Here is a 113,543-nt window from a genome sequence, read left to right as displayed (position 1 = left end):
GCGCTCGCGGAGGCTCCGGCGGCGCGCATCGAACATCACCTGGCAACGAGCTATCTCCTGACGCGCCTCGATTCGGACGCGAGGCGCGCGGAGGCCGCCTCGCGCCCCTACCTGGAGCGCGCACGGAGCCTCCTCGCCGCGTCGCGGGCGGAGCTGACACCGGAGGACGCCGCCTGCTTCCAGGCCCGCCTGGCCGACCACGAAGCCTTCGACGCCAACCGCCTGGGGGACTTCGCCGCGGCGCTCGCGCTGTACCGCGCGCTCCCCACCGAGGACGTGCATCCCTTCGCCAGCTATCGGCGCGATGCGGGGCTCGCGTTCGGCCTGCATCGCCTGGGCGACCGCGAGGAGGCGCTCCGGCTCGCGCATCGCGCCTGTGAGCACGCGGGAGACGGAGGCTACGTGCGCCTGCGGGTGATGGGCCTGCTGATGGTCGCGCGCATCCAGGGCGCGCCGGAAAAGGCAGTCACGCTGGCCCGGGCCGCCGCCATCGCGAAGCGGCTCGATGACCCCGAGTTGCGCATTCGCATCGAGCGCGCGCAAGGGCCCAGGCGGGCGTGAAGTGAGACACAAGGAGACGGCATACAGGTCTCCTTCCTTCTCCGTGAGCGTGTCGCGGACGGTCTTGCGCTCCACGCCCCACCCACGAGGGCCTCGTTCCCTGTCGGCGCGTGCCCCCGCCGAAGGCCGGCGTCACGCCGTGCCGTCCAGCCGCCTTCCCGCTCTCCGTATCGAACGGCACCGCATGCGAGCCCCCTCCCGTGGCCACGAGGCCAATGCCTACACAACACGCGCCTTTCGCGCAAAGGGAGCCCGTGCGCAAAGCCGGCGCATCTCCGCCCCGCCTGGACTCAAGTCTCGCCCGGCTTCAACGCGGACGCGGAGCGCAGCAGGCCTGCTCCGCTCACGATGAGGATGCCGGTGAGGACCAGCACCGCGCCCACCGCGAAGGAGAGGTCCGCCTGTTCATTCAGCACGTAGATGCCCGCGCTGACGCCGAACAGCGGCGTCATGAACGAGAAGACCGACAGGTTGGAGGCGAGATAGCGGCGCAGGAGCCAGAACCAGGCGAGGTAGCTGGCGAAGCACACGATGACGCCCTGGAAGAGGATGCTCGCCCAGGCGACAGGGGCCATCGTGATGGGGCCGGCCTGGCCGGTGAGCAGGGCCACGGGGAGCAGCAGCGCGACGCCGCCCACCAGCTGGTACAGCAGGGTCTGCGTGGGCGGTGCATCCGACAGCGCGGAGACGCGAATCACCACGGTGGTGGCGCCCCAGGACAGCCCCGCGAGCAGTCCCATCGCGTCGCCCCGGAGGATTTCAGGGCTGAACCCGCCCCGAAGCAGGCCGCCGCCAAAGGCCAGCGCGATGCCCGCGAAGGCCACGCCAATGCCCAACCACTGCGTCCGCTTCAGCCGCTCCGACGGGACGAACCAGTGCAGGCCCAGCGCGGAGAAGACGGGCGCGGTGTAGAGGAAGACGCCCATGTGCGAGGCGTGCGTGTGGCGCAGACCCTCGCCCACGAAGAGGAACTCCGAGGCGAAGAGCACGCCCACGAGCAGCCCGGGGCGCCAGGGGCCACGACGCAGGAGCCCCCGCTCACCACGCACCCAGCACATCAGCCCCACGAGCAGCGCGGCCAGCCCCGAGCGCAGCGCCATCTGCATCAGGTTCGGGATGTGGGGGGCGGCCAGTTTCACGGCCACCTGCTGCATGCCCCAGGTGGCGCACAGCACGACCATGGTCGCGAGCGCGAAGCCATCCGCGGGTTTCCGGTGAGAGCTCATGCGCTTCAATATGCGGCTGGCGGGTCAGATGGATATAGCGAGATTCCGACAACCCATCCCGAGAAGCCGCCATGGCGAAGCAGCTGCAAGTTCCCTTCACCTCAAAGCTTCCACATCCCGTGTACTTCCGCGCGGCGAGCCTGCCCGCGGCGGCGGCCTATCCCCGGCATCGCCACCCGTGGGGTGAGTTCGTCTACGCCTTCAGCGGCGTGATGGAGCTCAAGCTGGCGGGCAGCCACTACCTCGCCCCTCCGCAGTACGGCATCTGGCTGCCGCCCGACGTCGAGCACCGGGGCATGAACCGCTTCGAGGCGACCCACTGCTCGCTCTACCTCGCCCCCGAGTGGTGCCGCGGGTTGCCCCGCACGACGTGCGCGATGGCGGTCAGTCCCCTGGTGAAGTCGCTGATGGAGCACCTGCGGGACAGCGCGCTGGCGCAGCCCCGCACCAGCGCCGAGCGCAGGCTGTTCCGGGTGCTGATTGATCAGCTGGGGCTGGCCCCGGCCCATGGGAGCTACCTGCCCATGTCCGATGATCCGCTGCTGGAGCCGGTGCTCACCGCGCTCGAACAGCACCCGGAGGATGAGCGCTCGCTGGCCGAGTGGGCACAGGTGCTGCACACCACCGAGCGCACGCTGGAGCGCAGATGCCAGCAGCACCTGGGCCTGTCCTTCAGCGAATGGCGCCAGCGGCTGCGCGTGGTCAAGGCGCTGGCGATGCTGGAGCAGGGACACGCGGTGGAGGCCATCGCGCTCGACCTGGGCTACAGCAGCGCGTCCGCCTTCATCGCGATGTTCCGGCGCATGACGGGCACCACGCCGGACAAGGTCCGCGGCCAGGGGCTCGTGGCGCCGTGAGGGCAGGAAAGAGGAAGCCCAGCAACCCGGTGGGGTGCTGGGCCTCGGGGCTTCGCGTTCCGGCGAAGGACTACCGGACGATGTTCACCGCCGTGTCATCCAGGAAGAAGCTCGTCTGCAGCGACGCGTCCTCCGTGCCGTTGAAGTAGATGCGGACGGTCTGGCCCTTGTACGCGGCCAGGTCGAACGTCCGCTGCACGTAGACCGTGCCCTTGTCCAGGTTGCTGTACGTGGCCAGCGTGGCCAGCACGGTGCCGGCGCTGTTGCGGACCTGGACGGCCAGCTTGTCATAGGCCGTGGTGGTCGTCGTCTCCGCCGTGGTGATGCGCACCCAGAAGCTGAAGGTGGCGCTGCACGCCGTGGCGGGGATGGTGATGTCCTGGTACGCGAACTCGGTGCGCGTGGTGCCGTAGCCGTTCATGTAGGCCTTGTACGTGCCCGTGCGCGGCGCGCTGCCGGACGTGGTGCCGTCGATGACGCCCGACGAGGTCGTCCAGCCCGTGTTGCCGCTCTCGAAGCCCGGGTTGACCAGGAGCTGCTCATTGATGGAGCAGGAGCCCGTGCCGTTGCTCACGGTCACCGACACCGTGGTGGACGTGCCCACGTTGTTCGCCGCGTCATACGCCTTGGTGGTCAGCGCGTAGGTGCCGTTGGCCACCGTCGTCGTGTTCCAGGTGATGCTGTACGGCGCGGCCGTGGCCGTGCCCAGCAGCGTGGTGCCCGCGTAGAACTCCACGCGCGACACGCCCACGTTGTCGGAGGCGCTGGCGCTCAGGCTCACGGTGCCGCTCAGCGTGGCGCCGCCCGCGGGCGAGGTGATGGACGTGGTGGGCGGGGTGGTGTCGCCGCCGCCGCCGCCGGTGATGAAGAGCGTGTAGAGCAGCTTGTTGGGCGAGCCGGTCCCCGGGCTGGTGACCTTGTTCGGCGTGGCGTTGTTCACCAGCGCGTCGCGCACCTGCTGGGGCGTCGCGGTGGGGTTGGCGCTCAGATAGAGTGCCGCGGCGCCGGCCACGTGCGGCGACGCCATGGACGTGCCGCTCATGGACGTGCTCGACGAGTTGCCGGAGTTCGAGGCGGACGTGATGCTGGAGCCCGGCGCGAAGAGGTCCACGCACGTGCCGTAGTTGGAGAACGACGAGCGGCCATCCGTGCTGGTGGTGGAGCCCACGGTGATGGCGTTGGGCGCGCGCGCCGGCGAATAGTTGCAGGCGTTGTCGCTGTCGTTGCCGGCGGCGACCACCGTCGTGACGCCCGCGGCGATCAACCGCTCCGTCGCGTCATCGATGGCCGGAATGCCGACGTCGCCCAGGCTCATGTTGGCGACCGCGGGCTTGACGTGGTTGGCCGCCACCCAGTCGATACCGCCAATGACCTGCGCGTCGTTGCCGTAGCCGGTGCAGTCGAGGACGCGCACGCCGTGCAGGGTGACCTTCTTCGCCACGCCCCAGGTCGTGCCGCCCACGGTGCCGGACACGTGCGTGCCGTGGCCGTGGCAGTCCGAGGGGTCGCTGTCGTTGTCGATGAAGTCGTAGCCGTTGCCGATGCGGCCGGTGAACTCGGTGTGCGTCAGCCGGATGCCGGTGTCGATGACATACGCGTGCACGCCGGTGCCGTCGACGTTGTACGTATAGGAGCTGTCGCGCGGCAGGTCCCGCTGGTCGATGCGGTCGATGCCCCACGTCGCGCCGGTCTGCGTCGCGGAGATGTGGATGCGGCCGTTCTCCTGCACGTACGCCACGCGGGGATCGGACAGGAGGCGGCGGGCCTCGGCCTCGCTCATGTTCGCCAGGAAGCCGTGGATGGAGTGCTCATAGGTCCGCAGCACCCGGCCGCTGGTGAGGGACACCAGCTCCTGGGCGATGTTCGCCGCGCCCTGCTGACGGACCTCCTGGGCGGAGTCGCGCAGGACGACGATGTACTCGTTGGGGATGGCCCGCTCGCGGCGGATCATCTGCGCCGTGTGACCAATCTGCTCGCTGGCGGGCTCCTGGCCCTCCGGCATCGGGCCGCATGCCGCGGCCAGCAGGGAGATGACGCTCACCGCCTGGGTCAGCTTCAGTTTCATACGGCCTCTCACGGGACGTGCGGGCCCCGGGACGGAAGCCCTCGCACAAGCTGTGAAATTATATATTCAAGGAAAAGCGGTCAATGCGGCTTACGTCGGTCGTGTCCGTTGCCTCGCCATCCTTTGTCTGACAGGGCGCGCCATCATGGATGACGACGATTTCCTCGAACGGTTCTCACGGGGGAGGTGGGCGGGTTCGCCCATGTGGATCATGGGAGACACGCACCAGTGGCTGACGAAGGCGCTGGAGACGCACGGCGTGCCGGAGGAGGACATCGAGGCGCGGGTGCTCTTTGCCTCGGTGGAGGGCCTCTCCCAGCAATACGTGCAGGACGCAGGTGACCACCCCGCTGCCGAGGTGATTCGCGCCGTGGCCCAGAAGGGGCCCAACGCCGACAACGCGCTGATGCGGTGGCTGTACCTCTCCTGGAACTTCTCCGCGCGCCCGAGCCCCCGTCGCGCTGGAAGCTGGCGCTGCCCCGCGCGCGGATGCTGGAGCTGGAGGACGTGGGCCACTTTCCGCAGCTGGAAGCGCCTCCCAGGGCTGTGTCTACCCGATGGATCCGTTCGATGAATCCCACGGGGCCGGGTTGTGGCAGGGCGCAAGGGATCGCGTATTGGCGCAGGTGCACAAGCTGCTCGGCAGCGAAGCGGACATCCACAAGTTCGATCCCATCGAATACGACCTGAGGACTCCACCGAACCCCCGGAACGGCGTCGTGTACCGGGGCGGCACGGGGGACTCGCCGTACATCCTCTTCCAGCCGCGGGACCTGGACCGCTCCATCTCGTTCTCGAAGGGCGTGGACCTGGACGGGGAGGACATCCCCATCCAGGTGCAGGAACTGTTCGGGGAGCGGACGCTGCTGGGCCTGGAGCACCCGGAGGCGAGCGGCTCGAAGCGGTGCTGCTACTTCCAGGGCAAGACGGGGATGACGCAGACGCACCCGAAGGTGGGCTGGCCCAGCTGGATGGGCGCCGCCATCTAGACTTCAATCCCACCGGGACCTGGGGGGCGTCCGTGCGGCCGGGGGAGGGCTGGGGGGCCGAGGCGCTCGCGGCGCACCTGAAGATCGCGCTCATCACCAGTGTCACGGAGGAGCGGGCGCGGATGCGCGCTCGGCTCTGGGCGGACGTCGTCAAAGGCAGTGGCAAGACGCAGGATGACTACCGGGCCGTGGAGGACATGGACGGGGCCTCGTTCGCTGCCTTCGCCAGTGCGTGTGGCCTGGTCTCGGAGCTGATCAACCCCTTCACGGACAACCGCTCGCGGAACAGGTTGCAGCTGCGGGCCCTGCGCAACGAGATGATCCCGTCCTACCGGGGGGCCTCGGGCCACAAGGCCTCCTCCAGCGTCTACTTCGTCATGCTCCAGTACCTGACCGCGGCGCAGTACGGGCTGGAGCCAGGGCTCGATGCGTGTGCACGTGGCGGAATGCGCTCACGTGAAGCACACGGCCTCGACGTTGTTCCCATCCGGATCGAGGAGGGACGCGGCGTGGGAGTTGCTCGCGTAGCCCGCGCTCGTTGCGTCCTGATGACAGAGCACGTAGCCCAGGGGCGCGAGCACCGCCTGGTAGAATGGGATGCTGCGAGAGAGATTCTTCACACGAAGACCGACGTGGTCGAACACAGGTGCCTCCTGAAGTGAGGCTCACTTCCAGGAGGTGCTCGCCGCCTTCTCTTGGAGAATCTTGCGGTCGCTCAGAAGGCGGGGATGACGGCGCCGCCGTAGGTGCTGTCGATGTAGCGGCGCACCTCATCGGACTGGAGTGCCTTCACCAGGGCCCGGATTTCCGGACGGGATTCGTCTCGCGTCCGGACCGCGAGCACGTTCGCGTACGGGTTGCGCGCCGCGGATTCGCTGGCCAGGACGTGCGCGTCCAGGTGCAGTTGCTTCTGGGCCTCCAGGAAGTAGTTGCCGTTGATGATCGCGCCGTCCACATCCTCCAGCGTGCGCGGCTGCTGCTCGGCGTCGATCTCCTTCAGGTCCAGCTTGCGCGGATTGCCCACCACGTCCTGGAGCGTGGCGCCCGCGCCCGTGCCTTCGCGCAACGTCAGCAGTCCCTGCTTCGCGAGCAGATGCAGGGCCCGTGCGGCATTGCTGGGATCCGCCGGCAGGGTGAGCTTCGCGCCCGTGGGGAGCTCCGCGAGCTGCCGGTAGCGCAGGGAGTAGAGCGCCAGCGGCTCCAGGTGAACGGCCCCCACGCTCTTCAGCGCGAGGTGGCGCTCTCCGGCGAAGCGCTCCAGATAGGGCTCGTGCTGGAAGTAGTTGGCGTCGAGCTGGCCCTCCGCCAGCGCGAGGTTCGGCTGGATGTAGTCGGTGAACTCCACCACCTCCACGCGGAGGCCGTCGCGCTCCGCGACCTTCGCGGCGACGCGGAGGATGTCTCCGTGGGGGACGGGATTGACGCCGACCTTCAGGGGACGCGAGGCCCGGGCTGACTCGGAAGGCGCGGGCTTGCAGCCTCCGAACAACGACGTCGCGAGGAACAGGAGGGCCGTGGACAGGATTCGGAACGAAGTGCGCATGGGATTCAGGACTGCTCAGGGGAAGAGGAGGAACGGGTGGCGTCGAAGCGGGAGGCCAGGCGCTCTCCCAGCCATTGCAGGGCCTGCACGAGCACCAGCAGCACCGCGAGGCAGCCCCACATGACGTCGACGCGAAAGCGCATGTAGCCGTACTTCACCGCCAGGTCGCCCAGTCCTCCGCCACCGACCGCGCCCGCCATGGCGCTGTAACCGAGCAGGCTGATGACGACGAGCGCCGTGCCTCGCACGAGCGACGGTAGGGACTCCGGGAGCAGCACGCGGAGGATGATGCGCAGGGGCGTGGAGCCCATGGCCACGGCCGCTTCGACGCGGCCGGCATCCACCTCCCGCAGGGCCTGTTCCACCACGCGGCCCATGAAGGGAATGCCCGCCACCACCAGGGGCACGATGGCCGCCGTCGTCCCGATGGTGGTCCCCACCACCCAGCGGGTGAGCGGGACGATGGCCACCATCAGGATGATGAACGGAATGGAGCGCCCCACGTTCACCAGCGCTCCCAGCGCCCGGCTCAACACGGGCACCGGCCGGAGTCCGCCCCGGTCCGTCACCACCAGCAGCACGCCCAGCAGCAGGCCCGCGAGCACCACCAGCACCGCCGCCACCGACGTCATGTAGAGCGTCTCCAGGGTGGCCATCCCCAGCGCTCCCGGCAGGTCACCCATGGGCGGCCTCGCCGGCGGTCAATCCCTGCTCGCGCAGGAAGGTCCGGGCCCCGGCCACCGCTTCCGGCCCGCCGTGAAGCTCCACCAGCAGCCGGCCCACGCGGGCTTCACCCACGCGCTCCAGCGCGCCCTCCAGCAAGAGGACGTCCACGTCGAAGCGCCGGGCCAGGGTGCTGAGCAGCGGACTGCGGGCATGCGCGTCCGTCAGCGACAGCTCCACGCGGTGACCCGCCGTGGGTTCCTGGAGCCCGGACAGGGGCGGAAAGCACAGCGCGCGCAGGCGGGACTCCGGGCGCGCGAGCAGCTCCCGCACGCGCCCCTGCTCCACCAGCCTCCCTCCTTCGAGCACGGCCACGGAGCCGCACAGCGCCTTCACCACCTCCAGTTGATGCGTGATGAGCAGCAGCGTCAGCCCCAGCTGTTGCTGGAGGTCCTTCAACAGCGCGAGCACCGAGCGGGTCGTCTCCGGATCCAACGCGGACGTGGCTTCATCCGACAGCAGGACGCTCGGCCGGGGCGCCAGGGCCCGGGCGATGCCCACCCGCTGCTTCTGCCCACCCGAGAGCTGCGAGGGATACGCCCGCGCCTTGTCGGACAGGCCCACCCGCGACAATAGCTCCGCCACGCGCGTGCGAATGGCGGTGCGTGGCAGGCCCATCACCTCCAGGGGATAGGCGACGTTGCCCTCCACCGTCCGTGAGGCGAAGAGGTTGAAGTGCTGGAAGATCATCCCGATGCCCTGCCTCGCCTGCCGTAGCTCGTGGGGGCTCAGCGACAGCAGGTCCTGTCCCGCCACGCGCACCTCGCCGCGCGTGGGCCGCTCCAGGAGGTTGGTGCAGCGCAGGAGGGTGGACTTGCCGGCGCCGCTTCGCCCCAGCACGCCGAAGACCTCTCCCTGCGCCACGTGCAGCGACACGTCGTGAAGGGCCGTCACCTGCCGGCCGCCCTGGCTGAACACCTTGTGGATGCCTCGCAGCTCGATCACTCGCGGCTCCGGGCTGTGGCACGACGGTGGGACATCGGGAGGCTCCTGGGGCGCTCGCGCTCACGGGAGCGCGGGCACCGGACGGGGAAGGGCGGTGGTGGAAAAAGAAAAGGCCTGCCCCCGGGTGACGGGAACAGGCCAGACCGACAGGGCGCGGATGCGCGGAGGGAGGCTCAGCGCATGCGCACGGACGGACCGGCCGCGACACGGCAACACATGCCGTGACAACAGGTCCTGAACGTGGCGGCGCGAACGAGCATCAGCGATGGAGGTAGTCGAGCCCGCGGGGACTGTCAACCCAGGGCTCGGGCGAAGGCGTCCCCGTGCCCCGCGCAGAACCTGTCCGACAGCCGGACAGGTGGAAGCGCGCGTCGCGCAGGGCCTGCACCACCACGTGCCCCTCGCCCACCTTCAGTGTGTCGCCCGCGCTGAGCACGAAGTCCCGCGGATCGCCTTCGAGCGTGAGCCAGACCTGCCCCTCCTCGCAGACGAATGTCCGGGACGGGCCGCGCAGGCGCCTGCTCCACAGGTCGCCCTGCGGCAGGCACACCAGTTCCTGGCAAGCGTTGATGCCTCGCAGCCGGTTCGCCAGTGAGCCCAGCCAGGAGGGATTCAGCATCGTGAAAAGGTCCATCATCTTGGTCCTCCCGTGATGGACCCACCATGCGTCCGGAGGCCCGACCAGAACAGATGCAGCGGATGTGAATTGTGACCGGTACAGTTCCTGTTGGGCGAACTGTGCTGGTGATTGCAGCGCGGAGCTGTATCTGGGCGGCCGGCGCTCCGGGCGCTATCCGTTGAAGTCCGAGGGAGGTTCTTTCCATGGGTGCACGTGCGCAGTCCCTGAAGCTCTACGAGAGCGTCGCGGAGCGGCTGAAGGACGCCATCGCCGCGGGCACGCTGCGCCCGGGGGAGCGGCTGCCCTCCGTGCGCCAGTTGAGCGCGCGCGAGCGGGTGAGCGTCTCCACCGTGCTCCAGGCCTACCTGCATCTGGAGTCCCAGGGGCTCATCGAGACGCGGCCCCAGTCCGGCCACTACGTGCGTGAGCGGGAGCGGCTCCGGCTCGCCGAGCCCCCGGTGTCCCGGCCGCCCGCCTCCGCGACGCCCGTCACCGTCAGCGACCTGGTGTCGCATCTGTACCGGTCGTCGCGCGAGCCGCGCATCGTGCAACTCGGCACCGCGTGGCCGGCGCCGGAGCTGCTTCCCACCCGGCGCCTGTCGCGGGAGCTGGGGCTGCTCGCGCGGGAACGGCAGGACGCGGGCGTGATGTACGACGCGCCTCCCGGCTCGCCGCGCCTGCGGCAGCAGTTGGCGAAGCGCTCGCTGGAGTGGGGCTGCTCACTGAGTGCGGATGACTTCATCACCACCAGCGGGGCCTCGGAGGCGGTGCACCTGTGCCTCGTCGCGGCCGCTCGCCAGGGTGACACCATCGCCATCGAGTCTCCGGCCTACTACGGCACGCTGCTCGCCATCGAATCGCTGGGGCTCAAGGCGCTGGAGATTCCCTGCCACCCCCGCCACGGCATGGAGCTGGATGCGCTGGAGGCCGCGCTGGAGCGCCGGCGCGTGGCCGCGGTGCTGGTGGTCCCCAGCTTCAGCAACCCGGTGGGCAGCTGCATGCCGGAGGACCACCGGCGGCGGCTGGTGGAGCTGGTGACAACGCACGACGTGCCGCTCATCGAGGACGACATCTACGGCGACCTGCACTTCGAGCCGGAGCGTCCGCGCCCGTGCAAGGCTTTCGACACGCGCGGCCAGGTGCTGCTGTGCGGGTCGTTCTCCAAGACCATCGCCCCGGGCTTCCGCGTGGGCTACGTGGCCCCGGGCCGGTTCCGGGAGCGCGTGGAGCTGCTCAAGTTCGCGCACACCGTGGCGTCACCGCTGCTGACCCAGGAGGCGGTCGCGCGCTTCCTGGAGAACGGCGGCTATGACAGACACCTGCGCACTCTGCGCCGCAACCTCGCCTCGCAGGCGGAGCACGTGGCCCATGCCGTCGCAAAGCACTTTCCCCAGGGCACGCGCGTGGCGCTGCCCTCGGGAGGGCTGCTGCTCTGGGTGCAACTGCCGCCCTCGGTGGATGCGCACGCGGTCAACGTGCGCGCACTGGAGGCGGGCATCAGCATCGCGCCCGGGTCCATCTTCTCCGCGCGGCCGGGCTCGTACCGGAACTACATCCGCCTGAGCTATGGCCAGCCGTGGACGCCGCGCATCGAGGCCGCGGTCGCCACGCTGGGGAACATCGCCGCCGGTCTGGCTAGCGCGTCGCGATGAAGAACAGCCGGGGGAAGGGCAGCAGGACCGTGCCGTCGGACAGGGCAGGGTAGGCCCGCGCAATCCCTTCCTGATAGCGGGCGAGGAAGTCTGTCTTTTCGCCCGCGTCGAGCGCTTCGAGGAAGGGCCGGAGGCCCGAGCCCTTGAACCACTCCACCACCGCTCCGGCGCCTCCGGTCAGCGGGTGGAAGTAGGTGGTGCGCCAGATGTCCACCGTGGCTCCGGCCTCGCTCAGCACGCGGAAGTACCAGTCGGCCTCGTTCCGGGCCGTCCGCGCGCTCGCGGCTCCCCCCAGCCTGGCCGCCCAGGGGCCCTCGCTCGCGGTCTCGCGCATCAGCCGGTGGGACGGCTCCTCCAGGTTGTCCGGCATCTGCACGGCGAGGCTTCCTCCCGGCGTCAGCTTGCGGAGGAGCGCGGGCAACAGGGTGGAATGGTCCGGCACCCACTGCAGCACCGCGTTCGCCAGGATGACGTCGTAGGGGCCCGGGTCGCTCCAGGCCGCGATGTCTCCCAGGTCGAACCGGACGTCCGGCAGGCGCTTGCGCGCCGCGGCGAGCATGTCCGGCGAGCTGTCCATGCCGCTGACGGAGGCCTGTGGGAAGCGGGCGCGCAGCAGCTCCGTGGAGTTGCCGGGGCCGCAGCCGATGTCCGCCGCGCGCTTCACGTCGGCGGTGGGAACCCGGGCGAGCAGGTCCCGGATGGGACGGTTCCGCTCGTCTTCGAACCGCGTGTACTGCGCCGCTGACCAGTCCATGGGCACCTCCCTTTTCCGGGAACCTAGCGCGTCATCGCGGTGTCATGGATTGTCGATGCCTCGGCAGGCATGCCGCCTGCCTTCGCGGATGGATTAGCGTTCCAACCATGCGCCTCCTTCGTGCTTCCGCCGTCGTGTTGCTGATGGGGTTGTCTGCCTCGGGATGCAAACGGGACGCGGACGTCCCTCCACCCGAGGTCGCCGCTCCGAGTGAAACCCCCGCGTCCTTCATCCAGGCGGGCCTGGTGGCCCCCGCCACCGTCGCGGGACGACCGGACACGGGCGAGGTGGACCTCGCGACGCTGCGCGACTCCGTGGCGGATCCGAAGGTGCTCTCGGAAGCGGACGTGGAGGCGCTCTCGCGCAGGCGTTCGCCGGAGGACCTCGCGCGCATCGGCTCTCCGCCGGGTCCGCGTCCCGCCGATGCCCCCGGGCTGGGTGAGACGGATGTGTTGTCGTACTCGGAGAACGAGGAGAGGGCATCTGCCGAGATGAGGCAACGCGCGGAGCGTAACCGTGCGCAGATCAGGGCGGCCGCCGCCACCCAGGCTCGCGTCGGGCTGGAAGCGCATGGCGTCGGGGAGGGGGGCGGCGGTGTCGTCGGGGGGCAGCCCGCGGTGCCGGCTCCGTCGGCAGCGCCTCATTCGGAGGAGCGCTTCCAGGCCGCCCTGCGAACTGTTCATGGGGGCCTCTTCAGTGGCTCGGGGGGAGCCGCCCTGGGCGGACGAGCCCGGGAGGCCGCGCCCGCGAAGAAGCAGGCCGGCATGGGAGCCAAGGCGGATGATGCCCCGAAGCCCGTGCTCCCTCGGGTGGAGGCCGCGCCTCGCGCCGCGAAGGTGCTGGTGATGGGCGAGGACGGCCGCTACCAACCCCTCAAGGCCCGCGCCGTCCGCGTCGTCACGTACATCCAGGGCTCCCGCGCGCGGACCGTGGTCGACCACCTGTTCGAGAACGACTCCGGGCGCAGCCTCGAAGGGACGTTCTATTACCCGCTCCCTGGCGGCGCGACGGTGGCGGGCTTCGCGCTGTACTCGGGGGCGGTGGCGGTGGACTCGCCCTCGCTGTTCCAGTCGTCGGACCTGTTGCCTCCCCTGGGCGATGGCTCGGCGGAGCCGGAGCGGCTCGCGTCCTCCGCTCCGCCCGCGGCCCGGGGCGCGAAGCGCTCCTGGGGTGACCTCCAGGAGGCCCGCGTCGTGGAGCAGAAGCGCGCGAGGGAGGTGTACGAGGACGTCGTGCGCCACAACGTGGACCCCGCGCTGCTCGAATGGTCCGGCGCGTCCACCTTCAGCGCCCGCGTCTTCCCCCTGCCGCCGAAGTCGCTCAAGCGCGTCGTCATCGCGTATGAGCAGACGCTGCTCTTCGATGGAGCGCGGCTGCGCTACACGTGGCCGCTGCCCCCGGATGCGGGCAAGGCCTTGCGCGTCAGCGCTCGCGTCCACGTGGATCCCCGGCAGGCGCTGGACATCACCGTGCAGCCGGAGCCGGACGCGAAGGCGCGCAAGGTGGACGCCTGGCAGGTCTACGACTTCCCGACGCTCGCGGGAGACGGCGCGTTGGGCGTGGCGCTGAAGCCTCGCGGCGAGGACGCGGACGTGCTGGTGGGCTCGGACGATGCGGGACTTCCGGGCCGCGCCTTCCACGCGCGGGTGCGCTTGCCGGAGCGGCTCACCTCCGGCGCCGAGGGCCCTCCCACGGGCCGCGCGGTGCTGGTGGTGGATACGTCGCTGTCCGCCGAGGATGGCAACGCCTGGGCCATCCAGGCGGCCACGCTGCGCGCCCTTTTGGAGAAGGACGCGACGCTGACGGAGTACGCGGTGCTCCTCTTCGACGTGCGTCCGCGCTGGCTGCATGGGCCGGGCTTCCGTCCCAACGACGCGGCGCACCGCCAGGCGAGCTTCGCGGAATTGGAGCGCGTCTTCCTGGAGGGCGCGTCCCACGTGGACGGCGCCTTGGAGGAACTCGACCAGGCCGGGCGTGAATGGCTCAAGCCCTCCTCCGCCGGGGAGCGCGTGACGGCCTTCCTGCTCTCCGACGGCAACATCACCTGGGGCCAGAGCCGCGTGGACGCGCTCCTCTCCCGGCACCCGTGCGTGGAGTCCCTGCGCTGGGTGACGTACCGCTTCGGTGAGGCGGCGGTGAACACGGAGCTCTTCGACGCCCTGGCCCGCTCCAGCGGCGGGCGTGTCGTGAACGTCCTGTCCGCGGCGGAGGTGGACGCCGCGGCGCGGGCGCACCGCGCGGCGTCCGTGGTGTTGTCCCGCGTGTCGGTGGTGGGCGCGGACGTGAAGGACCTGGTGGTGGCGGGCCGGCCCCGGCTCGTCTTCCCCGGGCAGGAGTTGCAGGTGGCGGGACGGCTGCCGGGCAAGGGCGACGCGGCGCTGGAGGTGGTGACCCAGGCGGGCACCGGACCCGAGCGCACGCTGCGCATCCCGCTGCCCATGGACGTGGACAGCGCGTTCGCGCCCCGGGCGTGGGCGGAGCTCTTCGTGTCCCGGCTGGTGTCCCTGGATGACGAGCGCCTGGACCGGATGGTGGTGGCGCTCAGCCAGCACTACCGGCTGGCCAACGCCCGGGCATCCATGCTCGTCCTGGAGTCCCAGGGGGATTACACGCGCTACGCCGTTCGCGCCGAGCAGGTGGACCTGGACAACCTGGAGTCGCTGCGGCGCAGGGAGGAGGACCAGCGCCGCGACAAGCTCCTGGGCATCGCGCTGGACGACGTGCCCGCCGAGGGCCGCGCGGTGGTGGCCCGGCTCGCCGAGCAGAAGGGGATGCCCGCGCTCCTGCGGCGCCAGCCGCTGCGGGACGCGCCCTATGCGGGCGGTGACGAGCGGATCCAGGCCGAGCTGGCCTATCGCAAGGCGCGGCGGGAGAACCGGGACGACGTGATGATCTACGAGGCCGTGGCCCGCAGGCGCGCCTTCTCCGGGGACACCTGGGGCGCCGTGCGCGCGCTGTCGTCGCCCGTGGAGCTGCGGCCCCGCGACGCGGAGGCGCTGCGGCTGGTGGGCTATGGCCTGCTGGCGTTGGGGCAGTATCCGGCGGCGGCCGAGCTCTTCGAGCACGTGCGTCTCAACCGCCCCTTCGAGGCGCAGGCCTTCCTGGAGGAAGCGCTCGCGCTGGACGCGGCGGGCCGCTATTCAGAAGCGGCCCGGAACTATGAAATCGTCCTGGCGCGTCCCTGGCCGCGGCATGCCGAGGAGCTGCGGACGGTGGCGAGCTTCCACTACGCCCGGATGCTGGTGGGGCTGGAGCGGCAGCCCCGGCTCGCGGAGGTCGCCCCCGTGCTGCGGGAGCGCCGTGCCGGGCTTCGGGGGGGCGACGGCGCGAAGATGTTCGCGGACGCCCAACCCATCGACTACCAGCTTACCACGCACTGGAACTCGGACAGCACGGACATCGACCTGTGGGTCATCGAGCCGGACGGGGAGAAGTGCTTCTACCAGCACATGGCGACGTCCCTGGGCGGGCGGTTGTACTGGGACATCACGGACGGCCTGGGGCCGGAGCTGTACCACGCCCGGAAGGCGGCGCCGGGGCCGTACCATGTGCTGGTGCACTACTACGGCAGCCGCTCGGCGCGGGACGTGGTGCCCACGGCGCTGCTGCTCGTAAGCGACCGCGACGTCTTCACGGCCGACGACATGGCCCAGCGGCGCTTCCAGGTGCGCATCCTGCCCAAGAAGAACGCGCTGCTGTTGTTGCGTCGCGAGGAGCTGGTGGCGGCGAAGGACCGCGTGTCCGCGCAGTCCCCACCGTGAGGTCCGCCCGCGAGGGGCTCCTCCTGCTTGCCGAACCCGGTCTCACTGGGCGCAGACGACTCCCACGCAGCCGCCCGCGCCGTTGCCGCGCGCGACACTGCCGCCCCCATCCACGGCCGTGGGCGCGTGGATGCCCCAGCCCGTGTTGCCCTGGCTGAGGTTGCTGGCCACGGTGGGCGTGCTGCTGGGAATGACGCGCAGGCCGTCGCCTCCGTTCGACACGAAGCGGTTGTCGCGGACCTTTCCCACGAGCGGCGTGGGCACGAAGTCGGGCAGGTCCGCCAGGGCCAGTCCTCCCGCATTGGCCCACCAGAGGTTTCCTTGGAAGTCGACCGTCCGGGTGAAGATCCGCAGGCCTTCGCTGTTGTTCATCACCCAGGAGTCGTGCATCTGGAAGGCGGCCAACTGCCAGTCGGGATGCTCGGGCGTCCCGAACGCGGTGTTGTTCGCGATGATGCAGTTGTCGAACACCAGCTCATAGCAATTGTCGAAGCCGGTGCTATCCCACGTCAGGTTCGCCACGGAGCGGTTCCATGCGAGCGTGCTCGACTGGAAGCGGACCCGGCCGTGGTAGCAGTCGAGGACGTTCGTGTTCGACATGAAGGTCGAGCCGGACACGGTGACCTCGTGGTCGTCCACGAGCATCACGAGCTCGTTCCAGGTGAACAGCGAGCCCTTCACCTCGATGGTGCCTTTGGCCGCGTCGAACTCACTCCGGATGCCGAACTGGCTCCCGCTCAGCCGGGAGTCCGTGATGACGAGCCGCGAGTTTCCTTGCCGGTGATAGATGGCGGTCCAGTTGTCGACGAGCGCGACGCCGTGCAGCAGCGCGTCCTTGTCGTACCGGAAGCCCGTGTTGAACCCGCGAATCGTGCCGTTGCGCACGACGGTGCCGGCGGCCTCGGCCGCGATGCCCTCCGAGTCATCCGTCCCGGTCCCGGAGTGGCGCACGGCATGCCCACCCAGGTCGAGCACGACGCCCGGCGCGGCGAGGGTCAGGGCGGGGACCGGCGTGCCCGGACAGACGAGGTCGCGCGTGAGCCGCGTGCTTCGCGTCAGCACCTCGCCGCACCGGACGGCGCGGACGTCGAAGGCTTGCGGTTCCTCGTGAGCGCTGGCCTTCGCGGTGCTCCCGAGGAGCAGCAGCGCCAGGGGCCACGTCACGATTCCGCCTCGAATCCGTTGCATACAGTCTCTCCCGCCAGAGGCCATGCGCCTCCGCGCGGGGATGCTGTGCATTCCGCCCCGTGCTCTCCAGCCCGACTGCCGTGGCAGGCGAGTGCGCGGCGAAGCACAGTCCAACAGCGTCCCGCGGGACGAGGCCGTTGCTATCGTTCAATGCCTTGCGACAGAAAGGACGGAACGCCATGGCGAGGACTCTCGCGACCCGGGCCGGATTGAGGGTGGACTTGCGGTGGTTGGGCGTGGAGGAGGGCGACCTCGTGTCCGGAAGGGTCGCCCAGGCCGGATCCCATCTCTTCGACGCGTGCCCGCTGGTCCGACGGCGCGTGGAGGGGTTGGAGGCGTCTCCCCATCAAGGGCAGCCGGAGCTGACCTCCAGCGCGTCGTAGGCCATCCAGCCGTTGCGGCGGGTGCCGGTGGCGGCGATGACGTAGCCGTAGATGAACTTCATGGTGCCGGACTGCTGGCGGTAGCGCCCCGCGCTGTCCAGCACCCAGAGCGGGATGTCGATGGAGGGGGCGCCGGAGTTCGTCGGGACTTCCAGGCGCTGGAACTTCGTGCCCGCGGGGAAGTGATCCACCGCGACGCCGCCCAGGCCGAAGCCCGGCACGTTGAAGGTGAGGTTCGTCGAGCCTAGGCCATTGGCGCGCACGAGCGGCAGGTAGTCGCCCGCGCGCTCATTGGCCGACGTCGTGTCGTAGACGACCTTCTTCACCTCGAGGGCGGGGTCGTGCGAGTTGCGCACGGCGTAGCACGCCATCTTGTTCAAGCCGGAGCTCAGTGCGGACACGTGGCCGACCTTCTCCTCGAAGGACGTGCGGCCGAGGATGGCGGACATGGGCAGCCAGCCGGAGCTGGAGTTGGACGTCGACGTCGCGAACGCGTGCAGCTCTCCGGCGAACGTGCGCGTCTGGCCGTAGTTGAAGAGCGAGCGCGTCCGCGTGGACGTGCCCACCACGGTGCCGTTGCCGTCGCGGATGGGCACGCCGGTGGTGATGGCCCAGGAGTCATCATCATCCGGGTCGTTGGTCTGCACGCGGTTGCCGCCGGAGGGGCGCAGCTTGCAGTTGTACGGGCTCTCCTCGCACACCGTTCCGTTGGAGCGGTTTCCTCCCGGAGACTGTCGCTGGGACAAGCCCGCTGAGCCCTTCTGTTATCTGTCAGAGGCCCGCTTTCCCTTTCCCATGGGCAGTCCCGCCTTGCCGGTCCTCGCCTGCCATGCCCTGTCGCCTGGGCCTGATTCCGGCGCATACCGATGCGAGGTGAAGACGGCGCCGGAGCCCGTACCTCCGGAGCCGTGAGCCTTCAACGCTCCGGCTCCTCGTCGTCACCCAGGAGGCCGTGTTTGCGGAGCTTGTCGTGCAGCGTGGCGCGGCCGATGCCCAGGGCCTTCGCGGCCTCCGTGCGCTGACCCCTGGATGCCGTGAGCGCCGCGAGGATGAGCTCCCGCTCATGCGCGTCCAGCTTCTCGCGCAGGGTGGTTCCGGCGTTGGAGGCGGCTGAGGGCATGGGCACGCTGACGCATCCGGGCAGCAGCTCCAGGTCCAGGGCGCCATCGGCGGACAGCACCACGGCGCTCTCCAGGGCGTTCTCCAGTTCGCGCACGTTGCCGGGCCAGGAGTGGGCCATGAGGCGCTCCAGGAGCGCGGGCGTCACGGGCACCGGCGGCATGCGGAAGCGCTCGGTGTGGCGCGCGAGGAAGTGCTTCGCGAGCGCGGCGATGTCCTCCGGGCGGCTTCGCAATGGGGGCACCTGGAGCGTCACGACCTTGAGGCGGTAGTAGAGGTCCTCGCGGAAGCGGCCCTCCGACACCCGTTGCGGCAGGTCGCGATGGGTGGCGGCCAGGACGCGGACGTCCACCGGGAACGGGCGGTCCTCGCCCACGGGGCGCACTTCTCCTTCCTGGAGGACGCGCAGGAGCTTCGCCTGGAGGGGCAGGGCGAGCTCTCCGATTTCATCCAGCAGCAGGGTGCCTCCCGAGGCCTCGCGGAAGAGGCCCGTCCGGGCGCGCACGGCGCCGGTGAAGGCGCCCTTCGCATGGCCGAAGAGCTCCGCCTCCGCCAGCTCCGGGGTGAGGGCGGCGCAGTTGAAGCGCACGTAGGGCTTGTCCGCGCGCGGAGAGGCTCGCACCAGGGCCTCGGCGACGCGCTCCTTGCCGGTGCCGCTCTCTCCCGTGATCAGCACGGTGACGTCCCGAGGCCCCACGCGCCGGATGAGCACGGCGAGCCGCGCCATCGACGGGGACACGAAGACCAGCGAGCGCAGCAGGTTCACCTCGCCGGACAGCCGCTCGTTCTCCGCCTCCAGTTGGACCATCCCCAGTGCGCGGCGCACCACGGCCAGCACGTCGTCCACGTCGAAGGGTTTGCGGAAGTAGTCCAGCGCGCCCAGCTTCATGGCCTCCACGGCGTGACGTTCGGAGCCGTGCGCCGTGATGAGGATGACCCGGGGCGCATGCGGGCGCGCGCGAAGACGGCGGAGCAGCTCCATGCCATCCAGCCGTGGCATGCGCAGGTCGCTGAGCACCAGGTCCACGGGCGGATCCGCGTCCAGCCGCGCGAGCGCGGCCTCTCCGTCCACTGCTTCCTCGACTTCGAGCCCGTCGTCCTCCAGCAATCCGCGCAGCGTGTAGCGCACGCCCGCGTCGTCATCCGCCACCAGCACGCGGGCCTTCATGGCAGGGCCTCCTTGCGCGGTGCTTCGCTCGTGGGGACCGCGGCGGGGAGTCTCAGCTCCGCCACGCAGCCCCCACCTTCGCGGGCGCGCAGGCTCAACTCTCCGCCGTGCTGGCGCATCACGGCTCGCGACAGCGCGAGGCCCAGGCCGGAGCCGTGGGGCTTCGTGGTGATGCCCGGCTCGAAGACGCGCTCACGCACCTCCTCCGCGAGCCCGGGGCCCCGGTCGCGCACCTCCACGCGGCCTTCGCCTTCCGCTGTCGTCCAGGCCTGGAGCTCCACCGTGGTGTCCCTGGGGGCCGCGTCCAGCGCGTTCTGCACCACGTCGATCAACACCTGCCGCACCTTGCGCGCGTCGCACCACGCCTCCACCGGCGTCCCCTCCGCGACCTTCAACGTCACGCCCCGCTCTCCCGCCATGCCTTCGTGCAGCTCCGCCACCTGCCGGCACAGGCCATCCAAGGGCACGTGCTGTTCGTTGAGCGGGAGCAGCGGCCGGGAGAAGTTGAGGAACCCTTCGAGGATCTCCTGCATCCGGTCCACCTCCCGGCGCAGCACCGCCAGCCGCTCCGCGGGCCGGCCCTCCACTTCGCGCGCGATCATCGCGGCCAGGCCCTTCACGCTCGCCAGCGGGTTCTTCAGCTCGTGGGCAATCTCTCCGGACAGCGTGGTGAGCGAACGCACCCGCTCGTCGTGCGCCCTCAATGCGTCATCCCGCGCGTCCAGCGCCGTGCGCACCATGCCCCGGAACGTGTGCCGCAGCGTCGTGCCAATGAAGTTCACCCAGACCATCATGAACGCCGTCACCGCGAGCATCGTCGCGAGCAGCGCGTTGTTGTGGCCCGCGCGCCGGCCGCCCCCGAAGAGCGCGGGCACCAGCCCATCCACCGCGCCCGTCAACGTCACCACCGCCTGCACTCCCACCAGCGCGAGCAGGTAGCCCATCCACCTGCGAGCCCGGTCCGGCGGGAACAGGACCGCCGTGGCCAGGGTCACGGGAAGCACCAGCGGAATGAGCGGGCTCTCCAGTCCCCCCAGCGACAGGTTCACCACCGTGAACAGGGGGAACGTCACGAGCGGCAACGCCGTCCCCGGCTCATGGGAAACCACCGGCTGCCGCCGCCACGACACGACGACCGCCAGCCCCGCCAGCACGATTCCGAGCGCGAGCGCCACGCACCAGCGACGCCAGGCGGTCGTGTCCCCGATGAGCCCCAGTGACATCAGCACCACGGGCAGGGGACTCAGGAACGTCATCACCTTCGTCACCTGCCGGAACATCCGCGAGAACGCCTCGCGCTGGACCTGCTCGACTCCGGCGGCCGTGGGCTGGGGCAAGGAATGCAAGGCGCGTCCTCCTGGACCGGGGGCCAACCCTATGCCCAAGCAAGGCGGATGCCCCAGCCCGGGATGCCCTGGAGGCCGCTTCACTCTGCTTTCCGGCTGTTCGGAGTGCCGGCGAGCGGCGTCGGAAATCCGAACAGGATGGGCCCCTGCCCCCGGGGGCTCCCTGGCGTTCAGTGCTGGCACGTCCAGTGCTCAAGGTGACGCCAGGACACGGGTGCGGGACGGGGCCCGTGCGCCAGAGGCGGACCCCTGGGATGGGCAGGCGTAGCGTGGCCCCGCCGCGCTCGGGGGCGCTCCATTCGCGGCGAAGCCGCGCCAGGAGGCACGGGTGTCGGGACCGGGCAGGACGTCGAAACACTCCAAGAAAGGCATCATCGCGGGGGCGGTGGTGGTGGCCGTCGTCGTGAGCGGCATCCTGTGGCTGCGGCGGCCTGCTCTGGAGCCGCCGCCGCGCTTCACCGGCTACGTCGTCAGCGACAACGTCTATCTGTCCTCGCCCGTCGCCGGCATGGTCGCGTCCGTGTTCGTGGCGCGCGGTCAGCGCGTGGAGGTGGGCACGCCGCTGTTCCGCATGGACCCCACGTCGCTTGCGGCGCGGGCCGACCAGGCGCGGGCACAGGTGGGGCAGATTGAAGCCCAGCTCGTCGCGCGCCAGTCGGACGTGGCCCGCGCGCACGCCTCGCTCACCGCCGCGCAGGCGGAGGCCGAACGGGCGGATGCGGAGCTGGCCCGCCTGGTCGCCGTCCAGAAGGCGATGGAGGGCGCCGTGACACCGCAGCAGCTGGACCTGCTGCGCGCGACGGCGACCCGCGCCCATGCCCAGCGCGAAGCGGCCCGCACGGACGTGGCGGCGGCGAACGCACAGCTGGAGGTGGTCCGCGCCCAGCTCGCCAGCGGACGCGCGGGCGTCACCGCCGCGGAGCAGCAGGTCGTGGAGCTGGCGCCCGTGTCCCCCGTCGTCGGCCGCGTGGAGGATGTCCTCTTCCAGCAGGGCGAGTGGGCCATCCCCAACGCCCCCGTCGTCAGCATCATCCCGGACGCGAAGCTCAAGGTGCGCTTCTACGTGCCGCAGGGGCGGGTGGCGTCCTTTCCGCCGGGCACCGAGGTGGCCATCGCGTGCGACGGCTGCGACGCCGGGATGACCGCCCGCGTGGACTTCGTCGCCTCACGCCCGGAGTACACGCCGCCCATCATCTACAGCCTGGAGACGCGGCAGAAGCTGGTGTTCCTGGTGGAGGCCGTGCCCTCCGCGCCCACGCGGCTGCTGCCCGGGCAGCCTATCGACGTGACACCCCGGAAGCAGCCTCCGGTGGAGGTGGAGCGATGAACACGCGAGCCATCGACGTGCGCGGACTCAACAAGTCCTTCGGTGACCGGCACGTCGTGCGGGACGTCTCCATCGCCGTGGACACCGGACGCATCACCGGCTTCCTCGGCCCCAATGGCTCCGGCAAGACGACGACGCTGCGGCTCTTGTGCGGGCTGCTCACGCCCGACAGCGGCGAGGGCACCGTGCTGGACATGGACTTCCGCGTCCGAGGAGACGCCATCAAGCGCCAGACGGGCTACATGACGCAGAAGTTCTCCCTCTACGAGGACATGTCGCTGGAGGAGAACCTGTCCTTCGTCGCGCGCGTCTACGGCCTGGACCGGCGGCGGGAGCGGGTGGAGGACACGCTCCAACGGCTGGGCCTCTTCGACCGGCGCCGGCAGCTGGCGGGAGCGCTCTCTGGCGGCTGGAAGCAGCGCCTGGCCCTTGCCGCCGCGACGCTGCACGAACCGCGACTGCTGCTGTTGGACGAGCCCACCGCCGGCGTGGACCCCAAGGCCCGCCGCGAGTTCTGGGACGAAATCCACGCGCTCGCCGCGGGCGGCCTCACGGTGCTGGTGTCCACGCACTACATGGATGAGGCCGAGCGCTGCCATGACATCGGCTACATCCTGTACGGCCGCCTCATCGCCCGGGGCACGGCGGAATCGCTCATCCGCGACTCCCGGCTGGTGACGTTCCTGGGCGAGGGGCCGGGTGTCGACCGCGTGGCGCACCTCCTGGCCCAGGCGGACGGCGTGCTCAGCGCTTCGGCGTTCGGCGCCTCGGTGCACGTCAGCGGATTGCAGCGCGAGGCCCTGGAGGCCGCGCTCGTCCCCTGGCGCAAGGAGCCCTACCGGTGGCGCGAGGTGGAGCCCTCCCTGGAGGATGTCTTCATCCAGCTCATGGGGCGCGAGCGCGACGAACGGTACACGTCATGACGGGCCCGCTTCCGCGCATCCTGGCCGTGCTGCTCAAGGAGTTCACGCAGCTGCGGCGCGACCGCATCACCTACGCGATGATCCTCGTCATGCCGGTGATGCAACTGCTCATCTTCGGCTACGCCATCAACATGGACCCCCGGCACCTGCCCGCGGCGGTGCTGTCCCACGACACCAGCACCCTGGCGGACTCCGTCGTCGCCGCGCTGGAGCGCACCGGCTACGTGGACGTGCGCTACCTGCCGCGCTCCGACGAGGAGCTGGATCAGCTCATCCGCCGGGGGCAGGTGATGCTGGGCATCACCATCCCGCCGGACTTCACCCGGCGGCTGCTCAAGGGCGAGCGCGCGCAGATCCTCGCGGAGGCGGACGCGTCCGACCCGCAGGCCGCGGCCGGAGCGCTCGCCGCGGTGAGCGTGCTGCCCACGGAGGCGCTGCGCAATGAACGGGTGGGGCTGGGCCCGCCCCGGTCCTCCGCGCCCGCCTTCGAGGTGGTGGTGCACCGGCGCTACAACCCGGAGGGCCGCTCGCCCGTCCACATCGTCCCGGGCCTCCTGGGCATCATCCTGTCCATGACCCTGGTGATGATGACCGCCATGGCCGTCACCCGCGAGCGCGAGCGCGGCACCATGGAGACGCTCCTGTCCACGCCCGCCACCCCGGCGGAGATCATGGTGGGCAAGCTCACGCCCTACGTCGTCGTGGGGCTCGTGCAGACCGTCGTCGTCCTGGGCATGGCGCGGGGGCTGTTCTCGGTGCCCATGGCGCGCACGCCCGCGGGGTGGATGGCGCTGTCGTGCGGCATCGTCCTGTTCATCGTGGGCAACCTGTCGCTGGGCTACCTCATCTCCACCGTGGCGCGCAGCCAGCTGCAGGCGATGCAGATGTCCATGTTCTACATGTTGCCGTCCATCTTCCTCTCCGGCTTCGCCTTCCCCTTCCTGGGGCTGCCGCGGTGGGCGCGGATGCTGGGTGAAATCATCCCCGTGACGCACTTCCTGCGCATCGTCCGGGGCGCGCTGCTCAAGGACCAGGTGCTGGCGGACATGGGGAACGACCTGCTCGCGCTGGGGCTCTTCGTGATGGCCGTGGCGGGCGTGGCGCTCGCGCGTTCACGCACCACGTTGGATTGACGCCGCACGTCGAAGTTGACGCACGCGCGAAGGTGGGAGGAATGGACGGCGGGACGATCCAATCGGACTGCCAATTGCAATCTTCTTGCGCACCGGAGTCACGCCCCACGTGGTTTCGCGGGGTTCACGCCCGCGTCCGGTCTGGAGAGGCCCATGTCCCGTGACAACTCCTTCGCAGTGGGTGCGGTGCGGACTTCGCACGTGTTCGTCGTCCTGGTCATGGCGGCGCTCGCCGCTGGCTGTGGAGGCGACGACGATGACTGCCTTCCCCGGAGCTGCGAGTCGCAGGGCTTCAACTGCGGCGACACGACGGATGGCTGCGGCCACCCGCTCGACTGCGGCACCTGCTCAGCGCCCGATACCTGTGGCGGTGCTGGAAAGGACAATGTCTGTGGTTGCCCCGACATGAAGACCGCGTGCAGCCCCGGGGCCGAGTGCGGCGTCGAACCGGATGGCTGCGGCGGCACCCTCTCCTGTGGGACCTGCGCGGCGCCGGAGGTCTGCGGCGGACGCGGCGTGGAGAAGACCTGCGGCATCCCCGCCGCAGACCGCGAGTGCAGCGACGGCTGGTGCTGGGAGTACCCGCTGCCCCACGGCTACAGCTTCATGGGCGCGCACTTCCTCGCGGCCAATGACGGCTGGGCCGTGGGCGAAGATGGCTTCATCCAGCACTGGGATGGAACGCGCTGGACGCGCGTGGCCAGCGGGACGCTGACGCCGCTGCGCGGCGTGCACGCCGTCTCCGCGACGGATGTGTGGACGGTGGGGGCGGGCGGTACCGTGCTGCACTCCACGACGGGCGGGGCCTTCTCACCCGTGAGCTCCGGGACGACGCGCGACCTGTACGCCGTGTGGGCCTCCGGTGCGAGCGACGTCTGGACCGTGGGCGCCAGCGGCACCGTGCGGCGCAACCAGGGCGGCGGCTTCCAGGGCGTGGATGCATCCACGACGGCGAACCTCAATGGCGTGTGGGGCAGCGGGCCTTCGGATGTCTGGATGGTGGGAAACGCCGGGACGCTGCGCCGGTACGACGGCAACGCGGTTTCCGGCATCGATGCGGGGACGACGGACATCGACTTCCACCAGGTGACGGGCACCGGCCCAAACGACGTCTGGACCGTCGCCTCGGATGACCCCTGTCTCTTCTGCGATGACTATGGCCAGGTGTTCCGCACCACGCCCGCGGGCATCGAGCAGTCCCTGCGCTCGTCGGATCAGCTGTTCTATGTGTACGCGGCGTCGCCCTCGTTGGTGCTGACCGGGGGAGAGGGCTTCGGCTACATCTACAACGGCACGAAGTGGACGGACACAGGCGAGGACGCCGTGGGCCCCATCGCCGGCAGCGGGCCCGACAACATGTGGTCCTTTGGCTGGGGCGGGCAGATGCAGAAGTGGGACGGGAAGGCGTGGAGCTCCAGGGCGCCGCTGCGCACGCTGAGGAATGCGTGGGCCATCCACGGCACGGGGCCCGCGGACGTCTGGGTGGCGGCGGATTCGGGCCGCGTGCTGCACTGGAACGGCGGCGGCTGGTTCGAACCCGCGCTGGCCACCTTCAGCAGCGACAGCGTCTCGGGAGTGTACGCCGCTTCGCCGACGGCGGTCTGGGTGGCGACGTCATTCTTCGGCCGCGTCTTCCGGTTCGACGGAGCGAAGTTCGTCGAGGAGCCCAAGATCGAGGGGCTGAAGGTGAGTGCCATCCACGGTGCTTCGGCGACGGACATCTGGGCGGTAGGCCAGTCCGGTGCAGCCATCCACTCCGACGGCACCACCTGGACACAGCAGCCCACGGGGGTCTCCGTGGCGCTCAACGCCGTCTGGGTGCATGGGCCCTCGCTGGCCATCGCGGTGGGCGACTCCGGCACCATCCTGCGTTGGGATGGGAGTGCCTGGAGCCCGATGACCTCAGGCACCAAGGTGTCCCTCAAGGCCGTCTGGGGCAGCGGGCCGAATGACGTCTGGGCCGCGGGCGCGGGGGGCACGCTGCTGCGCTACAACGGCGCGCTCTGGCTCCCGGCCGCCAGCGGCACGTCGTCGCAGCTCAACGGGTTGATGGGGCGCTCCGCCTCCGAGGTCTGGGCCGTGGGCGACAACGGCACGCTGTTGCGCTTCGACGGCGGCAAGTGGACCCCGGAGACCACCGGTACTCGCCGCGTCCTCCGGGGCGTGTGGGCGCCGTCTTCCTCGGAGCTGTGGCTCGTGGGGGAAACGGCGGTCCTGCATAAGCCCTGACCCCGGCCCTTCGCGCGAAGGCGCGCGAGCAGGCCTGGGGGTGAAGCGCCGCAGGGGCTCCCTGGCGACCGGGGAGCCCCCGTTGTCCCGTGCCCCGAGCACGGCCCTTCGTCATCACCATCGTCAGCGGGTACCCCCTTTCAGAAGGAGCCCGGTGATGTGTTGCAACACGCGACTCTGGCATTCCCACCACTGCATCCTGCCGCCGTACATCCACCGGCAGATTGCCCAGAACGGCTCGGCCCAGCAGCGCGCGCAGGCCCTGCGGACGCTCGCCATCGACAGCACGATGCGCGCCATCCGTTTGTCCACCAGCGGCGCGCCCCAGGCGGCGATGCGCCTCATCCCCGGCCCCATGGTCGTGGAGAGCCACAAGCAGCGCACCCTCTACAACGTGAAGAATACCGAGGCCCTTCCGGGCGAGGAGGTCCGCAGCGAGGGACAGGCTGACACGGGCGACCCGGCGGTGGACGAGGCCTATGTCGGCCTGGGCGCGACGTATGACCTCTACTGGGAGGTCTTCGGGCGCAACTCCATTGATGGCAACGGCATGCCGCTCCTCGGGCACGTCCACTATGGCAGCGGCTACGACAACGCCTTCTGGGACGGCCAGCGCATGGTGTTCGGCGACGGCGACGGCGAGCTGTTCAACCGCTTCACCATTTCGGTGGATGTCATCGGGCACGAGCTGACCCACGGCGTGACGGAGCACGAGGGGCCCCTGACCTACTTCCTCCAGGCAGGCGCGCTCAACGAGTCGCTGTCTGACTGCTTCGGCTCGATCGTGAAGCAGCGCCTGCTGAACCAGACGGTGGATCAAGCCGACTGGCTCATTGGCGCCGGGCTCCTCACGGCCAAGGTCCACGGCAAGGCCCTGCGCTCCATGAAGGAGCCAGGCACCGCGTTCGATGATCCGGTGCTGGGCAAGGACCCACAGCCGGGCCACATGAAGGACTTCGTGAAGACGACGGAGGACAACGGTGGCGTGCACATCAACTCCGGCATCCCCAACAAGGCCTTCTGCGTCGCGGCCACGAACCTCAAGGGCCATTCATGGGAGAAGGCCGGCCAGATCTGGCTGGAGGCGCTGCGCGACCCGAGGCTGAAGCCGAACTGCTCGTTCCTCTCCTTCGCCCGGCTCACCGTGATGGCTGCCGCCCGGCTCTATGGCAGCGGCGACGAGGAGCAGATCGTCCGCGACGCCTGGAGCCAGGTGGGCATCACCGTCTCCAAGGAGCGGGCTGCCGCGCCGGCCTGGACGCCGCCGATGCAGAAGCAGGCCGCGCAGCCGGTCCAGCGCAAGAACTAGGGCCTGGGGCTTGAGGATGCGAATCGAGCTCAAGCGGGAGGGAGGCCTCGCCTTCTTCCCGGGCCTCGCCAGGCCGCGCTCCGTGGACCTGGATGCACTGCCTCCCGCCACGGCGGAGGCGCTCCAGCGGGAGGTGCGGGAGGCCCGCTTCTTCGAACAGCCCGCCACCGTGGGCGGCGGGCCCACCGCGGGCGCGGACCGGACGAGCTACACCGTCACCATCGAGGATGACGGCGGAAGGAGGCATTCGGTCCGGCTGGTGGAGCCGGTGCAGGAGCCGCACCTTCGCGCCCTGCTCGGGCTCCTCCAGCAGGCCGAGCGGGAGCAGCGCGCCCCGTAGTCCCGGGGCCTGGTCGTGCGGACGGGTGGGAGGCTCAGGTCGTCGCGGTGGGCCCGCGCTACAGCCGCGGGTCCACTGGCTCGCTCTCCAGGGCGAGCACGCCGAAGACGCACTCGTGCACGCGGCGCAGGGACTCCTTCTTCGTGAAGCGCTCCAGTCCCTCCACGCCCAGCGCGAACTCGCGCAGCGCGAGCGAGCGCTTGGTGGACAGGCCGCGCTGGCGCAGCCGGTCCAGGTTCGCGGGCGCGGTGTACTCCGGGCCGTAGATGATGCGCAGGTACTCCGGGCCTCGGGACTTGATTGCGGGCTGCACCACGCTCTTGCGTCCGCGCACCGCGAAGTCGAACGGCTTCACCACCATGCCCTCTCCGCCGCGAGCGGTCAGCTCCTCCCACCACCGCACGCCGCCGGCCACCGCGTCCGGGTCCTCCAACGCCACGACGCGGTAGGGCGTGGCCATGAGGAACGACGGATCCGCGCGGCACACGCGCGCCAGCGTCTCCATGTGCCAGACGTGGTCCTTGTTCACGTGGGCCGCGCCCTCCGTGGCCAGCAGGTGGAACGGCGCCAGCCGCACGTCGTCCAGCGACGTCACCGGCCAGCAGTAGCGCCGGTACGCCTCCACATAGCGCTGCACGTGGGACGCCTTGTCCGTGAAGCGCGCGGACAGCTCACCCAGGGGCAGCCCCCGCGCGGTGGCCTGACCCAGCACGGACACCACGTCCGTCAGCGCCGCACGGGAGGCAGCGCCCACGGCGGCGTACGGGTCGCGCAGCAGCTCCTGGGCCTTGAGCGACCAGGGCATCAGCTCGCAGTCCAGGCAGGCCCAGTCCGTCTTCAATTCCTCCCAGAACCCAGACGCCTCCAGCGCCGCCCGGACGCGCGTGAGGAACGCGGCCTCCAGGGCTTCATCCGTGAAGAAGCGCCGGCCCGTGCGCGTGTAGCAGACGCCCGTCTCGCCGGAGGTGACGCCGAAGCGGCGGCGAGCGGCGTCCGCGTCGCGCGTGAGGACGACGACGGCGCGCGAGCCCATGTGCTTCTCCTCGCAGACGACCCGCGCCACGCCCTCCCTGCGGTAGTAGTCGAAGGCCTGCTGGGGATGCTCCAGGAAGCCGGGCTGGTCGCTCGTCTCCGACGGCGACATGGTGGGCGGCAGGTAGATGAGCCAGCGCGGATCCATGGCGAAGCGGCTCATCGCCTCCAGCGCGGCGGTGGTGTTCTCCTCACGCAGGGTGACGTTCGCGGCCAGCCGGGTGGAGATGACGCGCCTGCCCCGCACGTCCTCCAGGTCGAGCACGTCATCCGCCTGCTGCTGCGCGCTCAGGCCCGACGGCGCCGGGGCGTTCAGGGGCTTCACCGGCTCGCAGTACGTGCGCTGCGCGGGCACGGACACCAGCTCGCGCTCCGGGTAGCGCAGGGCGGTGAGCTGGCCGCCGTAGACGCAGCCGGTGTCCACGCACAGCGTGTTGTTGACCCACTCGGCCTCCGGCACGGCCTGGTGGCCGTACACCACCGTCGCGCGGCCCCGGTACTCGGACGCCCAGTTGAAGCGCACCGGCAGGCCGTACTCGTCCGTCTCGCCCGTCGTCTCGCCGTAGAGCGCGAAGGCGCGCACGCGGCCGGAGCCCCGGCCCTGCATGCTCTCCTTCATGCCCGCGTGCGCCACCACCAGGCGGCCGTCGTCCAGCACGTAGTGGGACACGAGCCCGTCGATGAACTTCGCCACGCGCTGGTGGAACTCCGGCGGCTCCTTCTCCAACTGCTCCAGCGTCTGGGCCATGCCGTGGGACACGTTGACCTTGCCACCGCGCAGCTTGCGCAGGAGCTTCATCTCGTGGTTGCCCGGCACGCACAGCGCGGTGCCGGCCTCCACCATGTCCATCACCAGCCGCAGCACGCCCGGGATATCCGGGCCGCGATCCACCAGGTCGCCCAGGAAGATGGCCCGGCGGCCCCCCGGCGGGCGCACGTCGAAGCCCGGCGTGCCGTCCGCGCGCGGACGCACCTGGTAGCCCAGCTTCGTGAGCAGCGCCTCCAGCTCCTCCCGGCAGCCGTGGATGTCGCCGATGATGTCGAACGGGCCTCGCTCGTGCTTGCGGTTGCACCAGAGCGGCTGGCGCTCCAGCACCACGCGGTCGATGACGTCCGGCTTGAAGACGTGGAGGTGGCGGAAGCCCTCGCGCTCCAGGCCTCGCATGGAGCGCTGCATCTGCGAGACCTGGTTGCGCACGAAGCGGGAGCTCTCGGCGCGGTCCGGCCGCTGCTGATTGCGCTCGATGCAGGTGCGCTCCGGCACGTCCAGCACCAGCGCCACGGGCAGCACGTGGTACTCGCGCGCCAGCTCCAAGAAGGCCTTGCGGGACTCCGGCTGCACGTTGGTGGCGTCCACCACGGTGAGCAGGCCTCGCGCCAGCCGCTTCGCCGCGACGTAGCGCAGCGTCTCGAAGGCGTCCTTCGTCGCCTCCTGGTTGTTCTCGTCGTCGGACACGAAGCCCCGGTAGGTGTCCGAGGAGAGCACCTCCGTGGCCTTGAAGTGCCGGCGCGCGAAGGTCGTCTTGCCCGCGCCGGACGGGCCGATGAGGACGACGAGCGACAGCTCTGGAATGTGGACGTTCATCGCGTGAACACCGCCATCTGCGTCGGCGCACCGACCTCCGCGTCGTTCTCTCCCACTGGCAGGAAGCGCGCGCTGTAGCCGTAGCGCTCGCACATGCGCGCGGCCCAGGCCTCGAACTCGGCGCGGGTCCACTCGAAGCGGTGGTCGCGGTGGCGGAAGGTGCCGGCGGGGAGGGAGGTGAAGCGCACGTTGTACTCGGCGTTGGGGGTGGTGAGGACGATGTAGCTCGGGCGCGTGTGCTCGAAGAGCACGCGCTCGAAGGCCGCGAGGCGCGGCGTGTCCAGGTGCTCGATGACCTCGATGACGGTGGCCGCGTCGTAGCCCGCGAGCCGCTGGTCCCGGTACAGCAGCGAGCCGTGCAGCAGCTTCAGGCGCTTGCGTTGCAGCTCGGGCATCCGCTCGATGCCGAGCCGGTCCTGGGCAATCTCCAGCGTGCGGTGGGAGACGTCCATGCCCACGATTTCGGTGAAGCGCCGGTCCTTCAGCAGGGCCTTCAGCAGCCGGCCCTCGCCGCAGCCCAGGTCCACCACGCGCGCGACGCCGTGCTCCTGGAGGACGGTCATCACCGTCTGGAGGCGCTGCTCGTTGATGCTCAGGCGCGACTCGAGCACGGCCTCCTCTGCGTTGCGCGCCTCCTGGCGCTCCTCCGGCTCCGGGGCCTCATCGCCCGCGAGCCGCTCCAGGGCCTCGCGCGCCAGGCTGTGCCGGTGGCGCAGGTAGCGGCGGGCAATCTGTTCGCGCTCCGGGTGCGCGGCGAGCCAGCCCTCGCCGTGGCGCAGGAGCTTCTCCACCTCCTCGTCGCCCACCCAGTAATGCTTGTCGTCGTCGAGCACCGGGATGAGCACGTACAGGTGCGAGAGCAGATCGCCCAGGCGCACGTGCCCCTCCAGCGTCACGGTGAAGTAGCGGCTGTCGCCCCACGCGGGCACCGTCTCGTCCAGCGCGTGGCGGGTCGCGGTGACGGTGTAGCCCAGCGGCTCGAAGAGGCGGCGCAGGAAGGTTTCTCCGCCCCGGCAGGGCAGCACGGACAGGCGAGCGGAGAAGGGCAGGGGCTGCGCGGCCAGCTCTGGCCGGTCCTTGCTGCGGCCCGACAGCGCCGTGCCGAAGACGCGGGACAGCGCCACGCTCATGAAGGACGACGCCACGTAGGGCCGGTCGTTGACGTACTGCTCCAGCGGACCGCCGGGGCCGCCCGACGATGGCCGGCCACGCACCAGGGCGACGGGGTCCACCTCCAGGAGGAGCGCCGCTGTCGTGCGGTCGGCGGAGGCCTCCGGGTAGAAGACGTGCGCCAGTCCGAAGGGCAGCTCGAAGGACTGGGGCCGTTCCGGGTTCTTGTGCAGCAGGTAGCCCAGGTCCGTCGCGGGCGAGTGGGTCGTCGAAAGCGTCAGGAGCATGGGGCGCGCGTGAATCCTGCTGCGCGCCCGACGCACGGAACAAGGGCCCCTGACGGAAAAGGGGCCCCCTTTCTCGGCCTACCCGCCGACCACCTGGTCGATGGCGCCGAAGATGCTGGCGCCCGCGTCGTCCCGCATCTCGATGCGCACCCGGTTGCCGCGCTTGAGGAAGGGCGTCCGGGGCGCGCCGTCGCGGAGCGTCTCCACCACGCGCACCTCCGCGATGCATGAGTAGCCCGCGCCGCCGTCCCGCACGGGCTTGCCGGGGCCGCCGTCCGGCCCCCGGTTGGACACGGTGCCGGAGCCGATGATGCTGCCCGCGCACAGCGAGCGCGTCTTCGCCGCGTGCGCCACCAGCGTGCCGAAGTCGAACGTCATGTCCACGCCCGCGTCCGCGCGGCCGAAGGGCTCGCCGTCCAGGAAGACCTCCAGGCGCCGGTGCAGCTTGCCGTCCCGCCACGCGGTGCCCAGTTCATCCGGCGTGACGAACACTGGCGAGAGCGCCGACGCGGGCTTGGACTGGAAGAAGCCGAAGCCCTTCGCCAGCTCCCCCGGGATGAGGTTGCGCAGCGACACGTCATTGACCAGCCCCACCAGGACCACGGCCCCCAGCGCCTGTTCGCGCGTGGCGCCAAGGGGCACGTCGCGCGTCACCACCACGACCTCCCCCTCCATGTCGCAGCCCCATGCCTCATCGGCGAGCGGAATGGGCTGGCAGGGTCCCAGGAAGCCGTCGGAGCCGCCCTGGTACATCAAGGGGTCGGTCCAGAACGAGGGCGGCAGCTCCGCGCCGCGCGCCTTGCGCACCAGCTCCACGTGGTTCACGTATGCGGAGCCATCCGCCCACTGGTACGCGCGGGGCAGCGGCGCCGCGCACCGCTTGGGGTCGAAGGGCGCTCCGGGGACCTCCCCGCGCTCCAGCCGCTCCGACAGCGCGCGCAGGGCCGGCGCGCGGTGGTCCCAGTCATCCAGCGCGGCCTGCAACGTCGGCGCGATGGCGGACGCGTCCGTCTGCCGGGACAGGTCCTTCGACACGACGACGAGCCGTCCGTCCCTGCCTGCATCGAGCGAGGCGAGCTTCACGGCTGGCCGCCTCCCTTGGCGGACAGGTTCGCCTTGGGCAGGTCCGCCCAGCACGCGTCGTAGTCCTTCTGGAGGGCGGCGCTCTCCATGGCCTGCCGCGTGGGGGCGATGACCCAGCGGGTCTCGAACATGAAGGCGAGCGTGTTGTCGATCTTCTTCGGCGTCAGCTCCGCGGCGACGGCGGCCTCGTACGTCTTGCGGTCCGGCCCGTGGGCGCTCATGCAGTTGTGCAGCGACGCGCCGCCGGGGAGGAACGCGTCCGCCTTGGCGTCGTAGACGCCGTGGACCAGACCCATCAGCTCGCTCATCACGTTGCGGTGGAACCAGGGCGGCCGGAAGGTGTGCTCCGCGACCATCCACCGCGGCGGGAAGATGACGAAGTCGCAGTTCGCCGTTCCCGGCGTGTCGCTGGGCGACGTGAGCACCGTGAAGATGGACGGATCCGGGTGGTCGAAGCTCACCGTGTTGATGGTGTTGAAGCGCGCCAGGTCGTACGTGTACGGCACGTTGTTGCCGTGCCAGGCCACGACGTCGAACGGCGAGTGGTCCAGCGTCGTCTCCCAGAGGTTCCCCTGGAACTTCTGCAGCACGCGCGTGGGGCGCTCCACGTCTTCATACGCCGCGTTCGGCGCCACGAAGTCGCGCGGGTTCGCGAGGCCGTTGGACCCGATGGGCCCCAGCTCCGGGAGCCGGAACCCCGCGCCGTAGTTCTCACAGACGTAGCCGCGCGAGGGGCCCCCGGGCAGCTCCACCCGCATGCGCATGCCGCGAGGAATCAGCGCGACGTGGCCGGGCGGGACCTCCAGCACGCCCAGCTCCGTGACGATGCGCAGCGCCCCGGACTGCGGGACGATGAGCAGCTCGCCGTCCGCGTTGAAGAACGCCGTGTCGGCCATGGGCGCCGTCGCCGCGTAGAGGTGCACCGCCGCGCCCGCGCCCTCGGCCGGAGAGCCGTTGCCGCCCAGCGTGAACAGGCCCTCCACGAACGTGGTGGGCGTGGTGGGCAGCGGCGTGGGGCTCCAGCGCAGCCGGTTGGGGGAAGGGGGCACCTCGCGGAACGGTCCGCTCTTCAGCGTGCGGGCGTCCACCTGCCGGTACGCCGGGTGGCCCGCGCTGGGCCGCAGCCGGTAGAGCCACGTGCGCCGGTTCACGCCGCGCGGCGCGGTGAACGCGGTGCCGGAGAGCTGCTCGGCGTAGAGGCCGAACGCGACGCGCTGGGGCGTGTTCTGGCCCACGGGAAGCGCACCGGCGACAGCCTCCGATGCGTGCTCGTTTCCAAAGCCTGTCAGGTGGCGGACGTTTTCCATGGCATCCGAAATAGTAACAGATGTAACCAATGCGGCAAGGCTCAGGGGGCCGGCTTGAGGGCGCGGATGGCGGCGCGCTCCACGCGCTCCAGCAGCGAGCGCAGCGTCGCGCGTTCAGCGGGTGACAACTCCGCCAGCACCTCCGCCTCCGCCTCCAGCGCGGCGGGGGCTATCCGCTGGTAGAGCCTGCGCCCCGAGGCGGTCAGCGTCAGCCGCCGCGAGCGGGCATCGCTCTGGCTCGTGGCGCGCCGCACCAATCCACGCTCCTCCAACGAGCGTGCGGCGCGGCTGACAGGCACCTTGTCCATGCGCGTGCGCCGGACGAGCTCCAGCTGCGAGCGTTCCCCGTCCTCGCCCAGCACGGCGATGAGGCGCCACTCCTGCGTGGAGAGGCCGTCCTCGGCCGCGTACACGCGGGCGATGCGCTGGCTCACGACGTTGTCCGCGACCGACAGGCGATAGGGGAGGAAGTCATCCAGGGTGAGGCGCGCGGCGCGTGCTTTCTTCATCGGGCGGAGGACTATAGCCAGCGCGGTGCTCGCCGAGGCCGCCCGTCCGTCTGCCCTCCAAGGCAGGCGGACGAGGTGGGCGCGCTGCACGAGGGGCCAGCGGAGCGGACCTTCAAGCAGGGAGGTCCATCATGGCCACGAGCAAGCAGCGCGCCGCCGGACGCAAGAACATCAAGAAGGCCGCGACCGCGGCGAAGCGCAAGGGCACGCTCAAGAAGCTGCCCAGGCGCACTCGCACCGCCCTGGGCAAGCAGGCCAACAAGGTGAAGCGCCAGAAGGCGAAGGCGCGCTGAGCCGTCCGGACGGGATGGCCTGGGGGCGGCACTTCCGGGGAAGAATCATCAGGCGCAAGCGCGGAGGTTGCACCACCCCTGGGTCGTCGGGCGGACCGCCAATGCTCCGGGCAGAGGTGTCACCGCCAGGTTTGACACCCTTCCTGCTCTGGATTGTCACGCTCGCGAGCACCCCCCACCGTTGCCTTTGGACCGCAGGTCCGTGGGGGCCCGATGCGCGCGCGATTCCTCGTCATCCTTATTCTGCCCTTGCTGGCTTCGGCGACTCATGCCGGAGCACAGGGGCGCGGCCCGCCGGAAGCGGCCGCGGCCGTGCATGAGGCGCCGCCCGGCAAACCGTCGGCGTTCTCGAGCCTGACGTCGCTCGCGCAGGGGGCCGTGCTCTTCGACAACCTGGGGACCTTCCAGCGGAAGGTGACGACCCAGTCTCCCGAGGCGCAGGCCTACTTCGACCAGGGCATGCGGCTCACCTATGCCTTCAACCACGACGAGGCCGCTCGCTCGTTCGCCCGCGCCGCGCAGTTGGATCCCTCGTGCGCCAGCTGCTTCTGGGGCGTCGCGCTGGTGTTGGGGCCCAACTACAACGTGCCCATGTTGCCGGACCGCGCCGCGACCGCTTGGGATGCCCTGCGACGGGCCCAGGCGCTCGCCCCCTCAGTGACCCCCACGGAGCAGGCGCTCATCGGCGCGCTGTCCAGGCGCTACGGCGGGCCGGAGCCTCGCACACCCGAACAGATGCAGCCGTTCTCGCAGGCGTATGCCGATGCCATGCGCGACGTGGCGAAGCGCTTTCCGGATGACCTGGATGCGCAGGTGCTCTTCGCCGAGTCCCTGATGGACCTCCACCCCTGGAAGCTGTGGACGCTGGGGGGCAAGCCGGAGCCGGGGACGGAGGAGATCGTCTCACGGCTGGAGGCGGTGCTCGCCCGCGCTCCGGACCACCCGGGCGCCAATCACTATTACATCCATGCCGTCGAGGCCTCGGACCATCCCGAGCGCGCGTTGCGCTCCGCGGAGCGGTTGCCAGGATTGATGCCTGGCGCCGGTCACCTCGAGCACATGCCGGCGCACATCTACCAGCGGGTGGGCCGGTACGAGGACGCCTCGGAGAGCAACCGCCGCGCCATCCAGGCGGACAATGCCTATCTGCGCGAGGTGGAGCCCATCGGGTATTACCCCATGTACCTCGCGCACGACTGGGGCTTCCTGTCGTACTCCTCGTCCATGGAAGGGCGCGCGGAGGAGTCCATCCGCGCCGCGCGCGAGTCCGCGAAGCTCCTGTCACCGGAGATGCTGACGGTGATGCCGGGCATGGACTTCTTCGCCTCCGAACCCCTGCTCGCGATGGTGCGCTTCGGGCGCTACGACGCGCTGCTGGCGGAGCCCCGGCCGGATCCGAAGTACCCGGTGCTGACGGGGATGTGGTTGCACGCGCACGGGCTGGCGCTCGCCGCGAAGGGCCGCTTCAAGGAGGCCCGCGCTGAGCACGCGAAGCTCGTGGAGCTGACCGCGAGCGTCCCCGACACCCTGACCGCCGGCAACAACCCGGCGAAGGACGTGCTGGACGTGGCGGCGCGTGTGCTCGACGCCTCCATCGCCGAGCGGCAGGGGCGCTCCGACGCACTGATGCGTTGGGAGGACGCGGTGCGCGCCGCGGACGGGCTGGCCTATTCAGAGCCAGGCGACTGGTTCTATCCCGTGCGCCATTACCAGGGCGCGGCGCTCCTGGACGCGAAGCAGTACAAGGCCGCGGAGGCTGTCTACCGGGAGGACCTGCGCCGCAACCCGGGCAACGGTTGGGCCCTCTTCGGGCTCACCCAGGCGCTGAAGGGACAGGGCCGCACGGCGGATGCCGCTGACGCGCGCGAGCGCTTCGAGAAGGCCTGGGCGAACGCGGACATCACGCTCACCCGCACTGCGTTCTGACGTCAGCGCGCTCCCGCGCGGCGGAAGCCATACACCCACGCGCCGGCGGCGATGAGCGCGGGGAGCACCACCGACACGGTGAGCGCGCCGAACACCGCGTCGTTGGTGGGCTGCCCGATGAGGTCCACGCCGGACACGCGCAGCCACGCCTTCACGCAGGTGATGCCCCAGTTGGCCCAGTTGGCCACGATGACCGCCCAGGCCAGCCGCCGCTGTCCCACGGGGCCATAGCGCAGCATGGGCAGCGTCCACGCGACGCCGAGGAGGAAGAACGTGCCCATCAGCGCGTTCAGGTGCGCGGCGAGCGCCATGTGCGGATCCGCGGGCACCTTCCCCGTCATCGCCGCGGAGACGTAGCCGCCGGTGAGCAGGCCCACCAGCATCAGCCACGCCGCCGCATGGGCCATGAGCCGGGCGGCGGGCTGGACGAGCGGGACGACAGGGGCCTCGGTGACGACGGCCTCGGGGAGGGGCTGGACGGGAGCAGGGCGCATGGTGGGCGGAGCGCCATCCTCGCACCCGGCCGCGCGCGGACGCCAATCACCCCGTCCAGACTCCCCCGTCAGAAGCGCGCCTGGAGCAGCACGTTGACGCCCACGACGTTCGCGGGCTGGAAGACGGGGGCGGCGATGCCCGTGACGTCATCCTCGAAGCGGGTCCGGTTCGGGTCGTGCGTGTAGGAGACCTCCGCCAGCACGCCCGCGATGGCTCCCAGGTCCCAGCGGGCCGTGGCCTTCACTGTCACCACCAGCCCGGGGTCGTCGTCTTCAGGCAGGAGGGTGACCATGTTGGGCCCCTTGACCACGATGGTGTAGTTGCGGCCCGGTCTGAGCAGGGGCGTGCTCCGGAGCGAGGCGGGGCGGGTGACGCGCACGAGCAGCCCGGGCGTCAGTCCCCAGTCCTGGAGGTGGTAGTCACTGCTCAGCGAGCCGGACATCTCCGCGCGCGTCTCCGAGTCGCTCGGGAAGTCCCGGTCCGGAGGGAACCCGGGCACGTCCACCTGGATGAAGGAGAGCGTGCGGACATAGGCCAGCGCATGCGCGCGCCAGAAGCCCTGCTTCACCCGCGCCTCCAGGGCTCCGGCGCCCCCCGTCTGCATGGTGCGTTCCATGAAGACATCTGGATTCAGCAGTCCCTGGGACACGAGGCTGCCCTCCAGCGACACCGACGCGCCGAAGCCTCCCGTGTAGGCCTCCGGCTGGAAGAAGCGCTCGAAGAAGGTCGGGTCGCCCTGGTACAGCGCGAGGTCCACGTTGTTCCCCACGGCCGCGCCCCGGTGCCAGACCGCGCCCAGTGACGCTCCGTACACGGGGGCGTGCAGGTCGAAGCCGACAGTCGCGGCGGAGGGGAACTGGCCCCGGTTGAACGCGGTGCCCTTCGCGGCCAGCCGCAGCTCGGGCGTGACGTCCACGAAGCCGCCCGCGAGCAGGGCATAACGCCGTGAGACCTCCAGGCTCAGGTCATTGAGCACGTTGGCGGACTTGAGCGCCACGAAGGCATCCCAATGCCGCCGGGACAGGCGCAATTCCAGCGCGGACTCGCTCCCGGTCGCGCCCACGGAGCGGCGGGGGAAGGCCTGGCGTTCCCAGGTGACCGGCCAGGTGAAGCCCATGTAGAGGCGGTCCGTCCGCAGGGGGTGGACCGCCAGGAGGAGCCCCTCTCCGGGCTCCCAGCCCGAGGGCCGGTAGCGCAGCCGCAGGTTGCTGCCGAAGTCCTGCAAGACGAGGCCCTGGGTGTTCGGTGTGGAGAGGAAGAATGACAGCGTGGCCTCCGCGCGCAGGCCCGATGCAAGCTCCGGCGTATGACCTTCCAGCGCCGCGTGGAAGGAGGTGCCCGAGCCTTCGGCATCGATGTTCTCGTCGGCGGCCTGGAAGGACAGGCGCGCCTGCAAGGGTGGTTCGGTGGGCGGGGGTTCAGGAGCCTGGCCCAGGCACAGCAGCAGGGGAAGCGTCAGGAGTTGAGCCGTCATGGGCGCGCGCGTCTAGCACGCCCCGCCAAGGACCGTCATTCCCACGAGTCGAATCAGGAGGCCGCGTCGATGCGGCTGTGGCGCCGGGTGTCCGGCATGACCGTGTAGACGAGCAGCGAGCAGAAGATGCAGGCCGTGACGTACCAGAAGAACCACGGCTCGTGCCCGGCCAGCTTCAGGCGCGTGCCCACGTACTCCGCGGTGCCGCCAAAGAGCGACACCGTCAGCGCATAGGGCAGCCCCACGCCCAGGGCTCGGATGCGCGCGGGGAACAGCTCCGCCTTCACCACGGCGTTGATGGACGTGTACCCGGAGAGGATGACCAGCGCCGCGAGCACCAGCATGAACGCGGTGAAGGCGTCCTTCGTCCGCGTCAGCGCGGTGAGCAGCGGCACCGTGAACAGCGTCCCCAGGATGCCGAACCCCATCAGCACCGGCCTGCGCCCCACCTTGTCGGAGACGAAGCCCAGCACCGGCTGCAGCAGCATGTAGAGGAACAGCGAGCTCGCGGAGATGAGCGTGGACTCGTCCCGCGTCAGCCCCACGGAGTTCACCAGGAACTTCTGCATGTAGACGGTGTACGTGTAGAAGGCCAGCGTCCCGCCCATGGTGAGCCCCACCACGACGGCGATCTCCTTCGGGTGGCGCAAGAGCTCGCGCATGGGGTGGTGCTCGGACGGCTTCGCGGCCTCGCGGGTGAAGGCCTCCGTCTCCACCATGTGGCGCCGCAGGTAGAAGCCGAGGATGGCCAGGCCTGCGCCAATGCCAAACGGGATGCGCCAGCCCCAGGCCTCCAGCTGCGGGCCCGTCAGCAGCAGCCGCTGCAACACCAGCAGCGTCAGCGTGGCGAGCAGTTGCCCCAGGATGAGCGTGACGTACTGGAACGAGCTGTAGAAGCCCCGGTGGCGGGAGGTGGCGACCTCGCTCAGGTAGGTGGCGCTGGTGCCGTACTCGCCGCCCAGGGACAGGCCCTGGAGCAGCCGCGCGAGCATCAGCACGACGGGCGCCATCACGCCGATGCGCGCGTACGTGGGGCACGCGGCGATGACCAGCGAGCCCAGGCACATCAGCGTGACGGACAGCGTGAGCGCGGACCTGCGGCCGTGGAGGTCCGCGTAGAGCCCCATCAACCAGCCGCCCACCGGCCGGATGAGGAAGCCCAGCGCGAAGACGCCGGCGGTGTTGAGCTGCTGGACCAGCGGGTCCGCGTCCGGGAAGAACGAATGTGCGAAGTACAGCGAGAACGCCGAGTAGACGTAGAAGTCGTACCACTCGATGAGGTTTCCCACCGAGCCGCCGAAGATGGAGAACACCCGCTGCCGCACGTCGGACATCGGGCGTTGGCTCAGGCCTTCAGCGTGCGGCCGAACAGGTCCTCGAGCCGCTTCCAGTGCGTCTCCGCGGCCTCCGCGTTGTACGTGGGCGAGCCCGGGACGGTGTAGCCGTGGTGCGCGCCGGGGTAGAGCTCCGAGCGGTACTTCAAGCCCGCGTCCTTCAGCGCCGCCTCCAGCGTGCGGATGGCGTCCGCGGGCATGGAGTTGTCCTGGTCCGCGTGGCCGAAGTACAGCTCGGCCTTCACCTTGCCGAGGAGGCGGTGGGGGCTGTCAGGCGCGTCCGTGGCCAGGCGGCCGCCGTGGGAGGAGGCCACCGCGCCGATGCGGTCCGGGAAGTCCGAGGCCATGCGCACGGCGATGCCGCCGCTGAAGCAGTAGCCGGCCACGCCCGCCTTCGGGCCCTTCACGAAAGGCTGCCGCGCGAGGAAGTCCAGCTCCGCGCCCGCGTCCTGCTTCAGCCGCTCCGGCGTCAGCCCGCCGATGAGGCCGTAGAGCCGCTTGCGGAACGTGTCGTCCGCGAAGGAGCTCCCCTGGAGGTCCAGCTTCGAGGTGTGGCCATCGCGATAGAACACGTTGGGCATCAGCACGACGTAGCCGGACTTCGACAGGCGCCGGGCCATGTCCTCGAAGACGGGCCGGATGCCAAAGGCATCCGGAATCATGATGACCGCCGGCCACGGTCCCGAGCCCTCCGGCTGGAACAGCTTCGCGTCCATCACTCCATCCGCGGTCTTGATGTCGACGTCCTGCATGGCGGGGTGACCTCCAGGGAGGGCGGTGCATTCGCCCGTGCCGGAAGAGACACCACACGCGCGGGCGATGCACCATCCGTTTCGCGACGGGCGCCTCCTCTCCGTGCGAAACGGACACTTGCGCGGACTAATTGACGCAGTTGTACCAGCCGCGCTTGCCGTTGCTGACGGTCATCTCCCACGTGCGGATGCCGCTGTTGTAGTCGATGGACACGCCGTCGTTGAAATCGCTGGTGCTGAAGTTGCCGCCGACGCCGGTCAGCAGGCACGCGACGCCGCCCGGATCGTAGGCCAGGCTGTATGTGAAGGTGCCCGGGTTGCCGGCGGTCTTCAACCCTCCGGCCACTTCCGTGGGCACGTCCACGCAGGCCGCGTACGCGCCGCCGGCAGCGCCCAGGTTGCCGCCCAGGTACCAGTTGTAGCCGTCATTCCAGACGCGGGCGTAGTCGGAGTTGGCCGCGAAGCCGCCCGCGGCCGTCACCTCCATGAGGAAGCAGCGGCGCGAGGCGGTGACCGCGCCGAGCAGCGTCGCCGCCTGGCCGTCGAACCAGGACATCACCGGGGTCCGGTTGGCGGCGGTGTTGATGCACTGGACGCCCACGCTCAGGGCCTTGCTGTTGTTGTGATGGACGAAGATCTCCCAGTCGTTGCCGTACTGGAACACGCCCGCGCTGGCCCAACTGGTTCCCTTCAGGTTGCCCTGCACGCCCCTCAGGAAGCAGGTCCGGTTGGTGACGGTCCCGATGGAGGTGGAGACCAGGCCGTTGGCGGTGGTGCCCCACCAATAGGTTCCGCCGAGGCTGACAGCCTGCTCGCTGGTCGCGAGCGATGCGTCCTCCGGGGCGGACGAGGCCGGGGCCTCGGTGCCGGTCTCGGCCGCAGTGGCTTCGTCCATCATCGGGTCGCCGCCGCAACCCACCGCGAAGAGGCAAAGGGGCGCCGCCAGGAACAGCTTTCGCGCGAAGTGATTCGAGTGCATGTCGCTTCTCCGTTCGTCGTTCAGGGAATGCCGGCGTTGCGTTCCGCGGTCCGGGGGGCATCCCGGGCGCTTTGTCAGCAGGAACGGGCGGTCCATGAGCAACGCGGATGCCAGCGCCGCGTCCTCCAGGTGCGGGCGTCGAGGACGGCAAACCTTGCGTGTTTTCGGAGCATGGGGCTGGCAAGGCTTGCGCGGACGGCAAGGGTTGCATGGTGGCACGTGTGTCGGTGCGCGGGCCCTGGCAGGATCGCGGGTGACTCCTGGATTGGAAGGGCAAGGTGGGCATGCATCGCGAAGGCACGGCCGTGGTCCGGACCCTGGTGCTGGTGGGCGTGTTGTTCGGGGCCGGCGCGCGGGCGGAGGTGACGCGCGCGGAGTTCCTGGTGCCGTCGGAGGAGGGCGTTGAGGTGTCCGTCCGCGAGCTGAAGGACACCGGCATGCAGGTGGCGAACCTCCCGCCGCTCATCCTCCTGCACGGCGCGCGGGTGCCGGGACGGGCCTCGTTCGACCTGCCGGTGGAGGGCGGCTCCATCGCGGCGGAGCTCGCTCGCGCGGGGCACGTCGTGTACCTCATGGACGCGCGCGGCTATGGCGGCTCCACGCGGCCCCTGGCGATGAGTACGCCCGCGAAGGGCCGGCCGCTGGTGGGCTCGCACGAGGTCGTGCAGGACGTGCACGCGGTGGTGGCCTGGGTGAAGGCGCGCACGGGCCAGCGCCGCGTGGGGCTCGTGGGGTGGGCCACGGGTGGGCACTGGGCGGGCATGTACGCCAGCCTCCATCCGGACAACGTCAGCCACCTGGTGATGCTCAACGCGCTCTACGCGGGCAGCGCGGAGCACAAGATGCTGGGGCGGGGCACGGACTTCGAGGATCCGAAGCGGCCGGGGCAGTTCAACGCGGAGGGCATGGGCGCCTACCGGTGGAACACGGGCGCGTCGCTGATGGCGGTGTGGGACCGGCAGTTGCCGGCGGAGGAGGCGGAGCGGGCGAAGTGGCGCGACCCGGAGGTGGCGGCATCGTTCCAGCGCGAGGCGGTCGAGAGTGATCCGCTGGGGCCTTCTCGCACGCCCTTCGCCTTCCGGGCGCCGACCGGAGCGTTGGAGGACAGCTTCTACCTGGCGGCGGGCCGGCAGCTCTGGGATGGCGCGTCCATCACGGCGAAGGTGCTCATCCTGCGCGCGGAGAACGACTTCTGGAGCCGGCCGGAGGATGTCACGCGCCTCCAGGAGCACCTGGTCCACGCGGCCGGCGTGAAGGCCGTGGTGCTCCCGGGAGCGACGCACTTCGTGCACCTGGAGCGGCCGGAGCGGGGCCGCCGGCAGCTCATGGACGAGCTGCTGCGCTTCACCGGCGCGCGTGTCACTCCCGCTCCGAAGCCGCCCAAGCCCACCACGCCGTGAGCCGCTAGACTGGTGGAGATGATTTCCATCCGGAGACTCGAACAGGCGACCCCCGAGGAGCAGCAGGCGCTGGCCGAGCTGCTCATCGACTCCGTGGACGGAGGCGCGTCGGTGGGGTTCCTGCCGCCGCTCTCACCGGAGGCAGCGGCGGGGTACTGGCGGGGCGTGCTCGCGGCGCTGGGCCCGGGGCTGGTGCTCTGGGTCGCGGAGGTGGACGGGCGCATCGACGGCACCGTGCAGCTCGCGCCGTCCCTGCGTCCCAACGGGCTGCACCGCGCGGAGGTGCAGAAGCTGCTCGTGCATTCGCGAGCCCGGGGACAGGGGCTCGCGTCGCGGCTGCTCCAGGAGGTCGAGCAGTACGCCCGGAGCGCGGGGCGCACCCTGCTGGTGCTCGACACGCTGGCGGGCTCGAAGGCGGAGGCGGTCTACCGGCATTGCCAGTGGCAGCGCGCGGGAGAGATTCCCGATTGGGCGCGGCACACGGACGGCGAGCTGCACCCCACGGTCCTCTTCTTCAAGCGGCTCGCTCCGTAGCGTCTCACGCTGCGCGAGGGCAGGGCGGGGTGTTGGAATGAAGCGCGTATGAGCACATCGGGCGGGTTCTCAAGGAGCGTAGGGGTACCGCGCCAGGACCTTCCCGTCCGGCGACACGGCATACAGCTCGTACCAGTGCGCGGAGGGATTGAATCCAGGGGCCGCCCAGCCGCACTTCTCGACGCGTCGATTGATCTCCACGAAATACAAGCCGCCGTGCTGGGCGACGGAGACCTCCATGGCCTTGGCGGTATATGAGCAGTCCTTTGCATACTCCTTGGGAAAACTCGCCAGCAGGCGCTGCAGGGCTGCATGGGCGGCGAGAATCGCAGGGCCGTCCAACGTCGCCAGGGGGCGCAGGTCGTCAGGCCACTCAATTCCCTCCGCGATGACGGGGGGGCGCGGAGCGGTGCCATCCGGGATCGTGTCCGTGTCCGCGACGACGGTCGGAATGTCCTGGTGCGGCCAGGGCCCCGGAGCTACCGCGAGGTCGAACCGCCCTTCCAAGATGGGCAGTTCAGAGCGCAGGTAGTAGAGCCTGGGCCCGCGCATCCCAGGACCAGCATGGCCATGACGGTGCAGATTCGCTGCCATGCGTAACGCCGTTCCCTTGGGACAATCAGGCGTTGGAGCTTGAGTGGGAGAGCAAGCATTGCTCCCTCAGGATAGCGGGGCGCCCGCGTGAGTTCGCAACCGTCAGTCGTGCTCCAGCGTTCACTCCGCCCGGAGCACGACCGCGGGGGGCACGTGCGCGGCCCTTCGCGCGGGCAGCAGTGCCGCGAGGAACGCCACGGCGCCGAGCACCGTCACCACCAAACCATACGTGAGCGGATCCGTGGGCCCCACTCCGTTCAGCAGGTGGGACAGCGCACGGCTGGCTCCCCATGCGAGCCCCAACCCCAACACCAGCCCCACCGCCGTGAGCCTCAAGTACTGGCTCAACACCATGCCCAGCAACTGCTCCGCGCGCGCGCCCAATGCCATGCGGATGCCCAGCTCGCGGGTGCGCTGCACCACCGCGTAGGCCACCACTCCGTAGAGCCCCACCGCCGCCAGCACCAGCGCCACCCCCGCGAAGAGGCTCGCCAGCAGGAGGTAGAAACGCAGCGGCGCCACCGTTCCATCCACCACCGACGACAGCGTCCGCACGCTGCCCACCGCCAGGTTCGCGTCCAATCCCCGCACCTCCGCTCGCACCGCCTGCGCCAGCCCGAGCGGCTCCCCCGAAGTGCGGAGCACCAGCGTCATCTCCGTGCTCCGCGCCTGCTCATAGGGCACGTACACCTCCGGCGCGGCGGGCGCGGCCAACCCCTCCGCGGCCAGGTTCTCCACCACGCCCACCACGCGGCCTCCGAAGGCGCCGTTGCCCAGGTCCATGTCCGTTTCCAGGCCGCGGCCCAGCGGGTCCTCTCCTGGCCAGAAGCGGCGCGCCGCCTCAGCGTTGATCAACACCGCGCGCCCACCCGCGCCCCGGTCCTCCGGAAGCAGCCCCCGGCCACGAAGCACGGGCACTCGCAGCGCCTCCAACGCCCCCGGCGTGACGATGCGGATGCTGGCCTGCCAGGCCTCCGTGCCCGGCGCCACCGGCCGCCGAGGGTCGCGCACCGCGAGCGTCCACCGCTTCCCCTCCAGCGGCAGGGCATTCACCGCGCCCGCGGTGCTCACCCCCGGCAGGGCCCGCAGCCGTTCGAGCAGTCCGTCATAGAAGGCTGCCGGCGCCGCGCTCCCGATGGCATACCGGTAGGGCGGCAGGTCGAGCTTCACGGTCAGCACGCCCTCCGGCTGGAAGCCCGGGTCCACCCGCCGCAAGTGCACGAAGCTGCGCAAGAGCAGGCCCGCGCTCACCAGCAGCAACACCGCCAGCGCTGTCTCCGCCACGATGAGCGCCGCGCGGGTGCGATGATGGTGCGCGGCTCCGCCCGCGCCCTCGCCCACGGTCCGCAGCACGCGCGCCAGCTCCACCCGCGACGTCTGCCACGCCGGCACCAGGCCGAAGAGGAGCGTGGTGAAGACAGACAGGCCCGCCGTGAACGCCAGCACCGCGCCGTCGAGTGACACCTCGTCGATGCGCGGAATGTCCTGGGGCCCGAACGCCGCCAGCGCATCCAGCGCCCACAGCGCCGCGAGCAGTCCGGTGACACCTCCCAGCGCCGACAGGAGCGCGCTCTCCACCAGCAGCTCCCGCGCGATGCGCCCACGGCTGGCACCCAGCGCGAGCCGTATGGACGTCTCGCCCTCGCGCGACGCGGCCCGCGCCAGCAGGAGATGCATGAGGTTGGCGCACGCCATGAGCAGCACCAGCCCCACCGCGCCCAGCAACAGCCACAACGAGGGACGCACCTGGCCCAGCAGCACGTCGCGAAGGGACTCCACGCTCGCGCCCATGCCCGCGTTCGTCGCCGGGTACCTCGCCGCCAGGCTCCGCGCCACCGCCGACGCGTCAGCCCGCGCCCGCGCGAGGCTCACCCCGGGCCCCAGCCGCCCATACACCTCCAGCCAGTGCGCGCCTCGCGCCTCCGGCTTCGTCATGGACTCGTCCCGGACCATGGGCGTCCACAGCTCCGCATGCGAGGGGAAGTCGAAGCCCGGCTCCATCACCCCCACTACCGTCCACGGCAGCGGGCCGCCGAGGTTCACCGCGCGGCCCAGCACGTCGGGGCTGCCGCCAAAGCGGCGCTGCCACAGCGCATGTGACAACACCGCCACCTGGGGGGCTCCCGGCGCGTCATCCCCGGGCTGGAGCGCCCGGCCCAACTGCGCGCGGGGCCCCAGCACCTGGAAGAAGTCCGCCGTCACGATCGCGGTCTGCACCTTCATGGGCGAGGGCTCGGCGCCATCCGCCCCGAGCGTCACCCTCGCGGGCGCCACGCCGACGAGCCCCTCGAAGGCCCGCGTCTGCTCGCGCAGGTCCAGCAGGTCTGGCGGCGAGGTCGGCCCCGGCCCCTGCCGGCCCACGCTGAACAGCCGCACGAGCCGCGCGTCATCGCGCATGGGCAACGGCCGCAGCAGCACCGCATGCACCACGCTGAAGATGGCGACGTTGGCGCCAAGGCCCAGCGCCAGCGTGGCCACCGCCACGAGGGTGAAGAGCGGATCGCGCCGCAGCCGCCGCAGCGCCAGCGAGAGGTCCTGGAGGAGGGGAGCCATGTCGGACGTGGGTGAGCATGGCCCATGCCACGGGGGCCGGACAGCGACTCCCAGCCGACGGGCCGGCGGAATGCCGTCACCCCCTGACCGCTGCTGGGACTCCGCATCCCGCTTCCGGACACACGGGAACGGGACGGCGTCCACCCGGGGCGCCGCCCGTTCATGTCGAGCACGAAGGCTTCAGCTCACGCGCGACCGCTTGCGGCGGGTGGCCAGCGCGACGAGCGCCAGCCACGCGAGCGGAGCCACGGGGGCCGCGCCGCAGCCGCAGCCGGAGTCCTCCTCGGGCAGGGGCTTGCCCGTGCCCGCGTCCGGGGTGCCCGTGCCGGCATCCGGCTCACCCGTCTCGCAGCGTCCATCCCCGACACAGACCGTCGCCGAGGCCTCTCCGGTGGCGCCTCGCGTGTCCACCACCACGAAGCGCACGGTGTGCGGGCCCGGCGCCAGGCCCATGGTGTCCCAGCGGCCCGGCTCGCCCCCGAAGTAGAAGCGGGTGTCCGTGCGGGCGTCCGTGGAGACCCGTGTGCCGTCGACGTAGAACTCGGCGCGGGTGCAGCCCACGTCGTCCACGCAGTCGCCGAAGAACTCCGCCGTGGGGCCGGACACGCGCTCGCCCCGGGTGGGTCGGATGAGGATGGCCCTGGGCGCTTCATCCGCCTTCGTGGTGAGGGTGAAGGTCTGCTCCGCGTCCGGCGACACGCCGTTGGCCGCCCGCACGCGCACGTCCACGGTGCCCGCCGCAGAGGGCGTCCAGGTGATGAGGCCGGTGGCCGCGTCGATGCTCATCCCCTGCGGAACCGTGCCCTCCAGCGAGAAGGTGGGCTGCGGACGGCCCGCCGCATCCACGTCGTAGCGGTAGGCGGCGCCCACCACGGCGGTGGTGACGGGCGTGGAGGTGATGGAGGGAGGGAGCGGTTCGTCATCCACCTCCACGGCCTCCAGCGTGCGCGCGTCCAGCCCCGGCATGGCCAGCGTGAGGGTCGTGACGCCGTCCACGTTGTCCGCGTCCTGCGCGGCCTGGAGCGTGACCGTCTTCGGCGTGTTCCAGTTGGACGTCGTGAACGTGAGCGTGGACTCGGACGCCACGGTGATGTCCGGGTCCCCTTGCGTGGGCGCCACCGTGACGGTGACGGTCGACGACGGCCGCAGCGACAGGGACACGGAGAAGCTGGCGGTGCCGCCCTCGGGCACGGCGAGCCGGGTGGTGGACAGCACCAGCCGCGGTGAGTTGTTGTCGATGGTGGTGGCCACCACCGCCTCGTCCGCCAGGCCCGCCGAGGACATGGTGAAGGTGGCAATGTCCGCGTCCGCGTCCGCGTCCTCCACCGCCTCCAGCATCACGACCTGGGGCACGCTCCAGTTCTCCGGCGTGAAGGTCAGCGTGTCACCGCCCACCAGCCGCAGGTCCTCAGAGCCGCCCAGGGCCCGCGCCAGTCGCACCGTCACGGGCGCGCCAGGCGCCTGGGCCAGCCGCACGGTGAAGGCCGCGCGGCCGCCTTCCATCACGCGCAGGTTGAGTCCGCTCACGACCAGCTTCTGGGCGGAGGTCGCCGGCATCACCCGGCGCACCACGCCGCCGGTGACCCCGATGGTGTAGAGCGCGCCGTCCGGCCCCACGCTCAGGTCCACGTTGGAGGCGAAGCCCGTCCCCCACTCGTCCACCGTCGCCACCGAGTCGTCCGCCGCCAGCGTGACGCGCGTCAGCTGGGCGCTGTTGTAGTCGCCGAAGAAGTAGTTGCCGCGGTACTCCGGCGGAAAGAGGGTGGCGTCGTAGAAGGTGCCGCCGGTGAGGGAGCCGCCCAGCGCCTGTGTCGTCGCGCTGCCCCCGCCGCCGGCCGCGTCCGGCAGGCCCGGCTGGGCCACGGTGAAGGTGGTGGCGGTGGGCGCGTTGTCGGCGCTGGCGACGTAGAACTCGCCGTTGAAGCTCGCGTCGCCCCTCACACCTTCGAGCGTGAGCTTCTCCCCCTTGCGGAAGCCATGCGGCGCCGTGGTGGTGAACGTGGTGACGCCCCCGCTTCTCACCGCGCCCGAGGTGGTGAGGTTGCGAGTATCGATGGAGTTGGTGCGGTACTTGACCACCGGGGTGATGTAGTCGTTGGTGACGGGCTGGTTGTTCTCGTAGTCGTCGTAGCCGGCGTGGCTGCGCCGGTTCACGACGAAGACCTGCTCGTAGCCCGTGCCCACGCTGTTGACCCACAGCCGGCCGTTGACAGGCTGGAACGTGAAGGTGAACGGATTGCGGAAGCCGCGTGCCCAGATGTATTCGTTGTTCGGCCCCACGCCGTCGTTGAACGGGTTGTCATTGACGGGTGTGCCGTCCAGGTTGGCGCGGCCCACCTTGGCCGCCAGGGACGTCAGGTCATTGTCCACGCCGGTGCCGTTGCCCAGGTCGCCAATGGACCAATAGAGCTTGCCGTCCGGACCGAAGCCCAGCCCGCCGCCGTCGTGGTTGTTGCCCGCCGTGGGCAGCTTCGTGACGACCTCCGTGCGCGCGATGCCTGTGCCATTGGCGTCCGTGTACCGGACGATGCGCTGCTCGGAAGCGGAGACGGTGACGAAGAAGTAGACGTACCGGTTGACCACGTAGTTCGGGTCGAACGCGATGCCGATGAGGCCACACTCGCTGTTGGTATGGACCGCCGGCTCCGTGGCGAACGTGCGCGTCACCAGCGTGGAGGTGCCGGGCTGCGTCTCCAGCACTCCGTTCTTCATGGCCACCGTCCGCACGACGCCAGTCTTCAGCGTGACGAACAGCCGCCCTGAACCATCCGGAGCCCACGCCATGCCGGTGGCCTGCGTCAGGCTGCTGGACGAATAGCTCGTTTCCACGAAGCCGGTGGGGACAGCAGCCCTGGCCGGCGAGGACAGCATCCAGAACAACAGTGAGGCCATGAGGGGAGTACGCATGGCCCCAGACCCTACCGCACCCCGAGTGCGGCTCGGTGCCCCGCCTGGAGCAACCCCTACCGCGTCGCGGTGAAGTCCCGCTGGATGAGGCACTTCACGCTGCCGCCGTCCACGGAGGTGAGCTTCGCCTCGTACCGGCCCTCGAGGGTCGATGCATCGGTGTCCGTTCGGGGCGCCGGCGCGCGCACCGTCGCCTCGATGCTGAAGGTGCGCTGGACCTGCTCGGACAGGTTCCGCATGGTGCCGAACTCGAGCTCCCGGAAGGGCTCGCCGTAGTAGTCGGTCGACAGGGAGTCGTCGCCAAACTTCCCCGTGACGTAGCTGCCGGCGGACAGGTTCAACACGAGGGGACCCGTGGGCAGGCGCTCTCCCAATGCCTCACACCCCTCACCTGGGGGCGATGTGTCCGCGAGCTGGACCGCATAGGTGCCCGAGATGGCGCAGCCGTCCTCACCGTCGGGATGCGTGCTGCTCCCTCCACAGCCCGGGCTCACCATGCCGCTGCCCATGGTCACCAGGCCCACGGCGACCAGCACCGGGATGCGGAGGAACGTCACGACCTTCGAGGACCGGGTGCCGCGAGAGGATTCAATGTGCACGGAAGACTCCAGGTGGAAAGGGAGGCGTCAGACCAGGCAACGCCTCCCTTTTTTGCACCTGGGGTCCGTGGTGTTTCACGTCACGGCGGTGTGCGTTACAGCGTCACGTTTCCGGACACCACCTCGGTGAACTCGCAGGGGATGTCGCTGGAGAGCGTGGTGCAGCTGGACGGCTGTGCCGGGGTCCACGTGGTGGCGTTGAGCTTGATGGCCGCCTGCGAGCGCTGACGGTAGACGCCCGCGGCATACGGCGTGGGGTTCGCCGTCTGGCCACCGAAGTCCGTGTTCGTCTCCGGCCAGCAGCTGCGGCTGCCCGGCAGGGCCGTCCAGGTGACCGCGCCCGTGCTGCTCACCGACTTCTTCTCCACGATGGAGCAGATGTAGATGATGGGGTAGTCCTGGTCGCAATCCCAGGCGGAGGCCTGGGCGCTGATGGGACCGCCCACGTCATACGTGTAGGGATTCGTGGCCTCGACCACGCACGTCGTGCCCGGGATGGCCTTCGTCACCTCGGACTGGACCCGGGCGACATCGCCGCCAGCGGGAGCCGGCTCCTTCGCTTCCGGCGCGGGACCGCACGCGGCGAACACCAGGGCCATCACGGCAAGGCTGCACGTCTTGAACTTGAACATGTGGGGTGTCTCGGGGAAATGAACCTGACACTCCGTCACCGCTCATCATTTGAATCCCATGCGTCAGCAAGGATTCCTGGTGAGCGATGACTGGAGCGCCAGAATGGTAAAAGCTTTCATTCCCTGCCGTCCACCCACGCGCGGCGCAGGTGTGCGGGAGGCACGCCACGTGAAATCGTGGGGGGGGTGACGTTAGCGCTGGCGGGACGCGAAGGTGGGGGCCGCGGTCATCGCCTGGCTGAGCTGCCGGGCCGCGGACGAGAAGGCGCCCCGTGCGAGCTCCTGGCCGGAGGTGCCGAGCACCTGGGCGAACACGTGGTCGAACCCCTTCTCAAGGCCCATGGCCTCGTGGGGTTCCCCCTTGGAATCCGCGACCAGGTAGAGGGACGACTCCAGCTCCGGGGGCGGCGCTTCGCCCTTCTGCCGGTACAGGTCCTTCATGGCGTCGAGCGACTCGTCACGGCTCTTGCGGATCTCCCCGCGCGCCATGCCCTTGAAGAGGCCCGGGACGTCGCGCAGATCCACGTGGATGACGACGATGGGCTTCTTGTCGCGCACGTCATAGATGAACTGGGAGGCCTTCTGGCGCAGCTCCTCCCGGGTGCCCTTGTTGGCGTACAGCACGAGGGTGGGGCGGCCCTGCCCGATGGGGACCGCCTTGCCGAACACGTCCTTGAGTTCAGCGGCGCTGGCCGGAAGGGCCCCCAGCAATCCGAGCAAGCAGGTCAGCAGGGCGGTCTTCTTCATGCAGTGGTGGCTCCAGAAGGGGGTGAAGAAACGCATTGGGTCCACCAACAGCGCCATGCCCATCCTGAATCCCAACTGAATCCCAACTGCTGACTTCAATGCGTCCCGGCGTGGGGCGGTGAAGAGGGACCGACGTAGCGAGCCCTGGGTCGCAGCAGATGGCCCTGCTCCCGCTGCTCCAGCACGTGGGCCACCCAGCCCGCCGAGCGCCCCACCGCGAACACCGCGGACGCGGCGCCCTTCGGCAGCCCCAGCGCCTCCGCCAGCATCACCAGCCCCACTTCCATGGATGGCGCGGGCTGCCCCGCGTCGCGCATCACCTCCACCAGCGCGGAGGCCACGCGGACCGTGCGCGCCTTCGGGCGGAGCTCGCGCGCGGCCTGGATGAGCGAGGGCGTGCGGGGATCTCCCTTCGGATACAGCCGGTGGCCGAAGCCCGGCACGGATTCGCCGCGGTGGAGGTACGCGGCCACCACCTCCTTCGCGCGCTCTGGCCGGCCCACCTCCGCGAGGAGCGTCTCCACGCGGTCGCATGCGCCGCCATGCTTCGGCCCGGAGAGCGCCGCCATCGCCGCGCCCACGCACGCGTACAGGTCCGCTCCAGAGGACGCCGTCACCCGCGCGGCGAACGTCGACACGTTCAGCTCGTGGTCCGCGCAGAGCACCAGCGCCTGGTTCAGCAGCGCGGGTGCGCGAGGCGAACGGGCATCCCACGCGCGCGCCAGCGAGTCCGCCACCGTGCGCTCACGCAAGGCGAGCCCCACGCGCTCCGGCGTCCGGGCTCCGCACACCCAGGCGGACAGATGCCGCAGCAGGTCCCGGGCCCGCTCGAGCTCCTGGTCCGGTGGCGCGGCGCTGCGCACCGGATCCCTCGCTCCCAGGAGCGACACCACTGTCGCCAGCACCTCCGCGGGCGGCGTGGTCCTGGGGAGGAGCGACTCCAGGGCGGAAGGCGGGAAGGGCGGTCGCGGCGCGCGCCACTTCATGCCCTCGCGCCGCGGCAGCACGCCAGACCACAGGAGCTCCGCCACGTCCTCGAAGGAGCGCCCCTGTGTCGCCAGCTCCACCGCGGAGTGGCGTCCCCGGTACGCCAGGCCTTGCGCCTCCACGCGCGACACGGCGGAGTCGATGACGGGCTCGCCCCAGCGCAGCGCTCCCGCCGCCACCGCCGCGTGTCCCGCTCGCGCGTCGTGGCGGACCTTCAGCCGCTCCAGGTCCGCGCGGGCGTAGCGGTTCTCCTTCGTCCCCTGCACCGGCACGCACCGCACCAGTCCCCGGCTCACGTAGGTGTAGAGCGTCGCGCGCTTGACGCCGAGCAGCGCCGCCGCCTCGCGCGCCGACATCAGGGCCTCCTCCCGCTCAGGTCGATGGTCGAATCGAGATTGAGCGCGTCCACCCCGGCGTCTATCCATGCTCCACCCGCCTCCTGGAAGGAGAGTGTCGGCGCGGCGGAGCGCCGCTGTCGACGTGTCTTTCCTCATGGACGCGTGGAGCCCCAGACACGGGAGGACATGCCATGCAGGTGGACTTTGGCCGCACGTCGGACGACTACGCCCGGCACCGCGCCGGCTTTCCAGAGGCCTTCTTCGAGCGGCTCCTTCGGGAAGGCATCTTCCATCCCGGGCAGCGCGTCCTCGACGTGGGGGCGGGCACGGGCACGCTCGCGCGGGGGCTGGCGAAGCGCGGGGGCGAAGTCACTGCGCTCGACCTCTCGGAGTCCATGGTGGAGTCGGCCCGGCGGCTCTCCGCCGAAGAGGGGCTGTCCATCGACTTCCGGGTGGCGCCCGCGGAGCGGACCGGCCTTCCCTCGGAGTCCTTCGGGCTCGTCACCGCGGGCACGTGCTGGCATTGGTTCGACCGCGCAGCCGCGGCCCGGGAGGCATACCGGGTGCTGACGCCGGGAGGACGGCTGGTCATCGCGCACTTCGACTGGCTGCCTTTGCCGGGAAACATCGTGCAGGTCGTCCACACCCTCATCGACACCTTCAATCCCTCTCAGGTCGCGCCCTACGTCGAATTCGGGCACGACGCCGGGGTCTATCCCCGCTGGTTCCAGGATGTCGCCATGGCGGGCTTCACCGGCCTGGAGTCCTTCACCTTCGACAGCGCCGTCCACTACTCCCGCGAGGCCTGGAGGGGGCGGGTGCGCGCCAGCGCCAAGGTGGGCCCGGTGCTCTCACCGGATGAGGTCGCCCGGTTCGACGCCGCGCACGCGAAGCTGCTCGACGGGCGCTTCCCGGACGCGCCGTTCGCCGTGCCCCACCGCGTGTTCGCCCTGGTGGCCACGCGGTGACAAGAGGCGGGTGACAGAGGCGAAGGCCTCCGGTGTTCCAGCCGCCAGCACCCGCTTCGCTGGAGGCCACCATGGGCATCACACTGGACCGTCGCTCCCTCATCCAAGCCAGCCTGGGGCTGACCGGGGGGCTCGCGCTCCTCCGGGGCGCTCCCGCCGCCGCGAGCTCAAGGCCGTCCACGGCCGCGCCCACCGCCGAGGAGCCGCGGCCCTGGTGGGAGCTGGGGCTGCTGGCGGACCCCATCATGGAGAGCCAGTTCCTGCACTTCCTGGCCGCGGCCTACAGCGCCCAGTCGGACATCGGCGAGGTGCTGGACACGGCGACCCGCATCGTCGCGGGGGATGACTGGAGCTGGCCCAACGAATGGGTCCGCACCGCCGACCGCATCCGCGTCATGGGGGACGTGAGCCTGTCACGCCGCCACTCCATCAGCGCGGGCAACGCCTACCTGCGCGCCGCCAACTACTACCGCGCCGCGCTCATCCACCACCCCGAACCCACCCATCCGAGCGTGGTGGCCACCGGGCGCAAGGCGGTGGATGCCTACAACAAGGCGCTCTCGCTGCTGAAGATTCCGGGCACGCCCGTGCGCATCCCGTACGAGCGCACCACGCTGCCGGGCTACTTCTTCCGCGCCCCGAGCGCCCGGGGCATCGCCCCGCTGCTCATCTTCCAGCAGGGCCGCGACGCGTGGCCGGAGGAGTCCAAGTACGTCATCGACGCGGCGCTCGAGCGAGGCTACCACTGCCTCATCGTGCACGCGCCCGGCCAGGGAATGGCCATCCGCGAGCAGGGGCTGCCGTTCCGCCATGACTGGGAGCAGGTCATCAAGCCGGTGGTGGACTTCGCGCTGTGCATCGCGGGCGTGGACTCGCGGCGCATCGCGCTGTTGGGCTGGAGCATGGGCGGCGCGCTGGTGCCGCGCGCGGCCGCGTTCGAGCGGCGCATCAAGATCCTCATCCCCAACCCCGGCGTCCTGAACTGGGGCGACTCCTCGTTCGAGCAGTTCAACACCTACTTCCCGGAGGTGATGCCGCTCCTGGACAGCGACCCCCAGGCCTTCGACGCGGCCATGGGCCAGCTGATGGCGCAGGTGTTCCTGTATCGCTGGTACATGAAGGACGCGATGTTCAAACACGGCGTGAGCACGCCGTCCGCGCTCCTCTTCGAGCTGCGTCGCTACAACAACGAGCCCATCGTCCACCGCATCCGCTGCCGCACGCTGGTGATGGACGGCACGGGCGAGGCCTTCTCCCAGGGGCAGGCCCGGCTCCTCTTCGACGCGCTGGAGTGCCCGAAGGACTACATGCTCTTCACCGCCGAGGACACGGGGCTCCTGCACTGCCAGGAGGGCGCGCAGGCCGTCGCCAACCACCGGATGTTCGACTGGCTGGACGAATACCTCTAGCGCCGCGTCATCGCAGGCCGCTGCCCAGCACGACGCGGAAGACGGCCTCGACCTCCTGCGCGTCCAGGCCCAGCTCCCGGGCCCATGCGCGGCGCACGGCGAGCAGCGCCTCCGTGCGCGCGGGCTCATTCCCGGGGGCCTGGGCGCGGCGCTGACGGCGGACCAGCTCCTCCCGGCGGGCGAGCAGCTCCACCAGCTCCCGGTCGAGCGCATCGATGTGCTCGCGCGGCTCGCGAGGCTCTGGGACTCCCGGCTCCAGGCCGGACACGGCGAGGCCCGCGGCCCCGGGCTCCGGTGTCACGGCGGGGAGCACGTCCAGGTCGCGGTGGATGCCCTGGAGCGCCGCGAGCAGCCGCCCGCGTGCCTCCGTGGCGAAGGGGTTCTCCTGCTGGATGGCATTGAAGAGGTGGCCCGCGTCCGCGCGCACCGTCTCGATGGTGCGCGACAGCGCCTTGAAGCTCGCCGGCGCGAAGGGCACGTCCGCCGCCGCGCCCGAATCCACCATGCCCTTGGCCACGAAGAACGTGAGCGCGTGCGTGCGCGCCATCACCTGGTCATGGCCCTCCGGCGTCTGCTCAATCACCTCGCAGCCGAGCCCCTCGTAGAACCGCCGGGCGCGCGAGGCCGCCTCCGGATGCCGCGGGTTGGGGCAGAGCACGACGCGCATGGGGCGCTCGGCCATGGCCAGGCTCAGGGGGCCAAAGAGCGGATGCGTCCCCACCCAGGGCACCTGCGCGCCCAGCACCTCCGTCAGCGCCTCCACGGGCTTCACCTTCACGCTGCCCACGTCCAGCACCAAGTGCTCCGGCGTGAGGAAGGGCCGCAGTGACCGCAGCACGTCCCGCATCCGTGGCACCGGCACCGCCACCACCACCAGCTCGGCTCCCTCCAGCAGCTCCGGCATCGAACGCGCGCGCAGCGGCTCCGGGATGTCCGCCACCGGATCCAGTGCGCGGTGCTCCACGCCCACCGCCTCCAGCAGCGTTCCCAACGCGCGTCCAAAACGTCCGTACCCCACGAGGGCGACATGCGGCATGCGCCGGAGTCTACGCGGGCGTGGGGCCCGGAAAAGACCGCCGGGTCCCTCGTGGCGAGGAACCCGGCGGGGGATGACCCTCCAGGCAGGAGGGCCGGGGACTACCGGTTGAGGAGCATCTGCTGCGTGAGGCAGGAGTCCGTCTTCTCCGGGACGACGAAGAAGGGCTGCTGGCGGCTCAGGCCCTGCGTGGTGCCCAGCCAGCCGTCGCCAATCTGCCCGGCGCCGTCGTACACCAGGGCCAGCCAGTCATTCTGCGACACCGGGTAGTAGTCCACGCTGTCGCTGTCGCGGTTGAAGTTGTAGGCGTAGGACGCGGTCTGGATGATGCCATCGCCGTTGATGTCCAGGTTCGCGCTCGCGGTGCCGGCGCGCTGCACGCCGTTGACGCGCACGCCGATGTGGGCCAGGTCCGCCTCCGTGGTGGGGGCGACGGGCGCGAAGGCGGACGCCTCGTTGACGGACGTCTCACTGACGGCGGCGACGCGGACGCGCGAGTAGTCCAGCACGTTGTCCACGCCGTCGATGCGCAGGCCGAACGTCTGATACTCGTAGTTCATCACGCTCAGGTAGTTGGGCTTGTAGTTGTCACTGTCGTTGCCGCCGTGCTGCAGGCCGATGTTGTGCCCCAGCTCGTGCATGAGCGTGCCGGCCTGCTGCAGCTCCGTGCCGCCCGCCGGAGACCAGGCGCCCAGCGTCACGATGAGGTCATGGCCGGGGATGCCGCGCGACAGCCCGCTGGAGCTCGTCGTGCCGTAGGTGTTCGCGAACAGGGCGTAGTGGAAGAAGGGCGCCCGGCGCGACTTGAAGTACTTGGCCTTGATGGAATCCACGCCCACCCAGCCCGTGTCCAGGTTGGAGATGGCGTCCGCGGCGGCGATCTGCTGGTCCAGCACCAGGTGCAGCGCGATGCCCGTGGTGCCGTTGGGGTTGGACACCGGCGCGTTGGCGAAGGCCGTCGTCACGCGGTCCAGCGCGCCCTGGGTGGGCTTGCGGTCCGCGTAGTAGTCCACCTCCACGAACACGTCCTTCTTGAGCGGGTTGGCGCCCCAGTAGCGCAGGTCCACGCCGCCGTAGCCGTACAGCTCCGCGAAGTCACTGATGCGGTCGCCGTCCGTGTCGGAGTTGTTGGGGTTGGTGCCATACCGGGCCTCGGCCGCGTCGCAGACGCCGTCGCCGTCCGTGTCCACGGCGTTGAGGGCGCACAGGTAGACGGGCTGCACGGCGGAGACCTGGTACTCGTTACCGTTCTGGGTCACCGTCTCGTACTTGGGCCGGTGGTAGACGGTGACGGTGCGATACCCCGCGCGGGAGTAGACGAGCCGCAGCGCCTCCTCGCCGGACGCCGGCATGATGAGCTGGACGTGGTCCTCGCCGTTGTGGTTGCCGTACGCGTCGAAGACGTAGAGGCCGGAGGAGTCCGTCGTCTGGTACGGGGTGCCGGTGCCACAGCCGGTGCCGGAACAGGTGCCGGAGGCGACGAGGACCGTCACGCCCTCCACGGCGCTGCCTGTCGCCGAGTCGTAGATGTAACCGTAGACACACCCATTCAAGCCAACGAGCGCCATGGACGCCGTCAGCAGGCTCTTGTGAAACGTGGACATACGCCCCCTCGGGAGGAATCAGGGGCTGGGCGAAACGCGCCAGCCGACACGATTACGAGGCCCGGGGGCAATATTCCCGGGACCCTCGCATTTTCGTGCCGGACCCTCCGGAGGGACGCCTGGAGGGATGATTCCTCAGGGGAGGCCGGGGCTGTGCGCCCGCGTCAGACTTCGGTCTGCCGCCGCTCCACGACGTACACGATGCCGACGGCGATGATGGCGCCCAGCACGGAGGCCACGATGTTGTGGGGCCGGGGGACGAACAGGGGGCCGGTCGCGTTGAAGGTGGCCGCGAACATGCCTCCCACGACGCCGCCCACGATGCTGACGAGGAGCATGGAGACGAGCCCCATCCGCCTCAGTCCCGGCAGGACGAGCCGCGAGGCCAGGCCCGTGAGCCCGCCGATGATGGTGAACAGGATGATGGCCATGCGCGTCTCCCTCTCTCTGGACACTCCCTCCAATGCTGCGCATGCCTGGGGGCGCTGCACCCCGGGCCCGGGTGGGCGCGCACGGCACGGCGGGCCAGTCATGCCCCCGGTGCTCCCGGGTGCCGATGTTGACATCGCGGGATGTCTGTCTTACTCCTATCCCGTCATGAGGCCCGTCTCCTTCCATGCCCTGCCTGTCCTGAGCGCCTTCGCGCCGACGGCGGACGTGCGCCTCGCCCTCCGTCACGAGGTTCTGCTCGACATTTGAGCAGGCGGACCGGAGTCCTCCGGTGCGCGCGTGGCTGGTTGCCCGTGCTCCGTGAGCTCCGTCTCCGCCCGTCCCATCCCGGGGAGTGTCTTCGTGTGTCCTCGCGCGTTCCCGCGGCGGCCTGACGTGCCGCTGTAGGCCCTGTGTGCGCGTGCGCGCCTGAAGACAGCCCCCGGTCCATTCCTCTCATCCAACCGGCGCTTCAATCCAATACACACCCGCGGGCCTCGCTGCCCGGACGGGAACGGGAGTCTTCCATGCCTCGCACCACGCGCATCGAGCGGTATCGCAACATCGGCATCATGGCCCACATCGACGCGGGCAAGACGACGCTCACCGAGCGCGTCCTCTTCTTCACCGGCCGCATCCACTCCACGGGAGAGGTGCACACGGGCTCCACGGAGATGGACTGGATGGAGCAGGAGAAGAAGCGCGGCATCACCATCACCTCCGCGGCGACGACGGCCTTCTGGCAGCCCCGGCGCGGGCGGGAGGCGGGCGTGCCCCACCGCATCAACATCCTGGACACGCCGGGCCACGTGGACTTCACCATCGAGGTGGAGCGCTCGCTGCGCGTGCTGGACGGCGCGGTGGCGGTGTTCGACGCCAGCCAGGGCGTGGAGCCGCAGTCGGAGACGGTGTGGCGTCAGGCGGACCGCTACGGCGTGCCGCGCATCGCGTTCATCAACAAGATGGACAAGGTGGGCGCGGACTTCGCCCGGAGCGTGCAGTCCATGGTGGACCGGCTGGGCGTGCGCCCGGTGGCCGTGCAGTGGCCCGTGGGCGACGGCGCGGACTTCCAGGGGCTCGTGGACCTGGTGCGCATGCGGATGGTGCGCTTCCAGGGCGACGACGGCCGCTTCGACGACGACGCGCCCGTGCCGCCGGAGCTGGCGGAGGCGGTGATGCCGTACCGCATGCGCCTCATCGAGGTCTGCGCGGACGTGGACGCGACGGTGTTGGAGAAGTTCGTGGACGGGCGGGTGGAGGACATCACCGCGGAGGACCTGGAGCGCGCGCTGCGCTCGGGCACCCTCGCGCGGACGCTGGTGCCGGTGCTGTGCGGGTCGGCCTTCAAGAAGAAGGGAGTGCAGATGCTCTTGGATGCGGTGGTCAGCTACCTGCCGTCGCCCGCGGACCTGCCCGCCGTGGAGGGCTGTGTGCCGGGCACCGGCGAGCACGTCCGCCGTCCCGCGTCGGACTCGGGGCCGCCCACGGCGCTGGCGTTCAAGCTGATGAGCGACAAGGCCGTGGGGAGCATCGTGTTCCTGCGGGTGTACTCCGGCACGCTGCATGCGGGCACCGTCCTCCTCAACCCCGTCACCGGACGGAAGGAGCGGGTGGGGCGCCTGATGTTCATGCACGCCAACCGCCGCGAGGAGGTGGCGGAGGTGCACGCGGGCGACCTGTGCGCGGCGCTGGGGCTCAAGGGCGTGCGCACGGGCGACACGCTGTGCGACCCGGAGGCCCCGGTGGTGCTGGAGGCGTTGAACGTGATGGAGCCCGTGGTGCAGCTCGCCGTGGAGGCGCGCTCGCCCGCGGAGCTGCCGAAGCTGGAGGAGGGCCTGCAACGGCTGGCGGCGGAGGACCCGTCGCTGCGCCTGGGCGTGGACGCGGAGAGCGGCCAGGTGCTGCTGTCCGGCATGGGTGAGCTGCACCTGGAGGTGGTCGTGGACCGGTTGAGGACGGAGTTCGGCGTGGAGGCGCGCGTGGGACAGCCGAAGGTGGCGTACCGCGACACGCTCCGGGGCGCGGTGCGCCAGGAGTACCGCCACGTCCGCCAGTCCGGCGGGCCCGGGCAGTACGCGCGGGTGGTGCTGGACGTGGGGCCGGCGCCGCGAGGGGCGGGGCTCGTCTTCGTGGACGCCACGAAGGGCGGCTCCATCCCCCGCGAACTGGTGCCCGCGATTGAAAAGGGCGTGGCCGGGGCCATGGCGCGGGGCGTGCGCGAGGGCGTGCCGCTGGTGGACGTGGAGGTGCGGCTGGTGGATGGGGACACGCACGTGAAGGACTCGACGCCGCAGGCCTTCATGGTGGCGGGCTCCCTGGCGCTCCAGGAGGCCGCGCGCCGTGTGGGCGTGCAAGGGCTGGAGCCGGTGATGGAGGTGGAGGTGGTGACGCCGGAGGATTTCCTGGGCGACGTGCTGGGCGACCTCGCGTCGCGGCGGGGCCGGGTGCTGGGGATGGAGGCGAAGGGCCCGGCGCGGTGCGTGTCCGCGCGGGTGCCCATGGCGCGCCTGTTCGGCTACGTGACGGCGCTGCGCGGCCGCACGCAGGGACGCGCCCAGGCCAGCATGCGCCTGGGGACGTACGAGCCGGTGCCGGAGACGGCCAGCGCCTCCATGGCCGAGGCGCGGGCGTGAGGTGACGGTCCCGGGCTCCCGTTCGAGGGGAGCCCGGGGCCGGAGCCGGGAGCCCCCCTGCCTGGAAGGGAGGGGGAGTGCCTGGCGGAAGAAAAGCGTGCCCCGGTGTCGATTTCCGGGGCGCCCATTCGACGCGCATTTGATTGAGTTCGCGCCGTGACGATGTCCAAGGCGCAGGCCGCGGTGCACGCGGTGTGGAGAATCGAGTCGGCCCGGCTCATCGCCGGGCTTGCGCGCATGGTGCGCGACGTGGGGCAGGCGGAGGAGCTGGCGCAGGACGCGCTGGTCGTGGCGTTGGAGAAATGGCCGGTGACGGGCGTGCCGGAGAACCCGGGCGCGTGGCTCATGGCCACCGCGAAGCGCCGCGCCATCGATGAGCTGCGCCGTCACAAGCTGCTCGCGCGCAAGCACGAGGAGCTGGGGCACGGGCTGGAGGAGGCGGAGGTGCCAGACCTGGACGCGGCCCTGGACGACGACGTCGGCGACGACCTGTTGCGCCTCATCTTCACCTCCTGCCACCCGGTGCTGTCCCCGGAGGCGCGGGTGGCGCTCACGCTGCGGCTGCTGGGCGGCCTGACGACGGACGAGATCGCCCGCGCGTTCCTGGTGCCGGAGCCCACGGTGGCCCAGCGCATCGTCCGGGCCAAGCGCACGCTGGCGGAGAAGAACATCCCCTTCGAGGTCCCCCGGGGCGAGGAGCTGTCCGCGCGGCTCGCGTCCGTGCTGGAGGTCCTCTACCTCATCTTCAATGAAGGCTACTCCGCCACCGCGGGCGATGACTGGATGCGGCCGGAGCTCTGCCAGGAGGCGCTGCGCCTGGGCCGCATCCTCGCGGAGCTCGCGCCGGGCGAGCCGGAGGTGCATGGGTTGGTGGCGCTGATGGAGATCCAGGCGTCGCGGTCCCGGGCGCGGGTGGGACCGTCCGGAGAGCCCGTGCTGCTCCTGGAGCAGAACCGCGCGCTGTGGGACCCATTGCTCATCCGCCGGGGGCTCGCGGCGCTGGAGCGCGCTGAGAAGGCCGGTGCTCCGGGGCCTTATGTAATGCAGGCCTCCATCGCCGCCTGTCACGCGAGGGCGCGCACGCCGGAGGAGACGGACTGGCAGCGCATCGCGGCGCTCTACGCGGTGCTCGCGCGGCTGACGCCGTCGCCGGTGGTGGAGTTGAACCGGGCCGTCGCCCTGTCGATGGCGTTCGGTCCCGCGGTGGGCCTGGAACTCGTGGATCAGCTCGCGGGCGAGCCGTCGCTCAAGCACTACCACCTGCTGCCGAGCGTGCGCGGCGACCTGCTCAAGAAGCTGGGACGGTTGAAGGAAGCCAGGGCGGAGTTCGAGCGGGCCGCGTCCCTCACGCGCAACGCGAAGGAACAGGCGCTGCTGCGCTCGCGCGCCGCCGCATGCGGGAGCGAGCGGCCGTCGTAGCAGCGGCGAACCACGTCACAGGGACGCCGCGGCGTTCAGAGGACCCGGGAGGCGGCGGGCATCCGCGAGGCATGCCCGCCCCTTCGTGAGTCACGCGCTCAGGGGCGCGGCGACAGCTCCAGGTTGTCGAAGTTCGTGTCCCAGCCGTTGGACGTCGTCACGGTGAAGACCGTGCAGGGCGCCGTCCAGGTGGGGACGACATGCGTCACCTGACCCGCCGTCAGGGGGAAGGTGAGGGTGGGCAGGTCGATGCAGCTCAGGGTGAGCGTGGCGCCGCTGTCCCAGGTGAAGGCATCCAGGCCCAGGATGCGCCGCTGGCCGAAGATGGACAGGCTGGCCTGGGAGAGGCCGCCGCCATTGAACGAGATGCTCTTCGTGTCGAAGCCGCCCCAGGGCGACGCGATGTACCAGCGGTTGAGGCCGAAGTGGATGGGGCCGTGCGGACCGTTGAAGGTCTCGTCCTGACCGGGGAAGGCGTCGAAGGTGACGAGGTTGGTGGACGGCCCCACCGGGATGGCCAGCGCGTGGGTGTTGTTGCCCGGCACGCCGTCCGTCTGCGAGGAGGAGACCGTGGCCTGGCTGGTGAATGTCCCCGTGCTGAAGGGGATGGCCTGCACCTGGACGGTGAAGCTCGCACCCGGCGCCAGGGTGGGCGCGCCACACTGCAGGTCGCTGACGAACGAGCAGAAGCCGCCGCTGATGGCGGGGGCGTTCGCTGAATAGAAGAAGTAGCTCAGGCCCGTGGGGACCGGGACGTCGAGCGTGACGTTGGTGGCGGTCGCCGTGCCCTGGTTCGTCACGGTGATGTCGTAGAGGAGCACGTCGCCGTTGGCGCCCGCGCCATCAGGGAAGGACTGCTGCACTGCCAGGTCCACCGTCGCCGGACCGCCGGTCGTCGCGGGGACGAAGGTCACGTCCACCCAGAAGTTGGTGTTGAGCCACGCCTCCATGGGGAAGGCGCTGCCGTTGAGGTTGCGCACGCCATTGCCGCCGGCCTCCACGGTGGAGGGCGCGTGCAGCGGGGGAACGTCCACGCCCGCGGTGCTGAAGTAGTTCGGGGTGATGGCGTAGCGCCCGCCGGTCGCGAAGTACGACACGACATAGGTCGTGTTCGCGGCCAGGCTCACCGGCGTGGGGAAGGACAGCTCGCGCCAGCCGAAGCCCGTCTCGGCGGGCGTCGTCTCCGTGGTGGCCAGCAGCGTGCCGGTGGCGCTCCACAGGTGGCCCACGTGCGGGCCGTTGTCGGTACTGCCCTTGTAGTAGCGGACCTTCGTCACCGTGCCCGCCACGTCGGCGCGGAACTTCACGCCCACCTCCGTCGGGGTGGCGTCCGCGTTCTCGAACTGCGGGGCGCCCGTGACGGCGTCCCACAGGCTGCACGGATTGCACGCGGCGTTCGCCAGCGTGGTGGCGGTGACGGACGAGGACGCCACGCTCACGTTGCCGGCGGCGTCACGGCCGCGCACGGTGTACGTGTACGCGGTGGCCGGAGACAGGCCGGTGTCGCGGTAGCGCGTGGTGGTGCCGGGCAGCTCCGCGATGAGCTGGCTGCCCCGGTACACCAGGTGCCAGCGCGCGTTGCCCTGCGTCTCGCCGGTGCCGTCTACGGACGCGTACCAGGTCAGGTCGATGGCGGTGGGCGAGTTGGGCGTGGCGGTGACGTTGGTGGGCGCGCGCGGGGGCGTGGTGTCGTTGGGCTGGAAGGCCACGTCCACCCAGTAGTTGCTCGCGTTGTACGTGCTGGTTGGGAAGCCGCTGGTGCCGTAGCGGTAGAGGCCATTGTTGGTCGCCTCCGCGTGCAGGGGTGGCGCATCCAGCGCGGACGCGAAGCCGTTGCCCGTCACGGCGTAGTGCCCCGCGGGCGCGTAGTACGAGACGACGTAGTTCGTGTCCGCGGAGATGGTGACCGGGGAGGCGAAGCGCACCTCCTGCCAGCCGGAGGCCGTCTCGTTCTGGAAGGTGGCGGTGGCCAGCAGCGCGCCGGACGCCGTCCACAGGCTGCCGGTGTGCGTGCCCGTGTTGCCCGCGCCCTTGAAGAAGCGCACGCCCATGATCCGCCCGGGCGCATCGCTGCGGAAGCGCACGCCCAGCTCCACCGCGCCGCTGTCGTCCGCGGCCTCCACGGCCGGGAGCGCGGTGGTGCCCAGCAGCGACCGATCACCGGCCAGCAGCGGCTGCGTGACCGACGCCGCCTCCGGTGTTTGCAGGGTGGGGGGGGCAGCGGGGGCACACCCCGTCTGAATCCAGGTGAGGCCCAGCACGAACGTCGTGAACCAGCGTGAAGCATGTCGAAACACGTCGGACTCCCTTGTCTGTGAAACCCGACGGGGCTTTGCATGTTGTCAACATGTAATTCAAGTATTTCATGCTAGGTCGACAATTCTCGCGTGGCTGACGGATAAAGGTCAGGGCGCGCGAGACAATTCCGCCAGGAATTGAAACAGCGCCACCTGTTCGTGAGGTGAGTGGAGCGGGAGTGGCGGGGGCGTGGCGGCGCACGTGGTGGCCAGGGCCACGGTGAAGACGGCGGCGAGGCGTGGACGGAAGGGCTTCAGGTCCATGCGGAGTGCAGCCCTTCCCGGTCACTGCGCCCGTCTCACGACTTCAGCGCAGCAGGGCGTGGAGGGTGCTCGCCAGCAAGAGGAGGAGGAGCGGGCCGAACATGAAGAGCAGGATCCCCCACGCGACGATCTTTCGCCGCCGGCCGCGCCGGTCCTGGGCGCTCGAACCCTTCCGGTCGGCGCAGTCCTCACAGAGGCCGGTGCTGGCGCCATCGCAGCTCGCGCACAGGAAGGTGCCGCACCGCTCGCAGGTCCGCGTGGCGCGCTGCCCGTGCACCGCGCAGCGGGCCTCTTCGGAATCAAGGTCCGGCATCGCGGCGGGGCCGCCTCCGGACGGTTCCTCCTGCGGCACGCTCTTGAGCAGCTCGTGGGCGCGCGCCAGTTCGTTGGCGGGGACCAGCACCCGGAGATCGATGTACGTCCCGGCCACGCCCAGCATGGACCGGTGCTGCTCTCCCTGGACGACGCACGGGATGCCGTTGGCCTCCAGCAGGGCCCGCACGAGCGCGGCCTCGGACTGGTCGCCGCATGAGGTGAGGAGCTGGAAGTCGTGATCAGGGATTCCCAAGCAGGGCTCCGGTGGCCCCAGGGCCCATGGACGTCGGATTCCCCCGAGTCTCCCCCAGGACCGAAGCCTCGAGCAAACTGGCCATTCCTCCTCGGGGATTCGGCTGGCTCTCCACGTTGTGCTCGTTGATGATCCGGTGCGCGGACGGATTGAGCTGCCGCGCCAGCGGCAACAGCTGCGCCATGTTCAGGTGGTCGAAGTGGATGATGTCGAAGGGGGCGCGCTCCGCCAGCACCCGGCGGAGTGCGTCCTGGACTCCCTGGCTCGCGAAGCGGACGTAGGTGCGCGGCGTGCCGCGCAGGAAGGCCTGGGGGCTGCTCAGCGCCTCTCCAGGTGCCAGGCGCGGCTGCTCCATCAGATGCAGCCGCGAGGCCGGCACGCCCAGGTCTCCCAGCCAGCGCTTGAATCCCTCGGCGTCGTCGCCGGGCCGGTGCAGCGCGAACACGTCGAGCGTGAAGCGCGAGGCGAGGGCCCGTACCCGCTCGAGCGTACGCAGGGGGCCGCCCGTATCCGAAGGCAGCGGAACGTAGGGAAGGATGGCGAGGACGCGTCGTACGGGTGGGAACCCAGGCCTGCTCCAGGTGACGGGTGGAGCCAGCCGGGTGCTCCCCCACCACGGCCACGAGCCTGGTAAGCACCTGCGAGCAAGGGCCCAGGGGTGCGCGGCGCTTTTTCATCAACGGACAACACATCGTCCCTTCGCGGCGCAGTGAGCCCCGGCAGGCGTCCCCCGACCGACCACCGTATCCCCGGAAGTCTTGACGCGGACGGTGACAGCCGGTGCGGGAGGGGCTCGAAAAGGCGGGCTGTTTCCGGCATGAGGACGCACGGCACAACGACGGAGGAAGCCATGGGCCTTGAGCAGACGCAGGGGGCCGCGGCGCGCGAGCGCATCGCGCGGCTGCGGCAGGTGATGCGGGAGCGCGGTGTGGCGGCGGTCTGGGTGCCGACGAGCGACCCGCACCTGTCCACGTACCTGCCGGGCCGCTGGAAGGGGCGGGAGTGGGCGTCTGGCTTCACCGGCTCGCTGGCCACGCTGGTGGTGACCGCCGACGATGCGGGCCTCTGGGTGGACAGCCGCTACTGGGAGCAGGCCGACGCCCAGTTGAAGGGCAGCGGCATCGCGACGGTGCGGACGACGAACGCGCCCGGACAGTCCCCGCTGGACTGGCTGGCCGCGAACATCCCGCAGGGGCAGACGGTGGCGGTGGACGGGGCGGTGCTGGGGCTGGGGCAGGCCCGCGCGGCGGCAGCGCAGCTGTCGGCGGTGGGGGTGGTGCTGCGCACGGACCTGGACGTGGTGGCGGAGGCGTGGACGGACCGGCCGCCCCTCCCCGCCGCGCCCGTGTACGCGCATGCGCTGTCGCCCGTGTCGCGCACCGACAAGCTGCGGGCCGTGCGCGCGGAGATGGGCGTGCTGGGCGCCACGCATCACTTCATCTCCACGCTGGACGACGTCGCGTGGCTGACCAACCTGCGCGGCGCGGACGTGGACCACATCCCGGTGTTCCTCGCGCACCTGCTGGTGGAGCCCGGAGGGGCCCGCCTGTTCATTGGCGAGGGCAAGGTGCCGGACGCGCTGCGCGCGGCGCTGGAGGCGGACGGCATCACCCTGCACCCGTACGACGAGGCGGCCCGCGCGCTGGCGGCGCTGCCCGAGGGAGCCCGGCTCCTGGTGGACCCTCGGCGCATCACCTACGGGCTGAGGCAGGCGGTGGGCAAGGGCGTCACCGTGGTGGAGGGGCTCAACCCGTCCACCGTGGCCAAGTCGCGCAAGACGGACGCGGAGCTCGCGCACTTCCGCGACGCCATGGAGCAGGACGGCGCCGCGCTGTGCGCGTTCTTCGCCTGGTTCGAGTCCGCCCTGGGCCGTGAGCCCATCACCGAGCTGACCGTGGACGAGCGCCTCTCCGCGGAGCGGGCGAAGCGCCCGGGCTTCGTGTCGCTCAGCTTCTCCACCATCGCCGCGTTCAACGCGAACGCCGCCATGCCGCACTACCGCGCGACGCGGACCTCGCACGCGACGGTGTGCCTGCCGGGGCAGGAGCCCCAGGGCCTGCTGCTCATCGACTCCGGCGGCCAGTACACGTCCGGCACCACGGACATCACCCGGGTGGTGCCCGTGGGCGAGCCCACGCCCGAGCAGCGTCGCGACTTCACGCTGGTGCTGCGCGGGATGATCAACCTGTCCCGCGCCCGCTTCCCCCGGGGCACCCGTTCCCCGAACCTGGACGCGCTGGCGCGCGCGCCGCTCTGGGCGGAGGGGCTGGACTATGGCCACGGCACGGGCCACGGCGTGGGCTTCTTCCTCAACGTCCACGAAGGGCCGCACGGCTTCTCCCCGACGATGTCCAATGACATCACCACCGCGATGGAGCCGGGGATGATCACCTCCAACGAACCCGGCCTCTACCGGCCGGGCCGCTGGGGCATCCGCATCGAAAACCTCATCGCCGCCGTGCCGGACCGGAAGACGGAGTTCGGCGACTTCCTGCGCTTCGAGACGCTCAGCCTCTGCCCCATCGACACGCGGTTGGTGGACGCGGCCCTGTTGTCCCGGGAGGAGCAGGACTGGCTCAATGCCTATCACGCCACCGTGCGCGAGCGGCTCCAGCCCCACGTCCAGGGCGCCGCGCGCGACTGGCTGCTCCAGCGCACCCAGCCGATTGGATAGACATGGGTCGCGAACGGACGAAAGGCAGACGCGGCGGTGGACACGCTGTCCGGCGAGTCGCATGCTGGCCCCGGTGGGGGGCCGGCCCTGCATGGAATTGAGCGGATTCCACATGCGATGCACCCGGAGGCTGTTCCCCCTGCTGGCGGTCCTCCCCCTCCTCGCCTGTGGAGGCAGCAATGGCGGCGTGGGGGGACCCTGCGGCACGGATGGCTGTGAATCCGGTCTCACCTGTCGCAAGGACTTCCCCGGCGGCTTCTGCGCGCAGGGCTGCACCGTGGAAGGGGAGGCCAGAGGCTGTGCCGCGTACACGCTGTGCACGCGCCAGGCCGACACGTTGATGTGCTCGGCCGTCTGTGAACTCGACGCCCACTGCCGGCAGGGCTACGCCTGCAACGGCGTCAGCAACACCCCCATCAAGACCTGTCAGGCCCAACTGGAGACGGCGCAGTAGGGCTTGCGATGGACGCAGGGAAGGCGGGCTCAGGGGCATGAACGCTCCGGCCTGGCCGCTTCCTCCGCGCTCCACCCGCCGTCGGATGATGGGGGTGCTGCTCACGGCTTCGCTCGGTGCCTGTGCACCCGAGGAGGCAGTGCCCGGACGGACAGTATCCGCTCGCGTGGCTGGTCAGGCCGCGGGACATGCGATGGATTGGGGCCCATGCCCAGGTCTCCGCCGTCGCGCCGCTGGATGCTGTCTGCCTTCCTCGTCTGGCTCCCTGGCCTCGTGCATGTCTTTCCGCTGCTGGGCGTCTACATGCTGATGTTCAACAAGGCCTACGCCCTGGCGCTCTTCGCCGGCCTTGCCCTCACCGGGCTTGCCCTGGGCCTCATCCAGGGGCTCACGCGCGGCCTCCGGGCGCTGTGGCTCACCCCGGCATCCTTCCTCGCGGGCTGGACGCCATTGCCGCTGCTCATGGCAGTTGATGCCCCCTTCGGCGTCGCGTGGCCGCTGACCTTGTTCACCTCCGCCGCGTGCGTGGGCCTGGGCCAGTGGATGCTCCGCTCCGAAGCCCGGGCCTGAATCACCCTGGAGGGCATGACGCGGATGGCCAGGAACGGGGCGCACCGTGGAAATGACATAGCGCCCGTTATGTCTCCCTGCGTCAGGCAGAGGCCGCGCAATCCATGTAACCCGCGGAGCGACACACTCGTACCGAGGTCATCGCCACGGGATTCACGGATTGCGGAGAGTCACGCAACATTCGCCGCGAAATGTAGAGAATCCCGAGGACTTTCTCGATTCTCGAAAAGGTAGGAGTCCTGCCCATGACCACCCCCATCGATGGTTCCGCCGCCGCTGCCGCCCGTGCCGCCGCCGAAGCCGCTGCGCGGGCCGCTGCCGAAGCCGCAGCGCGCGCCGCCGCCGCCGCGAAGGCCGCCGCCGAGCAAGCCGCGAAGGCCGCCGCCGAGCAAGCCGCGAAGCTGCAGCAGCAACAGCAGACGAAGCAGCCCACGGTGAAGCTCTTCAATGATGGGTTCTCGTCGGGTGGCGCGCAGAACCGCAACGGGGTGAACCGGCTGACGGGTGAGACGACCAGCCCGGTCGCCACGCCGCTCGGCCTCAGTGGCGGGCATGCGCGTCCCCTCAGCGGCCCGGTGCAGGCGAATGCCAGCGGCGCGGTCCCGGCGCGGGCCGACGTCAACGGCGCGGCCCCCGCGGCGGATCCGAAGCCGCCGCACGCGGAGGCGCTGCCGGACAAGCCGGAGGACCTGCCCAAGCTCTTCCCGGAGCTGAAGGACAAGAAGAAGGAGGACCTGAAGAAGGCCTACGACTCGCTCAACAAGCTGGGCACCGGCTCCTTCTCCGAAAAGGCCACCGCGCTGGGCGAGCTGGCCTCGCAGTTCCCGGAGACCGTCCCCAACGCGCTGGAGCGCCTGGGCCTCAAGGACGACAAGCTGGCGAAGCTGGCCACCCAGCCAGATGCGCTCACGTCGCTGGGCAAGCTGACGGACCCCAAGGCGAGCACGACCGACAAGGCGCAGGCCGCCCTGACGCTGGCGAAGTCCGCGGGCGACATCTTCGCGCCGCAGGACCTGAAGGGCGTGCTGGACACCGCCCTCAAGGGCCTGCCCGCGGCGGAGAAGCTGGTGGGCGCCATCGGCAAGTGGACGGACCCCAACGCCTCCGCCACCGACAAGGCCCGCGCCACGCTGGAGCTGGGCAAGGCGCTCAAGGACTTCGCCGGGGACAAGTTCCCCGCGCTCGCCAATGACCTGCGCAAGCTGGACGGCTCGCTGCGCGCCGCGGGCGCCGCCATCACCCTGGTGGACCCCAACGCCTCCACGCAGGACAAGGCGCTGGCCGCCGCGCAGCTCTTGGCGGAGGTGCCCGACCTCAAGAAGGACCTCAAGGCCTTCACGGACGTCCTCAAGAACGCGGGCGTGAAGAACGCGACGGACGTGGCCCAGCAGGGCTCGCAGCTGGCCGACGTGAAGGTGAAGGGGTTGGATCCGCAGCTCGCGTCCAGGCTCACGCCGGATCAGCTGAAGAAGCTGGAGGCCGCCGCCACCAGGCTGGGCGGTCCGGAGTCGATGGAGGCCGCGCTCAAGGGCATCACCGACCCCAAGGCCCTGGACAACCTGGTGGGCCAGCTGGGCAAGTTGGACGCCGCCGGCGGCAAGCGGCTGGTGGGCAGCCTGGGCGGGCTGGAGCACAAGGTCCTCAATGAGGTCCTGTCGGATCCGAAGACCACGGAGCAGTTCGCGAAGCTCGCGGGCAAGCTGGACGACGACGCCGCCAAGGTCGTCTCCAAGCTGGTGAAGGAGATGGACTCCGGCGCGCTCAAGTCGCTGCTCAAGCTCACGGACGGGCTCGGCGCGGATGCGCTCAACACCACCGTGAAGGGCCTGGGCCCGCTCCTGGACAAGGCGGGCAGCAAGCTGGTGGGCCAGGGCCTCAAGGTGATGGACAAGGTGCTGGGCAAGATCGGCGTGGAGATCACCGCCGACGTGGCCGGCAAGGTCTTCAAGAACCTGGCGAAGGTCGTCCCGGTGGCGGGCGCGCTGCCCAACGCCATCGACGCGGTGAAGTACGAGCAGGAGTCGCTGGACCTGCACGGCAAGAACAACGACCTGGGCTACTTCGCGCACACCGCCGCGGTGCTGAACACGGCGGACGGCGCCCTGGGCATCGCGCTGGACCTCACCGGCGTGGGCGTGGCCGTGGACGTGGGCGCCAGCGTGCTCCTGGGCGCCGCCGAGCTGGCGATGGACATCGGCTTCAGCCAGGAGAAGGAGAAGTTCGAGAAGGACCCCAAGGGCTACAAGGCCCCGGACTGGATGAAGGCCGTGAACCTGGCGGGCGCCGCGGCGCAGGGCCCCGCGGGCCTGGCCCACATGGCCGCCTACTACGGGCCGGAAGGCGCCGCGCAGCTCATCCAGTGGGGCGTGGAGAAGGGCGCCAAGGGCGCCGTGAAGGCCGCCGAGTTCGTGGGCGTGTCCCAGGCGGAGCTGGCCGGCGAGGGCCTCAAGGGCGCCGCGAAGGTCATCCACAAGCTGGCGGACGTGGTGCGCAACCCGTCCAAGTACGGCGAGGCCGCGGTCAAGGCGGCCACCGAGGCCTTCAACACCGCCATCGAGAAGGGCGGCGAGCTGGCGAAGGAGGCGAAGCAGGTCCTCGACGACGTCATCGACGGCGCGAAGAAGCTGGGCGAGAAGGGCCTGGAGACGCTCAAGTACATCGCCCAGAACCCGGGCGAGGCCGCGAAGAAGGCGCTCGACGGCATCAAGAGCGTGGTGGACTCCGGCCTGGACCTGGCCACGGACGCCGGCAAGGCGCTCTACAAGCAGGCCGTCTCCACGCTCAATGACCTGAAGGCCGGCTACGACAAGCTCACCGGCGCCGCGAAGGAGAAGGCCCGGGAGCTCATCGACGGGGCGACGACGCTCGTCTCCAACACGGTGAACAAGGCCAGGGAGCTGGGCGAGAAGGGCCTGGAGCTGCTCGCCTGGACGGCCCAGCACCCGGGCGAGGCCGCGGCCAAGGCGAAGGAGGCCATTGGCGACGCGCTGGCCAAGGGCGGCGAGCTGGCGAAGAAGGCCTGGGGGGCCGTGAAGGACCTGGGCGCCGCGGGCGCCGAGCTGGCGGAGGGCCTGGTGAAGGGCCTGGCCAACGCGGGCGAGCAGGCCGTGGAGACGCTCAAGTACATCGCGCAGAACCCCGGCGAGGCCCTCTCCAAGGCCGGCGAGTGGGTGGGCAGCACGCTGTCGAGCATGGCGCGCAAGGGCGGCGAGCTGGCCACGAAGGCTGCGGGCGCCATCAAGGACTTCGTCGACAACCGCGTGTCCTGGGCCAAGGACTTCGCCCGCGACCTGCTCAAGGACGGCGTGGAGTCCTTCAAGAACGTCGCCAAGGCCTGGAAGGACAACCTCACGGAGGGCGGCAAGGAGCTGCTCGTCGCCGTGGCGGACCTGGGCGACGCGGGCGTGGATGCCCTCAAGGACCTGGCCGGCGCGGGCGGCCAGCTGGCGGAGGCCGCGGTCGGCCATCTGAGCGACCTGGCGAAGAACGGCGTCGAGGCCGCCAAGGACGCGCTCGGGTTCCTGTCGGACCTGGGCGGCGAAATCGGTGACCTGGCCGGTGACGCGTTCGACGGGGTGAAGGACGTCCTCTCCAAGCTGAACCCCCTCGGCCTCATCAGCTAGTCCTCGTCACAGACATGTCACGGCGCACGGGGTCTGTTCCCTCCGGGGGACAGGCCCCGTTTGCGTTCGTGGTGTGTGATTGAAGTTTTCCAATGGGGCCGGTGGGTCGGCGGCCGTGAAGCCAGACAGACCCGGGTGTCTTTGTTGCCCAATTGTGACGAATCCCATAGGCCAGACAAGTTTGGGTGGAAAGTTTTAGGCGGATTAAACTGCGAGATCTTTATTTCCAGATCTCGCGCAACTCGCATGGAGGTGTCTGGATAATCGGGACAGGAATCGCAGCCGCCAACGAGGAATCCCCGAATGAGCCTCTCTCCGACCACGTCCCAGCGCACGAGCCCCCTCTTCTTGAACCGTTCGCAGGCGCTGACGGCGAGTCCGGTGAGCGGCGGCGCGAACCCGAACGCCATCCTGTCGCAGTACAAGCCGACGGGCGCTTCCGCGCGCACGGCGGCGCAGGACGGGCTTCAGCCTGGCGTGGCGGCGTCCACGAAGATGGCGATGACGGACCTCGGCCGCCTGCAGAAGTTCAAGGGCAACATCGAGGCGGCTGCGGCCAAGCACGGCCTGCCCCCGGCGCTGCTGGCGGCCATCGCGAGCCGCGAGTCGCGCGCGGGCGCCACGTTGGACCGCTCGGGCCACGGCGACAACGGCAACGGCTTTGGCGTGATGCAGGTGGATCACCGCTACCACACGACGCAGGGTGGCCCCACCAGCGCCCAGCACATCGATCAGGCCGCGGGCATCCTCAAGGGCTACCTCAACCAGGTGCAGAAGGCCCACCCGGACTGGCCGGAGGCGCAGCAGCTGCGCGGCGCGGTGGCCGCGTACAACTCCGGCCCGGGCAACGTCCGCACCATCCAGAACATGGACGTGGGCACCACGGGCAATGACTACTCCAACGACGTGTGGGCGCGCGCGCAGGCGCTGGCGCCGCACTTCGGCGGTGCCGCGACGAACACCGCCACCAGCACCAACACCGCCGCGCGCCCGGCGCATACCGCCGACACCTTCGAGGACGCGGGCGCCAGGCGGTCCGCGACGAAGTGGACCGCCGCTCCCTCGATGGAGCAGGTGAAGGCGGGCGGCCACAACCTGCGCGAGGGCATGCAGGGGCCGGCGGTGAAGCAGATGCAGCAACTGCTGGGCGTGCCGGCGGACGGCAAGTTCGGCCCCGTGACGAAGAAGGCCGTGGAGGACTTCCAGCGGGCGCACGGCGTGAAGGCGGGCAGCAACCACGGCCAGATTGGCCCGGACACGTTCAAGGCGCTGCAGCAGGCCCAGCGCCCCGGCGGCAACGACTCCACGCAGGGGACGAGCAACAACGGCGCGGTGCTGGGCAACGGCGTCCGCATCAACACCAACGACCCCACGCTGAAGAAGCTGGCCACGGCGCGCCTGAACAACGGCGAGACGGGCTACTGCGTGCGCACCACGCTGGACAACATGAGCCGGCTGGGCATCCCGAACACGCCGGCGGCGACGGGCAACGACCCGAACAACCCCCGCGGCGGCATGGCGCAGATGCTGCGCAAGGGCTGGGAGTCCATCCCGTTCCCGGGCTCCAAGCAGCAGACCATCAAGAGCCCGTACGGCAACGCCACCGCGAACGTCGTGACCGCGGACCAGTACCGCAAGCTCGTGGCGGACGGGAAGGTGCCGGACGGCGCCATCATCTTCCAGACGCGCCACGGCTGGGACTACAGCGGCGGCTCCAAGGGCAACGACATGGGCATCGTCCGCAACGGCGGCAAGACGACCCACAACTACCAGGACATGAGCTCCATCATCTATTCGGACTGCAAGCAGGTCGTCATCCTGGTCCCGAAGGGCGCCATCCAGCGCGACTGATGCGCCGAGGGGATGCGCGGAAAGGGGGCGACGCTCAGGCCCCCTCGCGCGTCAGCAGCTCCGCGCCCAGCTTCCTCGCCGCTTCCAGGAACTCGTCCCCCAGCTTCGTGCCGCGCACGGCGCGCGACAGCGACAGCGCGCCGGACATGAGCGCGATGGCGGCCAGCGCCTTCTCCCGGCGCCGCGCCCCGGCGGGGAGCAGCTCCCCGAAGGAGCGGACGAACTCCTGGAGCTCCGCCTCCAGCGCGCCGCGGTAGGGCTCCCCCGTGCGGGACACCTCCGCGGAGATGCTGGGCAGCGGGCAGGCGGGCGTGGCGGCGTCGCGGTGCTTGCGCGACAGGTAGCGCTCCAGCACCTTCAGCGCGGGCGCCTCCGGCGCGTCCTCCTTCGCCTTGCGCAAGAGCGCGTTCCACGCCGTGCGGGCGGTGCTCCGGAGGGTCTCGGTGAAGAGGTGCTCCTTCGACTCGAAGTGCCCGTAGAAGCCGCCCACGGTGAGCCCCGCCCCCTTCATCACGTCCATGATGGAGCTGGCCTGGATGCCCCGCTCCAACAGCAACGCGGCGGCGGACGCGAGGATGGCGTCATGCGACTTCTGCTTCTGCTCCGTCTTCTGCGTCATGATGGATGATGGCAGTAATATTGCCGCCATCCACCGTCAAGGTGGCGCTCCCCCGCGTGCCCGCTACTGCTTCTTCTTGCGCGAGCCGTCCTCGTAGAAGGCCTCGTCCTCCACGAGGCCTCCGTCGGGGTTCCAGCGCTTGCGCTCGGTGACGCGGCCGTTGGCCCACTGCGAGTCCTCGATGAGGGTTCCGTTCTCCGCCCAGACCTGGCGGCGGCCCTCCGCCTTGCCCTTCACGTAGTGCTCGCGGCTCTCCGCGCCTCCGTCCGGGAGGAAGGTCTCCGTCACGCCATCGGGGTCGAAGCCGTTGTGCCACTCCCCCTTGAGCTGGTTCTGCCGTTCGCGCAGCACGCCGTTGTCGTCGAACTCGGATTCCACCGCGCGGTCTCCCGTCACGACGAGCTCGTGCTTGCGCTCGCCGTTCTGGAAGTACTCCACGCGCTTCACCTGCTGGCGGCCCTTCCAGGTGACGACCTGCTTCTTGCCGCCGTCCTTGAAGAACTCCGTTTCGTCGCCCTCCCGCTCACCCCTGGCCCAGGTGGTGGAGGAGAGGGCCTTCCCGTCGGCGTACCGCGTGCTCACGCCGTCGAGCAGGCCCGCGGAGAACGCGTTGGTGGCGAGGCGCTGCCCGTCCTTGTCGAAGAGCTCCGTCACGCCTTCGCGCCGCCCGTTCTTCAGCGGGATGACGGCGCGCTTCTGCCCGTTGGGGTGGAAGAACACGAGGGGCGAGGGCCCCTTCCAGACGCAGTCCTTGAGGCCCGCCTCCCAGGACGTCTGCAGGCCGCAGCCCGCCTTCAGGAGCCGCCCGGTCTCGTCGTAGTCCGCGAAGGTGCTCTTGTCGTCCTCGGGCTGCCGGTCCACGCGCCGGGACACCTGCCCGTTGGGGTGGTAGCGCAGCGACTCGCCCTGCTCGTGGTCGTCCACGTAGTGGGAGGTCTCCACCAGCCGGCCGTCCTCGTAACGCTTGTAGCCGCCGTGCCGCTTGCCGGCGCGGTACTCCTGCTCCACGGCGCGGCCGTCGGACCAGCGGCGCACCTCCCAGCCGTCCTGCTTGCCGTCCTTGAAGGAGACGGTGTGCGTCTCCTTCTTCGTGTCCTCGTCCACGCAGCGCACCGTGCCGGTGAGGTTCGCGGTGGTGTTTCCGTTGTCCAGGTTGATGGGCTTGCCCTGGAACGAGCAGCGCTCGATGGCCCACGCGGGCGCGGCGAGGAGGGGCACGGACAAGACGACGAGACGCATCACGGAAGGCGCGCGCATGGAGGGCTCACGGACGTGGGAACTTCCGCAACCCTAGCCCCGGAACGGCATCCGGGCCCACACCCGCCACGGACGTGGCGAGCGGGGCCCGGAAGGAGACCGCGGCGAAGCGCTCAACGCGCCGCGACGGCCTGCGGCTCCGGCTTGGGCTCCACGGTGGCCTTGGCGGCGTCGATGGCGGCCTGGATGTCCAGCTTGCCGCCGGTGATGACCTTGCCCTTGAGGTCCGGATCCTTCTCCACCGTCTTGAGGATGAGGTCGCGCACCTGCACGGCCGTCAGGTCCGGGTTCTCCGCGAACATGCGCGCGGCGGTGCCGGCGACGGTGGGGGTGGCCATGGACGTGCCGCTCATCTCCTCCCAGTCGTTGCCGGGCACGGTGCTGAGCACGTCCTCGCCCACGGCGGCCAGGTCCACCACCTTGTCGCCGTGCGAAGAGAAGCGGGCCAGCTTGTCGTTGTTGCGGTCCATGGACGCCACGGTGATGACGTTGGGCAGGTCCACGTTGGCGGGCATGTCCGGCACGTTGTTCATGTTGCTGCCGTTGCCGTTGGCCGTGGCCGCGACGAGCAGGATGTCCGCGTCCGCCAGCTTCTGGATGGCGGCCTGCCAGCGCTTCTGGGACGCGGCGTCGCGGTAGGAGTCACCGAAGCTCGCGTTGGCGGCGCGGATGTTCACGCCGTGCTCGGTCTTCATCTTCACCAGGTAGTCCACCGAGCGCTCGAAGTTGGTGAGCAGGTCCGCGCCGTCGTACAGGCCGCCCACGCTCAGAATCTTCGCCTTGCCCGCGGCGATGCCGGTGTTGCCCTCGCCGTTGTCCTCGGCCGCGATGATGCCCGCCACGTGCGTGCCGTGGTCCGTGCCCTCGCCCTTGAACGGGTCGCCCTTGCCGGTGCCCACGTTGAAGCCGTGGATGTCGTCCGCGATGCCGTTGCCGTCGTTGTCGATGCCGTCCCCTTCAATCTCCCCGGGGTTCGTCCACATCGAGTCGTCCAGGTCGGTGTGCTTGTAGTCCACGCCCCCGTCGATGACCGCGATGACCGGCTCGCCCGTGAGCTTGGGCCTGGGCTGCGAGCCGTCCACCGGCTTCGCGTCCGCGACCTTGTTCGCGCCCGGCTTCACCGCGACGTTGGAGGAACCGAAGGTGAACGCCGACGCCGGCACGCTGGCGCCCGGCGTCGCGGGACGGCCCGTCGGACGGTCCACGAAGTTGGAGGGCCGCGCACCCTGCGCGTCGAAGCCGTCACGCACCGTCAGGGGCTTCGCCTTGGGCGCCTGGGCGCGAGAGGTGTCCGTGCGGGCGGTGGGGGCGGTGGAGGCGGGCGACTTGCGGTTGATTTCCATGGTGTTCCTCCGGACGGGGATGCGGAGTGGGACCTACCGACTCCCACATTGTCGCAGCGCGATCTTTAAAGTTTCGCCCGCAAGGGTTTTTCGGCGGCGCGGGGTCGTTAGGAGAGGTCCACTTCCCACTTCCAAGGAGGACGCATGAGCCAGGAGCAGTGGACCCAGGTCGACCGCTACATCACCGACCACATGGTGGCGCCGGACGCCATGCTGGAGGCGGCCCTGGAGGCGAGCGCGAAGGCGGGGCTGCCCGCCATCAACGTGGCGCCGAACCAGGGCAAGCTGCTGATGCTGCTGGCCCGGATGCACGGGGCGAAGCGCATCCTGGAGGTGGGTACGCTGGGGGCCTACAGCACGCTGTGGCTGGCGCGGGCGCTGCCGCCGGGGGGCCGCATCATCACGCTGGAGGCGGTGCCCAAGCACGCGGAGGTGGCCCGGGAGAACATCGCGCGGGCGGGCCTGTCCGGCGTGGTGGAGGTGCGGCTGGGCAACGCGGTGGACACGCTCGCCCAGTTGGAGGAGGAGGGCCAGGAGCCGTTCGACCTGACCTTCATCGACGCGGACAAGGTGCGCACGGCGGAGTACTTCGCGTGGGCGCTGAAGCTGTCGCGCCAGGGCAGCGTCATCATCACGGACAACGTCGTGCGCAAGGGCGGCATCGTGGACGCGGCCAGCGCCGACGCGAACATCCAGGGCATGCGCCGCTTCTTTGAAGCCGTGGCCGCCGAGCCCCGCGTGAGCGCCACCGCCGTGCAGACGGTGGGCAGCAAGGGCTACGACGGCTTCTCGCTCGCGCTCGTCACGGGGTAGCGCCGAGCGTGGGCGGCTCGCAGAGCGCCTTCACTGTCTTCCGCAGCCAGGCGTGAGCGGGGTCGCGGTCGAAGCGCGGGTGCCACGCCTGCGCCACGGTGATGCGCGGCAGGGGCAGCGACAGGGGGCGAGTGCAGGGTCGAGGTCATGTCCCCACCGTGCGCCCGCGCCGCGCCTGGCACCAGTGCACCGGACGCACGGTCTTCGTGCGCCCGGTGCAGGAGACTTCCAACTACCAGACCTTCACGCGCTGCTCCGGCGCCAGGTACAGGCCCTGGCCCGGCTTCACGTCGAACGCCGGGTACCACGCATCCACGTTGCGCACGGTGGCCGCGCGGAACATGCCGGGCGAGTGGCCGTCCGTCACGAGCAGCCGGCGCAGCAGCGGCTCGCGGAACTTGTTGCGCCACACCTGCGCGAAGCCCAGGAAGAAGCGCTGATCGCCCGTGAAGCCCTCCAGGGTGGGCGCGGGCTTGCCCTCGAGCGACATCACGTAGGCGTCGTGCGCGATGGAGACGCCCGCCACGTCCGCGATGTTCTCACCCAGCGTCAGCTCGCCGTTCACGTTCATGTCCGGCAGGGGCTTGTACGCGTCGAACTGGGCGGCCAGCGCCTTGCCCGCGGCCTGGAACTGCGCCAGGTCCTTGGGCGTCCACCAGTTGGACAGCTTGCCCTTCGCGTCGAACTGCGCGCCCACGTCGTCGAAGCTGTGGACGATTTCGTGCCCGATGACGGAGCCGATGCCGCCGTAGTTCACGGCCGGATCCGCGTTCGGGTCGAAGAACGGGGGCTGGAGGATGGCGGCCGGGAAGATGATGGAGTTCTGCTGCGGCGAGTTGAGCGCGTTGACCTCCTGGGGCGTCATGAACCACTCCTTGCGGTCCACGGGCTTGCCCAGCTTGGCCAGGTTGCGCTTGTGCTCGAAGAGCTCCGCGCGCTCCGCGTTGCCGAAGGCGTCTCCCTTCACGATCTCCAGGCCGGAGTAGTCACGCCAGGTGTCCGGGTGGCCAATGCCCACCTGCACCGTGCCCAGCTTCTCCTTGGCGCGGGCCTTGGTCTCCGGAGACATCCACTCGAGCGCGTCGATGTGGCGCCCCAGCGCGGCCAGGATGTTGCGCACCATCTGGTCCGCCTCGGCCTTGGCGGCGGGCGGGAAGTGCTTCTCCACGTAGCGCTTGCCCACGGCCTCGCCCATGGCGCCGTTGGTGAAGGTCACGGCGCGCTTCCACCGGTCGCTCAGCTGCTGCGCGCCGGAGAGCGTCTTGCCGTTGAAGTCGAAGCCTGTGTCCACGAAGGCCTTCGACAGGTTGGGGGCGCCCTGCATGATGGCGTGGAAGGCCAGGTAGTCCTTCCACGTCTGCAAGGGCTCGCTGCCCACCAGCTTCGCGATGCCGGTGATGGCGGACGGCTGCCAGACGATGAAGTCCTTCTGGGAGGCCAGGCCCGCGCTCGCGAAGTACGCGGCCCAGTCCATGCCGGGCGCCTTCTTCGCGAAGTCCGCCTGCTTCCAGGGGTTGTTCACCTTCGCCACGTCCTGCGTGTCCTGCGCCGGCCAGTGGATCTGGGCGATCTTCATCTCCAGGCCGAAGATGGCGCGGGCCTTCGCCTCCGCGTCGGGGATGCCGGCGTTCTTCAGCTGGGCCGCGATGTGCTGCTGGTACTTCTCCCGCACCTCTTTGAAGCGCGGCGTGTCCTTCAGATAGAAGTCGCGGTCCGGCAGGCCCAGGCCGCCCTGGAGCAGGTAGGCGGCGTAGCGGCTGGGGTCGTTCAGGTCCTCCGCCACCCAGAGGCCCAGGAGGCGGTCCGTGGTGGCCGAGCCGGTGTTGAGCGGATCCACGTCGCTGCGCAGCGTGGTGCCCAACAGCGACGCCAGCGCCTTGCGGTTGGAGACGGCCGCGATGCGGTCCAACTCCGGCTTGAGCGGCGTGGCGCCCTTCGCCTCGATGGCGGCCTCGTCCATGAAGCTGGCGTAGAAGTCACCCAGCTTGCGCTCCTCGCTGCCGGCGGGGGCGTCCGACTTCGCGGCGGCCTCCAGGATGTCGCGCGTCTGCTTCGCGGCGTCCTCCGCCAGGCGCGTGAACATGCCGAAGGCGGAGCGGTCCGGAGGAATCTCCGTGGCCTCCACCCACTTGCCGTTGACGTAGCGGTAGAAGTCATCGCCGGGGGCGACGGCGGTGTCCATGCCCGGCGTGTCGACGCCGAAGCTCCCGAAGTACGGCTTGGGCCCGGCGGGGGCGGCGGGAGCCGGGGTGGCGGCGGTCTGTGCCGGCGGCGGGGACTTCTCCGCGGGCGAGGTGGAGGCGCACGCGCTGATGAGCGCGGTCGCGCAGACGCCGAGCGTCATGCGCGCGGCGCCAAACGGCGGTCTGGGACGGAACGACATGGGGGCTCCTGGATGTGCCCGTAACGGGGTGGCGCACTCTGGCGCACGCGGGCGTGTCCCCAACAGCGCAAACGGCGGTTTCATCCCGCCCATTGCATTCCAGGTGTCCGTCGCTCTCGCGGTGTTTCAGAGATCCAGGCTCAGCAGCGCCAGCCCGGCTGGGGCCGCGGCGGCCGCGAGCGTCATGAGCAGGGCGCGGAGGGACATCCGGCCAGTTCGCCTTGTTCCAGGGTGGGCGCCAGCGGTGGGATCATGGACGTCCGTCGTTGGGCAGCCCTTCCGCGTGCGGCCCTCGTCCCCGGGGCGTGACGTCCTCACGCCCCGCCCGCACCAGCGCTCCGCCCGCGAGCAGCAACGCCGCACAGGACGACGCCGAACGGCAGCAGCGTGAGGGCCAGCCTGCCCCAGAAGTGCTCTTTGAAGATGCCGGCCTCCACCTCGGGCCGGCATGTTTCGCAAGCGAACACAGGGCCGCTCACGAGCAGCGCGGCGGTGAACGTGAGCGCGTGGAACCTTCGCATACAATGTCTCTGACCACTCGAGGGCCGTATGACTTCCACCGCGTTTCGTCCTGCGTACACAGTCCAGACCGAGCACGCCGTGCTCCGCTGCTGGTCCCCCTCCGACGCAGGGCTGGCACTGCGCGCCATCGAAGCCAACCTGGAGCACCTGCGTCCATGGATGGAGTGGGCGAAGCGCTATCCAATGAACGAGGCGCAGCAGGCCGGGCAGCTGCGCCGGATGCGCGGGCTCTTCGACCTGGGACAGGACTTCGCCTACGGTGTGTTCAGCCGCGACGGCGCCGAGGTTCTGGGCGGCACGGGCCTGCATCCCCGGGTGGGCGAGGGGGCCCTGGAGATTGGCTATTGGATGTCCGCCCGTCACACGGGCCGGGGATTGGCGACCGAAGCGGCCGGGGCGCTCACCCGCGTCGCCTTCGAGGTGGAGGGCGTGCGCCGGGTGGAGATCCATTGTGATCCGCGCAACCTCCGCAGCGCGGAGGTCGCCCGGAGGCTGGGATTCGTTCACGAGGGCACGCTGCGACAGCGGCTCGTCGCACCCGACGGCGTACTCCGCGACGTGATGATCTGGACCCTGCTCTCCGAGGAGTATCGAGCCAGTCCCGCCGCCGCGACCCGCGTCGAGGCCTTCGACGTGTTGGGAAAGAAACTGCTCTGAGATAACAACCATCGTGGTTGGTTTTGAAATCTGGGAATTCTTGTCCGTCTGTTGACTCGAAAATCAACGGGTCTCAGGATGGCCACGCTTCAATCCCCCAGTCGCCCGAGGTGTCTCAATGACTTTGAAACTCCCTGCGTGGTGCAAGCTGTTGTTTGTTTGGGTGGTGCTCGCCGGTCCGGCGCAGGCCGCCGTCCCCACCACGGGCTTCCGGTTCGTGGACATCCCCGGGAGCGACGGCGTCGTCCTCAAGGCCAACTACATCGCGCCCGCGACGCCCGGGCCGCACCCGGCCGTGGTCTTCATCTCGAGCTGGGGACTCAACGACCTGGAGTATCTGGCCCAGGCCAACGCGCTGGCGCAGAAGGGCTATGTGGCGCTTTCCTATACGCCGCGTGGCTTCTGGGCCTCTGGCGGTGGTATCGATACGGCCGGCCCCTTGGACATCGCGGACACCTCGCGTGTCATTGATTGGATGCTCGCCAACACGACCGCCAATCCCGCTCGCATCGGGCTCGCGGGTGTCTCCTATGGCGCGGGCATCTCGCTTATCGCCTCCGGCTTCGACTCACGGGTGAAGGCGGTGGCGGCGCTCTCCGGCTGGTCGGACCTGGTGGCGTCGCTGTTCGGCGGAGAGACGCGGCGGCCGCAGGCCGTGGCGCTGCTCAACCTCGCCGCGACGCTGCTGGGCCGGCCGAGCCCCGAGCTGAGCACGACCATCAACGACTACTTCGCCAACCGGAACATCGAGTCCATCAAGGCCTGGGGCCGCGTGCGCTCGGCGGCCACATACCTGTCGCGCATCAACGCCAACAAGCCAGCCATCCTGATGGCCAATGCCTATGGCGACAGCCTCTTCCCCCCCAACCAGCTCGTGTCGTTCTATGGCCAGCTCGCGGGGCCCAAGCGGCTGGAGCTTGCTCCGGGCGACCACGCCGTCGTGGAGGCCACCGGCCTGCTGGGCCTGCCCAATGGCGTGTGGACGAGCGTCACGCGCTGGATGGACCAGTACGTCGCGGGCATGGACACCGGCATCTCCCGCGAGGCGCCCGTGGTGTTGCGCACCTATGACGGTGACGTGGAGGGCCATGCGTCCTGGGCCCAGGTCTCCACGGGCACGCAGCGCCACGGGCTGGGCGCCATCCGCCTCCTGGATGGCACCGGCACGCTGGGCGGCGCGCCCACGTCGGGGAGCTCGCGCGTCGTCTGGTCCGGCTTCGACACCGACGCCGACGCGGGCGTGGCGCTCCTCACCAACGGGCTCCAGGCGCTGACGGGCATCCCGCCCGTGGTCTGGCTGCCGGGCGTCAACCGCCTCAACGCGGGCGTCTGGACGTCGTCCCCCACGCTGAGCGGCATCTCCATCCGGGGCTCGGCCAGCCTGCGGCTGCGCGTCACTCCGTCCACCGCGTCCGGCACGGTCGTCGCGTACCTGTATGACCTGCTGGGCGACTACGGCGGGCTCATCACCCACGTCCCCCTCTCCTGGAAGGGCGCGACGCCGGGCGTGCCTCTGGACCTGGACCTGGTGTTCCCCGCCACGGCCTACGACGTCCCCGTGCTGCACCGGCTGGCGCTCGTCGTGGACACGGAGGACCCGCTCTACCTGGACGCCAACACGACCGGCGCGACGCTGACGCTGGGCGGGCCGTCCTGGTTGGACCTGCCGGTGCGCTGACCTTCCCGGAGGCCATGACGGAGGGCGCTTCGTGGGCGCTCCGTCGTTCCCGGGACAGTGTCGGTGTGTTAACGCTCCCGGCGCTCATGGCAACCGCCGCCTCGGAACGCACCCGGACCGTCCTGTTCATCATTGCTGGCGGTGTGCTGGCGCTCCTGCTGTCGCATCACCCCGCCATCCTGTCCGGGCTGCGGCTCGTGCAGGGCGACGAGGGTGACATCCGCTTCAACCACTACATCCTGGAGCACGGCTGGCGCTTCGTATCCGGCGACCCGGCGCACGCGCGCTTCTGGGACCCGCCGATGTTCCACCCCGAGCCCAATGTCGCCGCGTTCTCCGACGTGCTCCTGGGCGTGGCGCCGTTCTACTGGGCGTGGCGCGTCCTCGGTCTGGGCGCGGACGTGTCGTGGCAGCTGTGGGCGCTCACCATGGCGGCGCTCAACTACGGCTCCGCGGTGTGGCTGTTGCGGCGCGGGTTTGGCCTGGGCGTCCTTCCCTCGGTCGTGGGCGCGCTGCTCTTCACCGCCGGCGCGCCGCGCATCAACCAGCTCAACCACCCGCAGCTGGAGGGCCAGTTCTTCGCGCTGCTGGCCGTGGGCGCGGTCGTCGCGCTGACGCGGCCGGAGACGGACCGGCGGCGCGGGGTGGCCTGGGCCGCGCTGCTGGTGGGCGCGTTCGTGGCGCAGCTCTACGCGGGCTTCTACTGGGGCTGGTTCCTCTTCTTCTTCCTGCTGCTGGCGTTCATCGCCGGACTCGTCATGCGGGACACGCGCGGGCCGCTGATGACGGCACTGCGGTGCCACCTGCCGGCGCTCGCGGGCTTCGGCGTCGTGGGGCTGGCGCTGCTCGCGCCGCTCGTCCTGCACTCGCGGCAGGCCATCAGCACGGTGGGGCTGCGCACCTTCGCGGATGTCTCTCCCATGGTGCCGCGCTTCTGGAGCTGGTTCTTCGTGGGGCAGGACAGCTGGCTGTACGGGTGGACGAACGGCTTCTCCCAGTTCCAGCGCATCCACATGTCGTGGGAGCACCGGCTGGGCCTGGGCCTCGTCACCCCGGTGCTGGCGGGCCTGGGCCTGTGGCGGGCGCGCTCGAGGCCGGCGGTGCGGGTGCTGCTCGTCCTGGCGGTTGCCTCCCTGTTGCTCGCGTCGCGCTACACCGGCGGCCATACGCCCTGGTGGTTCATCTTCCACGGCGTGCCCGGCGCGGCGGCCATCCGGGCGCTGGCCCGCATCGGCGTGTGGCTGCTGGTGCCCGCGGCCGTGGGGCTGGCGCTGTTCCTCCAGCGGCAGTGGGAGTCCGGGCGCGCGGCGCTGGCGGTGGGCCTGGGCGCGCTGTGCCTCCTGGAGCAGGGCCTCTCCGGCCCCGCCTATGACCGGCACGAGTCCCGCGCGGACGTGGAGGCGGTGGCCGCGCGCATCGCGCCCGGCTGCGCGGCCTTCTTCTACGCGCCGACGTCCGGCGAGGCCCCGGAGTGGAAGTACCACCTGGATGCCATCTGGGCCTCCGCCGAGCGCGGCGTGCCCACGGTGAACGGCTACTCGGGCAACTCCCCACGGGGCTGGGAACTCCAGGACAACCGCCGCTTCGACGCGGAGGCCGCGGCGCGCATCGACAGGGAGCTGGAGTCCTGGATGCGCTCGCGGGACCTGGCGCCCGCGAGCGTCTGCCGCATCGAGGTGCCGGCGCGGCGGTAGAGCCCACCGCGCTGGCTGCCCCGGGGACTACTTGGCGACGGTGGCGTAGTCGCCCTTGAGCGCGACGCCGGTGACGAAGCTGCCGGCGTGGCACTCGATTTCGGTGGCGCTCTTGGACTCCACCTTCTTGTAGTAGCTGATGATGTTCACCACCGCGTTGGCGCCGTTCTTCTTCGCGCCCTCCTGCAGGGAGATGAGCGCGGAGAGGGCGGCCCACTTGCAGGCGTACTCGTCCGACTTGCCCACGCTGTTGGTCTTCTTGTTCGCGGTGTCGCTGCCCAGGCTCTTCAGCACGTTGGGCGTCTTCGCGCCGTCCAGGTAGAACTTCACCGAACCGTCCAGCTTCTCCTTCGCCTCGGGCAGGGCGAGCACGTCCGCCAGCTTCACCTTGGTCACGGTGTCGCGCGCCAGCGCGGGGCTCGCGGCGGTCAGGGCCAGCAACAGGAGGGCTTTCTTCATGGCGAGGTCTCCACTCATCAAGGCCAGCGGCGGAAGATCAACGACGTGTTGATGCCGCCGAAGGCGAAGTTGTTGCTCATCACCAGGTCCGTCTGCAATGCACGTCCCTCGCCCATGACATAGTCCAGGGGCGCGCACTTCGGATCCACGGCCTCCGCCGTCAGGTGCAGCGTGGGCGCGAACCAGTCCGAGCGCATCATCTGGATGGTCATCCACGCCTCCAGCGCCCCACAGGCCCCCAGCGTGTGGCCCATGTAGCTCTTGAGGCTGGAGATGGCGACCTTCTCCCCGAAGACGGCCTTCGTCGCCGCGCTCTCCATCACGTCGCCCGTGTCCGTGGCGGTGCCGTGCGCGTTGACGTAGGGGATGGCGGAGGCCGGCACGCCCGCGTCCTCCAGCGCCAGCCGCATCGCCTCCGCCATGGTGTCCGCGTTGGGCTGCGTCACGTGGCGGCCGTCGCTGTTGGTGCCGTAGCCCAGGAGCTCCGCGTGGATGGTCGCGCCGCGCGCCTTCGCGTGCTCCAGCTCCTCCAGCACCAGGGTGCACGCGCCCTCGCCCAGCACCAGACCATCGCGCTCGGCGTGGAAGGGGCGGGGGGACTGGCGCGGCGCTTCGTTGTGCCGGGTGCTGGTGGCGAACAGCGTGTCGAACACCGCCGCGCCCGTGGCGTCCAGCTCCTCCGCGCCGCCCGCGAGCATCGCCACCTGGCGGCCCAGCTTGATGGCCTCGTAGGCGTAGCCGATACCCTGGCTGCCGGACGTGCACGCGCTGGACGTGGTGATGATGCGCCCGGTGATGCCGAAGAAGACGCCGATGTTCACCGCCGCCGTATGGGACATCATCCGCAGGTACGTCGTCGCGGTGATGCCCTCCGTCGTCTTGTGGGTGATCATCTTGCCGAAGTCGCCCATGTTCTCCGGCGTCCCCGCGGAGGAGCCGTAGGCGATGCCCAGCCTGCCGCTCTTCACCAGGGGGCTGCCCAAGAGGCCCGCGTCCTGGAGCGCCAGCTCACTGGCCCGCGTCGCCATCAGCGCCACGCGGCCCATGGTGCGCGTCGTCTTGCGCGAGTACGTGGACGGCGGCAGGTCGAAGGGCATGGCCGGCGCACCCAGCCGCGTGTTCAGCCCCTCGTAGGCCTTCCAGGGCTCCATCACCTGGACGGCGTTCTGGCGCGCGCGCAGCGACGCCTCGACCGTCTTCCAGTCATGGCCCAGGGGGCTGAGCGCTCCCACTCCGGTGACGACCACGCGCTTCATCCGATCATCCCCCCGTTCACCGAAATCACCTGCCGCGTGATGTAGCCCGCGTCCTCGGACATGAGGAACGCCACCGCGGCGGCGACCTCCTCGGGCCTGCCCATGCGGCGGGCGGGAATGAGCTTCAGCGCCTCCTCCAAGACCTCCGGAGGCACCATCTCCGTGTCCACGAGGCCGGGCGCCACGCAGTTGACGGTGATGTCGCGCTTGGCCAGCTCCACCGCCAGCGCCTTGGTGGCGCCGATGATGCCCGCCTTGGCGGCGCTGTAGTTCACCTGGCCCCGGTTGCCCATGAGCCCGGACACGGACGACAGCGTGACGATGCGGCCGGGCTTCCGGCGGCGCACCATGGGCATCGTGAGCGGGTTGAGCACGTTGTAGAAGGCGTCCAGGTTGGTGTGGATGACGCCGTCCCACTCCTCCGCCGTCATGGCCGGGAAGGCGTTGTCGCGAGCGATGCCCGCGTTGCACACCACGCCGTAGTAGCAGCCGTGGGTCTCCACGTCCTGAAGCAGCGCGGCCTGGGTGGAGGCGCGGTCCGCCACGTCGAACTGGAGCACGCGCGACGCGCGGCCCGCCTCGCGCACCTGGGCGGCCACCGCTTCGGCCTCTTCGCGCTTGCTGCGGCAGTGGACCACGACGTCGTAGCCGTCGCGGGCCAGGCGCAGCGCGATGGCGCGGCCGATGCCCCGGCTGGAGCCCGTCACCAGCACCGTCTTGTCACCCATCTGTGTTGCCCCTTCCCAGGTCCTGCCCCGGTTGCGGCTCGTAGACCGTCAGCGCCGCCGTGGCCACCTGCTCCGCCCCGATGCGCAAGGTGCAGTCGAACTGGCCCAGCCCGTTGTCCGCGGAGAACTGGCGGTGGACCTCCACGCGCAGGGTCTCCCCCACCTTGAAGACGGGGCGGCTGCACTCGTAGCGGCGCGTGCCCAGCAGGAAGCCCACCCGGGGCGTCCCGCCGCGCTTGCGCGCGTGCCACCCGGCCCACGCGGCCACGGCCTGCGCCATGTACTCGATGCCCACCCAGCCGCCCACGACGCCGTCGGCGTGGAAGAGGCTGTCCTCGCGCACGGTGACCTCCGCGAGCAGCGAGTCCGCGTCGCCCTCCAGGACGCGGTCGAGCAGCCGCATGCGCCCCTCATGGGGCACCAGCTCCTCGATGGGCTGATCAATCACGATGCGCATCATGCGCGCTCCAGCACGAGGGCGGCGTTGCTGCCCCCGAAGGCGAACGAGTTGCTCAGCACGGTCTTCACCGGGCGCCCCAGCGACTCACCGGGCCTCACCAGCGACAGCGCCGGAAGCGAGCCGTCCACGGCGCCGTCCCAGAAGTGCCCGGGCAGCCTTCCTTCCGGGTTGTCCACCAGCGTGAGGTACGCGAAGGCCGCCTCCAGCGCGCCCGCGGCCCCCAGCGTGTGGCCGGTGAGCGGCTTGGTGGAGCTGGCCTTCACGCCCGGTCCCAGCAGCGCGTGCACCGCGCGGCTCTCCATGGCGTCGTTCTGCGGCGTCGCGGTGCCGTGCAGGTTCACGTAGTCCACCTGCGCCGGCGGAATCCCCGCGCGCTGGAGGGCCTGCTGGATGGCGGCCATGGCGCCCTTGCCGCCGGGCTCCGGCGCGGAGATGTGGTGCGCGTCGGAGGACTCACCCCAGCCGGACAGGCGCACCGGCCCCGGCTCGCGGGTCATCAGGAAGAGCGCCGCCGCTTCGCCGATGTTGATGCCGCGGCGGTGGGCGCTCAGCGGGTTGCAGCGCTCCTCGCTCACGGAGTCCAGCGCGCGGAAGCCCGCCACGGTGAAGCGGCACAGCGAATCCACGCCGCCCGTGAGCACCGCGTCCACGGCGCCCGCGCGCAGCAGCCGCGCCGCGCTGGCCAGGGCCTTGGCGCTGGAGGAGCACGCGGTGGAGATGACGCAGGCGGGGCCGGCGGTGCCCACCACGTGCGCGAGCGCCAGGGCCGGAGCGCCCAGCTCCTGCTGTTGCAGGTGGAAGCGCGCGGGGAGCTGGCCCGTGGCCAGGTGGCCGGCGATGGCCGCCTCGCCTTCACCGATGCCGGAGGTGCTGGTGCCCAGCACCACCGCCACGCGCGCGGGGCCGAAGCGGGTGACGGCGGCGTCCACCTCGGCGCGCACCTGCTCCAGGGCCGTGAGCAGGAGCGCGTTGTTGCGGCTGTGCTGCGAAGGGGGCAGGGCGTCCTGCGCCGCGAGCCTCGCGGTGACGACGCCCAGGTGCAGCGGACGGTCCGCGTAGCCTTCATACGAGGCGACGCCGGACACCGTGTCCGAGAACAGCGCCCGGGCTACCTCCTGCTTCCCGGAGCCCAACGCGCAGACGACACCCAGTTGGTTGAGGAAGACGGGAGGAGGCATGGGGTGTCACTCGGTCGCGGCGTGCGAGTCGATGGTGAGCTGGTAGTGCTCGGACAGGTTGGTGAGCTGCGTGCGCCCTTCCCAGCGCGGCGTCCCATCGTAGCGCACCGTCACCCATTCCCTGCCGTTCTTCGACAGGGTCCGCCGTGCGGGGCCGTCCTCCAGCGTCCAGCCTTCGGGCAGGGCGGCGCGCACGGCGTCGGCCGGCCAGTAGACGAGCTGCACGTCCCGCAGCACCAGGGCGGAGTTGAACTGGGCGGGCAGGCGGGGGTCGCGCTCCTCGTCCAGGTGGCTGCCGTCCCAGCGCAGGGTGAGGATGCGGTGGCCCATGGCGAGCCCGGCCAGCTGCATTTGAGCCGGGTCCACCTCCAGGAGGGCCTCCAGGGAGCGGGGGCCGCCCGGGTCCTGCTCGTGCGCGAACACCAGCTGCTGCGCCAGGCTCACGGACGCCCCGAGGGCGGCGGGGGCCAGGCGCAGCTCCGGCAGCGGCTCTCCGGGCGGGGCGGGCCGGGGCCGGGGCGTGGTGGTGCAGGCCACGAGCCCCGCGACGAGCAGGGCGGGAATCAGGCGGCGGGCTTGCACAGTCCCTCGAGGACGGTCAGGCGCCGCTTGCTGTCGGCGACGTAGGGGTTGTTCTTGTCCCACGCGTAGCCGGCGAGGATGGCGGAGATCATCCGGCGCACGTCGTCCGACGGGTTCGGGTGGAAGATGATGTCCTGGAAGCCGCCCTCGTACCAGGACTCCACGAAGGCGCGGAACGTGTCCACGCCCGCCTTGAGCGGCTTCGCGTACGCGTTCTCCCAGTCCACCTTCTCTCCGGCGAACTCCCGGGCGATACAGGCCGACGCGAGGCTCGCGGACTTGAAGGCGATGGTGACACCCGAGGAGAACACCGGGTCCAGGAACTCACCCGCGTTGCCCAGGAGCGCGAAGCCCGGGCCCCACAGCGACTTCACGTTCGCCGCGTAGCCGGTGAGCTTGCGCGCGGGCGTGTCCCAGACCGCGTCCTTCAGGAGGTTCTGCAGCGACGGCGCCTCCTTCACGATGGCCTGCAGCCGCTCCGTGTCCGTGCCGGTGTACTGGTCCAGGAACTCCTTCTTCGCGACCACGCCCAGCGAGCAGCGGCCGTCGGAGAAGGGGATGGTCCAGAACCAGACGTGCACGTGCTCCGGGTGCGTCGTCACGCGGATCTTGTTCCGGTCGAAGGTGCCGAGCGGAATGCGGTCCGCCACGTGCGTGAAGATGGCGCCGCGCACGGGGAAGTTGGACGGGGTCTCCAGGTTCAGCAGGCGCGGCAGCACGCGGCCGAAGCCGCTCGCGTCCAGGAGGAAGCGCGCCTTCACGCGGTACGTCTCGCCCTCGGGGGAGCGCGCCGTCACCTCCGGCTGCCCGCTGGAGAAGTCCACGGTCAGCACCTCGTGGCGGAAGCGCACGGTGGCGCCCCTGCGCTCCGCGGCCTGGGCCAGGAGCTGGTCGAAGCGGGCGCGCTGCACCTGGTAGGTGGTGCCCCAGCCGGGGCTGAACTTGTCGCGGAAGTCGAAGTCCGTGTACTTGCCGGCGCGCTCGAAGGCCGCGCCGTTCTTGTACTGGAAGCCCGCCTCCACCACGTCCTGGAGGAAGCCGGCCTCCTGGATGTACTCCATGCTCTGCGGCAGCAGGCTCTCGCCAATGGAGAAGCGCGGGAACTGCTCGCGCTCCAGGACGAGCACGTCCCGTCCCTGCTTGCGAAGGAGGCCGGCCGCGACGGAGCCCGCGGGGCCCGCCCCGATGATGAGGATGTCCGCTGTTTCAGTTTTCAATGTGTGGCGTTCCCGGGTGGAAGACGGAAGCAGGGGGTGATGATCCAGATGGTGACCTCGCCCAGCAGCATGGCGAGGCCGAAGGAGCGCAGCGCGGGCGTGGCGGACAGGCCCAGCAGCCCGAAGGACAAGAGCGTGCTCACGCCGGCCAGCGCCACCGCGAGCCACGCGGAGCCGTCCCCGGGGTGCTCCAGGAGGAAGATGCCGTAGTCCACGCCCATGCCCAGCAGCAGCACCAGCCCGAGCACCGTGAAGAGCTGCAGCGGCGCGCCCGTCCACCCGAAGATGGCGAGCGTCAGGAGCGTGCCCAGCACGGAGGGCACCCACGCACGCCACGCCTCGCGCCCGAAGCGGGCCACCAGCGTGAGCAGCACCGCGAGGTATCCCGCGACGATGAGCCAGCCCATGATGAGGCGGTAGCGGGAGAGCAGGCCTGAAATCTCCGCCGTCTTGTCCACCCAGCGGACGCCCTCCAGGCCCTTCGCCACCTCCTCCAGGCGCGGCAGCACCTTGGGGTCGTTGAGGCCGCGCAGCATGAGGACGCTGTACTGCGCCTTGCCCAGCGTCCCCAGCCACTGCTGCCGGATGGCGCTGGCGGCGGGGCCGGACAGGAACTGCGTGGGGGTGAGCGGCTCCTGCGAGAACGCGGCGCGCGTGGGGGCTTCACCGGTGGAGGCGCTGACGGCGGTGACCGCCAGGGCCTCCGCGCGGGCGCTCAGCGCGGCGTCCTCGCGCTGCTGCGCTTCGGACGGGAGCCAGTCGGACACGGCGCGGTAGCCGGCGAAGACCTTCTCCGCGACCAGCGCGTCCAGCTTCGTCTTCAGCGTGGCCTCGCGCTCCAGCACCTGTTCGTCGCTGTCGCCCTGCACCAGGAAGAACTGCGCGGGGCTGGGCAGGCCCAGCAGGCGCCCCAGCTCGCGCTGATCCGCGATGAGGTTCGCGGGCGCGCCCTGCAACTGGCGCAGGTCGTCCCTGGGCTCCAGCTTCCAGATGCCCACGGCCACCAGCACCGCGAGGACGGCGCCGGACGCCCACCACGCTGGCGTGGAGGCGATGCGCGGCCAGCGGACGATGGACGCGGAGAAGCGCTCCGCGAAGGGCGTGATGGGCAGGGCGCCCGTGTCCATCGAGGGGAACCAGAACACCACGGTGAGGAACGCGCCGGTGAGGCCGGCGGCGGAGAACACCGCCATCTGTCGCAGGCCCGGGAAGGGCGCCACGCCCAGCGCCAGGTACGCCACCACGCTGGTGACGAGCGCGAGCACCATGCCGGGCAAGAGCGAGCGCATCACCGGCCCGCGCTCGGACGGGGCCTTGCCCTGGCGCGCGGCGAAGTAGTGGAAGCCGTAGTCCTCCGCCACGCCCACCAGGCTGGAGCCGAAGACGAGCGTGAGCAGGTGCACCCGGTCGAAGATGAGCGCGGTGACGGTGAGCGCCACCGCGCAGCCCAGCGTGAGCGACAGGCCCACGAGGATGATGGGCCGCAGCGAGCGGAAGGTGAGCCACACCAGGATGAGCACCGCCGCCAGCGACCCGAAGCCGATGGTGGACATCTCCCAGCTGGCCTGCGAGGCGGCGGCCTCCGCGTAGAGCGGCACGCCCGCGGCCACCAGCCGTCCGCCGGGCACCGCGGCCTCCACCTTCGCGCGCGCCTGCTCCACCACGGCGGTGACGCGCGAGCTGTCTCCCAGCGCGAAGGCGGACACCTTGCTCTTCCACATGAGGAGCACCCACTCGCGCCCCTCGCCGGACAGCCACATCCGTCCGTCGCGGGGCCGGGCGGACGTCTCCGCCGCGCGGGCCTGCCACCAGTCCTGCCACAGCCCCAGCGGGTCCGCGTTCCAGTCCGTCAGCTGCGCGCCCGCGGGCTGGTACAGCTTCATCAGCGCCGTGCCGCCCAGCTCGTCCGGCGTCGCCTTCGCCAGCCACTGGCGCTGCATGGGCGTGAGCAGCCGGTCGCGGTAGGGGCGGTAGAACTCCACCGCCTCGTCCAGCGCGGAGGTGTCCACCACCGCCGGCTCCAGCAGGTCGGAGGACTCCGACAGCACGCGCGAGGCCTCGTCCGCGGCCTTCTGCGCGCCCGGCCAGTCCTTGGCGCCCACCAGCAGCACCAGCTGCCGGCCGGCTTCGTCGGCCAGCTTGCGCGTGGCGGCGTCCACCTCCGGCGCCTGCTCGTCCTCCGGAAGGAGCGCGAGCACGTCCGTGTCCAGGCTCGCGGAGCGCCAGAAGTGCACCTGGTGCACGCCCACGGCGAGCACCACCAGCGCCCACAGGATGGCCAGCTTATTTGCCAAGGCGTTCGGCTTCCGTCGCATCGGGGGGAGGCGTCTGCGCCAGCTGCTCGAAGGAGATGACGCTGCTGTCGCCGCGCGTCTCGTCCAGCTGCACCTGCCGCACGTACCCGTCACCCTCCAGGTGGATGTGCTTGAAGACGCGCGCGAGCCCCGCGTCCGTGGGCGTCAAGTCCAGCTTCCAGCCCTTGTCACCCACCAGCGCGCCCTCCACCGTGAAGCGCTTCTGGAGCGCGGCGATGTCGCCGGACAGCAGGGCGAAGAGCAGCTCGTTCACCGCCGCCAGCGCGGGCTCCTTGGCGGAGTCCAGGTGGTAGGCCGCGCCGCCCGTGCCCTGCTGCGCGCTCAGCGACTTGCGCGTGACCGTCAGCGTGGAGGCGAAGGGCGTGCGGGTGTTCCACAGCACGCCCTGGTCGCGGGCCAGGAGGAAGTCCCCCTTGGACACCAGCGGCTTCTTGAAGCCCGCCACGGTCTTCTTCTGTTCGAACTGACCGCGCACCAGCGGCGCGTCCACCAGCCGCGCGCGCACGTCCTTCACCAGGTCCGCCGCCTGGGCGCCGAGCGACAGCAGCGACACCATCAACACGAGCAAGGGCTTCATTCCGGCCACACTCCCAGCTTCTTCCAGAGGACTTCCGGGCAGACGTACTGCATCTCGCCCGTCTTCAAGGAGACCGCGACCTGGAGGGTGTGGGCCTGGTTCACCTTGCGGCCGGTGTCCGCGTCGCGCAGCAGGTAGTCGAAGCGCAGCCGGTTCTCCCACTCGGTGATTTCGGCGCGCACGATGATGCGCTGCTTGTAGGAGATGGGGGAGACGTACTTGAGCTTCATCTCCACCACGGGCCAGCCGTACCCGGACTCGCGCATCTGCGGCCAGTCGTAGTCGTGCTTGCGCAGGAGGACGGCGCGCGCCAGCTCCAGGTACTTCACGTAGTGGCCGTGCCAGACGATCTCCATCATGTCGAGGTCGTGGAACGGCGGATCAATCACCAGCTCGCAGCTCAGGTCAGGCTTCATGCAGCCTCCACTCCCGGCGGCGGATGGCGGTGAGGAGCTCCTGCAGCTCGCCGTCCAGCGCCCGGTCCTCCACCAGCAGGGGAATGCGCGCCTCCAGGTCCGCGTGCATCGCGGCCAGGGCGGGGCCCGGCTTCGCGTCCGCGTCCAGCCGCTGGCGCAGGGTGACGCCCTGGCGCGCCGCGATGAGCATCACCGCGGCCACCTGCTCCGTCAGCTCCAGCACGCGCAGGCAGTCGCGCGCGGCGATGGTGCCCATGCTCACCTTGTCCTGGTTGTGGCACTCGGTGGAGCGGGAGAAGACGGACGCGGGCATGGTCTGCTTCAGCGCCTCCGCGGTCCACGCGGAGACGCTGATCTGCGCCGCCTTGAGGCCGTGGTTGATGGCCGCGCGGGCGCCGGTGGACGCGGAGAGGTTCGCGGGCAGCCCGTGGTTGAAGCGCGGGTCCACCAGGAGCGCCAGCTGCCGGTCCAGCAGGTCCGCCACGTTGGCCACCGCGTTCTTCAGCCCGTCCATGGCGAAGGCGATGTGGCCGCCGTAGAAGTGGCCGCCGTGCAGCACCCGCTCGCCGTCCGGGTCGATGAGCGGGTTGTCGTTGGCGCTGTTGAGCTCGTTCTCGATGAGGGTGCGGAAGTAGGGCAGCGCGTCCTCCAGCACGCCGATGACGTGCGGCGCGCACCTGAGCGAGTACCGGTCCTGCAGCCGCTGCTCGTTGCGCGAAGGCCGGTCCGAGACGAGGTCCGCGCGCAGGCGGGCCGCCACGCGCTGCTGGCCGGCATGGGGCTTCGCCGCGAAGAGCGTCTCGTCGAAGTGGTGCGCGTTGCCGGCGCTCGCCAGCACGTTGAACGCGGTGAGCCGCGTGGCGAGCCGCGACAGGTACTCCGCCCGCTCCCACGCCAGGCACGCCAGGGCCGTCATCACGGCGGTGCCGTTCATGATGGCCAGGCCCTCCTTCGGCCGCAGCTTGAGGGGCGCGATGCCCAGCGCCTCCAGCACCTGCGCCGCGGGCTTGCGCTCGCCCTTGTGCCACACGTCGCGCTCGCCGCAGAGCACCGCCGCCACGTAGGACAGGGGCGTCAGGTCGCCGGACGCGCCCACGGACCCTTCGGCCGGAATCAGGGGCAGCACGTCGTGCTTGAGCAACAGCTCCAGCTGGGTGAGGAGCGCCACGCCCACGCCGGAGAAGCCCTGCGACAGCGACGCCAGCCGCGTGGCCAGCACCGCGCGCGTCTCCTCCGGGGTGAGGAACCGGCCCGCGCCGATGCCGTGGTACGTGTAGAGGTGGTGCGGCAGCTCCGCGACCAGCGCAGGGGGGATGGACACCGTCACGGAGTCGCCGTAGCCGGTGGTGACGCCGTAGATGACGCCGTCCTCCGCCAGGAGCCGGTCCAGGAACGCGGCGCCCCTGGCGATGCGCTGGCGGAAGGCCGGGGCGGTGCCCAGCTCCACCGGGCGCTCGCGGCGCGACACGGCGCCCACGTCCTCGAGCGTCAGCCGCGCGCCGTCGAAGCGGACCGGGGTGTCAGAAAGTGGGGGGCTTCGCGGAGACATGCACCTGATCCCAGAAGGGAAAGAAGTTGAACCAGTCGTAGGGCGCGCGCTTGAGCAGCTCCGTCACCCGGCCCGCGTAATGCCGGGCGCAGTCGGTGAGGGCCTCCTCGCGCTTGCCCCGGGGCAGCACGACGCGCTCGAAGAGCCGCTCGAAGTGGATGGTGTAGCCCTTGCCCTCATGGATGCAGCCCAGCAGGTAGAGCGGACACTTGAGCAGCGCCGCCAGCACGTAGGGGCCCACCGGAAATGGCGCCGGGTGGCCGAGGAAGTCGACGCGGACGGTCTGCGCGGAATTCACTGGGATGCGGTCGCCCGCGATGACCACGAACTCGCCGGCCTCCACGCGCTCGTTCAGCGCGACGGCGGTGGCCGGGCCCATGTCCGTCACCTCCAGCAGCCGGAAGTCGTTCTCCGGGTTGAGGCGCTTGAGCAGGCGGTTGAACTGCTCCGCGTGCAGGGTGTGCACCAGGATGTTGAGCTTCACCTCGCCCCGGCGCTCCGCCATGGTGCGGCACAGCTCCAGGCAGCCCATGTGCGCGGTGACGATGATGCCGCCCCGGCCCGACTTCGCGACCTGGTAGAACTCCTCGCGCCCCTCGGTGCGGACGCGCTCGAAGCGGTAGCGCCCGCTCACCGCGAGCAGCTTGTCCAGCATCGTCTCCGCGAACATCAGCACGTGGCGCACGCTGTCGCGCCAGTGGGGCGCGCGTCCCAGGGCCCCGGTGGTGGCCTGCATCCGCTCCAGGTACTGGCGCGACGCCTGGCGCAGCGCGGGCCGCCGCAGCCAGTTCACCAGCACCACCGGGTAGAGGCAGACGCGGAAGGGCCAGCGGCCCAGCAGGCGGTGGATCCAATAGAGGATCCAGATGCCGGCGACGAAGGTGGTCTCTCCCATCTCCGCCCAATGGCGGGACTTCATCTGGCCACCTTGCGCCAGAGCAGCACGGGCAGCCGGCCCAGCATCCCGAAGAAGAGCCGGGCGTGCATGCCGGAGATGCGCACGTTGTCCCAGAGCACGTCGAAGTGGGAGATGCCGTCGGTGGGGTAGCGCACCTGGGTGGGCTGGTTGAGGATGCGCATGCCGCGCCAGAACAGGCGCACCAGCACCTCCACGTCGAAGTCCATCCGCTTGCCAATCCTCACCGAGTCGATGAGCGCCACGGTGGGCTGGAGCGGATACACGCGGAAGCCGCACATGGAGTCGCGGATGGCGAACGACAGCGTGTTGATCCACACCCAGATGTGCGTGGCGTAGCGGCCGTAGAGCCGGCCCTTGGGGACGGACTCGTCATAGACGGGCGTGCCGCACACCAGCGTGTCCGGCTGCGCCTGTGACAGCGCCAGGAAGCGGGGGATGTCGTTGGCGTTGTGCTGGCCGTCCGCGTCGATTTGCAGCGCGTGGCTGTAGCCCCGCGAGAGGGCCGTGCGCAGGCCCGCCATCATCGCGCCGCCCTTGCCCTCGTTCCGGGGCAGGCGGACCACCTCCACGTGCTCGCTGTCCTCGCGCGCCAGGGAGTCCAGCACCGCCGCGCAGCCGGGCTCGCTGCCGTCGTCCACCAGCACGCAGTCGAGCCCGTGGCTGCGCACGGACTTCACCACCGCGCCCACGGCCTCGCCGTGGTTGTAGACCGGAATCACCGCGCAGACCTTCATCCTGCCGCTCCCCCCAACACGATGCGGCCGCTGGCGTGCGAGCCCGCGGCCGACGTCAACTTGAACCCCAGCCGCCCGGACTCCTTCGCCCAGGTGAGCTCCAGCGTCAGCTGCGCGCCGGGCGGGATGATCTGCTGGAACTTCAGCGTCTCCAGCCGCAGGAAGTCCGGCGGCAGCGCGAAGTGCTCGCGGCCCAGCATCAGCGCCCACTCCAGCTGCACGACGCCGGGCAGGATGGGCGAGCCCGGGAAGTGCCCGTCGAAGTAGGGCGAGGTCGCGGGCACGTCCACCGCCAGGAGCGCGCGGTCGCTGGTGCGCTCCAGCACGCGGAACGGGGGACGCTTCGGGTCGAAGAGGGCGGCGAGCGCCGCCTCGGTGGATTTGCCCTGCGAGTTGACCGGCATGGCCTCCAGATACCGGAACCGGCGCGGCAAGGCACTGGGCTCGAAATGCGGGGCCAGCTTCTCGCGCAGCGCCTGGCTCAGGGACCGCCTGCCCCCCGACTCCTGGAGCCGCCAGCCGTCCGCGTCCGGCACGCCCACCACCGCCAGAATCACCCGGTGCCCTTCCGCGATGGGCAGCACCCGCGCTTCACGCAGGAGCCCCCCGGCCACCAGCGCGCGCTCCATGGCGGAGAGCGACACGCGCTTCTCCTCCAGCTTGAGCAGCCGGTCGCGGCGCCCCAACAGCTCGAAGCCGCCGGGCACGGGCCGCGCGCGGTCCTCCGTGGTGAACCACTCGCCCGGGGGCAGGTCCAGGTGCGGCGAGCGGACGCAGAGCGCGTCCTCGTCCGCGCGCACCTCCACGCCCGGCAGGGTGCGCCACGACGCGGCGTCGTCCGTGTCGCGCCGGCGCCAGGCGACGCCGCCCGTCTCCGAGCTGCCGTACACCTCCACCGGCGCCCGGCCCAGCAGGTCGCGGCAGGCCTGGAGCGCCTCGGGGGTGAGCGGCCCGCCGGAGGAGAACAGCCCGCGCAGGTTCCCGCGCACGGAGGCCCAGTCCAGCGTCGCCGGCAGCCGCTTCAAGTGCGCGGGGCTCGCCACCAGCAGCCCGGGGCCGGCCTGGAGCGCGGCGAGGATGTCCTCCGGATAGGGCAGGGCGTGCATGTCGAACGGACGCCCCGACGTCAGCGGCCACAGCACGCGGAACAAGAGGCCGTAGATGTGCTGGTGCGACACCGTGGCCAGCACCGGCGCGTCCCCCACGGCCTCGTCGAACAGCCGGCCCAGCGTGGCCACCTCGCTGGACAGCTGCGACAGGCGCTTGGGGATGGCGGTGGGCTCGCCGCTGGAGCCGGACGTGTAGACGACCAGCGCGGACATTCCGGGTGACAGCGCCGGGAACACCGCGGGCGCGCCGTCCTCGTTCCTCGCGGGCGCGAGCAGCGGCAGGCCCCGCGGAGCCCGGCCCGCGAAGCCGTCCACGTGGGCCTTCAGCGCGTCCAGCGTGGCGGGGCGCGCGTCCGCGGGCAGGTAGACGCACGCGCCCGCGTGCCAGGCGCCCAGCAGCGCGGTGGCGAAGTCGAAGGTGTCCTCGGTGAAGAGGGCGAAGCGCTGGCCGCCGTGCGCGGTGAAGGCCGCGCGCCAGCCGGCGACCCGGGCGCGGAACGCACCGAAGTCCCGCACGCCGTCCTCGCCTCGGGCCACGGGGTGCCCGGCGGGACGGCCGTGGACGAGGAGGGTTTCGAGCGCGAGCGGCTCAGCCATGGGCGTGCCGTGCGCGCACCCGCTGCCGCACCACCCATTCGCCCGCGAACAAGAGGCCCATGAGGCCGTAGGCGATGAGGCCGTTGTAGAGCGCCCAGGTCGCGTCGCTCGCGAAGAGCGCCGTGGCGCACGCGAGCGCGCCGTTGAGCACGAAGAAACCGCACCACACCTGCGTCACCCGGCGCGTGTAGGCCACCCCCGACGGCGGCAGGTCCTTCTCCCGGAGCCGCGCCAGCCGCTCAATCACGCTGGGCGGATACGCCAGGCTGGTGGCGAAGACCGCGAGGAGCACCCCGTTCACCAGCACCGGGTAGAGCTTCAGGGGCAGCGCGTGGTTGCCCAGCATGCTGGACCCTGCGAGCACCAGCGCCCCCACCGCGGCCGCGAGCCACATCTTCTCCCGCGTGGCCACCGCGCGCACCACCGCCATGGCCGCCAGGGGCAACGCCATCCAGCGGGGCTCGAAGTGGCCCAGCCCCAGATAGACGAGCGGCGGGTAGGCGAGGCTCAAGAGCCCCAACAACACCGGGCGAAGACGCTTCACGCCGCCGCGGAGTCGCTGCCCAGCAGGCCGTACAGCGCGTCCACCACGTCCTGCAGCGTGCGCACGGAGCGGAACACCTCCGGCGAGATGCGCTGGCCCGTCACCGGCTTCAGCCGCACCAGCAGGTCGATGGCGTCGATGCTGTCGATGTCGAGGTCATCGTGCAGCCGCGCCTCCGGGATGATGCGGGACGGCTCGATGTCGAAGGTTTCCTGGAGGATGGCGCTCAGGCGCTCGAACAGCTCGTGCTTGGTCATGGGGTGTTCCTCGCTTGGTTTTTGAAGGGGCGACTCAGGACCGGGTGCGGTGGGTGCTGACGAAATCCGCGAGCGCCCGAACGCTGGCGAAGTGACGGCGGTTCTCCTTGGAGTCGCTCGCCAGCACGACGCCATAGGACTTCTGCAGCGCGAGGCCGAGCTCCAGGGCATCGATGGAGTCCAAGCCCAGCCCCTCGACGAACAACGGCGCCGCCGGATCAATGTCCTCCGGCGTGATGTCCTCGAGGTTCAACGTCTCGATGACCAGACGTTTGATCTCCTGCTCAAGCTCCAACATGTCCCTGGCTCCCCCTTCGGAAATGGTCGTGCAGACGGGTCGTGAGCTGGCGCGCGGCCCTGGCCGCCTCGCCCGCGTCCACGTCCTGGGACGACACCTGGATGTCGTCCTCCACGCGGATGACGTAGTGCATGCGCCTGGGCGGCACCCTCCACCAGGGCGTGCCCTTGGTGAGGCCCCGGGGCTCGCAGCGGATGATGACCGGCGTGATGTCGCACGGGCCCCGCACCGCGATGTTGGCGGCGCCGCGCTGCAGCTGCATGTTCCCGTCGAGCGGCGTGCGCGAGCCCTCCGGGAAGATGATGAGGTTGTTGCCGGCCTTCACGGACGCGATGCAGTCCTGCACGAGCCCGGGGCCGGAGTCGTTGCACAGGTAGCGCGTCGCGCGGATGGGGCCGCGCGTGAAGGGGTTGTTCGCCAGGCTCGCCTTGACCACGCAGTCCGCGTTGGGCACCAGCGAGATGAGGAACACCACGTCGATGAGCGACGGGTGGTTGGCCAGGATGAGCAGCCCGGAGCGCGACAGCTTCTCCACGCCTTCCAGCTCGTACGTGAGCACGCCCAGGAAGCGCATGTAGCCGATGAAGAAGCGGAACGTGTGGTGCACCGCGAGCCGCGCCAGCCGCTGCAGCCGCATGGGGTCGCGCACGAAGAGCGCGAGCAGCGGGAAGTAGAGCAGCCGCAGCGCCAGGCCCCCCAGCCCGAAGGTGGCGAAGGACAACCCGGTGGCGAAGATGCGCCACGGCCGATCGAGCTTCTCAAGCATGGCGCGCCCACCGCCACCGCCGGCCGCCCGTCGCGTGCTCCCACCGCGGCGCGCCGGAGACGAGGAAGCGCAGGGCGCACAGGTCCGCCGGAAGGTCCGCTGGCTCCTGCCGCGCGTCCGGGGCGCCGGCCGCGCAGTCCAGGTGGATGGCGTCCTCGCCCGTGCAGGCTGAAAGGAGACAGGCCCATGCATGGGGAAACGCCACGTCGCGGGAGAAGTGTTCCCACGGTGTGGGCACGGGCTCGTCGTAGACGACGACCATCACCCGGGGCGCGCCGTCCGACAGCAGGCCGCACGCCTCCGTGAAGGCGGCCTCCACCGTCTCCTCGCCCGCGGCGATGGCGCCGTACGCGGACGTGTCCCCCCGCGCGATGGAGTAGAGCGCCCCGATGGCGTTGTGCACCGACAGGCTGAAGGAGGTGGGCGACAGCGGCTCCGAGTGTGCCAGCTGCGAGAGCAGCTCCACCGAGCGGCCCAGGTCGCCATAACGCGACGCGAAGATGACGGGGGCGTCCGGGGCGTCCACGTGCGCGTCATAGGCGGCCTGGAGCGCGATGCGGCCCAGCCGGTCCACGCGGCGGCGCATCATCGCCGGCATCGCCGCGAGCGCGGGCGTCCCTTCGGTGGGGAGCGCGTGCGGCGTCGCGAGCCACGTTTCCCATGAAGCAGGGTTGACGAGCCCGGGGGCCCAGGCGGCCCAGCGCTGTACGGAGAATCGCGTCATGGTGACGGAGCGGCCCCAAGCGCCCCCAAAGACAACCTTTACCAAACCATTCACAGGGTGACAATTGTGCGGCCCGCCCAAGCGGGCCGCACGCCGGGAGCCCGTCCCTCCGCCTGCCCGGCGGATTCCACAACCCCCTGTGCTCGCTGATGAAAGGCGCACCGTGGCCTCGGTCTTCACGTTCTTGCAGGTTTGTCCAGGGGGACGACGCGCCCGAGGGTCACGCGGGGCGTGAAAAACCCCGCGAGTCATTCGAACCGGGCGGCGGAAACGGGTTGTGTCCGCGCGCTGCGAGACGTGTCCGCGGGCGCGCTTATTCACGCGGCGCGCGCTGTCCGCGCATGTTTCAGGGCTCGGCGGGGAAGAGCGCGCGCAGTTCGCGGAGCGTGCGGGGGCTGGCGCCGCGGGGGCCGGTGACCCAGATGCGCTCCGGCTCGAGCGCGAGCTCGCGCCAGGACACCGCGCCGCCATCCGGCAGCACGACCTCGCCGTCCAGGCGCACCACCGAGTGGCGCCGGGACACCGCCTCCAGCCCGAACAGCAGCCGCTCCACGTCCGACCAGCGCGCGGGGGCGAACAGCAGGTCCAGGTCCGACAGCGGCCGCACGAAGGGCACGCCGGAGCGGTGCTGCCACGCCAGCGACCCGAACACGCCCACCGTCAGGGCCAACGCGCTGCCCAGGGCGATGACGTCGTCCAGGGCGGGGCTCCAGGCCGCGGGGACGGTGGCGCGCACCTCCTCGGCCGTGGGCGGGGGCAGCCGCCGCTCCACGGCGGCCAGGGCCACGTGCAGCGACAGGTGGCGGCGGCCGGGCAGGGTCAGCCCCAGCCGCAGCGTGTCCTCCGGATCCGCGACCTCCTGGCGGGCGACGGCGAAGGGCAGGCCCTGGTCGTGCCACGCCGTCGCCTGCGCGAGCACGTCCGGGGCCACCGGGGAGCGCAGGGCTTCCGCCCAGCCGGTGCCCAGGTACACCCAGTCGTGCCGCACCGGACGCTCCCCGTCCATCAGCGCGCATCTCCTGGTGCCGGATGAACGGAGGACCTCACCCGCTGATTCATTACCCGGATTCGCGCGTCCGGTGGGGCGCAACCTGCACGACGCATCGCGAGAGGCCTGCCCCCGGCGAAACTCCCCGGAAATCCGGGTGGGAGCGCGGCGCACGCATCAGGGCTTCCCCGGATGGCTTTTTGACGGCGCGCAGGCTCGTTAGCGCGGCTTCTGGAGGATGGGGCTGGCGGCGCTCACGTGCTGGTGGCGCATGTCGATGAGGATGTCGTAGTTGCGCGGCTCGGGGGCGACGGGGCCGGCGGCGAAGCGGTAGAGGCCGCTCACGTCGTGCTCGCCGGGGAAGCGCTCCTTCACCAGGGCCTTGAGCATCTCCTTGGCCACCCACTCCGCGTCCACGGAGACGGAGCCGAACTCGTCCAGGTAGTGGAACGGCGCGGTGGAGTCCGACTGCTTCGCGGTGAGGACGAAGACGCGCGGCTTGCGGTCCGGGACGACGAGGCTTGCGCCCTGCTCCATCACCGCGAGCTCCCGGCCCTGGGGCAGGGCGAACAGCTCCAGGGACTGCTCGTGCGCGAGGAATGCGCTGAAGGCCACGAACACGCAGAGCAGGCCCGTGGCCATGCGCGGGCCATGCCTGGGCCAGACGGTGCCCAGGTTCACCAGCGACGCGGCGAAGAACACGGCCCACACGCCGGTGAGCGCGTTGAGCGTGCGGTACGTGGGCCACCGCTCCCCGGCGAGGAAGCTCACCGAGTACGCCGCGCCCGACAGCGTCACCAGCGCCAGCAGCCAGCGCCCCACGCCCTTGAGCCCCGAGCGGCGCCCCTCCACCGCGACGCCCACGCCCAGGAGCGTCAGCGTCAGCACCACCATGGTCCAGTAGCCGTCCATGTCGCCCACCGGCGCCTCGTTGAGCGCCGACAGCGCGAGCGCGTTGGGGAACACGTGCGTGAGCGCCCAGACGGTCTTGTCCACCCAGTGCTTCTCGAAGGTGAGCCGGGGCGAGGGCGGGAAGATGCCCGCCTTGAAGAGCACCTGCGTGACCGCGTACGCGAGGGTCAGGCCCGCGCCCATCACCAGCAGGTGCTTGAGCATCCATCTCGCGGTGTCCTTCAGCGACACGTCGCGGTGCACCACCAGCGACGCCGCCAGCAGCACCGCGGAGAACAGCCCGCTCACCTGGTAGATGAGCGTCGCGGCGGTCATGGCCGCCACCGCGGCCAGCGCGGACGGCCACCGCACGGGCGCGTTCTCCCCCGGCGGGCCCATGGCGCGGCGGGCGAAGGCGAACGCGCCCAGGCCCAGCATCAGCGCCAGCGCTTGGGGCCAGCAGATGCTCCAGTTGGCGATGACCTGCGCGGACGGCGTCACCGTGAGGAACCCCGCCAGCAGCGCGGCGGAGCCCGGCCGCCAGCCCTCCCTGCGCAGCATCAGGAACACCGCCGCCGCGAGCACGCCCAGCCCGGCGACGCTGATGAGGCGCAGCCCCATCAACCCGTCGATGCCGCCCGCCGCCTTCGCGGACGCCTCCAGCATCCAGCCGTAGAGCGGCCGGCCCTGCGAGGCGCAGACGCGGAGGATCTTCCCCGGCTCCTCGCGCGCCTCGCGGAGGATGGCGTAGTCATCCCGCAGGCCATAGCGGTGGATGATCGCGCTCGAATAGATGAGCCAGGGGAGCAGGAGCAGCAGGGCCACGGTGCCGGGAACCACCAGCGCGCGCGGCGTGGGACGCTTCATCAACGAGAAGGCCATCAGGATTGACGCAACGTAGCAGAAGCCTCCCCACGACTCTCGGAGGAACCGGGACACGGCAGGGTTCCAGTCAGGGTGAGAAGGGCGGGGCTCCAACCACCGCTGTGTCCTCACCGAACTCCGGGCCTCGGGGCTCTCTCACGACGGTGAGCACGGGCCGTGCGTCCGCCAGGGACGGGGTGAAGAGGGAGGGCTGGTCGGGGTCCGCGAACACGGTGGCGAAGTCCTCCGGAGTGAGGCCCCGTGCGAGCCGGGCCGCGAACGAGTCCTTGAGCAGGCGCACGTAATACTCGACGTCGTAGTCGCGCGCGGCATCGTCCCCGGGGGCACCCGGAGCGGGGCGGGGGGCGGGCTCGCCGTCCTCGGCGTCCGCGTCCGGGAGCAGGCCCGCCCGGCCGCCCGTGGCGCGGTAGACGCGCACGCGCTCGCCCAGGGCCCAGTGTTCACGGCCATTCGTGAGCAGGGCTTCGTACGGCAGCTCCTTGCGCTGCTTGCGCGTGGCCAGGTACTGCGACGGGGACTTGGTCAGCCGCACCTGCGCGGAGACCTCGAAGGTGGGCACCTGGCGGCGGCGCAGCGCCATCACCGCGTCCACGTAGGTGTCGCGCACGGCGCGCACGTCGCCGGCCAGCAGGTGCTGGAGGGCGCGGCGCAGGAAGGTCTCTCCGTAGGGCTCCGCGCGGCTGGAGCGGAAGGCCACGCCGCGCAAGAGCAGCGGGCCGTTGTAGGGCTGGAGGGCGTAGTTCTTGGGTTCGTGCGAAAGCATGGCGGCGTAGCGCCCGTCGAACTCCAGCCGCACGCGCGGCGGCAGCAGGCTCGCGACCTCCGACACCACGCGGCGCTCGTCCGCCTCCGTCCAGTCCTCCGGCACCGCGAAGTAGACGCCGTCCGTGTCGGCCTCCAGCAGCGTCACGCCCCGGCGCGCCAGCTCGCGGCACATCAGGCCCAGCAGCTCGCGCCCGCGCCGCGTCACCTCGTTGGCGGCGTGCACGTCCGAGAAGCGCGTGAGGCCCACCGCGCCCAGGTAGCCGTAGGCGGAGTTGATCAGGATCTTCATCGCCGCGGAGACCGCCTCGTGCGTGTGGCGCTCCTGCGAGCCGGGCGGGGCCTTCTTCGCCTGGGCCTTCGCGTCCAGGCGCTGATCCACCAGCCGGTCCACCAGCGCGAGCAGCGCGTTCAGCCGGTCCCGCCTGGGGCCGATGCGGTACTGGCGCATCAGCGACGGGTAGAGGCTGGCCACGTCCGCCTTCACGATGTGGCGCGCGACACCCGAGGCGAACAGGTGCAGCGCCGCGCCGCTGTGGGGCGTGCCGTCGCCGGACTCATGCGCCGGCAGCGCCGCGCCCGAGCGCACGTAGGCGCGCACCAGCAGCGGATCCAACACGCCCGTCGCCGGGCCCGCGTCCGCCAGCCGCTCGTAGCGCCGGGGGGCCATGCGCGCGAGCTCGAACGCCGCGCCGCCCAGCAGGTGCGCCAGGCCCGCGGCCTCCGTCACGTCCTCGCGTGCGTAGCGGCGCACCCGCTCCGGGTCCTTCAGGAAGACCTCGTGCACGCGCGCGCCGGGGATGAGCTCGCGGTCCGGCCCGGAGAGGCCCAGGTGCCGCGCCACCGCCTTGAGGCCGTGGCCGGGCAGGTCGCGCGCGGCGAAGTCGTGGCGGCGCACGGCGTCCAGCGTGTCGATGAACTCGCGGCCGGGCACGGTGTAGCGCGCGCGGCGCATGGCGTCCGCGTCCCGGCCTCCGGGCCCCCGGTTCAGCGCGGCGCCCCGTGCGGATGGGCGGTGGCGCAGGCCCGGCAGCCCCGCCCGGCCCACCGCGAGCGGCACGTTCAGCCGCTTCGCGCGCTGGTCCAGGAAGGGCAGGTCGAAGCCGTGCAGGTTGTGGTTCTCCACCACGTCCGGGTCGGCCTCGCGGATCCGCGCGACGAGGCGGCGCAGGAGGTCCGCCTCGCCTTCGTCGCCGTCCGCGGTCACCTCCAGCGTCTCCGCGCGGCCGTCCGGGTCCCTCAGCGCGACGAGGAAGATGCGGTCCCTGGATGGATCCAGCCCGGTGGTCTCCAGGTCGAACTGGAGCCGGCGCAGCTCATCGAAGCCCAGGTCGCGGAAGTACGTGCGGCCGGTGGCCACCAGGTACTGCTCCTCCGGAGGCAGCGTCAGCGCCGCGGCCGGGCCCAGGTCGCGCAGGTGGCCCACGCGTTGGTCCAACCGCTTCGACGCGCCCTTGAGCACCGCGGACGCCAGCGCCCTTCCATCGTCCGCGCTGACGAGGAACCTCAGCGCGCCGGGCCCCTCCAACTCCCGGTACGTGACCGCGCCCGGGATGGGAGACGGGCCTTCGGGCCGCAGCGAGTCCCCCAGGTGCTCCAGGTCCTGGAGCGACGCGAGCAGCACCCAGGGCCGGTACCTCGCGTCCTCGCGCGCGCGCGCGTGCGTGCCCGGCTGCCGCTTCCAGATGAAGGCGCGCCCGTCCGGCTCCGCCCAGACGGACACGATGCCCGGCGTCGGGTCCCATCCCCACAACCACTCGTCCTCCAGCGGATGGGGGGGCGGGACCATGGGCGGGGACTCTGGGGAGGGAAGGGGCTTCGCGCGGGCGGTGCTCCGGGCGCTCTTAGGCGCGCCGAGGCCCGCTTCGCAAGCGGGGGCGGACAGGAGCGGCGGGACGCTGTCGGAAGGGCTTCGCATCGCGGGGGCCTGCCGTCAGCTTGAGGCCCCCGGCTGACAGCGGTATGTCAGGATTCACCGCCATGCAGCGCACCGAGCGACTCTTCGCACTCGCGGAGTACCTGAGAGGCCGCCGCACCGGCGTCACCGCGGAGGTGCTGGCCGAGCGCTTCAGCGTGACGGTGCGGACCATCTACCGGGACCTGGACGCCTTGCGCGCGGCGGCGCTGCCGGTGGGCGCGGAGCGGGGCCGGGGCGGGGGCTACGCGCTGGACCGGGGCTACAGCCTGCCTCCGGTGAACTTCACCGCGCGCGAGGCGGCGCTGGTGGTGGCGCTGGGACGCTTCGCCATCGACATGCGGCTTTTGCCCTTCACGGGGACGCTGGAGTCGGCGCTGGACAAGGTGCGCTCGGCCCTGTCCACGTCCGCGCAGCGGGAGCTCCTGGCGCGGCTTCGCGAGCTGACGTTCCTGGGCGTGCCGTCCCTGCCCACGCGCAAGCCCGTGCGCGAGGCCCTGGAGCGCGCGTGGTTCGAGCGGCAGCCGCTGCGCATCACCTACGTGGACGGCAACTTCCTGGAGACGGTGCGAGAGGTCCGCATCGAGTCCGTGGTGATGGACCGGCACGAGACGCGGCTGGACGCGGTGGACCTGGCGTCCGGCGAGCGACGCCACTTCCGGTTGGACCGCATCACCCGCGCGGAGGTGGTGGGCGCTTGAGGCGGCAAGGAGGGCCGCGTCCGTGGCTCGGCGCCTCCCGGGCCGGACCTCAGGGGCGCGAGGGGAAGATGCCCTCGGTCGCGATGATGAAGTTCACGCAGGTGTACGGGTTCTGGATGGGCACGGGCTGGCTTCCGCCGGCGACGCCCACGGCCTGGGGGCCCATCGTCGTGCTGGGCGTCGTCGCGTAGGGCGTGGGCGAACTGCCAGGGGGATAGGCCGCGAGGTACGCGCCCTCCGGGCTCTCCGTGTTGCCCTCCTGTCCGCTGGCCATCAGCGGGTGGGTGTGCGCGGGCATCTGCGTCGAGATGAGCGTCACCTGCGGCTGACCGGAGACCTCACCCAGCGTGTGCGGCGCGAGTCCGGGGCCCTGGCCGGGCGCCATGGGGAAGCGGCCGCGCATGTCCGGCAGCGCGAACGTCGTCCGACCATCGCCGCCGTAGGTCGTTCCCAGGATGGCGAAGAGCGCCTGGTTCTGCGCGATGGACAGCAGCGCGCCGTTGCAGAGAGCCCAGCCCCTCGGCGCGAAGTTCCCACCAAACAACCGGATCTCTCCGATGAACGGCTCAGCCATGGTGCTCCCTGATGTGTCGACAGGTGTGAGGTTGCCAACAGACCATGGGCTGCCGCCGTGAGGGAATCGTGCGGCGCGTTACCAGCCCGTCCAGCCCGGCGTGTGCGAATTTTCACAGTTCATGACAGCATTCGTCCCGACGCCGCAGGTCGCCGCCGCGTCCGCCCTTGGGAAAGACCTGATCCATGTCACTTCGAGCTTTCGTGCCCTTGCGTGGGGCGTTCTCGCGTTTCCGCGTGTTGTCGCTCTGCGCGACATTGATGGTGTCCGCCTGCACGGAGGGGACAGGTGATGGCCCAGCGGGACCGGAAGGGCCTCCGGGCCCGGCGGGCCCGGCGGGTCCCGCGGGTCCGGCGGGTCCGCAGGGTGAGAAGGGCGCCACGGGTGAACCTGGCCTGATGGGTCCCCAGGGCGAGCAGGGCCCGGCGGGTGCGGGCGAGCCCGGGCCCCAGGGACCGCAAGGCGTGCAGGGCCCGGCGGGCGCGACGGGCCCCCAGGGCCCCATCGGCCTGACGGGCCCCATGGGGCCGCAGGGCATCGCGGGTCCCACGGGGCCGGCGGGCGCGAAGGGCGACACGGGCCCCACGGGAGCGAAGGGCGACACGGGCGCGAAGGGCGACACGGGCGCGAAGGGCGATACGGGCCCCGCGGGTCCAGCGGGAGCGAAGGGCGACACGGGCGACACGGGCCCCTCGGGCGCGAAGGGCGACAAGGGTGATACGGGCCCCGCCGGTCCGGCGGGTCCCACGGGGCCGACTGGCGCCACGGGCGCCACCGGGCCCACCGGCGCAACGGGACCGACTGGACCTCAGGGACCTCAAGGCCCCGCCGGCACGCAGGGGCTCTACGGTGACGGGTCGGCGGGGGCGTTCAACGTGGGGGCGGGCCAGAGCGTGGACCTCTCCACCGCGCAGGGCGTGAACCTGCTTCCGGCGGGCTTCAACCTCCAGTTCAGCAGCATCAACATCACCGGGACGCTCCGGGTCCCCAGCGGCACGGTGCTGCGCTCCACGGGGGACATCACCGTGACCGGGTCGATCATCGTGTTGCCCGCGGCGGAGGACCTGGGCGGCGCCGAGGCCCCTTCGGGCATCGCCCGGACGAACGCGGGCCCCTATAACGGTGGCGCGGGCCTGGCCGTCTTCCAGGCGGCCCAGGTTCGCCGGGTGCAGTCCGCGTCGGGCGGAGCCGGAGCGCGACTTTACGTGGGCCCGAACGCCGACGGCGGGGCGGGCGGCGGCGCGTTGCTGCTGGTCTCACGCACCAACATCCGCATTCCCGCGGGGGCGGCCATCGACGCGAGGGGCGTGAGCGGCACGAACCCGCAGACCAGCGGAGCGTCCATCGTGGGCACGGGCGGCGGCGGTGGCGGCATCGTGCTGGTCGCGGCGAAGGGAAGCATCAACGTGGGCGGCTCCATCAGCGTGCCGGGCGGCAAGGGCGCGGATGGCTTCAACGGCAATGGCGGTACGGGTGAAGGCGGTGGCGGTGGCGGCGGCGGCGGCATCGTCCACTTCATCTCCCCGGTGCCCCCCACCGTGACGGGCACCGTGGACGTGTCGGGGGGCGCGGGGGGCGCCAACGCGGCGCCCGTAGCCCCCTCGACCACCATCCTCTCGGGCGGTGGCGGCGGTGGCAGCGGCGGCACCGGCGGCAACGCGGGAGGCATCATCCCGGGCACCATGACGAACGTGAACGCCTCCGCGGGGACAGCGGGCTACTTCCTCCAGACGATCGCCCCGGAGCCGGAGTCGCTGCTGGGCCTTTAGTCGCGGACCTTCAAGGGGCCGGCGGGTTCAGCCGACGCCGGTCCCCGAGTCGCCCTCCGGAGCCCGCCACTGGAGCTCCAGGTACGGCGACGTCGGGTCACCTCCCGGCACGGGCGTGAAGCCCTGCCGGGTGTAGAGCCGCAGCGCCGGATTGTCGCGCGTGACGTGCAACCGCACGGGCACGCGCGCCCGTGCCGCCTCCCCCTGGAGCTCGCGCAGCAGGTGCGTGCCCAGGCCACGTCCTTGATGCTCGGGGAGCAGGGACACGTCCACGAGCAGCAGCTCCGTGGCAGTGCGCGCGACCCACTGGCGGCCCACGGGCGCTCCCTCCACTTCGATGAGGGCGTGGCCTTCCGGAGGATGGACCGCCGCGTAGTGGCGGGCCTGTGCCTGATACTGCATGCGCAGGAACGGCTCCGCCTGCGCGGGCGGCAAGCCCCAGGCGGCCAGCTCGCGTGCGCGCGTACTCGCGTAGAGCGTGAAGAGGAACGGCTCATCCGAGGACGTGACCGGGCGCAAACGGGGCGCGAAGGGCAGGGGCGTCTCCACGGCGGGGAATCCTCCCATGTCGCGCGAAGCGGAGGGAGCGAGGGGGCTGCCTGTCGGGGGCGCACGCCGAAAACCTGTCCGACAGTCGGACAGGTTTTGGGACGCGCGCGGACGGGCCCTCCGGCCAGGTGGGTGCCGAGCCGGGTGGAATGTGCACAGCATGAAGGTCCGGGGCTGCGCGCCCCGCGCCTCCAGGAGGTCCGCCCGTGTCTTCCCGTCTTCCTCAGCACGTGCGCGTCGCCATCGTGGGCGCGGGCTTCGCCGGGCTGGGCATGGCCATCCGGTTGAAGCAGGAAGGCCTCGACGACTTCGTCATCCTGGAGCGCGCGGACGACGTGGGCGGTGTCTGGCGCGACAACATCTATCCCGGCTGCGCGTGCGACGTGCAGTCGCTGCTGTACTCGTTCTCCTTCGCGCCGAACCCCGGCTGGTCCCGCGTCTACTCGCCGGCTTGGGAGATCCAGGCGTACCTGCGCGACTGCGTGCGGCGGTTCCAGTTGGAGCCCTTCATCCGCTTGGGGCTCGCGGTCCTCTCCGCGAAGTGGGACGCGACCGCGCGGCGCTGGAGGCTGGAGACGTCCCAGGGAGGCCTCACCGCGGACGCCTTGGTGGTCGCGGTGGGCACCCTGAGCGAGCCCGTGATTCCACCCCTGCCCGGGCTGGAGCGCTTCCGGGGCAAGGTGATGCACTCAGCGCGGTGGGATCCGGACCACGCGCTGGCCGGACGCCGGGTGGGCGTGGTGGGCACGGGCGCGTCGGCGGTGCAGATCGTGCCGGCCATCCAGCCGGAGGTCGGCCGGCTCGTCCTCTTCCAGCGCACGCCCGCGTGGGTGTTGCCCCGGGGGGACAAGCCCAACAGCGCCCTGCGAAAGGCGCTGTACCGGTGGGTGCCGGGCATGCGGTGGCTCCTGCGCGAGGCGCTGCGCATCCTGCGCGACTGCCTGGCCCTGGGCTTCCAGAACCCGTGGATCCTCCGGCTCGGGCAGCGGTGGGTGCTGCGGCACATGCTGAAGGTGGTGAAGGACCCTGCGCTCCGCGAGCGGCTCACGCCCCGGTACACGATGGGGTGCAAGCGCATCCTCGTCTCCGACGACTACCTGCCGGCCCTCACGCGCCCGAACGTGGAGGTTGTCACCGAGCCCATCCGCGAGGTGCGCGAGGACGCGGTCATCACCGGTGACGGCGCTGTCCATCCGGTGGACACGCTCGTCTTCGGCACCGGCTTCCAGGCGACGGAGATGCCCCTGGGGCACCACATCCAGGGGCGGGACGGCCGGACGCTCGCGCAGGTGTGGGCGGGCAGTCCGCGGGCCTTCCTGGGCATCACCGTGAGTGGCTTTCCCAACCTCTTCCTCCTACAGGGGCCCCACACCACCCTGGGCCACACCTCCGTGCTGTTGATGATGGAGGCTCAGGTGGAGCACGTGCTGGGCGCGCTGCGG

The 113,543-nt window shown here is 70.7% G+C and carries 97 protein-coding genes (2 of these 97 running past the window's edge); 33 read left to right on the top strand and 64 right to left on the bottom strand.

Features of this window, described 5'->3' with window-relative positions; translation table 11 throughout:
* On the top strand, positions 1–561 hold the 3' portion of the coding sequence (locus KYK13_RS28850; RefSeq protein ID WP_223636061.1) for a hypothetical protein. The gene continues 483 nt to the left of window position 1, outside the view; only the last 561 of its 1,044 coding nucleotides appear in the window; the start codon falls outside the window, past its left edge; its stop codon occupies positions 559–561.
* A gap of 290 nt (positions 562–851) precedes the next feature.
* Here KYK13_RS28850 and KYK13_RS28845 read toward each other — a convergent pair whose 3' ends face one another.
* Entirely contained in the window at positions 852–1,787 is a 936-nt protein-coding gene (locus KYK13_RS28845; protein ID WP_223636059.1) for a DMT family transporter, read from the bottom strand.
* Positions 1,788–1,858: 71 nt separating this feature from the next.
* Between KYK13_RS28845 and KYK13_RS28840 the strand changes: the two genes are divergently transcribed.
* Positions 1,859–2,644, top strand: a complete 786-nt coding sequence (locus tag KYK13_RS28840; RefSeq protein WP_223636057.1) for a helix-turn-helix domain-containing protein — start codon at positions 1,859–1,861, stop codon at positions 2,642–2,644.
* Positions 2,645–2,714: 70 nt separating this feature from the next.
* Here KYK13_RS28840 and KYK13_RS28835 read toward each other — a convergent pair whose 3' ends face one another.
* Positions 2,715–4,709, bottom strand: a complete 1,995-nt coding sequence (locus KYK13_RS28835) for a S8 family serine peptidase (protein ID WP_223636056.1) — start codon at positions 4,707–4,709, stop codon at positions 2,715–2,717.
* A gap of 202 nt (positions 4,710–4,911) precedes the next feature.
* Here KYK13_RS28835 and KYK13_RS28830 point away from each other — a divergent pair, with 202 nt between their 5' ends.
* Genes KYK13_RS28830 through KYK13_RS28820 form a run of 3 tightly spaced genes read left to right on the top strand, consistent with a single transcriptional unit; the run spans position 4,912 to position 6,360 of the window.
* Entirely contained in the window at positions 4,912–5,283 is a 372-nt protein-coding gene (locus tag KYK13_RS28830; RefSeq protein ID WP_223636055.1) for a hypothetical protein, read from the top strand.
* Positions 5,284–5,335: 52 nt separating this feature from the next.
* Positions 5,336–5,698, top strand: coding sequence for a hypothetical protein (locus KYK13_RS28825; RefSeq protein WP_223636054.1), 363 nt, complete (start codon positions 5,336–5,338; stop codon positions 5,696–5,698).
* Between the two features lie 32 nt (positions 5,699–5,730).
* Complete coding sequence (locus KYK13_RS28820; protein ID WP_223636052.1) at positions 5,731–6,360, top strand: hypothetical protein; 630 nt, start codon at positions 5,731–5,733, stop codon at positions 6,358–6,360.
* Positions 6,361–6,413: 53 nt separating this feature from the next.
* On the opposite strand, the gene KYK13_RS28815 is transcribed toward KYK13_RS28820, so the two are convergent.
* The 4 genes from KYK13_RS28815 to KYK13_RS28800 all read right to left on the bottom strand — a co-directional run bounded on the left by KYK13_RS28815 (position 6,414) and on the right by KYK13_RS28800 (position 9,546).
* Positions 6,414–7,241 carry a MetQ/NlpA family ABC transporter substrate-binding protein gene (locus tag KYK13_RS28815; RefSeq protein ID WP_223636050.1) on the bottom strand — a complete coding sequence of 276 codons (828 nt, stop codon included), beginning with the start codon at positions 7,239–7,241 and terminating at the stop codon, positions 6,414–6,416.
* A 5-nt stretch (positions 7,242–7,246) separates the two neighbouring features.
* Positions 7,247–7,924, bottom strand: a complete 678-nt coding sequence (locus tag KYK13_RS28810; RefSeq protein WP_223636048.1) for a methionine ABC transporter permease — start codon at positions 7,922–7,924, stop codon at positions 7,247–7,249.
* Positions 7,917–8,909 (bottom strand): methionine ABC transporter ATP-binding protein, encoded by a 993-nt coding sequence (locus KYK13_RS28805; RefSeq protein ID WP_223636045.1) that lies wholly within the window; start codon positions 8,907–8,909, stop codon positions 7,917–7,919. The genes KYK13_RS28810 and KYK13_RS28805 overlap by 8 nt, the downstream gene beginning before the upstream one ends.
* A gap of 259 nt (positions 8,910–9,168) precedes the next feature.
* Complete coding sequence (locus KYK13_RS28800) at positions 9,169–9,546, bottom strand: DUF2917 domain-containing protein (protein WP_223636042.1); 378 nt, start codon at positions 9,544–9,546, stop codon at positions 9,169–9,171.
* A gap of 185 nt (positions 9,547–9,731) precedes the next feature.
* Between KYK13_RS28800 and KYK13_RS28795 the strand changes: the two genes are divergently transcribed.
* Complete coding sequence (locus KYK13_RS28795) at positions 9,732–11,180, top strand: PLP-dependent aminotransferase family protein (RefSeq protein WP_223636037.1); 1,449 nt, start codon at positions 9,732–9,734, stop codon at positions 11,178–11,180.
* On the opposite strand, the gene tam is transcribed toward KYK13_RS28795, so the two are convergent.
* A complete protein-coding gene (gene tam, locus KYK13_RS28790; protein WP_223636034.1) occupies positions 11,164–11,934 on the bottom strand; it encodes a trans-aconitate 2-methyltransferase in 771 nt (256 codons plus the stop codon). The two genes, KYK13_RS28795 and tam, sit on opposite strands and share 17 nt — an antisense overlap.
* A gap of 107 nt (positions 11,935–12,041) precedes the next feature.
* On the opposite strand from tam, the gene KYK13_RS28785 reads away from it, so the two are divergent.
* Entirely contained in the window at positions 12,042–15,695 is a 3,654-nt protein-coding gene (locus KYK13_RS28785; protein WP_223636031.1) for a DUF2135 domain-containing protein, read from the top strand.
* A gap of 42 nt (positions 15,696–15,737) precedes the next feature.
* Here KYK13_RS28785 and KYK13_RS28780 read toward each other — a convergent pair whose 3' ends face one another.
* The 4 genes from KYK13_RS28780 to KYK13_RS28765 form a co-directional block, all read right to left on the bottom strand.
* Positions 15,738–16,859, bottom strand: a complete 1,122-nt coding sequence (locus KYK13_RS28780; RefSeq protein ID WP_223636028.1) for a right-handed parallel beta-helix repeat-containing protein — start codon at positions 16,857–16,859, stop codon at positions 15,738–15,740.
* A gap of 370 nt (positions 16,860–17,229) precedes the next feature.
* Positions 17,230–18,012, bottom strand: a complete 783-nt coding sequence (locus KYK13_RS28775; RefSeq protein WP_223636025.1) for a hypothetical protein — start codon at positions 18,010–18,012, stop codon at positions 17,230–17,232.
* A 170-nt stretch (positions 18,013–18,182) separates the two neighbouring features.
* On the bottom strand, positions 18,183–19,553 hold the full coding sequence (locus KYK13_RS28770; protein ID WP_223636023.1) for a sigma-54 dependent transcriptional regulator: 1,371 nt from the start codon (positions 19,551–19,553) through the stop codon (positions 18,183–18,185).
* Positions 19,550–20,899 carry a PAS domain-containing sensor histidine kinase gene (locus tag KYK13_RS28765; RefSeq protein WP_223636021.1) on the bottom strand — a complete coding sequence of 450 codons (1,350 nt, stop codon included), beginning with the start codon at positions 20,897–20,899 and terminating at the stop codon, positions 19,550–19,552. Before KYK13_RS28765 ends, KYK13_RS28770 begins: the two co-directional genes overlap by 4 nt.
* A gap of 328 nt (positions 20,900–21,227) precedes the next feature.
* On the opposite strand from KYK13_RS28765, the gene KYK13_RS28760 reads away from it, so the two are divergent.
* From KYK13_RS28760 to KYK13_RS28735, 6 genes are all read left to right on the top strand, one after another.
* Positions 21,228–22,226: an HlyD family secretion protein gene (locus KYK13_RS28760; RefSeq protein ID WP_223636019.1), complete on the top strand. Its 999-nt coding sequence runs from the start codon at positions 21,228–21,230 to the stop codon at positions 22,224–22,226.
* Complete coding sequence (locus KYK13_RS28755; protein ID WP_223636017.1) at positions 22,223–23,149, top strand: ABC transporter ATP-binding protein; 927 nt, start codon at positions 22,223–22,225, stop codon at positions 23,147–23,149. The genes KYK13_RS28760 and KYK13_RS28755 overlap by 4 nt, the downstream gene beginning before the upstream one ends.
* Entirely contained in the window at positions 23,146–24,282 is a 1,137-nt protein-coding gene (locus KYK13_RS28750) for an ABC transporter permease (protein ID WP_223636015.1), read from the top strand. The genes KYK13_RS28755 and KYK13_RS28750 overlap by 4 nt, the downstream gene beginning before the upstream one ends.
* A gap of 153 nt (positions 24,283–24,435) precedes the next feature.
* Positions 24,436–26,511: a hypothetical protein gene (locus KYK13_RS28745; protein ID WP_223636013.1), complete on the top strand. Its 2,076-nt coding sequence runs from the start codon at positions 24,436–24,438 to the stop codon at positions 26,509–26,511.
* 157 nt (positions 26,512–26,668) lie between these two features.
* A complete protein-coding gene (locus KYK13_RS28740) occupies positions 26,669–27,820 on the top strand; it encodes a M4 family metallopeptidase (protein ID WP_223636012.1) in 1,152 nt (383 codons plus the stop codon).
* Between the two features lie 16 nt (positions 27,821–27,836).
* Positions 27,837–28,160: a protealysin inhibitor emfourin gene (locus tag KYK13_RS28735; protein WP_223636010.1), complete on the top strand. Its 324-nt coding sequence runs from the start codon at positions 27,837–27,839 to the stop codon at positions 28,158–28,160.
* A 58-nt stretch (positions 28,161–28,218) separates the two neighbouring features.
* On the opposite strand, the gene KYK13_RS28730 is transcribed toward KYK13_RS28735, so the two are convergent.
* The 5 genes from KYK13_RS28730 to KYK13_RS28710 form a co-directional block, all read right to left on the bottom strand.
* Positions 28,219–30,777 (bottom strand): polynucleotide kinase-phosphatase, encoded by a 2,559-nt coding sequence (locus KYK13_RS28730; protein ID WP_223636008.1) that lies wholly within the window; start codon positions 30,775–30,777, stop codon positions 28,219–28,221.
* Positions 30,774–32,174 carry a 3' terminal RNA ribose 2'-O-methyltransferase Hen1 gene (locus KYK13_RS28725; RefSeq protein ID WP_223636005.1) on the bottom strand — a complete coding sequence of 467 codons (1,401 nt, stop codon included), beginning with the start codon at positions 32,172–32,174 and terminating at the stop codon, positions 30,774–30,776. Before KYK13_RS28725 ends, KYK13_RS28730 begins: the two co-directional genes overlap by 4 nt.
* A 78-nt stretch (positions 32,175–32,252) precedes the next feature.
* Complete coding sequence (locus KYK13_RS28720) at positions 32,253–33,257, bottom strand: fumarylacetoacetate hydrolase family protein (RefSeq protein WP_223636002.1); 1,005 nt, start codon at positions 33,255–33,257, stop codon at positions 32,253–32,255.
* A complete protein-coding gene (hmgA, locus tag KYK13_RS28715; RefSeq protein WP_223635999.1) occupies positions 33,254–34,564 on the bottom strand; it encodes a homogentisate 1,2-dioxygenase in 1,311 nt (436 codons plus the stop codon). The genes KYK13_RS28720 and hmgA overlap by 4 nt, the downstream gene beginning before the upstream one ends.
* 41 nt (positions 34,565–34,605) lie before the next feature.
* Positions 34,606–35,073: a MarR family winged helix-turn-helix transcriptional regulator gene (locus tag KYK13_RS28710; protein ID WP_223635996.1), complete on the bottom strand. Its 468-nt coding sequence runs from the start codon at positions 35,071–35,073 to the stop codon at positions 34,606–34,608.
* Between the two features lie 131 nt (positions 35,074–35,204).
* Between KYK13_RS28710 and KYK13_RS28705 the strand changes: the two genes are divergently transcribed.
* Complete coding sequence (locus tag KYK13_RS28705) at positions 35,205–35,366, top strand: hypothetical protein (protein WP_223635993.1); 162 nt, start codon at positions 35,205–35,207, stop codon at positions 35,364–35,366.
* A gap of 312 nt (positions 35,367–35,678) precedes the next feature.
* Positions 35,679–37,292: a hypothetical protein gene (locus tag KYK13_RS28700; RefSeq protein WP_223635991.1), complete on the top strand. Its 1,614-nt coding sequence runs from the start codon at positions 35,679–35,681 to the stop codon at positions 37,290–37,292.
* 2 nt (positions 37,293–37,294) lie between these two features.
* On the opposite strand, the gene KYK13_RS28695 is transcribed toward KYK13_RS28700, so the two are convergent.
* From KYK13_RS28695 to KYK13_RS28675, 5 genes are all read right to left on the bottom strand, one after another.
* The gene (locus KYK13_RS28695) at positions 37,295–37,786 is read right to left on the bottom strand and encodes a hypothetical protein (RefSeq protein ID WP_223635988.1); all 492 of its coding nucleotides are present in this window, start codon (positions 37,784–37,786) and stop codon (positions 37,295–37,297) included.
* A gap of 68 nt (positions 37,787–37,854) precedes the next feature.
* Entirely contained in the window at positions 37,855–39,261 is a 1,407-nt protein-coding gene (locus tag KYK13_RS28690) for a hypothetical protein (RefSeq protein WP_223635985.1), read from the bottom strand.
* Positions 39,262–39,314: 53 nt separating this feature from the next.
* Positions 39,315–40,595, bottom strand: coding sequence for an MFS transporter (locus tag KYK13_RS28685; RefSeq protein WP_223635982.1), 1,281 nt, complete (start codon positions 40,593–40,595; stop codon positions 39,315–39,317).
* Between the two features lie 11 nt (positions 40,596–40,606).
* Positions 40,607–41,347 carry a dienelactone hydrolase family protein gene (locus KYK13_RS28680; RefSeq protein WP_223635979.1) on the bottom strand — a complete coding sequence of 247 codons (741 nt, stop codon included), beginning with the start codon at positions 41,345–41,347 and terminating at the stop codon, positions 40,607–40,609.
* 127 nt (positions 41,348–41,474) lie between these two features.
* Positions 41,475–42,326, bottom strand: coding sequence for a hypothetical protein (locus KYK13_RS28675; RefSeq protein WP_223635976.1), 852 nt, complete (start codon positions 42,324–42,326; stop codon positions 41,475–41,477).
* Positions 42,327–42,610: 284 nt separating this feature from the next.
* Here KYK13_RS28675 and KYK13_RS28670 point away from each other — a divergent pair, with 284 nt between their 5' ends.
* On the top strand, positions 42,611–43,726 hold the full coding sequence (locus KYK13_RS28670) for an alpha/beta fold hydrolase (RefSeq protein ID WP_223635972.1): 1,116 nt from the start codon (positions 42,611–42,613) through the stop codon (positions 43,724–43,726).
* Between the two features lie 18 nt (positions 43,727–43,744).
* Positions 43,745–44,260, top strand: coding sequence for a GNAT family N-acetyltransferase (locus KYK13_RS28665; RefSeq protein ID WP_223635968.1), 516 nt, complete (start codon positions 43,745–43,747; stop codon positions 44,258–44,260).
* Positions 44,261–44,329: 69 nt separating this feature from the next.
* Here the strand turns inward: KYK13_RS28665 and KYK13_RS28660 are convergent, their stop codons facing one another.
* From KYK13_RS28660 to KYK13_RS28630, 7 genes are all read right to left on the bottom strand, one after another.
* On the bottom strand, positions 44,330–44,854 hold the full coding sequence (locus KYK13_RS28660; protein WP_223635965.1) for a hypothetical protein: 525 nt from the start codon (positions 44,852–44,854) through the stop codon (positions 44,330–44,332).
* Between the two features lie 120 nt (positions 44,855–44,974).
* Entirely contained in the window at positions 44,975–47,407 is a 2,433-nt protein-coding gene (locus KYK13_RS28655) for an ABC transporter permease (RefSeq protein WP_223635962.1), read from the bottom strand.
* A 180-nt stretch (positions 47,408–47,587) separates the two neighbouring features.
* Positions 47,588–50,314: a PQQ-dependent sugar dehydrogenase gene (locus tag KYK13_RS28650; protein WP_223635960.1), complete on the bottom strand. Its 2,727-nt coding sequence runs from the start codon at positions 50,312–50,314 to the stop codon at positions 47,588–47,590.
* Positions 50,315–50,370: 56 nt separating this feature from the next.
* Entirely contained in the window at positions 50,371–50,913 is a 543-nt protein-coding gene (locus KYK13_RS28645; protein WP_223635956.1) for a hypothetical protein, read from the bottom strand.
* A gap of 95 nt (positions 50,914–51,008) precedes the next feature.
* Positions 51,009–51,545: a hypothetical protein gene (locus KYK13_RS28640; protein ID WP_223635952.1), complete on the bottom strand. Its 537-nt coding sequence runs from the start codon at positions 51,543–51,545 to the stop codon at positions 51,009–51,011.
* Positions 51,546–51,737: 192 nt separating this feature from the next.
* Positions 51,738–52,292, bottom strand: a complete 555-nt coding sequence (locus tag KYK13_RS28635) for a hypothetical protein (protein ID WP_223635949.1) — start codon at positions 52,290–52,292, stop codon at positions 51,738–51,740.
* Positions 52,293–52,387: 95 nt separating this feature from the next.
* Positions 52,388–53,635 (bottom strand): citrate synthase family protein, encoded by a 1,248-nt coding sequence (locus KYK13_RS28630; protein ID WP_255654027.1) that lies wholly within the window; start codon positions 53,633–53,635, stop codon positions 52,388–52,390.
* 173 nt (positions 53,636–53,808) lie between these two features.
* On the opposite strand from KYK13_RS28630, the gene KYK13_RS28625 reads away from it, so the two are divergent.
* Both KYK13_RS28625 and KYK13_RS28620 read left to right on the top strand, forming a co-directional pair.
* Positions 53,809–54,585 carry a class I SAM-dependent methyltransferase gene (locus KYK13_RS28625; protein ID WP_223635942.1) on the top strand — a complete coding sequence of 259 codons (777 nt, stop codon included), beginning with the start codon at positions 53,809–53,811 and terminating at the stop codon, positions 54,583–54,585.
* Between the two features lie 71 nt (positions 54,586–54,656).
* A complete protein-coding gene (locus KYK13_RS28620) occupies positions 54,657–55,994 on the top strand; it encodes a S9 family peptidase (RefSeq protein ID WP_223635940.1) in 1,338 nt (445 codons plus the stop codon).
* Between the two features lie 7 nt (positions 55,995–56,001).
* On the opposite strand, the gene KYK13_RS28615 is transcribed toward KYK13_RS28620, so the two are convergent.
* The 3 genes from KYK13_RS28615 to KYK13_RS28605 all read right to left on the bottom strand — a co-directional run bounded on the left by KYK13_RS28615 (position 56,002) and on the right by KYK13_RS28605 (position 59,065).
* Positions 56,002–57,030 carry a prephenate dehydrogenase/arogenate dehydrogenase family protein gene (locus tag KYK13_RS28615; RefSeq protein ID WP_223635937.1) on the bottom strand — a complete coding sequence of 343 codons (1,029 nt, stop codon included), beginning with the start codon at positions 57,028–57,030 and terminating at the stop codon, positions 56,002–56,004.
* Between the two features lie 101 nt (positions 57,031–57,131).
* Complete coding sequence (locus KYK13_RS28610) at positions 57,132–58,634, bottom strand: hypothetical protein (protein ID WP_223635934.1); 1,503 nt, start codon at positions 58,632–58,634, stop codon at positions 57,132–57,134.
* 164 nt (positions 58,635–58,798) lie between these two features.
* Positions 58,799–59,065, bottom strand: a complete 267-nt coding sequence (locus tag KYK13_RS28605; RefSeq protein WP_223635931.1) for a GlsB/YeaQ/YmgE family stress response membrane protein — start codon at positions 59,063–59,065, stop codon at positions 58,799–58,801.
* Between the two features lie 525 nt (positions 59,066–59,590).
* On the opposite strand from KYK13_RS28605, the gene fusA reads away from it, so the two are divergent.
* Together fusA and KYK13_RS28595 are read left to right on the top strand one after the other, a co-directional pair.
* The gene (gene fusA / locus KYK13_RS28600) at positions 59,591–61,696 is read left to right on the top strand and encodes an elongation factor G (RefSeq protein ID WP_223635928.1); all 2,106 of its coding nucleotides are present in this window, start codon (positions 59,591–59,593) and stop codon (positions 61,694–61,696) included.
* 162 nt (positions 61,697–61,858) lie between these two features.
* Positions 61,859–63,115 (top strand): RNA polymerase sigma factor, encoded by a 1,257-nt coding sequence (locus KYK13_RS28595; protein WP_223646811.1) that lies wholly within the window; start codon positions 61,859–61,861, stop codon positions 63,113–63,115.
* A gap of 98 nt (positions 63,116–63,213) precedes the next feature.
* Here KYK13_RS28595 and KYK13_RS39125 read toward each other — a convergent pair whose 3' ends face one another.
* From KYK13_RS39125 to KYK13_RS28565, 4 genes are all read right to left on the bottom strand, one after another.
* On the bottom strand, positions 63,214–65,412 hold the full coding sequence (locus tag KYK13_RS39125; RefSeq protein WP_304504062.1) for a DUF4082 domain-containing protein: 2,199 nt from the start codon (positions 65,410–65,412) through the stop codon (positions 63,214–63,216).
* A 108-nt stretch (positions 65,413–65,520) separates the two neighbouring features.
* Positions 65,521–65,676 (bottom strand): hypothetical protein, encoded by a 156-nt coding sequence (locus tag KYK13_RS28575; protein ID WP_223635926.1) that lies wholly within the window; start codon positions 65,674–65,676, stop codon positions 65,521–65,523.
* Positions 65,677–65,719: 43 nt separating this feature from the next.
* On the bottom strand, positions 65,720–66,244 hold the full coding sequence (locus KYK13_RS28570; protein ID WP_223635924.1) for a DUF2007 domain-containing protein: 525 nt from the start codon (positions 66,242–66,244) through the stop codon (positions 65,720–65,722).
* Positions 66,231–66,689: a hypothetical protein gene (locus tag KYK13_RS28565; protein WP_223635923.1), complete on the bottom strand. Its 459-nt coding sequence runs from the start codon at positions 66,687–66,689 to the stop codon at positions 66,231–66,233. The genes KYK13_RS28570 and KYK13_RS28565 overlap by 14 nt, the downstream gene beginning before the upstream one ends.
* Positions 66,690–67,094: 405 nt before the next feature.
* Here KYK13_RS28565 and KYK13_RS28560 point away from each other — a divergent pair, with 405 nt between their 5' ends.
* From KYK13_RS28560 to KYK13_RS28540, 5 genes are all read left to right on the top strand, one after another.
* Complete coding sequence (locus tag KYK13_RS28560; RefSeq protein ID WP_223635921.1) at positions 67,095–68,918, top strand: aminopeptidase P family protein; 1,824 nt, start codon at positions 67,095–67,097, stop codon at positions 68,916–68,918.
* Between the two features lie 112 nt (positions 68,919–69,030).
* Positions 69,031–69,372 (top strand): hypothetical protein, encoded by a 342-nt coding sequence (locus tag KYK13_RS28555; protein WP_223635919.1) that lies wholly within the window; start codon positions 69,031–69,033, stop codon positions 69,370–69,372.
* A 207-nt stretch (positions 69,373–69,579) separates the two neighbouring features.
* On the top strand, positions 69,580–69,942 hold the full coding sequence (locus KYK13_RS28550) for a hypothetical protein (RefSeq protein WP_223635917.1): 363 nt from the start codon (positions 69,580–69,582) through the stop codon (positions 69,940–69,942).
* Positions 69,943–70,187: 245 nt separating this feature from the next.
* On the top strand, positions 70,188–73,565 hold the full coding sequence (locus KYK13_RS28545) for a Dauer Up-regulated (protein ID WP_223635915.1): 3,378 nt from the start codon (positions 70,188–70,190) through the stop codon (positions 73,563–73,565).
* Between the two features lie 303 nt (positions 73,566–73,868).
* The gene (locus KYK13_RS28540; protein ID WP_223635913.1) at positions 73,869–75,416 is read left to right on the top strand and encodes a peptidoglycan-binding protein; all 1,548 of its coding nucleotides are present in this window, start codon (positions 73,869–73,871) and stop codon (positions 75,414–75,416) included.
* Between the two features lie 34 nt (positions 75,417–75,450).
* On the opposite strand, the gene KYK13_RS28535 is transcribed toward KYK13_RS28540, so the two are convergent.
* The 3 genes from KYK13_RS28535 to KYK13_RS28525 all read right to left on the bottom strand — a co-directional run bounded on the left by KYK13_RS28535 (position 75,451) and on the right by KYK13_RS28525 (position 78,635).
* Positions 75,451–76,035 carry a TetR/AcrR family transcriptional regulator gene (locus tag KYK13_RS28535; RefSeq protein ID WP_223635910.1) on the bottom strand — a complete coding sequence of 195 codons (585 nt, stop codon included), beginning with the start codon at positions 76,033–76,035 and terminating at the stop codon, positions 75,451–75,453.
* A gap of 63 nt (positions 76,036–76,098) precedes the next feature.
* Positions 76,099–77,292 (bottom strand): toxin-antitoxin system YwqK family antitoxin, encoded by a 1,194-nt coding sequence (locus KYK13_RS28530; RefSeq protein WP_223635907.1) that lies wholly within the window; start codon positions 77,290–77,292, stop codon positions 76,099–76,101.
* Between the two features lie 113 nt (positions 77,293–77,405).
* Positions 77,406–78,635: a S8 family peptidase gene (locus tag KYK13_RS28525; RefSeq protein ID WP_223635904.1), complete on the bottom strand. Its 1,230-nt coding sequence runs from the start codon at positions 78,633–78,635 to the stop codon at positions 77,406–77,408.
* Between the two features lie 144 nt (positions 78,636–78,779).
* Between KYK13_RS28525 and KYK13_RS28520 the strand changes: the two genes are divergently transcribed.
* Positions 78,780–79,448: an O-methyltransferase gene (locus tag KYK13_RS28520; protein ID WP_223635901.1), complete on the top strand. Its 669-nt coding sequence runs from the start codon at positions 78,780–78,782 to the stop codon at positions 79,446–79,448.
* Positions 79,449–79,680: 232 nt separating this feature from the next.
* Here the strand turns inward: KYK13_RS28520 and KYK13_RS28515 are convergent, their stop codons facing one another.
* Both KYK13_RS28515 and KYK13_RS28510 read right to left on the bottom strand, forming a co-directional pair.
* Complete coding sequence (locus KYK13_RS28515; RefSeq protein WP_223635898.1) at positions 79,681–81,831, bottom strand: M13 family metallopeptidase; 2,151 nt, start codon at positions 81,829–81,831, stop codon at positions 79,681–79,683.
* 314 nt (positions 81,832–82,145) lie between these two features.
* Positions 82,146–82,352, bottom strand: a complete 207-nt coding sequence (locus KYK13_RS28510; RefSeq protein ID WP_223635896.1) for a hypothetical protein — start codon at positions 82,350–82,352, stop codon at positions 82,146–82,148.
* Between the two features lie 79 nt (positions 82,353–82,431).
* On the opposite strand from KYK13_RS28510, the gene KYK13_RS28505 reads away from it, so the two are divergent.
* The 3 genes from KYK13_RS28505 (at position 82,432) to KYK13_RS28495 (ending at position 86,382) form a co-directional block, all read left to right on the top strand.
* Entirely contained in the window at positions 82,432–83,010 is a 579-nt protein-coding gene (locus KYK13_RS28505) for a GNAT family N-acetyltransferase (protein WP_223635894.1), read from the top strand.
* 118 nt (positions 83,011–83,128) lie between these two features.
* The gene (locus KYK13_RS28500; protein WP_223635892.1) at positions 83,129–84,688 is read left to right on the top strand and encodes a CocE/NonD family hydrolase; all 1,560 of its coding nucleotides are present in this window, start codon (positions 83,129–83,131) and stop codon (positions 84,686–84,688) included.
* An 86-nt stretch (positions 84,689–84,774) separates the two neighbouring features.
* Complete coding sequence (locus KYK13_RS28495; protein WP_223635890.1) at positions 84,775–86,382, top strand: hypothetical protein; 1,608 nt, start codon at positions 84,775–84,777, stop codon at positions 86,380–86,382.
* 27 nt (positions 86,383–86,409) lie between these two features.
* Here the strand turns inward: KYK13_RS28495 and KYK13_RS28490 are convergent, their stop codons facing one another.
* From KYK13_RS28490 to KYK13_RS28385, 22 genes are all read right to left on the bottom strand, one after another.
* Positions 86,410–86,841 (bottom strand): excinuclease ATPase subunit, encoded by a 432-nt coding sequence (locus KYK13_RS28490; protein WP_223635888.1) that lies wholly within the window; start codon positions 86,839–86,841, stop codon positions 86,410–86,412.
* Between the two features lie 17 nt (positions 86,842–86,858).
* Complete coding sequence (locus tag KYK13_RS28485; RefSeq protein ID WP_223635885.1) at positions 86,859–88,097, bottom strand: beta-ketoacyl-ACP synthase; 1,239 nt, start codon at positions 88,095–88,097, stop codon at positions 86,859–86,861.
* Positions 88,094–88,825: a 3-oxoacyl-ACP reductase FabG gene (gene fabG / locus KYK13_RS28480; RefSeq protein WP_223635883.1), complete on the bottom strand. Its 732-nt coding sequence runs from the start codon at positions 88,823–88,825 to the stop codon at positions 88,094–88,096. Before fabG ends, KYK13_RS28485 begins: the two co-directional genes overlap by 4 nt.
* Positions 88,818–89,285: a hotdog family protein gene (locus KYK13_RS28475; RefSeq protein ID WP_223635880.1), complete on the bottom strand. Its 468-nt coding sequence runs from the start codon at positions 89,283–89,285 to the stop codon at positions 88,818–88,820. Before KYK13_RS28475 ends, fabG begins: the two co-directional genes overlap by 8 nt.
* Positions 89,282–90,463 (bottom strand): beta-ketoacyl-ACP synthase, encoded by a 1,182-nt coding sequence (locus KYK13_RS28470; protein WP_223635877.1) that lies wholly within the window; start codon positions 90,461–90,463, stop codon positions 89,282–89,284. Before KYK13_RS28470 ends, KYK13_RS28475 begins: the two co-directional genes overlap by 4 nt.
* A gap of 6 nt (positions 90,464–90,469) precedes the next feature.
* Positions 90,470–91,045: a DUF3261 domain-containing protein gene (locus tag KYK13_RS28465; protein ID WP_223635874.1), complete on the bottom strand. Its 576-nt coding sequence runs from the start codon at positions 91,043–91,045 to the stop codon at positions 90,470–90,472.
* Positions 91,027–92,262 carry an NAD(P)/FAD-dependent oxidoreductase gene (locus KYK13_RS28460; RefSeq protein ID WP_223635872.1) on the bottom strand — a complete coding sequence of 412 codons (1,236 nt, stop codon included), beginning with the start codon at positions 92,260–92,262 and terminating at the stop codon, positions 91,027–91,029. The genes KYK13_RS28465 and KYK13_RS28460 overlap by 19 nt, the downstream gene beginning before the upstream one ends.
* The gene (locus KYK13_RS28455; RefSeq protein ID WP_223635870.1) at positions 92,259–94,556 is read right to left on the bottom strand and encodes an MMPL family transporter; all 2,298 of its coding nucleotides are present in this window, start codon (positions 94,554–94,556) and stop codon (positions 92,259–92,261) included. Before KYK13_RS28455 ends, KYK13_RS28460 begins: the two co-directional genes overlap by 4 nt.
* A complete protein-coding gene (locus KYK13_RS28450; protein ID WP_223635867.1) occupies positions 94,546–95,154 on the bottom strand; it encodes an outer membrane lipoprotein carrier protein LolA in 609 nt (202 codons plus the stop codon). Before KYK13_RS28450 ends, KYK13_RS28455 begins: the two co-directional genes overlap by 11 nt.
* Positions 95,151–95,570 carry a thioesterase family protein gene (locus KYK13_RS28445; RefSeq protein WP_223635864.1) on the bottom strand — a complete coding sequence of 140 codons (420 nt, stop codon included), beginning with the start codon at positions 95,568–95,570 and terminating at the stop codon, positions 95,151–95,153. Before KYK13_RS28445 ends, KYK13_RS28450 begins: the two co-directional genes overlap by 4 nt.
* A complete protein-coding gene (gene hutH / locus KYK13_RS28440; protein ID WP_223635861.1) occupies positions 95,560–97,119 on the bottom strand; it encodes a histidine ammonia-lyase in 1,560 nt (519 codons plus the stop codon). The genes KYK13_RS28445 and hutH overlap by 11 nt, the downstream gene beginning before the upstream one ends.
* A complete protein-coding gene (locus KYK13_RS28435) occupies positions 97,091–98,038 on the bottom strand; it encodes an acyltransferase (RefSeq protein ID WP_223635858.1) in 948 nt (315 codons plus the stop codon). The genes hutH and KYK13_RS28435 overlap by 29 nt, the downstream gene beginning before the upstream one ends.
* Positions 98,035–98,772, bottom strand: a complete 738-nt coding sequence (locus KYK13_RS28430; protein ID WP_223635855.1) for a glycosyltransferase family 2 protein — start codon at positions 98,770–98,772, stop codon at positions 98,035–98,037. The genes KYK13_RS28435 and KYK13_RS28430 overlap by 4 nt, the downstream gene beginning before the upstream one ends.
* The gene (locus KYK13_RS28425) at positions 98,769–100,478 is read right to left on the bottom strand and encodes an AMP-binding protein (protein ID WP_223635852.1); all 1,710 of its coding nucleotides are present in this window, start codon (positions 100,476–100,478) and stop codon (positions 98,769–98,771) included. The genes KYK13_RS28430 and KYK13_RS28425 overlap by 4 nt, the downstream gene beginning before the upstream one ends.
* Positions 100,471–101,022, bottom strand: coding sequence for a hypothetical protein (locus KYK13_RS28420; protein ID WP_223635849.1), 552 nt, complete (start codon positions 101,020–101,022; stop codon positions 100,471–100,473). Before KYK13_RS28420 ends, KYK13_RS28425 begins: the two co-directional genes overlap by 8 nt.
* Positions 101,019–101,279 (bottom strand): acyl carrier protein, encoded by a 261-nt coding sequence (locus KYK13_RS28415; RefSeq protein ID WP_223635846.1) that lies wholly within the window; start codon positions 101,277–101,279, stop codon positions 101,019–101,021. Before KYK13_RS28415 ends, KYK13_RS28420 begins: the two co-directional genes overlap by 4 nt.
* A 34-nt stretch (positions 101,280–101,313) precedes the next feature.
* The gene (locus KYK13_RS28410) at positions 101,314–101,577 is read right to left on the bottom strand and encodes a phosphopantetheine-binding protein (RefSeq protein WP_223635843.1); all 264 of its coding nucleotides are present in this window, start codon (positions 101,575–101,577) and stop codon (positions 101,314–101,316) included.
* Positions 101,564–102,343 carry a 1-acyl-sn-glycerol-3-phosphate acyltransferase gene (locus KYK13_RS28405; protein ID WP_223635839.1) on the bottom strand — a complete coding sequence of 260 codons (780 nt, stop codon included), beginning with the start codon at positions 102,341–102,343 and terminating at the stop codon, positions 101,564–101,566. Before KYK13_RS28405 ends, KYK13_RS28410 begins: the two co-directional genes overlap by 14 nt.
* Positions 102,336–103,067 carry a beta-ketoacyl synthase chain length factor gene (locus tag KYK13_RS28400; RefSeq protein WP_223635836.1) on the bottom strand — a complete coding sequence of 244 codons (732 nt, stop codon included), beginning with the start codon at positions 103,065–103,067 and terminating at the stop codon, positions 102,336–102,338. The genes KYK13_RS28405 and KYK13_RS28400 overlap by 8 nt, the downstream gene beginning before the upstream one ends.
* Positions 103,068–103,413: 346 nt before the next feature.
* The gene (gene mdcG / locus KYK13_RS28395) at positions 103,414–104,073 is read right to left on the bottom strand and encodes a malonate decarboxylase holo-[acyl-carrier-protein] synthase (protein ID WP_223635833.1); all 660 of its coding nucleotides are present in this window, start codon (positions 104,071–104,073) and stop codon (positions 103,414–103,416) included.
* 201 nt (positions 104,074–104,274) lie between these two features.
* A complete protein-coding gene (locus tag KYK13_RS28390; RefSeq protein WP_223635830.1) occupies positions 104,275–105,828 on the bottom strand; it encodes a hypothetical protein in 1,554 nt (517 codons plus the stop codon).
* A gap of 70 nt (positions 105,829–105,898) precedes the next feature.
* Positions 105,899–108,382, bottom strand: coding sequence for a ribonuclease H-like domain-containing protein (locus tag KYK13_RS28385; protein ID WP_223635827.1), 2,484 nt, complete (start codon positions 108,380–108,382; stop codon positions 105,899–105,901).
* Between the two features lie 191 nt (positions 108,383–108,573).
* On the opposite strand from KYK13_RS28385, the gene KYK13_RS28380 reads away from it, so the two are divergent.
* Entirely contained in the window at positions 108,574–109,209 is a 636-nt protein-coding gene (locus tag KYK13_RS28380; protein ID WP_120563765.1) for a YafY family protein, read from the top strand.
* Between the two features lie 49 nt (positions 109,210–109,258).
* Here the strand turns inward: KYK13_RS28380 and KYK13_RS28375 are convergent, their stop codons facing one another.
* Positions 109,259–109,783, bottom strand: coding sequence for a phage tail protein (locus KYK13_RS28375; protein WP_223635825.1), 525 nt, complete (start codon positions 109,781–109,783; stop codon positions 109,259–109,261).
* 398 nt (positions 109,784–110,181) lie between these two features.
* On the opposite strand from KYK13_RS28375, the gene KYK13_RS39120 reads away from it, so the two are divergent.
* The gene (locus KYK13_RS39120) at positions 110,182–111,552 is read left to right on the top strand and encodes a collagen-like protein (RefSeq protein WP_304504061.1); all 1,371 of its coding nucleotides are present in this window, start codon (positions 110,182–110,184) and stop codon (positions 111,550–111,552) included.
* Between the two features lie 27 nt (positions 111,553–111,579).
* Here the strand turns inward: KYK13_RS39120 and KYK13_RS28360 are convergent, their stop codons facing one another.
* Complete coding sequence (locus KYK13_RS28360; RefSeq protein ID WP_223635822.1) at positions 111,580–112,101, bottom strand: GNAT family N-acetyltransferase; 522 nt, start codon at positions 112,099–112,101, stop codon at positions 111,580–111,582.
* 206 nt (positions 112,102–112,307) lie between these two features.
* Here KYK13_RS28360 and KYK13_RS28355 point away from each other — a divergent pair, with 206 nt between their 5' ends.
* Positions 112,308–113,543 carry the 5' portion of an NAD(P)/FAD-dependent oxidoreductase gene (locus KYK13_RS28355; protein ID WP_223635819.1) on the top strand. 261 nt of this gene lie beyond the right edge of the window, so 1,236 of the gene's 1,497 nt are visible here — the first part of the coding sequence; it begins with the start codon at positions 112,308–112,310; its stop codon lies beyond the right edge, outside the window.

The sequence above is a fragment of the Corallococcus sp. EGB genome (assembly GCF_019968905.1).
Taxonomy (GTDB): Bacteria; Myxococcota; Myxococcia; order Myxococcales; family Myxococcaceae; genus Corallococcus.
Note: the sequence above shows the minus strand (reverse complement) of the source record. Positions and strands in the feature narration are given on the sequence as shown.

What these genes read in the sequence shown, in the direction of transcription:
- KYK13_RS28845 (WP_223636059.1), bottom strand. Translation starts at nt 1,787, where the DNA reads ATGAGCTCTCACCGGAAACCCGCGGATGGCTTCGCGCTCGCGACCATG.
- KYK13_RS28840 (WP_223636057.1), top strand. Translation starts at nt 1,859, where the DNA reads ATGGCGAAGCAGCTGCAAGTTCCCTTCACCTCAAAGCTTCCACATCCC.
- KYK13_RS28835 (WP_223636056.1), bottom strand. Translation starts at nt 4,709, where the DNA reads ATGAAACTGAAGCTGACCCAGGCGGTGAGCGTCATCTCCCTGCTGGCC.
- KYK13_RS28830 (WP_223636055.1), top strand. Translation starts at nt 4,912, where the DNA reads ATGTGGATCATGGGAGACACGCACCAGTGGCTGACGAAGGCGCTGGAG.
- KYK13_RS28815 (WP_223636050.1), bottom strand. Translation starts at nt 7,241, where the DNA reads ATGCGCACTTCGTTCCGAATCCTGTCCACGGCCCTCCTGTTCCTCGCG.
- KYK13_RS28810 (WP_223636048.1), bottom strand. Translation starts at nt 7,924, where the DNA reads ATGGGTGACCTGCCGGGAGCGCTGGGGATGGCCACCCTGGAGACGCTC.
- KYK13_RS28800 (WP_223636042.1), bottom strand. Translation starts at nt 9,546, where the DNA reads ATGATGGACCTTTTCACGATGCTGAATCCCTCCTGGCTGGGCTCACTG.
- KYK13_RS28795 (WP_223636037.1), top strand. Translation starts at nt 9,732, where the DNA reads ATGGGTGCACGTGCGCAGTCCCTGAAGCTCTACGAGAGCGTCGCGGAG.
- tam (WP_223636034.1), bottom strand. Translation starts at nt 11,934, where the DNA reads ATGGACTGGTCAGCGGCGCAGTACACGCGGTTCGAAGACGAGCGGAAC.
- KYK13_RS28785 (WP_223636031.1), top strand. Translation starts at nt 12,042, where the DNA reads ATGCGCCTCCTTCGTGCTTCCGCCGTCGTGTTGCTGATGGGGTTGTCT.
- KYK13_RS28770 (WP_223636023.1), bottom strand. Translation starts at nt 19,553, where the DNA reads ATGAAGGCCCGCGTGCTGGTGGCGGATGACGACGCGGGCGTGCGCTAC.
- KYK13_RS28755 (WP_223636017.1), top strand. Translation starts at nt 22,223, where the DNA reads ATGAACACGCGAGCCATCGACGTGCGCGGACTCAACAAGTCCTTCGGT.
- KYK13_RS28750 (WP_223636015.1), top strand. Translation starts at nt 23,146, where the DNA reads ATGACGGGCCCGCTTCCGCGCATCCTGGCCGTGCTGCTCAAGGAGTTC.
- KYK13_RS28745 (WP_223636013.1), top strand. Translation starts at nt 24,436, where the DNA reads ATGTCCCGTGACAACTCCTTCGCAGTGGGTGCGGTGCGGACTTCGCAC.
- KYK13_RS28740 (WP_223636012.1), top strand. Translation starts at nt 26,669, where the DNA reads ATGTGTTGCAACACGCGACTCTGGCATTCCCACCACTGCATCCTGCCG.
- KYK13_RS28735 (WP_223636010.1), top strand. Translation starts at nt 27,837, where the DNA reads ATGCGAATCGAGCTCAAGCGGGAGGGAGGCCTCGCCTTCTTCCCGGGC.
- KYK13_RS28730 (WP_223636008.1), bottom strand. Translation starts at nt 30,777, where the DNA reads ATGAACGTCCACATTCCAGAGCTGTCGCTCGTCGTCCTCATCGGCCCG.
- KYK13_RS28725 (WP_223636005.1), bottom strand. Translation starts at nt 32,174, where the DNA reads ATGCTCCTGACGCTTTCGACGACCCACTCGCCCGCGACGGACCTGGGC.
- hmgA (WP_223635999.1), bottom strand. Translation starts at nt 34,564, where the DNA reads ATGGAAAACGTCCGCCACCTGACAGGCTTTGGAAACGAGCACGCATCG.
- KYK13_RS28710 (WP_223635996.1), bottom strand. Translation starts at nt 35,073, where the DNA reads ATGAAGAAAGCACGCGCCGCGCGCCTCACCCTGGATGACTTCCTCCCC.
- KYK13_RS28705 (WP_223635993.1), top strand. Translation starts at nt 35,205, where the DNA reads ATGGCCACGAGCAAGCAGCGCGCCGCCGGACGCAAGAACATCAAGAAG.
- KYK13_RS28695 (WP_223635988.1), bottom strand. Translation starts at nt 37,786, where the DNA reads ATGCGCCCTGCTCCCGTCCAGCCCCTCCCCGAGGCCGTCGTCACCGAG.
- KYK13_RS28690 (WP_223635985.1), bottom strand. Translation starts at nt 39,261, where the DNA reads ATGACGGCTCAACTCCTGACGCTTCCCCTGCTGCTGTGCCTGGGCCAG.
- KYK13_RS28685 (WP_223635982.1), bottom strand. Translation starts at nt 40,595, where the DNA reads ATGTCCGACGTGCGGCAGCGGGTGTTCTCCATCTTCGGCGGCTCGGTG.
- KYK13_RS28680 (WP_223635979.1), bottom strand. Translation starts at nt 41,347, where the DNA reads ATGCAGGACGTCGACATCAAGACCGCGGATGGAGTGATGGACGCGAAG.
- KYK13_RS28675 (WP_223635976.1), bottom strand. Translation starts at nt 42,326, where the DNA reads ATGCACTCGAATCACTTCGCGCGAAAGCTGTTCCTGGCGGCGCCCCTT.
- KYK13_RS28670 (WP_223635972.1), top strand. Translation starts at nt 42,611, where the DNA reads ATGCATCGCGAAGGCACGGCCGTGGTCCGGACCCTGGTGCTGGTGGGC.
- KYK13_RS28665 (WP_223635968.1), top strand. Translation starts at nt 43,745, where the DNA reads ATGATTTCCATCCGGAGACTCGAACAGGCGACCCCCGAGGAGCAGCAG.
- KYK13_RS28660 (WP_223635965.1), bottom strand. Translation starts at nt 44,854, where the DNA reads ATGGCAGCGAATCTGCACCGTCATGGCCATGCTGGTCCTGGGATGCGC.
- KYK13_RS28655 (WP_223635962.1), bottom strand. Translation starts at nt 47,407, where the DNA reads ATGGCTCCCCTCCTCCAGGACCTCTCGCTGGCGCTGCGGCGGCTGCGG.
- KYK13_RS28650 (WP_223635960.1), bottom strand. Translation starts at nt 50,314, where the DNA reads ATGCGTACTCCCCTCATGGCCTCACTGTTGTTCTGGATGCTGTCCTCG.
- KYK13_RS28640 (WP_223635952.1), bottom strand. Translation starts at nt 51,545, where the DNA reads ATGTTCAAGTTCAAGACGTGCAGCCTTGCCGTGATGGCCCTGGTGTTC.
- KYK13_RS28635 (WP_223635949.1), bottom strand. Translation starts at nt 52,292, where the DNA reads ATGAAGAAGACCGCCCTGCTGACCTGCTTGCTCGGATTGCTGGGGGCC.
- KYK13_RS28630 (WP_255654027.1), bottom strand. Translation starts at nt 53,635, where the DNA reads ATGTCGGCGCGCGAGGCGGCGGCGCTGCTCGGCGTCAAGCGCGCGACG.
- KYK13_RS28625 (WP_223635942.1), top strand. Translation starts at nt 53,809, where the DNA reads ATGCAGGTGGACTTTGGCCGCACGTCGGACGACTACGCCCGGCACCGC.
- KYK13_RS28620 (WP_223635940.1), top strand. Translation starts at nt 54,657, where the DNA reads ATGGGCATCACACTGGACCGTCGCTCCCTCATCCAAGCCAGCCTGGGG.
- KYK13_RS28615 (WP_223635937.1), bottom strand. Translation starts at nt 57,030, where the DNA reads ATGCCGCATGTCGCCCTCGTGGGGTACGGACGTTTTGGACGCGCGTTG.
- KYK13_RS28610 (WP_223635934.1), bottom strand. Translation starts at nt 58,634, where the DNA reads ATGTCCACGTTTCACAAGAGCCTGCTGACGGCGTCCATGGCGCTCGTT.
- KYK13_RS28605 (WP_223635931.1), bottom strand. Translation starts at nt 59,065, where the DNA reads ATGGCCATCATCCTGTTCACCATCATCGGCGGGCTCACGGGCCTGGCC.
- fusA (WP_223635928.1), top strand. Translation starts at nt 59,591, where the DNA reads ATGCCTCGCACCACGCGCATCGAGCGGTATCGCAACATCGGCATCATG.
- KYK13_RS28595 (WP_223646811.1), top strand. Translation starts at nt 61,859, where the DNA reads ATGTCCAAGGCGCAGGCCGCGGTGCACGCGGTGTGGAGAATCGAGTCG.
- KYK13_RS28575 (WP_223635926.1), bottom strand. Translation starts at nt 65,676, where the DNA reads ATGGACCTGAAGCCCTTCCGTCCACGCCTCGCCGCCGTCTTCACCGTG.
- KYK13_RS28560 (WP_223635921.1), top strand. Translation starts at nt 67,095, where the DNA reads ATGGGCCTTGAGCAGACGCAGGGGGCCGCGGCGCGCGAGCGCATCGCG.
- KYK13_RS28555 (WP_223635919.1), top strand. Translation starts at nt 69,031, where the DNA reads ATGCGATGCACCCGGAGGCTGTTCCCCCTGCTGGCGGTCCTCCCCCTC.
- KYK13_RS28550 (WP_223635917.1), top strand. Translation starts at nt 69,580, where the DNA reads ATGCCCAGGTCTCCGCCGTCGCGCCGCTGGATGCTGTCTGCCTTCCTC.
- KYK13_RS28545 (WP_223635915.1), top strand. Translation starts at nt 70,188, where the DNA reads ATGACCACCCCCATCGATGGTTCCGCCGCCGCTGCCGCCCGTGCCGCC.
- KYK13_RS28540 (WP_223635913.1), top strand. Translation starts at nt 73,869, where the DNA reads ATGAGCCTCTCTCCGACCACGTCCCAGCGCACGAGCCCCCTCTTCTTG.
- KYK13_RS28535 (WP_223635910.1), bottom strand. Translation starts at nt 76,035, where the DNA reads ATGACGCAGAAGACGGAGCAGAAGCAGAAGTCGCATGACGCCATCCTC.
- KYK13_RS28530 (WP_223635907.1), bottom strand. Translation starts at nt 77,292, where the DNA reads ATGCGCGCGCCTTCCGTGATGCGTCTCGTCGTCTTGTCCGTGCCCCTC.
- KYK13_RS28525 (WP_223635904.1), bottom strand. Translation starts at nt 78,635, where the DNA reads ATGGAAATCAACCGCAAGTCGCCCGCCTCCACCGCCCCCACCGCCCGC.
- KYK13_RS28520 (WP_223635901.1), top strand. Translation starts at nt 78,780, where the DNA reads ATGAGCCAGGAGCAGTGGACCCAGGTCGACCGCTACATCACCGACCAC.
- KYK13_RS28515 (WP_223635898.1), bottom strand. Translation starts at nt 81,831, where the DNA reads ATGTCGTTCCGTCCCAGACCGCCGTTTGGCGCCGCGCGCATGACGCTC.
- KYK13_RS28510 (WP_223635896.1), bottom strand. Translation starts at nt 82,352, where the DNA reads ATGCGAAGGTTCCACGCGCTCACGTTCACCGCCGCGCTGCTCGTGAGC.
- KYK13_RS28500 (WP_223635892.1), top strand. Translation starts at nt 83,129, where the DNA reads ATGACTTTGAAACTCCCTGCGTGGTGCAAGCTGTTGTTTGTTTGGGTG.
- KYK13_RS28495 (WP_223635890.1), top strand. Translation starts at nt 84,775, where the DNA reads ATGGCAACCGCCGCCTCGGAACGCACCCGGACCGTCCTGTTCATCATT.
- KYK13_RS28490 (WP_223635888.1), bottom strand. Translation starts at nt 86,841, where the DNA reads ATGAAGAAAGCCCTCCTGTTGCTGGCCCTGACCGCCGCGAGCCCCGCG.
- KYK13_RS28485 (WP_223635885.1), bottom strand. Translation starts at nt 88,097, where the DNA reads ATGAAGCGCGTGGTCGTCACCGGAGTGGGAGCGCTCAGCCCCCTGGGC.
- fabG (WP_223635883.1), bottom strand. Translation starts at nt 88,825, where the DNA reads ATGGGTGACAAGACGGTGCTGGTGACGGGCTCCAGCCGGGGCATCGGC.
- KYK13_RS28475 (WP_223635880.1), bottom strand. Translation starts at nt 89,285, where the DNA reads ATGATGCGCATCGTGATTGATCAGCCCATCGAGGAGCTGGTGCCCCAT.
- KYK13_RS28470 (WP_223635877.1), bottom strand. Translation starts at nt 90,463, where the DNA reads ATGCCTCCTCCCGTCTTCCTCAACCAACTGGGTGTCGTCTGCGCGTTG.
- KYK13_RS28450 (WP_223635867.1), bottom strand. Translation starts at nt 95,154, where the DNA reads ATGAAGCCCTTGCTCGTGTTGATGGTGTCGCTGCTGTCGCTCGGCGCC.
- KYK13_RS28445 (WP_223635864.1), bottom strand. Translation starts at nt 95,570, where the DNA reads ATGAAGCCTGACCTGAGCTGCGAGCTGGTGATTGATCCGCCGTTCCAC.
- hutH (WP_223635861.1), bottom strand. Translation starts at nt 97,119, where the DNA reads ATGTCTCCGCGAAGCCCCCCACTTTCTGACACCCCGGTCCGCTTCGAC.
- KYK13_RS28435 (WP_223635858.1), bottom strand. Translation starts at nt 98,038, where the DNA reads ATGAAGTCCCGCCATTGGGCGGAGATGGGAGAGACCACCTTCGTCGCC.
- KYK13_RS28430 (WP_223635855.1), bottom strand. Translation starts at nt 98,772, where the DNA reads ATGAAGGTCTGCGCGGTGATTCCGGTCTACAACCACGGCGAGGCCGTG.
- KYK13_RS28425 (WP_223635852.1), bottom strand. Translation starts at nt 100,478, where the DNA reads ATGGCTGAGCCGCTCGCGCTCGAAACCCTCCTCGTCCACGGCCGTCCC.
- KYK13_RS28415 (WP_223635846.1), bottom strand. Translation starts at nt 101,279, where the DNA reads ATGACCAAGCACGAGCTGTTCGAGCGCCTGAGCGCCATCCTCCAGGAA.
- KYK13_RS28410 (WP_223635843.1), bottom strand. Translation starts at nt 101,577, where the DNA reads ATGTTGGAGCTTGAGCAGGAGATCAAACGTCTGGTCATCGAGACGTTG.
- KYK13_RS28405 (WP_223635839.1), bottom strand. Translation starts at nt 102,343, where the DNA reads ATGCTTGAGAAGCTCGATCGGCCGTGGCGCATCTTCGCCACCGGGTTG.
- KYK13_RS28400 (WP_223635836.1), bottom strand. Translation starts at nt 103,067, where the DNA reads ATGACGCGATTCTCCGTACAGCGCTGGGCCGCCTGGGCCCCCGGGCTC.
- mdcG (WP_223635833.1), bottom strand. Translation starts at nt 104,073, where the DNA reads ATGGACGGGGAGCGTCCGGTGCGGCACGACTGGGTGTACCTGGGCACC.
- KYK13_RS28390 (WP_223635830.1), bottom strand. Translation starts at nt 105,828, where the DNA reads ATGGCCTTCTCGTTGATGAAGCGTCCCACGCCGCGCGCGCTGGTGGTT.
- KYK13_RS28385 (WP_223635827.1), bottom strand. Translation starts at nt 108,382, where the DNA reads ATGGTCCCGCCCCCCCATCCGCTGGAGGACGAGTGGTTGTGGGGATGG.
- KYK13_RS28380 (WP_120563765.1), top strand. Translation starts at nt 108,574, where the DNA reads ATGCAGCGCACCGAGCGACTCTTCGCACTCGCGGAGTACCTGAGAGGC.
- KYK13_RS28375 (WP_223635825.1), bottom strand. Translation starts at nt 109,783, where the DNA reads ATGGCTGAGCCGTTCATCGGAGAGATCCGGTTGTTTGGTGGGAACTTC.
- KYK13_RS39120 (WP_304504061.1), top strand. Translation starts at nt 110,182, where the DNA reads ATGGGTCCCCAGGGCGAGCAGGGCCCGGCGGGTGCGGGCGAGCCCGGG.